This is a genomic window from Scandinavium lactucae (genome assembly GCF_033843265.1).
Lineage (GTDB): Bacteria > Pseudomonadota > Gammaproteobacteria > Enterobacterales > Enterobacteriaceae > Scandinavium > Scandinavium lactucae.
In genome coordinates, this window is the sequence record NZ_JAWXRD010000028.1 from 57,672 (window position 1) to 172,119 (window position 114,448).

111 protein-coding genes, 1 tRNA gene, 4 pseudogenes and 1 other annotated feature (2 of these 117 only partly in view) are annotated in these 114,448 nt (G+C 55.0%); of the genes and pseudogenes, 71 read left to right on the plus strand and 45 right to left on the minus strand.

From position 1 onward, the window contains the following. From mtlD to trmL, 7 genes are all read left to right on the plus strand, one after another. Positions 1-413 carry the 3' portion of a mannitol-1-phosphate 5-dehydrogenase gene (gene mtlD / locus SIK69_RS09730; RefSeq protein WP_510463470.1) on the plus strand. The gene continues 736 nt to the left of window position 1, outside the view, so only the last 413 of its 1,149 coding nucleotides appear in the window; its start codon lies off the left edge, out of view; its stop codon occupies positions 411-413. Beyond that, the gene (gene mtlR / locus SIK69_RS09735) at positions 413-1,003 is read left to right on the plus strand and encodes a mannitol operon repressor MtlR (RefSeq protein WP_319627342.1); all 591 of its coding nucleotides are present in this window, start codon (positions 413-415) and stop codon (positions 1,001-1,003) included. Before mtlD ends, mtlR begins: the two co-directional genes overlap by 1 nt. 143 nt (positions 1,004-1,146) lie before the next feature. Beyond that, a complete protein-coding gene (locus SIK69_RS09740; RefSeq protein ID WP_319627198.1) occupies positions 1,147-1,509 on the plus strand; it encodes a YibL family ribosome-associated protein in 363 nt (120 codons plus the stop codon). Positions 1,510-1,798: 289 nt separating this feature from the next. After that, positions 1,799-3,454, plus strand: a complete 1,656-nt coding sequence (lldP, locus tag SIK69_RS09745) for an L-lactate permease (protein ID WP_319627199.1) — start codon at positions 1,799-1,801, stop codon at positions 3,452-3,454. After that, complete coding sequence (gene lldR, locus SIK69_RS09750; protein ID WP_319786001.1) at positions 3,451-4,224, plus strand: transcriptional regulator LldR; 774 nt, start codon at positions 3,451-3,453, stop codon at positions 4,222-4,224. Before lldP ends, lldR begins: the two co-directional genes overlap by 4 nt. Continuing rightward, the gene (lldD, locus tag SIK69_RS09755) at positions 4,224-5,411 is read left to right on the plus strand and encodes an FMN-dependent L-lactate dehydrogenase LldD (protein ID WP_319786002.1); all 1,188 of its coding nucleotides are present in this window, start codon (positions 4,224-4,226) and stop codon (positions 5,409-5,411) included. Before lldR ends, lldD begins: the two co-directional genes overlap by 1 nt. 44 nt (positions 5,412-5,455) lie before the next feature. Continuing rightward, positions 5,456-5,929: a tRNA (uridine(34)/cytosine(34)/5-carboxymethylaminomethyluridine(34)-2'-O)-methyltransferase TrmL gene (trmL, locus tag SIK69_RS09760; protein WP_319627202.1), complete on the plus strand. Its 474-nt coding sequence runs from the start codon at positions 5,456-5,458 to the stop codon at positions 5,927-5,929. Between the two features lie 46 nt (positions 5,930-5,975). On the opposite strand, the gene cysE is transcribed toward trmL, so the two are convergent. From cysE to SIK69_RS09785, 5 genes are all read right to left on the minus strand, one after another. After that, positions 5,976-6,797, minus strand: coding sequence for a serine O-acetyltransferase (cysE, locus tag SIK69_RS09765; RefSeq protein ID WP_319627203.1), 822 nt, complete (start codon positions 6,795-6,797; stop codon positions 5,976-5,978). Positions 6,798-6,859: 62 nt separating this feature from the next. Then, the gene (gpsA, locus tag SIK69_RS09770) at positions 6,860-7,879 is read right to left on the minus strand and encodes an NAD(P)H-dependent glycerol-3-phosphate dehydrogenase (RefSeq protein WP_319786003.1); all 1,020 of its coding nucleotides are present in this window, start codon (positions 7,877-7,879) and stop codon (positions 6,860-6,862) included. Continuing rightward, positions 7,879-8,346: a protein-export chaperone SecB gene (secB, locus tag SIK69_RS09775; RefSeq protein ID WP_319627205.1), complete on the minus strand. Its 468-nt coding sequence runs from the start codon at positions 8,344-8,346 to the stop codon at positions 7,879-7,881. The genes gpsA and secB overlap by 1 nt, the downstream gene beginning before the upstream one ends. Positions 8,347-8,368: 22 nt before the next feature. After that, positions 8,369-8,620 (minus strand): glutaredoxin 3, encoded by a 252-nt coding sequence (gene grxC / locus SIK69_RS09780; protein WP_319627206.1) that lies wholly within the window; start codon positions 8,618-8,620, stop codon positions 8,369-8,371. A gap of 17 nt (positions 8,621-8,637) precedes the next feature. Then, positions 8,638-9,069, minus strand: a complete 432-nt coding sequence (locus SIK69_RS09785) for a rhodanese-like domain-containing protein (protein WP_319786004.1) — start codon at positions 9,067-9,069, stop codon at positions 8,638-8,640. Positions 9,070-9,317: 248 nt separating this feature from the next. Here SIK69_RS09785 and gpmM point away from each other — a divergent pair, with 248 nt between their 5' ends. Genes gpmM through SIK69_RS09800 form a run of 3 tightly spaced genes read left to right on the plus strand, consistent with a single transcriptional unit; the run spans position 9,318 to position 13,079 of the window. Continuing rightward, positions 9,318-10,862, plus strand: a complete 1,545-nt coding sequence (gpmM, locus tag SIK69_RS09790) for a 2,3-bisphosphoglycerate-independent phosphoglycerate mutase (RefSeq protein WP_319786005.1) — start codon at positions 9,318-9,320, stop codon at positions 10,860-10,862. Between the two features lie 9 nt (positions 10,863-10,871). Continuing rightward, a complete protein-coding gene (gene envC, locus SIK69_RS09795; RefSeq protein ID WP_319786006.1) occupies positions 10,872-12,143 on the plus strand; it encodes a murein hydrolase activator EnvC in 1,272 nt (423 codons plus the stop codon). Between the two features lie 3 nt (positions 12,144-12,146). Beyond that, positions 12,147-13,079, plus strand: a complete 933-nt coding sequence (locus SIK69_RS09800) for a divergent polysaccharide deacetylase family protein (protein ID WP_319627210.1) — start codon at positions 12,147-12,149, stop codon at positions 13,077-13,079. A gap of 23 nt (positions 13,080-13,102) precedes the next feature. Here the strand turns inward: SIK69_RS09800 and SIK69_RS09805 are convergent, their stop codons facing one another. The 3 genes from SIK69_RS09805 to kbl all read right to left on the minus strand — a co-directional run bounded on the left by SIK69_RS09805 (position 13,103) and on the right by kbl (position 16,277). After that, positions 13,103-13,903 carry a glycosyltransferase family 2 protein gene (locus SIK69_RS09805; RefSeq protein WP_319627211.1) on the minus strand — a complete coding sequence of 267 codons (801 nt, stop codon included), beginning with the start codon at positions 13,901-13,903 and terminating at the stop codon, positions 13,103-13,105. A 142-nt stretch (positions 13,904-14,045) separates the two neighbouring features. Beyond that, a complete protein-coding gene (tdh, locus tag SIK69_RS09810; RefSeq protein ID WP_319627212.1) occupies positions 14,046-15,071 on the minus strand; it encodes an L-threonine 3-dehydrogenase in 1,026 nt (341 codons plus the stop codon). A gap of 9 nt (positions 15,072-15,080) precedes the next feature. Beyond that, on the minus strand, positions 15,081-16,277 hold the full coding sequence (gene kbl, locus SIK69_RS09815) for a glycine C-acetyltransferase (RefSeq protein WP_319786007.1): 1,197 nt from the start codon (positions 16,275-16,277) through the stop codon (positions 15,081-15,083). Positions 16,278-16,492: 215 nt separating this feature from the next. On the opposite strand from kbl, the gene rfaD reads away from it, so the two are divergent. The 5 genes from rfaD (at position 16,493) to SIK69_RS09840 (ending at position 21,791) form a co-directional block, all read left to right on the plus strand. Beyond that, complete coding sequence (rfaD, locus tag SIK69_RS09820) at positions 16,493-17,446, plus strand: ADP-glyceromanno-heptose 6-epimerase (protein WP_319627214.1); 954 nt, start codon at positions 16,493-16,495, stop codon at positions 17,444-17,446. A gap of 106 nt (positions 17,447-17,552) precedes the next feature. Continuing rightward, the gene (gene rfaF / locus SIK69_RS09825; protein WP_319786008.1) at positions 17,553-18,599 is read left to right on the plus strand and encodes an ADP-heptose--LPS heptosyltransferase RfaF; all 1,047 of its coding nucleotides are present in this window, start codon (positions 17,553-17,555) and stop codon (positions 18,597-18,599) included. 3 nt (positions 18,600-18,602) lie between these two features. Continuing rightward, the gene (gene rfaC / locus SIK69_RS09830) at positions 18,603-19,589 is read left to right on the plus strand and encodes a lipopolysaccharide heptosyltransferase RfaC (protein WP_319786009.1); all 987 of its coding nucleotides are present in this window, start codon (positions 18,603-18,605) and stop codon (positions 19,587-19,589) included. Next, entirely contained in the window at positions 19,582-20,685 is a 1,104-nt protein-coding gene (gene rfaQ, locus SIK69_RS09835) for a putative lipopolysaccharide heptosyltransferase III (RefSeq protein WP_319627217.1), read from the plus strand. The genes rfaC and rfaQ overlap by 8 nt, the downstream gene beginning before the upstream one ends. Further along, positions 20,682-21,791: a glycosyltransferase family 4 protein gene (locus SIK69_RS09840; protein WP_319786010.1), complete on the plus strand. Its 1,110-nt coding sequence runs from the start codon at positions 20,682-20,684 to the stop codon at positions 21,789-21,791. Before rfaQ ends, SIK69_RS09840 begins: the two co-directional genes overlap by 4 nt. Here the strand turns inward: SIK69_RS09840 and SIK69_RS09845 are convergent. Further along, positions 21,770-22,873: a glycosyltransferase family 4 protein gene (locus SIK69_RS09845; RefSeq protein ID WP_319627219.1), complete on the minus strand. Its 1,104-nt coding sequence runs from the start codon at positions 22,871-22,873 to the stop codon at positions 21,770-21,772. The two genes, SIK69_RS09840 and SIK69_RS09845, sit on opposite strands and share 22 nt — an antisense overlap. A 254-nt stretch (positions 22,874-23,127) precedes the next feature. Between SIK69_RS09845 and SIK69_RS09850 the strand changes: the two genes are divergently transcribed. The 7 genes from SIK69_RS09850 to coaD all read left to right on the plus strand — a co-directional run bounded on the left by SIK69_RS09850 (position 23,128) and on the right by coaD (position 30,943). After that, positions 23,128-24,498 carry an O-antigen ligase family protein gene (locus SIK69_RS09850; protein ID WP_319786011.1) on the plus strand — a complete coding sequence of 457 codons (1,371 nt, stop codon included), beginning with the start codon at positions 23,128-23,130 and terminating at the stop codon, positions 24,496-24,498. A 144-nt stretch (positions 24,499-24,642) separates the two neighbouring features. Further along, entirely contained in the window at positions 24,643-25,626 is a 984-nt protein-coding gene (locus tag SIK69_RS09855; protein ID WP_319627221.1) for a glycosyltransferase, read from the plus strand. Positions 25,627-25,634: 8 nt separating this feature from the next. Continuing rightward, positions 25,635-26,606: a glycosyltransferase gene (locus SIK69_RS09860; RefSeq protein WP_319627222.1), complete on the plus strand. Its 972-nt coding sequence runs from the start codon at positions 25,635-25,637 to the stop codon at positions 26,604-26,606. Positions 26,607-26,624: 18 nt separating this feature from the next. After that, the gene (locus tag SIK69_RS09865) at positions 26,625-28,259 is read left to right on the plus strand and encodes a sulfatase-like hydrolase/transferase (RefSeq protein ID WP_319627223.1); all 1,635 of its coding nucleotides are present in this window, start codon (positions 26,625-26,627) and stop codon (positions 28,257-28,259) included. A gap of 156 nt (positions 28,260-28,415) precedes the next feature. Then, positions 28,416-29,690 (plus strand): lipid IV(A) 3-deoxy-D-manno-octulosonic acid transferase, encoded by a 1,275-nt coding sequence (gene waaA, locus SIK69_RS09870; protein ID WP_319627224.1) that lies wholly within the window; start codon positions 28,416-28,418, stop codon positions 29,688-29,690. Beyond that, positions 29,690-30,460, plus strand: coding sequence for a glycosyltransferase family 2 protein (locus SIK69_RS09875; protein WP_319627225.1), 771 nt, complete (start codon positions 29,690-29,692; stop codon positions 30,458-30,460). The genes waaA and SIK69_RS09875 overlap by 1 nt, the downstream gene beginning before the upstream one ends. A 3-nt stretch (positions 30,461-30,463) precedes the next feature. Further along, positions 30,464-30,943, plus strand: a complete 480-nt coding sequence (coaD, locus tag SIK69_RS09880; RefSeq protein ID WP_319786012.1) for a pantetheine-phosphate adenylyltransferase — start codon at positions 30,464-30,466, stop codon at positions 30,941-30,943. Here the strand turns inward: coaD and mutM are convergent, their stop codons facing one another. The 4 genes from mutM to radC form a co-directional block, all read right to left on the minus strand. Next, positions 30,944-31,753, minus strand: coding sequence for a bifunctional DNA-formamidopyrimidine glycosylase/DNA-(apurinic or apyrimidinic site) lyase (gene mutM, locus SIK69_RS09885; RefSeq protein WP_319786013.1), 810 nt, complete (start codon positions 31,751-31,753; stop codon positions 30,944-30,946). A 97-nt stretch (positions 31,754-31,850) separates the two neighbouring features. Next, complete coding sequence (rpmG, locus tag SIK69_RS09890) at positions 31,851-32,018, minus strand: 50S ribosomal protein L33 (RefSeq protein WP_003024094.1); 168 nt, start codon at positions 32,016-32,018, stop codon at positions 31,851-31,853. 20 nt (positions 32,019-32,038) lie between these two features. Continuing rightward, a complete protein-coding gene (gene rpmB / locus SIK69_RS09895; RefSeq protein WP_002436699.1) occupies positions 32,039-32,275 on the minus strand; it encodes a 50S ribosomal protein L28 in 237 nt (78 codons plus the stop codon). Positions 32,276-32,479: 204 nt separating this feature from the next. Further along, complete coding sequence (gene radC, locus SIK69_RS09900; protein ID WP_319627343.1) at positions 32,480-33,148, minus strand: RadC family protein; 669 nt, start codon at positions 33,146-33,148, stop codon at positions 32,480-32,482. A gap of 173 nt (positions 33,149-33,321) precedes the next feature. Here radC and coaBC point away from each other — a divergent pair, with 173 nt between their 5' ends. The 3 genes from coaBC (at position 33,322) to slmA (ending at position 35,686) form a co-directional block, all read left to right on the plus strand. Next, positions 33,322-34,533 carry a bifunctional phosphopantothenoylcysteine decarboxylase/phosphopantothenate--cysteine ligase CoaBC gene (gene coaBC / locus SIK69_RS09905; protein ID WP_319786053.1) on the plus strand — a complete coding sequence of 404 codons (1,212 nt, stop codon included), beginning with the start codon at positions 33,322-33,324 and terminating at the stop codon, positions 34,531-34,533. Beyond that, complete coding sequence (dut, locus tag SIK69_RS09910) at positions 34,511-34,969, plus strand: dUTP diphosphatase (protein WP_312627956.1); 459 nt, start codon at positions 34,511-34,513, stop codon at positions 34,967-34,969. Before coaBC ends, dut begins: the two co-directional genes overlap by 23 nt. A 120-nt stretch (positions 34,970-35,089) precedes the next feature. Further along, positions 35,090-35,686 (plus strand): nucleoid occlusion factor SlmA, encoded by a 597-nt coding sequence (gene slmA, locus SIK69_RS09915; RefSeq protein ID WP_319786014.1) that lies wholly within the window; start codon positions 35,090-35,092, stop codon positions 35,684-35,686. A 30-nt stretch (positions 35,687-35,716) separates the two neighbouring features. On the opposite strand, the gene pyrE is transcribed toward slmA, so the two are convergent. Then, positions 35,717-36,358: an orotate phosphoribosyltransferase gene (gene pyrE / locus SIK69_RS09920; protein WP_319627229.1), complete on the minus strand. Its 642-nt coding sequence runs from the start codon at positions 36,356-36,358 to the stop codon at positions 35,717-35,719. Between the two features lie 63 nt (positions 36,359-36,421). Beyond that, on the minus strand, positions 36,422-37,138 hold the full coding sequence (gene rph, locus SIK69_RS09925) for a ribonuclease PH (protein WP_319627230.1): 717 nt from the start codon (positions 37,136-37,138) through the stop codon (positions 36,422-36,424). A gap of 249 nt (positions 37,139-37,387) precedes the next feature. Between rph and SIK69_RS09930 the strand changes: the two genes are divergently transcribed. The 3 genes from SIK69_RS09930 to SIK69_RS09940 all read left to right on the plus strand — a co-directional run bounded on the left by SIK69_RS09930 (position 37,388) and on the right by SIK69_RS09940 (position 40,903). Beyond that, positions 37,388-38,251: a YicC/YloC family endoribonuclease gene (locus SIK69_RS09930; protein WP_319627231.1), complete on the plus strand. Its 864-nt coding sequence runs from the start codon at positions 37,388-37,390 to the stop codon at positions 38,249-38,251. A gap of 243 nt (positions 38,252-38,494) precedes the next feature. Beyond that, positions 38,495-39,112 carry a trimeric intracellular cation channel family protein gene (locus SIK69_RS09935; RefSeq protein ID WP_319627232.1) on the plus strand — a complete coding sequence of 206 codons (618 nt, stop codon included), beginning with the start codon at positions 38,495-38,497 and terminating at the stop codon, positions 39,110-39,112. 138 nt (positions 39,113-39,250) lie between these two features. Continuing rightward, on the plus strand, positions 39,251-40,903 hold the full coding sequence (locus SIK69_RS09940; protein ID WP_319627233.1) for a phosphoethanolamine transferase: 1,653 nt from the start codon (positions 39,251-39,253) through the stop codon (positions 40,901-40,903). Here SIK69_RS09940 and ligB read toward each other — a convergent pair. Then, positions 40,900-42,573, minus strand: coding sequence for an NAD-dependent DNA ligase LigB (gene ligB, locus SIK69_RS09945; protein WP_374941347.1), 1,674 nt, complete (start codon positions 42,571-42,573; stop codon positions 40,900-40,902). The genes SIK69_RS09940 and ligB overlap by 4 nt on opposite strands. Before the next feature lie 254 nt (positions 42,574-42,827). Between ligB and gmk the strand changes: the two genes are divergently transcribed. From gmk to fpr, 7 genes are all read left to right on the plus strand, one after another. Next, positions 42,828-43,451, plus strand: coding sequence for a guanylate kinase (gene gmk / locus SIK69_RS09950; RefSeq protein WP_319627235.1), 624 nt, complete (start codon positions 42,828-42,830; stop codon positions 43,449-43,451). Positions 43,452-43,504: 53 nt separating this feature from the next. After that, positions 43,505-43,780 (plus strand): DNA-directed RNA polymerase subunit omega, encoded by a 276-nt coding sequence (gene rpoZ / locus SIK69_RS09955; RefSeq protein WP_110510340.1) that lies wholly within the window; start codon positions 43,505-43,507, stop codon positions 43,778-43,780. A 19-nt stretch (positions 43,781-43,799) separates the two neighbouring features. Further along, positions 43,800-45,917 carry a bifunctional GTP diphosphokinase/guanosine-3',5'-bis pyrophosphate 3'-pyrophosphohydrolase gene (gene spoT / locus SIK69_RS09960; protein ID WP_319786015.1) on the plus strand — a complete coding sequence of 706 codons (2,118 nt, stop codon included), beginning with the start codon at positions 43,800-43,802 and terminating at the stop codon, positions 45,915-45,917. A 129-nt stretch (positions 45,918-46,046) separates the two neighbouring features. Then, a complete protein-coding gene (gene trmH / locus SIK69_RS09965) occupies positions 46,047-46,736 on the plus strand; it encodes a tRNA (guanosine(18)-2'-O)-methyltransferase TrmH (RefSeq protein WP_319786016.1) in 690 nt (229 codons plus the stop codon). Positions 46,737-46,739: 3 nt separating this feature from the next. Further along, complete coding sequence (recG, locus tag SIK69_RS09970; protein ID WP_319627238.1) at positions 46,740-48,821, plus strand: ATP-dependent DNA helicase RecG; 2,082 nt, start codon at positions 46,740-46,742, stop codon at positions 48,819-48,821. A 44-nt stretch (positions 48,822-48,865) separates the two neighbouring features. Continuing rightward, positions 48,866-49,876, plus strand: coding sequence for a class II fructose-bisphosphatase (glpX, locus tag SIK69_RS09975; protein WP_319627239.1), 1,011 nt, complete (start codon positions 48,866-48,868; stop codon positions 49,874-49,876). A gap of 95 nt (positions 49,877-49,971) precedes the next feature. Then, positions 49,972-50,718 (plus strand): ferredoxin--NADP(+) reductase, encoded by a 747-nt coding sequence (fpr, locus tag SIK69_RS09980; protein ID WP_319627240.1) that lies wholly within the window; start codon positions 49,972-49,974, stop codon positions 50,716-50,718. On the opposite strand, the gene SIK69_RS09985 is transcribed toward fpr, so the two are convergent. Next, positions 50,719-51,138: a DUF805 domain-containing protein gene (locus SIK69_RS09985; RefSeq protein ID WP_319627241.1), complete on the minus strand. Its 420-nt coding sequence runs from the start codon at positions 51,136-51,138 to the stop codon at positions 50,719-50,721. A gap of 114 nt (positions 51,139-51,252) precedes the next feature. On the opposite strand from SIK69_RS09985, the gene SIK69_RS09990 reads away from it, so the two are divergent. Both SIK69_RS09990 and tpiA read left to right on the plus strand, forming a co-directional pair. After that, positions 51,253-51,852, plus strand: coding sequence for a DUF1454 family protein (locus tag SIK69_RS09990; protein WP_319627242.1), 600 nt, complete (start codon positions 51,253-51,255; stop codon positions 51,850-51,852). Positions 51,853-51,961: 109 nt separating this feature from the next. After that, entirely contained in the window at positions 51,962-52,729 is a 768-nt protein-coding gene (gene tpiA, locus SIK69_RS09995) for a triose-phosphate isomerase (protein ID WP_319627243.1), read from the plus strand. An 89-nt stretch (positions 52,730-52,818) separates the two neighbouring features. On the opposite strand, the gene SIK69_RS10000 is transcribed toward tpiA, so the two are convergent. Together SIK69_RS10000 and SIK69_RS10005 are read right to left on the minus strand one after the other, a co-directional pair. Further along, positions 52,819-53,574, minus strand: coding sequence for a CDP-diacylglycerol diphosphatase (locus SIK69_RS10000; protein WP_319627244.1), 756 nt, complete (start codon positions 53,572-53,574; stop codon positions 52,819-52,821). A gap of 93 nt (positions 53,575-53,667) precedes the next feature. Beyond that, positions 53,668-54,657: a sulfate ABC transporter substrate-binding protein gene (locus SIK69_RS10005; protein WP_319627245.1), complete on the minus strand. Its 990-nt coding sequence runs from the start codon at positions 54,655-54,657 to the stop codon at positions 53,668-53,670. 470 nt (positions 54,658-55,127) lie between these two features. Here SIK69_RS10005 and SIK69_RS10010 point away from each other — a divergent pair, with 470 nt between their 5' ends. The 3 genes from SIK69_RS10010 to SIK69_RS10020 are packed head-to-tail and all read left to right on the plus strand — an operon-like array spanning position 55,128 to position 58,876. Next, complete coding sequence (locus SIK69_RS10010) at positions 55,128-56,267, plus strand: polysaccharide export protein (protein WP_319786017.1); 1,140 nt, start codon at positions 55,128-55,130, stop codon at positions 56,265-56,267. After that, positions 56,267-56,701 (plus strand): arsenate reductase/protein-tyrosine-phosphatase family protein, encoded by a 435-nt coding sequence (locus tag SIK69_RS10015; protein WP_319786018.1) that lies wholly within the window; start codon positions 56,267-56,269, stop codon positions 56,699-56,701. The genes SIK69_RS10010 and SIK69_RS10015 overlap by 1 nt, the downstream gene beginning before the upstream one ends. A gap of 18 nt (positions 56,702-56,719) precedes the next feature. Next, positions 56,720-58,876: a polysaccharide biosynthesis tyrosine autokinase gene (locus SIK69_RS10020; RefSeq protein ID WP_319786019.1), complete on the plus strand. Its 2,157-nt coding sequence runs from the start codon at positions 56,720-56,722 to the stop codon at positions 58,874-58,876. A gap of 45 nt (positions 58,877-58,921) precedes the next feature. On the opposite strand, the gene zapB is transcribed toward SIK69_RS10020, so the two are convergent. After that, on the minus strand, positions 58,922-59,167 hold the full coding sequence (gene zapB, locus SIK69_RS10025) for a septal ring assembly protein ZapB (RefSeq protein WP_319627249.1): 246 nt from the start codon (positions 59,165-59,167) through the stop codon (positions 58,922-58,924). 427 nt (positions 59,168-59,594) lie between these two features. Between zapB and SIK69_RS10030 the strand changes: the two genes are divergently transcribed. Together SIK69_RS10030 and glpK are read left to right on the plus strand one after the other, a co-directional pair. Continuing rightward, positions 59,595-60,443 carry an MIP/aquaporin family protein gene (locus SIK69_RS10030; protein ID WP_319627250.1) on the plus strand — a complete coding sequence of 283 codons (849 nt, stop codon included), beginning with the start codon at positions 59,595-59,597 and terminating at the stop codon, positions 60,441-60,443. 21 nt (positions 60,444-60,464) lie between these two features. Further along, positions 60,465-61,970 carry a glycerol kinase GlpK gene (gene glpK, locus SIK69_RS10035; RefSeq protein ID WP_319786020.1) on the plus strand — a complete coding sequence of 502 codons (1,506 nt, stop codon included), beginning with the start codon at positions 60,465-60,467 and terminating at the stop codon, positions 61,968-61,970. A 44-nt stretch (positions 61,971-62,014) separates the two neighbouring features. Here the strand turns inward: glpK and gltS are convergent, their stop codons facing one another. Then, positions 62,015-63,217 carry a sodium/glutamate symporter gene (gltS, locus tag SIK69_RS10040; protein WP_319627252.1) on the minus strand — a complete coding sequence of 401 codons (1,203 nt, stop codon included), beginning with the start codon at positions 63,215-63,217 and terminating at the stop codon, positions 62,015-62,017. A 276-nt stretch (positions 63,218-63,493) separates the two neighbouring features. Here gltS and SIK69_RS10045 point away from each other — a divergent pair, with 276 nt between their 5' ends. The 3 genes from SIK69_RS10045 to nepI all read left to right on the plus strand — a co-directional run bounded on the left by SIK69_RS10045 (position 63,494) and on the right by nepI (position 68,043). Further along, a complete protein-coding gene (locus tag SIK69_RS10045; RefSeq protein WP_319786021.1) occupies positions 63,494-64,882 on the plus strand; it encodes a nucleobase:cation symporter-2 family protein in 1,389 nt (462 codons plus the stop codon). A gap of 119 nt (positions 64,883-65,001) precedes the next feature. Beyond that, the gene (locus SIK69_RS10050; protein ID WP_319786022.1) at positions 65,002-66,738 is read left to right on the plus strand and encodes an AsmA family protein; all 1,737 of its coding nucleotides are present in this window, start codon (positions 65,002-65,004) and stop codon (positions 66,736-66,738) included. 123 nt (positions 66,739-66,861) lie between these two features. Then, entirely contained in the window at positions 66,862-68,043 is a 1,182-nt protein-coding gene (nepI, locus tag SIK69_RS10055) for a purine ribonucleoside efflux pump NepI (RefSeq protein WP_319627255.1), read from the plus strand. A 14-nt stretch (positions 68,044-68,057) separates the two neighbouring features. On the opposite strand, the gene SIK69_RS10060 is transcribed toward nepI, so the two are convergent. Together SIK69_RS10060 and SIK69_RS10065 are read right to left on the minus strand one after the other, a co-directional pair. Beyond that, positions 68,058-68,348, minus strand: coding sequence for a YicS family protein (locus SIK69_RS10060; protein WP_319627256.1), 291 nt, complete (start codon positions 68,346-68,348; stop codon positions 68,058-68,060). Between the two features lie 78 nt (positions 68,349-68,426). Then, entirely contained in the window at positions 68,427-69,329 is a 903-nt protein-coding gene (locus SIK69_RS10065) for an EamA family transporter (protein ID WP_319786023.1), read from the minus strand. 112 nt (positions 69,330-69,441) lie between these two features. On the opposite strand from SIK69_RS10065, the gene SIK69_RS10070 reads away from it, so the two are divergent. Continuing rightward, positions 69,442-69,858 (plus strand): GNAT family N-acetyltransferase, encoded by a 417-nt coding sequence (locus SIK69_RS10070; protein ID WP_319786024.1) that lies wholly within the window; start codon positions 69,442-69,444, stop codon positions 69,856-69,858. Here SIK69_RS10070 and SIK69_RS10075 read toward each other — a convergent pair. Further along, on the minus strand, positions 69,855-70,511 hold the full coding sequence (locus tag SIK69_RS10075; RefSeq protein WP_319786025.1) for a TetR/AcrR family transcriptional regulator: 657 nt from the start codon (positions 70,509-70,511) through the stop codon (positions 69,855-69,857). The genes SIK69_RS10070 and SIK69_RS10075 overlap by 4 nt on opposite strands. Before the next feature lie 79 nt (positions 70,512-70,590). On the opposite strand from SIK69_RS10075, the gene SIK69_RS10080 reads away from it, so the two are divergent. The 3 genes and pseudogenes from SIK69_RS10080 to SIK69_RS10090 all read left to right on the plus strand — a co-directional run. Next, entirely contained in the window at positions 70,591-72,105 is a 1,515-nt protein-coding gene (locus SIK69_RS10080) for an MDR family MFS transporter (RefSeq protein ID WP_319786026.1), read from the plus strand. A 47-nt stretch (positions 72,106-72,152) separates the two neighbouring features. Further along, a pseudogene (locus SIK69_RS10085) lies at positions 72,153-72,374 on the plus strand (DUF1348 family protein); the annotation flags it as partial. 1 nt (position 72,375) lies between these two features. After that, a pseudogene (locus SIK69_RS10090) lies at positions 72,376-72,774 on the plus strand (recombinase family protein); the annotation flags it as partial. Positions 72,775-72,878: 104 nt separating this feature from the next. Here the strand turns inward: SIK69_RS10090 and SIK69_RS10095 are convergent. Next, complete coding sequence (locus tag SIK69_RS10095; RefSeq protein WP_319786027.1) at positions 72,879-73,250, minus strand: hypothetical protein; 372 nt, start codon at positions 73,248-73,250, stop codon at positions 72,879-72,881. Between the two features lie 221 nt (positions 73,251-73,471). On the opposite strand from SIK69_RS10095, the pseudogene SIK69_RS10100 reads away from it, so the two are divergent. From SIK69_RS10100 to nlpA, 3 genes and pseudogenes are all read left to right on the plus strand, one after another. Further along, positions 73,472-73,720, plus strand: a pseudogene (locus tag SIK69_RS10100) (DUF1348 family protein); the annotation flags it as partial. Between the two features lie 115 nt (positions 73,721-73,835). After that, entirely contained in the window at positions 73,836-75,146 is a 1,311-nt protein-coding gene (locus SIK69_RS10105) for a serine hydrolase domain-containing protein (RefSeq protein ID WP_319786028.1), read from the plus strand. A 216-nt stretch (positions 75,147-75,362) separates the two neighbouring features. Beyond that, entirely contained in the window at positions 75,363-76,139 is a 777-nt protein-coding gene (nlpA, locus tag SIK69_RS10110; protein WP_374941349.1) for a lipoprotein NlpA, read from the plus strand. 110 nt (positions 76,140-76,249) lie between these two features. Here the strand turns inward: nlpA and SIK69_RS10115 are convergent, their stop codons facing one another. Together SIK69_RS10115 and SIK69_RS10120 are read right to left on the minus strand one after the other, a co-directional pair. Continuing rightward, the gene (locus tag SIK69_RS10115) at positions 76,250-76,453 is read right to left on the minus strand and encodes a type II toxin -antitoxin system TacA 1-like antitoxin (RefSeq protein WP_319786030.1); all 204 of its coding nucleotides are present in this window, start codon (positions 76,451-76,453) and stop codon (positions 76,250-76,252) included. Positions 76,454-76,535: 82 nt separating this feature from the next. Continuing rightward, positions 76,536-76,832, minus strand: a complete 297-nt coding sequence (locus SIK69_RS10120; RefSeq protein ID WP_319627265.1) for a SymE family type I addiction module toxin — start codon at positions 76,830-76,832, stop codon at positions 76,536-76,538. A 136-nt stretch (positions 76,833-76,968) separates the two neighbouring features. On the opposite strand from SIK69_RS10120, the gene SIK69_RS10125 reads away from it, so the two are divergent. Further along, a complete protein-coding gene (locus SIK69_RS10125; RefSeq protein ID WP_319786031.1) occupies positions 76,969-77,166 on the plus strand; it encodes a toxin-antitoxin system HicB family antitoxin in 198 nt (65 codons plus the stop codon). Between the two features lie 439 nt (positions 77,167-77,605). On the opposite strand, the gene SIK69_RS10130 is transcribed toward SIK69_RS10125, so the two are convergent. Beyond that, a tRNA-Sec gene (locus tag SIK69_RS10130) sits at positions 77,606-77,700 on the minus strand. A gap of 290 nt (positions 77,701-77,990) precedes the next feature. Between SIK69_RS10130 and SIK69_RS10135 the strand changes: the two genes are divergently transcribed. Then, on the plus strand, positions 77,991-79,385 hold the full coding sequence (locus SIK69_RS10135; protein ID WP_319627270.1) for a glycoside-pentoside-hexuronide family transporter: 1,395 nt from the start codon (positions 77,991-77,993) through the stop codon (positions 79,383-79,385). Positions 79,386-79,397: 12 nt separating this feature from the next. Next, on the plus strand, positions 79,398-81,716 hold the full coding sequence (gene yicI, locus SIK69_RS10140) for an alpha-xylosidase (RefSeq protein ID WP_319786032.1): 2,319 nt from the start codon (positions 79,398-79,400) through the stop codon (positions 81,714-81,716). 48 nt (positions 81,717-81,764) lie between these two features. Here the strand turns inward: yicI and SIK69_RS10145 are convergent, their stop codons facing one another. The 4 genes from SIK69_RS10145 to ivbL all read right to left on the minus strand — a co-directional run bounded on the left by SIK69_RS10145 (position 81,765) and on the right by ivbL (position 84,494). After that, positions 81,765-82,217 (minus strand): DUF1198 family protein, encoded by a 453-nt coding sequence (locus SIK69_RS10145; RefSeq protein ID WP_319627272.1) that lies wholly within the window; start codon positions 82,215-82,217, stop codon positions 81,765-81,767. Positions 82,218-82,283: 66 nt separating this feature from the next. Then, positions 82,284-82,574 carry an acetolactate synthase small subunit gene (gene ilvN / locus SIK69_RS10150; RefSeq protein ID WP_319627273.1) on the minus strand — a complete coding sequence of 97 codons (291 nt, stop codon included), beginning with the start codon at positions 82,572-82,574 and terminating at the stop codon, positions 82,284-82,286. A 3-nt stretch (positions 82,575-82,577) separates the two neighbouring features. After that, on the minus strand, positions 82,578-84,278 hold the full coding sequence (gene ilvB / locus SIK69_RS10155; RefSeq protein ID WP_319786055.1) for an acetolactate synthase large subunit: 1,701 nt from the start codon (positions 84,276-84,278) through the stop codon (positions 82,578-82,580). A gap of 117 nt (positions 84,279-84,395) precedes the next feature. Further along, positions 84,396-84,494, minus strand: coding sequence for an ilvB operon leader peptide IvbL (ivbL, locus tag SIK69_RS10160; RefSeq protein ID WP_319627274.1), 99 nt, complete (start codon positions 84,492-84,494; stop codon positions 84,396-84,398). Between the two features lie 527 nt (positions 84,495-85,021). On the opposite strand from ivbL, the gene tisB reads away from it, so the two are divergent. After that, a complete protein-coding gene (gene tisB, locus SIK69_RS10165; protein ID WP_097162448.1) occupies positions 85,022-85,111 on the plus strand; it encodes a type I toxin-antitoxin system toxin TisB in 90 nt (29 codons plus the stop codon). Between the two features lie 227 nt (positions 85,112-85,338). Further along, entirely contained in the window at positions 85,339-86,523 is a 1,185-nt protein-coding gene (gene emrD, locus SIK69_RS10170; protein WP_319786033.1) for a multidrug efflux MFS transporter EmrD, read from the plus strand. Between the two features lie 97 nt (positions 86,524-86,620). Here emrD and SIK69_RS10175 read toward each other — a convergent pair whose 3' ends face one another. Further along, positions 86,621-87,943 carry a 6-phospho-alpha-glucosidase gene (locus SIK69_RS10175; RefSeq protein WP_319627276.1) on the minus strand — a complete coding sequence of 441 codons (1,323 nt, stop codon included), beginning with the start codon at positions 87,941-87,943 and terminating at the stop codon, positions 86,621-86,623. After that, complete coding sequence (locus tag SIK69_RS10180) at positions 87,940-89,562, minus strand: alpha-glucoside-specific PTS transporter subunit IIBC (protein ID WP_319627277.1); 1,623 nt, start codon at positions 89,560-89,562, stop codon at positions 87,940-87,942. Before SIK69_RS10180 ends, SIK69_RS10175 begins: the two co-directional genes overlap by 4 nt. A 221-nt stretch (positions 89,563-89,783) precedes the next feature. Between SIK69_RS10180 and SIK69_RS10185 the strand changes: the two genes are divergently transcribed. Next, positions 89,784-90,518: a GntR family transcriptional regulator gene (locus SIK69_RS10185; protein ID WP_319627278.1), complete on the plus strand. Its 735-nt coding sequence runs from the start codon at positions 89,784-89,786 to the stop codon at positions 90,516-90,518. On the opposite strand, the pseudogene SIK69_RS10190 reads toward SIK69_RS10185, so the two are convergent. From SIK69_RS10190 to ibpA, 3 genes and pseudogenes are all read right to left on the minus strand, one after another. Then, positions 90,498-92,164 (minus strand): annotated as a pseudogene (locus tag SIK69_RS10190) (putative transporter). The gene SIK69_RS10185 and the pseudogene SIK69_RS10190 sit on opposite strands and share 21 nt — an antisense overlap. A 120-nt stretch (positions 92,165-92,284) precedes the next feature. Next, entirely contained in the window at positions 92,285-92,713 is a 429-nt protein-coding gene (gene ibpB / locus SIK69_RS10195; RefSeq protein WP_319786034.1) for a small heat shock chaperone IbpB, read from the minus strand. Positions 92,714-92,824: 111 nt separating this feature from the next. Continuing rightward, positions 92,825-93,238 carry a small heat shock chaperone IbpA gene (ibpA, locus tag SIK69_RS10200; protein ID WP_319786035.1) on the minus strand — a complete coding sequence of 138 codons (414 nt, stop codon included), beginning with the start codon at positions 93,236-93,238 and terminating at the stop codon, positions 92,825-92,827. Next, positions 93,232-93,306 (minus strand) — a sequence feature (ROSE (Repression Of Heat Shock gene Expression) occurs in the 5'-region of heat shock genes and acts as an RNA thermometer to modulate expression.). It overlaps the preceding gene by 7 nt. Positions 93,307-93,551: 245 nt before the next feature. Between ibpA and SIK69_RS10205 the strand changes: the two genes are divergently transcribed. Beyond that, complete coding sequence (locus SIK69_RS10205) at positions 93,552-93,881, plus strand: YceK/YidQ family lipoprotein (RefSeq protein WP_374941302.1); 330 nt, start codon at positions 93,552-93,554, stop codon at positions 93,879-93,881. A 1-nt stretch (position 93,882) separates the two neighbouring features. On the opposite strand, the gene SIK69_RS10210 is transcribed toward SIK69_RS10205, so the two are convergent. The 3 genes from SIK69_RS10210 to SIK69_RS10220 form a co-directional block, all read right to left on the minus strand. Then, the gene (locus tag SIK69_RS10210) at positions 93,883-95,106 is read right to left on the minus strand and encodes a YidR family protein (protein ID WP_319786036.1); all 1,224 of its coding nucleotides are present in this window, start codon (positions 95,104-95,106) and stop codon (positions 93,883-93,885) included. A gap of 58 nt (positions 95,107-95,164) precedes the next feature. Continuing rightward, positions 95,165-95,977 carry a sugar-phosphatase gene (gene yidA / locus SIK69_RS10215; protein WP_319627284.1) on the minus strand — a complete coding sequence of 271 codons (813 nt, stop codon included), beginning with the start codon at positions 95,975-95,977 and terminating at the stop codon, positions 95,165-95,167. Between the two features lie 149 nt (positions 95,978-96,126). Further along, a complete protein-coding gene (locus SIK69_RS10220) occupies positions 96,127-97,152 on the minus strand; it encodes a zinc-dependent alcohol dehydrogenase family protein (protein WP_319786037.1) in 1,026 nt (341 codons plus the stop codon). Between the two features lie 111 nt (positions 97,153-97,263). On the opposite strand from SIK69_RS10220, the gene SIK69_RS10225 reads away from it, so the two are divergent. Continuing rightward, the gene (locus SIK69_RS10225) at positions 97,264-98,175 is read left to right on the plus strand and encodes a LysR family transcriptional regulator (protein ID WP_319786038.1); all 912 of its coding nucleotides are present in this window, start codon (positions 97,264-97,266) and stop codon (positions 98,173-98,175) included. Positions 98,176-98,245: 70 nt separating this feature from the next. Here SIK69_RS10225 and gyrB read toward each other — a convergent pair whose 3' ends face one another. The 4 genes from gyrB to dnaA are packed head-to-tail and all read right to left on the minus strand — an operon-like array spanning position 98,246 to position 104,270. Next, positions 98,246-100,660: a DNA topoisomerase (ATP-hydrolyzing) subunit B gene (gene gyrB, locus SIK69_RS10230; RefSeq protein WP_319627287.1), complete on the minus strand. Its 2,415-nt coding sequence runs from the start codon at positions 100,658-100,660 to the stop codon at positions 98,246-98,248. Between the two features lie 28 nt (positions 100,661-100,688). After that, positions 100,689-101,762, minus strand: coding sequence for a DNA replication/repair protein RecF (gene recF / locus SIK69_RS10235; protein WP_319786039.1), 1,074 nt, complete (start codon positions 101,760-101,762; stop codon positions 100,689-100,691). Further along, positions 101,762-102,862, minus strand: coding sequence for a DNA polymerase III subunit beta (gene dnaN, locus SIK69_RS10240; protein ID WP_319627289.1), 1,101 nt, complete (start codon positions 102,860-102,862; stop codon positions 101,762-101,764). Before dnaN ends, recF begins: the two co-directional genes overlap by 1 nt. Positions 102,863-102,866: 4 nt before the next feature. Then, positions 102,867-104,270, minus strand: a complete 1,404-nt coding sequence (dnaA, locus tag SIK69_RS10245) for a chromosomal replication initiator protein DnaA (RefSeq protein WP_319627290.1) — start codon at positions 104,268-104,270, stop codon at positions 102,867-102,869. A 292-nt stretch (positions 104,271-104,562) separates the two neighbouring features. On the opposite strand from dnaA, the gene SIK69_RS22980 reads away from it, so the two are divergent. From SIK69_RS22980 to SIK69_RS10290, 10 genes are all read left to right on the plus strand, one after another. Further along, positions 104,563-104,643 (plus strand): hypothetical protein, encoded by an 81-nt coding sequence (locus SIK69_RS22980; RefSeq protein ID WP_445582673.1) that lies wholly within the window; start codon positions 104,563-104,565, stop codon positions 104,641-104,643. A gap of 228 nt (positions 104,644-104,871) precedes the next feature. Continuing rightward, entirely contained in the window at positions 104,872-105,012 is a 141-nt protein-coding gene (rpmH, locus tag SIK69_RS10250) for a 50S ribosomal protein L34 (RefSeq protein WP_003849659.1), read from the plus strand. Between the two features lie 16 nt (positions 105,013-105,028). Beyond that, positions 105,029-105,388 carry a ribonuclease P protein component gene (gene rnpA / locus SIK69_RS10255; protein WP_319786040.1) on the plus strand — a complete coding sequence of 120 codons (360 nt, stop codon included), beginning with the start codon at positions 105,029-105,031 and terminating at the stop codon, positions 105,386-105,388. Then, positions 105,352-105,609, plus strand: coding sequence for a membrane protein insertion efficiency factor YidD (gene yidD / locus SIK69_RS10260; protein WP_319627291.1), 258 nt, complete (start codon positions 105,352-105,354; stop codon positions 105,607-105,609). Before rnpA ends, yidD begins: the two co-directional genes overlap by 37 nt. Positions 105,610-105,611: 2 nt before the next feature. Beyond that, positions 105,612-107,258 (plus strand): membrane protein insertase YidC, encoded by a 1,647-nt coding sequence (gene yidC, locus SIK69_RS10265; RefSeq protein WP_319627292.1) that lies wholly within the window; start codon positions 105,612-105,614, stop codon positions 107,256-107,258. Between the two features lie 74 nt (positions 107,259-107,332). After that, positions 107,333-108,697, plus strand: coding sequence for a tRNA uridine-5-carboxymethylaminomethyl(34) synthesis GTPase MnmE (mnmE, locus tag SIK69_RS10270; RefSeq protein ID WP_319786041.1), 1,365 nt, complete (start codon positions 107,333-107,335; stop codon positions 108,695-108,697). A gap of 132 nt (positions 108,698-108,829) precedes the next feature. After that, positions 108,830-110,014 (plus strand): MFS transporter, encoded by a 1,185-nt coding sequence (locus SIK69_RS10275; RefSeq protein ID WP_319786042.1) that lies wholly within the window; start codon positions 108,830-108,832, stop codon positions 110,012-110,014. After that, complete coding sequence (yidZ, locus tag SIK69_RS10280; protein ID WP_319786043.1) at positions 109,983-110,963, plus strand: HTH-type transcriptional regulator YidZ; 981 nt, start codon at positions 109,983-109,985, stop codon at positions 110,961-110,963. Before SIK69_RS10275 ends, yidZ begins: the two co-directional genes overlap by 32 nt. A gap of 163 nt (positions 110,964-111,126) precedes the next feature. Next, positions 111,127-111,876, plus strand: coding sequence for a 4'-phosphopantetheinyl transferase family protein (locus tag SIK69_RS10285; protein WP_319627296.1), 750 nt, complete (start codon positions 111,127-111,129; stop codon positions 111,874-111,876). Between the two features lie 30 nt (positions 111,877-111,906). Then, the gene (locus tag SIK69_RS10290; protein WP_319627297.1) at positions 111,907-112,473 is read left to right on the plus strand and encodes an NADPH-dependent FMN reductase; all 567 of its coding nucleotides are present in this window, start codon (positions 111,907-111,909) and stop codon (positions 112,471-112,473) included. 55 nt (positions 112,474-112,528) lie between these two features. Here the strand turns inward: SIK69_RS10290 and SIK69_RS10295 are convergent, their stop codons facing one another. Then, complete coding sequence (locus tag SIK69_RS10295) at positions 112,529-113,866, minus strand: NCS2 family permease (protein ID WP_319627298.1); 1,338 nt, start codon at positions 113,864-113,866, stop codon at positions 112,529-112,531. Between the two features lie 169 nt (positions 113,867-114,035). Here SIK69_RS10295 and yieH point away from each other — a divergent pair, with 169 nt between their 5' ends. Next, positions 114,036-114,448, plus strand: the 5' portion of a protein-coding gene (gene yieH, locus SIK69_RS10300; RefSeq protein ID WP_319786044.1) for a 6-phosphogluconate phosphatase. Its footprint extends 253 nt past the window's final position; 413 of the gene's 666 nt are visible here — the first part of the coding sequence; it begins with the start codon at positions 114,036-114,038; the stop codon falls past the right edge of the window.

Below are 114,448 nucleotides of genomic sequence, written 5' to 3' on the forward strand. Positions count from 1 at the left end.
CGGTGGTGAAAGGCGCGATGGAAGAGAGCGGCGCGGTGCTGATTAAGCGCTACGGTTTTGATGCCGATAAACACGCTGCCTATATCCAGAAAATCCTCGGTCGCTTTGAGAACCCGTATCTGAAAGATGACGTCGAGCGCGTAGGCCGTCAGCCGCTGCGTAAACTGAGCGCGGGCGATCGCCTGATTAAACCGCTGCTCGGAACCCTGGAGTACGGTCTGCCGCACGCCAATCTGGTGAAAGGCATTGCCGCGGCGATGCACTACCGCAGCGAGCAGGACCCGCAGGCCCAGGAACTGGCGCAGCTTATCGAACAGAAAGGCCCGCAGGCAGCCCTGGCCGAGATTTCCGGTCTGGACGCCAACAGCGAGGTGGTTGCCCAGGCCGTTGCGGCCTATAACACGACCGCATGATGCAGGACCCGGTGCTGCTCTTGCAGCAGCACCTCAACACAAGATTGTCAGATATGCAGGCCATAATGGAACAAACGCAAGCCTTTGAAAACCGTGTGCTTGAGCGTCTGAATGCTGGCAAAACCGTACGAAGCTTTCTGATTGCCGCCGTCGATCTGCTGACCGAGGCGGTGAACATGCTGGTGCTTCAGGTGTTCCGCAAAGACGATTACGCGGTCAAATACGCAGTGGAACCGTTGCTGGACGGCGAAGGCCCGCTGGGCGATCTGTCGGTACGCCTGAAGCTCATTTACGGGCTTGGGGTGATCAGCCGTGCGGAATACGAAGACGCCGAGCTTCTCATGGCGCTGCGCGAAGAGCTGAATCACGACGGCAATGAGTACGCGTTCACCGACGATGAAATCCTCGGCCCGTTCGGCGAGCTGCATTGTGTTGTCGCGCTACCGCCGCAGCCTGCATTCGATACCAGCGATGCAGAGCTGTTTGCCATGCAGAAACAGCGTTATCAGCAGGTCGTCCGCTCAACGATGGTCCTGTCTCTCACCGAGCTGATTTCACGGATCAGCTTGAAAAAAGCCTTCCAGAAATAATCCGCTCAGCGCGCTCTGACGCTCACTTTCCTGACTGCACGCCGGTTGATCAACCGCTAATTGACGATAATTAACTATCGGGAAAAGCGCTCAGCGCATACTATTAAGCATCGATATTTTTTTACTAGCAAAAGCCACAAACCATGAAAGAAGTTGTTAAGAACGAAATCAAACGCCTGAGCGACCGCCTGGACGCTATCCGCCACCAGCAGCCGACCCTGTCTCTGGTCGATGACGCTGAGAAATACGCTGAACTTGAAAAAGAGAAAGCGACGCTGGAAACCGAAATCGCGCGCCTGCGTGAAGTGCATACTGAGAAGCTGAGCAAAGAAGCGCAGAAGCTGATGGATATGCCGTTCCGTCGTGCGATCACCAAGAAAGAGCAGGCCGACATGGGCAAGCTGAAGAAAAGCGCGCGCGGTCTGGTGGTTGTCCACCCGATGACCGCTCTCGGCCGCGAGATGGATCTGAAAGAGATGACCGGTTTCGCGAAGACTGAGTTTTAATCTCCCCGGTCTGTTACCTCCTCTCCCGCCCGGGAGAGGTCTCCCTGTAGTCCCTTCATAATCACCCTGCTTAGATTGGCCCTACCAATTCCCATTCGTTGTGCTCATCGCTTCACAGAACCCACATCTCATGCAACATATGAATTGCCTGTTGGCAACATATGGTTAACCATTCTTTGGCATTACCCTCACATGACCCTATTGGCAGGACCACTTTTACAGAGCGTGTGACGCAGAGCTGAGCGCAGACTCGCCCGCGTCGTCGTGGAGTGGTTCTCAGGAGACCTGCATGAACCTCTGGCAACAAAACTACGACCCCGCGGGAAATATCTGGCTCTCAAGCCTGATTGCCGCCCTACCGATCATCTTTTTCTTCTTCGCGCTGATTAAGCTCAAGCTGAAGGGCTATGTCGCCGCGAGCTACACCGTTGCTATCGCGCTGGTTGTCGCATTGTTGTTTTACAAAATGCCGGTCGACCGCGCGCTGGCATCCGTGATTTATGGCTTCTTCTACGGCCTATGGCCGATTGCCTGGATTATTATTGCCGCGGTCTTCGTCTACAAAATTTCGGTGAAAACCGGGCAGTTCGACATCATCCGATCATCAATATTGTCGATAACCCCGGACCAGCGCCTGCAAATGCTGATTGTCGGCTTTTCGTTTGGCGCGTTCCTCGAAGGGGCCGCAGGCTTCGGCGCACCGGTGGCGATTACCGCCGCCCTGCTGGTTGGGCTCGGCTTTAATCCACTGTATGCCGCGGGCCTGTGTCTGATCGTCAACACCGCGCCGGTGGCGTTTGGTGCGATGGGGATTCCGATTCTGGTTGCCGGACAGGTCACCGGTCTCGACAGCTTTGAAATCGGCCAGATGGTGGGCCGTCAGCTGCCGTTCCTGACCATTATCGTGCTGTTCTGGATCATGGCGATTATGGATGGCTGGCGCGGGGTGAAAGAGACCTGGCCTGCGGTGATGGTGGCGGGCGGTTCATTCGCCATCGCCCAGTATCTGAGCTCGAACTTTATCGGCCCGGAACTGCCGGATATTATCTCGTCGCTGGTGTCATTGGTGTGCCTGACGCTGTTCCTGAAACGCTGGCAGCCAGTGCGTATTTTCCGCTTTGGCGATATGGGCGCGTCGCAGGTGGATATGACTCTCGATCGTACCCAATACACTCCCGGACAGGTAATCCGCGCCTGGTCGCCGTTCCTGTTCCTGACCGCCACCGTCACGCTGTGGAGCGTTCCGCCGTTTAAGGCGCTGTTTGCCCCTGGCGGCGCGCTGTATGACTGGGTGATCAACATCTCCGTGCCGTACCTCGACAAACTGGTCGCCCGCATGCCGCCGGTGGTTCATGACGCTACCCCGTACGCGGCGGTGTACAAGTTTGACTGGTTCTCCGCCACCGGGACCGCGATCCTGTTTGCCGCCCTGCTGTCGATTGTCTGGCTGCGGATGAAGCCGAAAGATGCCGTTGCCACTTTTGGCCATACGCTGAAAGATTTGGCGCTGCCGATTTACTCCATCGGTATGGTGCTGGCGTTCGCGTTCATCTCTAACTACTCCGGCTTGTCGTCTACCCTGGCATTGGCGCTGTCACATACCGGCAGCGCGTTCCCGTTCTTCTCGCCGTTCCTCGGCTGGCTGGGCGTATTCCTCACCGGATCGGACACCTCCTCGAACGCCCTGTTTGCCGCCCTGCAAGCCACGGCTGCCCAGCAGATTGGCGTGTCTGACGTGCTGCTGGTCGCAGCGAATACCACCGGGGGCGTGACCGGCAAGATGATTTCGCCGCAGTCTATCGCTATCGCCTGTGCGGCGGTGGGGCTGGTCGGCAAAGAGTCGGACCTGTTCCGCTTTACGGTTAAACACAGCCTGATTTTCACCTGCATGGTGGGGATTATTACCACCCTGCAAGCTTACGTCTTAACCTGGATGATCCCATGATTGTGATGCCCCGGCGTCTGGCAGACGAGGTTGCGACCCGTGTGCGGGCGCTGATTGAAGAACAACAGCTGGAAGCGGGAATGCGATTACCCGCCGAACGCCAGCTGGCCATACAGCTCGGCGTATCGCGCAATTCACTGCGAGAAGCGCTGGCGAAACTGGTGAGCGAAGGGCTGCTGGTCAGCCGTCGCGGTGGCGGCACCTTTGTGCGCTGGCAGCATGAGCCGTGGTCTGAGCAAAATATCGTTCAGCCGCTGAAAAGCCTGCTCGCCGACGACCCGGATTACAGTTTCGACATCCTCGAAGCCCGCCACGCCATTGAGGCCAGCACCGCCTGGCACGCGGCACTACGCGCCACCGAGACCGACAAAGAGAAAATTCGGATGTGCTTTGAAGCAACGCAAAGTGACGACCCGGATTTGGCCTCGCAGGCTGATGTGCGCTTCCATCTCGCCATCGCCGAAGCGTCGCACAATGTGGTGCTGCTCCAGACCATGCGCGGTTTTTTCGACCTGCTGCAGTCGTCGGTCAAACAGAGCCGCCAGCGGATGTACCTCGTCCCGCCGGTGTTCGCCCGGCTGACCGAACAGCATCAGGCGGTGCTGGATGCAATCCTCGCGGGCGATGCGGAAGGCGCGCGCCAGGCGATGATGTCGCACCTCGGATTCGTCCACACCACCATTAAACAATTTGATGAAGACAGAGCCCGCCAGGCGCGGATCACTCGCCTGCCCGGCGACCATAACGAGCATTCCAGGGAGAACCATTGATGATTATTTCAGCCGCCAGCGATTATCGGGCCGCGGCCCAACGCATCCTGCCGCCGTTTTTGTTCCACTACATCGACGGCGGGGCATACAGCGAGCACACCCTGCGGCGTAACGTGGCGGATCTTTCGGAGGTGGCGCTCCGCCAGCGCGTGCTGAAGAACATGTCCGATTTGAGTCTGGAAACCAGGCTGTTTAATGAAACGCTGTCGATGCCCGTCGCGCTAGCCCCGGTGGGGCTGTGTGGGATGTATGCCCGTCGCGGTGAAGTGCAGGCCGCTGGCGCGGCAGATGCGAAAGGCATTCCTTTTACCTTGTCGACCGTGTCAGTGTGCCCGATTGAAGAAGTGGCCCCGACTATCAGGCGCCCGATGTGGTTCCAGCTGTATGTCCTGCGCGACAGAGGCTTTATGCGTAATGCGCTGGAGCGCGCCAAAGCGGCGGGCTGTTCAACCCTGGTATTTACCGTGGACATGCCTACGCCGGGCGCACGCTATCGCGATGCCCATTCCGGGATGAGCGGCCCTAACGCGGCCCTGCGCCGCTACTGGCAGGCAATGACGCATCCACAGTGGGCGTGGGACGTGGGCCTGAACGGGCGTCCGCATGATTTGGGCAATATCTCCACCTATCTCGGCAAACCAACCGGACTGGAAGATTACATCGGCTGGCTGGCGAATAACTTCGATCCGTCGATATCGTGGAAAGACCTGGAGTGGATCCGTGAATTCTGGGATGGCCCGATGGTGATCAAAGGGATCCTTGACCCGGAAGATGCCCGTGATGCGGTGCGCTTTGGTGCCGACGGCATTGTGGTATCCAACCATGGCGGCCGCCAGCTCGACGGCGTACTCTCGTCCGCCCGCGCGTTACCGGCTATCGCCGACGCGGTGAAAGGGGATATCGCCATTCTCGCCGACAGCGGCATTCGCAACGGTCTGGACGTGGTACGCATGATTGCGCTGGGTGCCGACAGCGTACTGCTGGGGCGCGCCTATTTGTATGCGCTGGCCACCCACGGCGCTGCGGGCGTGACCAACCTGCTGAATTTGATTGAGAAAGAAATGAAGGTGGCGATGACCCTGACCGGGGCGAAATCCATCGGCGAGATTTCCCGCGATTCGCTGGTGCAGGAAGCGAAGCATCTGGCCGCAGCGTTGGCACCGGTCACGCGCGGAGATGCGGCGTAATCTTTTCCGATCTGCTATTCTGCCCTCGCAATTAAGGGGGCAGCATGCTTAACATCGTTTTATTCGAACCAGAAATCCCACCCAATACCGGCAACATTATTCGCCTGTGCGCCAATACCGGTTTTCGTCTGCATATCATCGAACCGATGGGTTTTACCTGGGATGATAAACGTCTGCGTCGTGCCGGGCTGGATTATCACGAATTCACCGCCGTACAGCGTCATGCCGATTACGCGGCCTTTTTCGCGGCGGAACAACCGAAGCGTCTGTTTGCACTCACCACCAAAGGCACGCCTGCGCACAGCGCAGTGAGTTATCAAGCCGGTGACTATCTGATGTTTGGTCCGGAAACGCGCGGTCTGCCCGGCAGCATTCTTGATGCGTTGCCGCCTGAGCAAAAAATCCGTATTCCGATGATGCCGGACAGCCGCAGCATGAACCTGTCAAACGCGGTGTCGGTGGTGGTGTATGAAGCCTGGCGTCAGCTGGGATACGCTGGCGCGGTACTACGTAGCTAATTATTCCAAAATCGCCCGGAGACGCTGCGCTTACCGGGCCTATAGGTCAGATACCGTCGCCATATTCAAAGGTATGGTGTATCCCGTTGAAATGCTGATCCATATCCATTGACGGCTTATCGCTGTCAGGCTTGCCGACGATTCGCGCCGGTACGCCTGCGGCGGTGGTATGCGGCGGCACGGGCTGTAACACCACGGAACCCGCGCCAATTTTTGCCCCACGTCCCACTTCGATGTTGCCCAGAATTTTCGCCCCGGCACCAATCATCACCCCTTCACGAATTTTCGGATGGCGATCGCCGCTGGTTTTACCGGTCCCGCCGAGGGTGACCGATTGCAGAATAGAAACATCGTCTTCGATTACCGCCGTTTCACCCACCACAATGCCGGTGGCGTGATCGAGCATGATCCCACGGCCAATGGTTGCCGCCGGATGGATATCCACCTGGAAGGTCACCGACACCTGATTTTGCAGGAAAATCGCCAGCGCCCGACGCCCCTGATGCCACAGCCAGTGGCCGATGCGATAGGCTTGTAACGCGTGGAAACCTTTCAGGTACAGCAATGGCGTGGAGTATTTATCCACTGCCGGGTCACGGGTGCGCACGGCCTGGATGTCGCAGGCAGCAGAGGCAATCATTTCCGGGTCGGCTGCGTAGGCTTCTTCCACCACTTCACGGATAGCGATGGCAGGCATGATCGAGGAGGCGAGCTTATTGGCGAGCATGTAGCTCAGCGCGCTGCCGAGGTTTTCGTGCTTGAGGAGCGTGGCGTGGTAAAAACTGGCGAGCATAGGCTCACAGTCAGCCAGCGCGCGGGCTTCGGCTTTAATATTGTTCCAGACGATATCCAGTTCTTCACACGGCATTGCGAACTCCAGCAGATAGCGAATGACCGGTCAGTTCTGCGCTGACCGGGTCATTGAGGTGACTAGTTGTGGCTGCGCTCTTCCTTGCTGGCACGACCTAATAGGGTCAATGCTGCCTCGCGAGCATTCTTTCCGCAATACAATACCTGATAAATTTCCTCGGTTATTGGCATTTCGACACCAAATCGGTGAGCAAGTGCCCTGACCTCTTTGGTATTGCGGTAACCTTCAACCACCTGACCAATCACGTCCTGCGCGGTTTGCACATCTTTTCCTTCGCCGAGCATCATGCCAAAGCGACGGTTGCGCGACTGATTGTCGGTACAGGTCAACACCAGGTCGCCCAACCCCGCCATCCCCATGAAGGTTGACGGATCGGCACCGAGCGCAGTGCCAAGACGCGACATCTCAGCCAGCCCGCGGGTGATCAGCGCCGTACGCGCGTTCGCCCCGAAGCCCATGCCGTCGGACATGCCAGCACCAATCGCAATCACGTTTTTCACCGCGCCGCCCAGCTGGACGCCGATGAAATCCGGGTTGCTATAGACGCGGAAACTCTTGCCGCAGTGCAGCAGCTTTTGCAAATCGTCAGCAAACTTCGCATCGGTTGATGCCAGAGAAATGGCGGTCGGTAGACCTGCCGCTAACTCTTTGGCAAAGGTTGGGCCCGAAATCACCGCCAGCGGAATAGCGTCACCCAGGGCTTCACGTGCGACATCCTGTAACAGACGTCCGGTTTCAGCTTCCAGACCTTTGGTGGCCCAGACCAGACGCGCATCCTGACGCAGCAGCGGTTTTAACTGGCGCAGTACGTCACCAAACACATGGCTCGGAACCACCACCAGAATATCGCGGCTGGCGGCCAGCGCCGTGGCGAGGTCAGCTTCAAGGTGCAGCGTGTCAGGGAAAGGCACATCGGGAAGGAAGGCCGCGTTGCAGCGGTCTTGTTGCAGGACCGCGAGGTGTTTCGGGTCGTGTCCCCAAAGCACCACATCGTGGCCATTTCTTGCCAGGGTGATGGCAAGAGCGGTGCCGTAAGAGCCGGCACCGATCACAGTCATTGCAGCATTAAGTGCGTTCATCAGGCATCCTGATGTTGTTCGGCACCTTCGCCAGCCTGCTGTTGCAGATAGTTCATGAACAGCGCATCAAAGTTGACTGGCGCAAGGTTCAGTTGCGGGAACGTGCCGCGGGAGACCAGGCTGGTGATGCATTCGCGCGCATACGGGAACAGAATGTTCGGGCAGTATGCACCCAGGCAATGCGCCATCTGGTTGCCGTCGATACCTTCGATGGAGAAAATGCCACCCTGCTGAACTTCGCACAGGAACGCGGTTTCTTCGCCCAGAGATGCAGTAACGGTTACACGCAGTACGACTTCGTATACGCCTTCAGCCAGTTGGGATGAAGCCGTATCCAGATCAAGTTTAACCTCTGGCTGCCAGTCTTTCTGGAAAACATGCGGCGCATTTGGCGCTTCAAATGAAACGTCCTTGGTGTAAATGCGCTGAATCTGGAAAGTCATTTCTGGGTTGTTTTGTTCTGACATCTTTTTTTGTCCTTAAAAGGGATTATTTCAGCAGGGGATCAAGTCCACCACGCTCATCAAGTGCATACAAGTCGTCACAGCCGCCAATGTGCTGTGCATCAATAAAAATCTGCGGCACCGTGGTGCGGCCACTACGTTGAATCATCTCTTCACGTTTCATCGCGTCGCCATCGATTGGCAGCTCATGAAAAGTGACGCCTTTGCTGTTCAGCAGCGCTTTCGCGCGATGGCAGAACGGGCAGGTTGCTTTGGTATAGATCTCAATATTGGCCATGACGTTACCTCAGACTATTACTTTCCACGAACCAGCGGCAGGTTCTCACCGCTCCAGCCAGCAACGCCTTCTTTCAGAACGAATACGCGCTCAAAGCCCGCTTTGTTCAGCGCCGTGGCAGGATCTTGTGCCTGCATACCGGAACCATCTACTACGATGATGGGTTTATCTTTATGTTTTTCAAGTTCGCCAAGGTTGTTGGCTTTGATTTCAGTCGGCAGCAGGTTGATAGAACCGGCAATGTGACCTTTACGGAAATCATCACGCTGACGCAGATCGACCACCACTGCATCTTCTTTGTTGATAAGACGCGTCGCTTCACCGCGAGTGATCACTTTGATTTTAGAGGTCAGGCCTTTAAACGTCGTGAACAGTACGGCAGCCAGTAAGCCAACCCAGGCGATACTCAGTATGGGATGACGGCTAACAAATTGCATAATTTCTTGCATGGGGGGTGATAACTCCCGACTCAGTGATTAAAAAAACAGGAAAGGAGTATACCTGTGCAAGGTGGCAAATACAGCAAGCCGGACTCAAGCTAATCTAATTTCTGCGGGCTGTTTCGAGAAATTATGCCCAAAATTGATGAAACACATCCTCTGGCTCGCCTGTTCTTTGATCTTCCAGGGCAGATTTATCGATTCAGCTGTAGTAAAATTACGCAAATTTTTCATCTCGTGAGCATGAGGTTGTCGCAATGTCTGTTACTAAAAAACCAATGGTGCTGGTGATTCTGGATGGCTATGGCTATCGCGAAGACCAGCAGGATAACGCGATTTTCAACGCGAAAACGCCCGTTATGGATGCCCTGTGGGCCAAACGTCCGCATACGCTGATTGACGCTTCCGGCCTGGAAGTGGGTCTGCCAGACCGTCAAATGGGTAACTCCGAAGTCGGTCACGTCAACCTGGGCGCGGGCCGGATCGTGTATCAGGACCTGACCCGTCTGGATGTTGAAATTAAAGAACGTACTTTCTTTGAGAACAGCGTGCTGGCTGGTGCGGTAGATAAAGCCGTTGCCGCAGGCAAAGCGGTTCACATCATGGGTCTGCTGTCTGCCGGTGGCGTTCACAGCCACGAAGATCACATCATGGCGATGGTTGAGCTGGCCGCGGAACGTGGCGCAGAAAAAATCTACCTGCATGCCTTCCTCGATGGCCGCGATACCCCGCCGCGCAGCGCTAAATCTTCTCTTCAGCAGTTCGAGGAGAAATTTGCTGCGCTGGGTAAAGGCCGCGTAGCGTCCATTATTGGCCGTTACTTCGCAATGGACCGCGACAACCGTTGGGATCGCGTAGAACAAGCGTACGACCTGATGACCCTGGCGAAAGGCGAGTTCCAGTTTGATACCGCTGTTGAAGGTTTGGCAGCCGCTTACGCCCGTGATGAAAACGACGAATTCGTGAAAGCGACCGTTATCCGCGCTGAAGGCCAGGCCGATGCCGCGATGGAAGATGGCGATGCGCTGATCTTCATGAACTTCCGTGCTGACCGTGCGCGTGAAATCACCCGTGCGTTCGTGAATAAAGACTTCGACGGCTTCGCGCGTAAGAAAGTGGTTAATCTCGACTACATCATGCTGACCGAATACGCCGCAGACATTAAAGCCCCTTGCGCCTACCCACCTGCATCCCTCGCGAACACCTTCGGTGAGTGGATGGCGAAGAAGGACAAAACCCAGCTGCGTATCTCCGAAACAGAGAAATATGCGCACGTGACCTTCTTCTTCAACGGCGGCGTTGAAGAGCCGTTTGCCGGTGAAGAACGCATCCTCATCAATTCCCCGAAAGTAGCGACCTACGATCTGCAGCCAGAAATGAGCTCTGCAGAATTGACTGAAAAATTGGTCGGTGCAATCAAAGGCGGTCAATACGACACCATTATCTGTAACTACCCGAATGGTGACATGGTTGGCCACACCGGCGTGATGGAAGCGGCAGTGAAAGCGATTGAAGCGCTGGACAACTGCATTGCCGAAGTCACTGCCGCAGTAGAGTCCGTTGGTGGCCAGATGCTGATTACCGCTGACCACGGCAACGCCGAGCAGATGCGCGATCCGTCTACCGGCCAGGCGCACACCGCGCACACCAACCTGCCAGTGCCGCTGATTTACGTCGGCGACAAAGCGGTTAAAGCGGTCGATGGCGGTAAGCTTTCCGATATCGCCCCAACCATGCTGACGCTGATGGGCATGGAAATCCCGCAAGAGATGACTGGCAAGCCGCTGTTCATCGTGGAATAATCCCTCCCCATGAGGGGAAAGGCGATTGTTTCAAATACATGGATCGCGACGGCAGTCCGATCCGTTTGCTACGCCAGCGCACTCAGCGCTGGCGTATTGCTGTGCGCGGCATCCGCCCATGCGGACGATCGTGACCAGCTGAAATCAATTCAGGCCGATATCGCCAGCAAAGAAAAGGCGGTACGCCAGCAACAACAGCAGCGCTCTGCCCTGCTCGCCCAACTCAAAAAGCAGGAAGAAGCGATTTCCGCCGCCGCGCGCAAACTTCGCGAAACCCAAAATACGTTGGCTGACCTCAATAAGCAGGTTGATGCGATGAACGCGTCCATTGCCAAACTCGAGAAGCAGAAAGCCGCTCAGGAGCGCTCACTCGCGGCCCAGCTTGATGCCGCGTTTCGTCAGGGCGAGCACACCGGCATTCAGCTGATCCTCAGCGGGGAAGAGAGCCAGCGTGGCCAGCGTCTGCAGGCCTATTTCGGCTATCTGAACCAGGCCCGCCAGGAAACCATCGCCGATCTGAAACAGACCAGCGCCGAAGTGGCGACGCAAAAAGCCGAGCTGGAAGAGAAGCAGAGTCAACAGCAAACGCTGCTGTACGAACAGAAAGCGCAGCAGGCTAAGCTTGAGCAGGCGCGCAACGAACGTAAGAAAACGCTATCCGGGCTGGAGTCCTCGATTCAGGCCGGTCAGCAGCAGCTTTCCGAACTGCGGGCCAACGAATCCCGCATGCGCTCCCGTATTGCCCAGGCCGAAGCTGCCGCCCGCGCACGTGCCGAACGTGAGGCCCGTCAAGCGCAGGCCGTTCGCGATCGTCAACAGGATGCATCGCGCAAAGGCACCACCTACAAACCGTCCGAGAGCGAACGCTCACTGATGTCCCGCACCGGCGGCCTCGGCTCACCGCGTGGTCAGGCCTACTGGCCGGTTCGCGGCCCAACGCTGCATCGCTATGGCGAACAGTTGCAGGGTGAACTACGGTGGAAAGGGATGGTTATCGGTGCCTCCGAAGGCACCGAGGTGAAAGCCATCGCCGATGGCCGGGTTATCCTCGCCGACTGGCTGCAAGGTTACGGCCTGGTGGTGGTGGTTGAGCACGGTAAAGGCGACATGAGCCTGTATGGCTATAACCAAAGCGCGCTGGTCAGCGTCGGGACCCAGGTTCGCGCCGGTCAGCCGATTGCCCTTGTGGGCAGCAGTGGCGGTCAGGGCCGACCGTCACTCTACTTCGAAATTCGCCGCCAGGGTCAGGCGGTCAATCCACAGCCGTGGTTGGGAAGATAAGTTTTGCTTCAATTTCGCTCGCTAGCGTTGTCCGTCACCGCCGCCCTGGCGATGATTTCCCCGGCCCACGCCGGAAAACTCTCGATAGTCATTGATGATTTTGGCTACCGTCCTCATCAAGAAAACCAGGTCCTGGCTCTGCCCAACACCCTCTCCGTTGCCGTGCTGCCGAACGCGCCGCACGCCCGTGAAATGGCGACCAAAGCCCATAACAGCGGCCATGAAGTGCTTATCCATCTGCCGATGGCACCACTCAGTAAACAGCCGCTGGAAAAAGACACCCTGCGCCCGGAAATGAGCAGCGATGAGATAGACCGCATTATTCGTGATGCGGTCAACAAAGTGCCGTATGCCGTGGGTCTGAACAACCACATGGGCAGCGCCATGACCTCAAGCCTGTTTGGGATGCAGAAGGTGATGCAGACGCTCAGCCACTACAATTTCTATTTCCTCGACAGCATGACGATTGGCAATAGCCAGTCAATGCGGGCTGCGGCGGGCACGAATGTGAAGGTGATTAAGCGCCGGGTATTCCTCGATGATACGCAAAACGAAGCGGATATCCGGGTGCAGTTTAATCGCGCTATCCAACTGGCGAGACGTAACGGCTCAGCGATTGCCATCGGCCATCCGCATCCTTCGACGGTGCGCGTATTGCAGCAGATGGTCTACAACCTGCCGCCGGATATCACCCTGGTGCGCCCAAGCAGCCTGCTCAACGAACCGCAGGTCGATAACTCAACGCCAAATAACGCCGCACCTGTTCAGCCAACTGCCCCACGCAATCCGTTCCACGGCGTGAAGCTGTGTAAACCTAAGCAGCCGCAGCAGCCGGTGTACGCCAGCCGCTTCTTTAGCGTGTTGAGTGACAGCATTACGCACAGCACGCTGGTACAGTACATGCAGCTGCAATGGCAGGGTTGGGATAAGCCTTAATTTTAGCCGCCAGGCAAAAACGATCACTCAATGACTTGAGAGTCCGAATGTTCTTTAGCAACGGACTCTTTTTTTTCCGGGTGCTGATACCAGGCTTTGAAGTATTTCAGAAAGCTGTATGAGGTGGCGTATAAGCCCGTCACGACGCCCACTTTCCCGTATCGCCACGCCCCGCTGAAAAGATACCATTTGAAGAATGCCCCGATCGCGCTAATCACTCCGCGGGCAATCGACGGTCGAATCTTCTGATATTTAACCAGTCGGGTGGTGTAACTATTGAGCTTATTGAATACTTCATGGAGCGAGTAAAACGTATCGTGGCGTACACGGCCAGGCATGATAGCCGTCATCACATTGCCCTCAACCTTGTCGTCGACTGGCCGATTATTGAATTGTGCCTGTGTGCGATTAAATAGCCGTACCGGGAAATCGGGGGAGGACACCGGGTAAATTGTGCGGACTTCTTCGCCCAGCACATGCCAGTAACGCGCAATACGCCAGGCGTAGTGTGCATCGGGTTCTTCGCCCGCTTTAAGCGCCAGAATAAACTCCACGGTTTCAGCATCCAGAATTTCGTCACTGTCCATGCAGAGTACCCAGTCATGGCTAGCTAATTGCGTAGCATGCTGCATTTGCGCGCCGTGCATGGTGTAAGGATGATGATGGGGCGTAATACCATACTCCTGGCAAATAGTTAACGTCGCATCCGTACTGCCGGAATCCACAACAATAAACTCATCCGCCACTGCCACCAGAGGAGGCAGAACTTCGTGCAACAGACGTGCAGAGTTAAAGGTTAATAAGCAAACAGTGAGTTTGAACATAGACGCTATAAAGTTAAATGGAACCTCAACAAACTTTATAAACGTATGGGCAAAAAAGCGAAGAATTCCTGGTGGAAATCCGATTTTGAACTAAATAACGTGAAACTGGCACAAAAAAAGCGCCCGAAGGCGCTTTGTCTGATTAATCCCAGCTCAGGATAACTTTTCCTGATTGACCTGAACGCATGGCGTCAAAGCCCTTCTGGAAGTCGTCGATGCCGAAACGGTGAGTGATAATCGGGGAGAGATCCAGGCCTGACTGGATAAGCGCCGCCATCTTGTACCAGGTTTCGAACATCTCACGGCCATAAATGCCTTTGATGAACAACCCTTTAAAGATGACTTTGGTCCAGTCGATAGACATATCTGATGGCGGAATACCCAGCATCGCGATACGCCCCCCGTGATTCATGGTGTCGAGCATGGTGCGGAACGCCGGTGGTGCGCCGGACATTTCCAGGCCCACGTCAAACCCTTCGGTCATGCCCAGTTCGGCCATCACATCGGTCAGGCTCTCTTTGGACACGTTCACCGCGCGGGTAACACCCATTTTACGCGCCAGATCCAGACGGTATTCATTCACGTCAGTGATGACTACGTTGCGCGCGCCGACATGTTTCGCCACCGCCGCCGCCATGATGCCGATTGGGCCTGCGCCGGACACCAGCACGTCTTCACCCACCAGATCAAAAGAGAGCGCCGTATGAACCGCGTTGCCGAATGGGTCGAAGATAGAAGCCAGATCGTCAGAGATGTTGTCCGGGATTTTGAACGCGTTAAATGCCGGAAGAACCAGATACTCGGCGAAACAGCCAGGGCGGTTGACGCCCACCCCGGTGGTGTTACGGCACAGATGGGTGCGGCCTGCACGACAGTTACGGCAATGCCCGCAGGTGATGTGGCCTTCACCGGAAACGCGGTCGCCGATTTTAAAGCCCTTCACTTCCTGGCCGATGCCAACCACTTCGCCGACATACTCATGGCCAACGACCATCGGCACCGGAATGGTTTTTTGTGACCATTCGTCCCAGTTGTAGATGTGTACGTCGGTACCACAGATAGCGGTTTTGCGAATTTTGATCAGCAGATCGTTATGTCCGACTTCCGGTGCCGGAACATCGTTCATCCAGATGCCTTCTTCAGCCTTCAGTTTCGATAATGCTTTCATCTCACATCCTCAGGCAATCACGCCCAGTTGCTTACCGATGCGGGTAAACGCGTCCACCGCACGTTCAATTTGCTCAGGGGTATGCGCCGCAGACATCTGGGTGCGGATACGCGCCTGACCTTTTGGCACCACCGGGTAGAAGAAACCGGTGACGTAAATCCCTTCTTTTTGCAGCTCGCGGGCAAAATCCTGCGCGACGGACGCTTCACCTAACATCACCGGAATGATGGCATGATCGGCCCCTGCCAGAGTAAAGCCTGCGGCAGACATTTTCTCGCGGAACAGGCGGGCATTGGCCCACAGACGGTCACGCAGCTCAGCGCCGGACGCCACCATTTCCATCACTTTGATTGAGGCAGAAACGATAGCCGGGGCCAGAGAGTTGGAGAACAGGTACGGACGGGAGCGCTGACGCAGCCATTCAACGACTTCTTTACGCGCCGCGGTGTAACCGCCGGATGCGCCGCCGAGCGCTTTACCCAGCGTGCCGGTAATGATGTCTACGCGACCCATTACCTCGCAATATTCGTGGGAGCCTCGACCGTTTTCACCGACAAAACCGACCGCATGGGAGTCATCCACCATCACCAGCGCATCGTACTTGTCGGCCAGGTCACACACGCCTTTTAGGTTGGCAATCACGCCGTCCATCGAGAATACGCCGTCGGTGGCGATCAGCACGTGGCGCGCCCCGGCTTCGCGGGCCTCTTTCAAACGAGCTTCCAGTTCTTGCATATCGTTGTTGGCATAGCGGAAACGCTTGGCTTTGCACAGACGCACCCCGTCAATGATCGAGGCGTGGTTCAGGGCATCGGAAATAATCGCATCTTCCGCACCGAGCAGGGTCTCGAACAGGCCGCCGTTGGCGTCGAAACAGGAGGAGTACAGGATGGCATCTTCCATACCGAGGAAATCGGCCAGTTTCTTTTCCAGCACTTTGTGGCTGTCCTGGGTTCCGCAGATAAAACGGACGGAGGCCATGCCGAATCCGTGGCTGTCCATGCCTGCTTTCGCCGCCGCGATCAGTTCTGGGTGGTTCGCCAGCCCCAGATAGTTATTGGCGCAGAAGTTGATGACATGGCTGCCATCACCGACGGTAATATCCGCCTGCTGGGCAGAGGTAATGATGCGTTCTTCTTTGAACAACCCTTCCGCGCGAGCGGTTTCCAGGTCGCTGGTTAACTGTTTGTAAAAATCACCACGCATTGCAACTCTCCAGATTCGGCAAAATTTGGCACATATTACCCAAAGCTCTACGCTGATACGAGATGACACAGCACCCGTTACCCGTTTTTGCAGCATAAATCACGTGTACCCCTGCGGGTTGTCGGTGAATGTGAAGACTCCGCACAGTGGTGGTATGATAAGAACCATTAGCGTCCGGGATAGTCCCGGTCATCCACATTTCAAAGGTTATCGTTATGATCATCGTTACCGGCGGCGCAGGCTTCATCGGCAGCAACATTGTTAAAGCCCTGAATGATAAAGGCATCACTGACATTCTGGTGGTGGACAACCTGAAAGATGGCACCAAATTCGTCAACCTGGTGGACCTCAACATCGCTGACTATATGGATAAAGAAGATTTCTTGATCCAAATTATGGCTGGCGAAGAGATGGGCGAGATCGAAGCGGTGTTCCATGAAGGCGCGTGCTCGTCTACCACTGAGTGGGACGGCAAGTACATGATGGATAATAACTATCAGTACTCCAAAGAGCTGCTGCACTACTGCCTGGAGCGTGAAATTCCATTCCTGTATGCCTCGTCTGCAGCCACCTACGGCGGCCGTACCTCCGACTTTATCGAATCCCGCGAGTACGAAAAGCCGCTGAATGTGTACGGCTACTCCAAGTTCCTGTTCGATGAATACGTGCGTCAGATCCTGCCGGAAGTCGATTCCCCGGTGGTGGGCTTCCGTTACTTCAACGTCTACGGCCCGCGCGAAGGCCATAAAGGCAGCATGGCGAGCGTGGCCTTCCACCTCAACACCCAGCTCAACAATGGCGAAAGTCCGAAACTGTTTGAAGGCAGCGACAGCTTTAAGCGTGACTTCGTGTACGTAGGCGATGTGGCCGCCGTAAATCTGTGGTTCTGGGAAAATGGCGTCTCCGGTATCTTCAACCTTGGAACCGGTCGGGCGGAATCCTTCCAGGCTGTCGCCGATGCCACGCTGGCGTACCACAAAAAAGGCAGCATCGAATACATTCCGTTCCCGGAAAAACTGAAAGGCCGCTACCAGGCATTCACTCAGGCCGATCTGACCAACCTGCGTGCGGCAGGCTACGATAAGCCATTTAAAACCGTGGCCGAAGGCGTAACGGAATATATGCACTGGCTGAACCGCGACAGCGATACACATTCACAAAATCATTGAAGCAGTATCAAGGCGGCAACTGAGTGACCCCCAGGAACAGAGGATAACTACGTGACTGGGGTGAACACAGGCAGCCCACGCAGAGACAGCTTGAAGGATGAAGTGAATGAAAATATTGGTGGTTGGCCCGTCATGGGTGGGCGACATGATGATGTCGCAAAGCCTCTTTCGCACGCTCAAGGCGCGCTATCCGCAGGCGATCATTGATGTGATGGCACCCGCGTGGTGCCGTCCGCTTTTATCGCGCATGCCAGAAGTGAATGAAGCGATCCCTATGCCGCTGGGGCACGGCGCGCTGGAAATTGGCGAGCGTCGTCGGTTGGGGCACAGTCTGCGTGAAAAACGCTACGACCGCGCGTATGTCCTGCCGAACTCATTCAAATCAGCCCTGGTGCCGTTCTTTGCAGGTATTTCGCAACGTACCGGCTGGCGCGGTGAAATGCGCTACGGTTTACTGAATGATGCTCGGGTGCTGGATAAAGCCGCCTGGCCGCTGATGGTCGAGCGCTATGTGGCACTGGCCTATGACAAAGGCGTGATGCGCTCGGCGAAAGATTTACCGCAGCCGCTGCTGTGGCCGCAGCTTCAGGTGAACGAAGGCGAAAAATCGCAGACCTGTACCGCATTCAACCTCTCGACGGAACGCCAGATAATTGGTTTTTGCCCCGGGGCCGAATTTGGCCCAGCAAAACGCTGGCCACATTACCATTACGCCGAACTGGCTAAACAGCTGATCGACGAAGGATATCAGGTGGTGCTGTTCGGCTCCGCTAAAGACCACGATGCCGGGAATGAGATCCTCGCCGCGCTCAGTCAGGAACAGCAGGCCTGGTGCCGCAATCTGGCGGGTGAAACCCAGCTTGAACAAGCGGTCGTTCTGCTCGCGAGCTGTAAAGCCGTCGTCACCAACGACTCGGGGCTGATGCACGTTGCGGCGGCGCTGAACCGCCCGCTGGTTGCGCTTTACGGCCCAAGCAGCCCGGACTTCACTCCGCCGCTGTCGAACAAAGCGAAGGTGATTCGACTGATTACCGGCTACCACAAAGTCCGCAAAGGCGATGGCGACGCCGGTTATCACCAGAGCCTGATCGATATTACGCCAGCGCGCGTGCTCGAAGAGCTGAACTCGCTGTTGCTGGCCGAGGACGTATAACGAATGCGCGTGCTGATCGTTAAAACCTCCTCAATGGGCGATGTGCTCCACACCTTGCCCGCCCTGACCGATGCCACTCAAGCGATCCCAGGGATCCGCTTTGACTGGGTGGTGGAAGAAGGTTTCGCACAAATTCCCGGCTGGCATGCGGCGGTGGATAGCGTCATTCCGGTGGCGATTCGCCGCTGGCGCAAAGCCTGGTTCTCTGCCCCGGTAAAAGCCGAACGTCGCGCGTTTCGCCAACGCGTGCAGGCGGAACACTATGACGCCATCATTGATGCCCAGGGGCTGGTGAAAAGTGCGGCACTGGTGACGCGTCTGGTGCACGGCACAAAGCACGGCATGGACTGGCAAAGCGCCCGCGAACCGCTGGCCAGCCTGTTCTACACGCGTCGTCATCACATCGAAAAGCAGCAGCACGCCGTCGAACGCACCCGGGAATTGTTTGCCAAAAGCCTCGGTTATCCAAAGCCGCAGACCCAGGGCGATTATGCGATTGCACAGCATTTTCTGACCCCCGGCGACACGGCCGCTGCACCTTATCTGGTCTTCTTGCACGCCACGACGCGTGACGAAAAACACTGGCCAGAGTCGCACTGGCGTGAACTGATTGCCCTCCTGGCACAAAGCGGGCTACAGATAAAATTGCTGTGGGGCGCACCGCATGAAGAAGCGCGCGCAAACCGTCTGGCACAAGGGAATGTTAACGTAGAGGTTCTGCCTCGCATGAGCCTTGAAAAGGTCGCGCATGTGCTGGCGGGTGCTCGGGCAGTGGTGTCCGTTGACACCGGACTGAGCCACTTAACGGCCGCGTTAGATCGCCCGAATATCACGCTATACGGCCCTACCGATCCCGGTCTTATCGGTGGCTACGGAAAAAACCAAACCATTTGCCGCCCTGAGGGTTCAACCCAATTGAGCCAGCTCAGCGCGTCCACCGTTTTTGAGCAATTAATGCCCATCCTGGATGCAGAGAGTCATCATGCCTGATTTTTTCTCACCGAATCGTCCGCCAAAGCGGGTTCTGGTCATTAAGCTTCGCCATCACGGCGATGTACTCCTGACGTCCCCGGTCTTTACCGTGCTGAAGAAAAACTGGCCAGGCGTTGAGGTTGATGCCCTCGTTTATGATGATACGCAGGCGATGCTGACCAGCCATCCGTCGATAAATCAGGTACATACTATTGGTCGCAACTGGCGCAAGCAGGGTTTCATCAAACAACTGACGCTGTACCGGGCCTTGCTCAACACGCTGAAAGCCCGTGATTACGATGTGTTAATCAATCTGACCGAGCACTGGCACGGCGCGCGACTGGCCCGTCGCCTCAAGCCTCGCGTGTCCGTCGGCTTCAAGCCGGACAAACGCAGCGGCCTTGCACGTCGTCGTTGGGTGAAATCCTTTACCACCCTTTACCCTGCGATTCAGGATAACTCTCGCCATATGGTGGAGGTGAATCTGGATGCGCTGCGTCATATCGGGATTCATCCGCAGACCGCCGAAGATAAGCACACGCTATTTGTGCCCGGTGAAGAGGCGGAAGCCTCGATTGCGCAGAAACTGGCAGATTTTGGCGTTACCGCCAACTCGTACGTGCTGGTGCACCCGACGTCCCGCTGGATGTTCAAAGCCTGGACGCTGGATAAACTCGCCGCCACTATCGATACCCTTTCCGCACGCGGCCTGCCAATTATTCTCTCTGCGGCTCCGTCCAAAGAAGAAAGTGAGTATATGGATGGCCTGCGGGCACTGCTCACCCAGCCGTATCACGATTTAAGCGGCCAACTGAACCTGAAAGAATTAGGCGCTTTGATGAAGCACGCCCGGCTCTATTTTGGCGTGGATTCGATGCCGATGCATCTGGCGAGCGCCGTCGGCACCCCAACGGTCGCAATCTTTGGCCCAACTGGGGCGATTAAATGGTCGCCGTGGGGCGTGCAATATCGGGTGATCACCGCCGGATTTACCTGTCAGCCCTGCGGGAAAGCAGGCTGTGGCGATAGCCATGTTTCCGATTGCATTACTGCCATCACGCCTCAGCAGGTGTTGAGCGCTATCGATACGCTGCTGTTGGAAAACCCGGCATGAAGCTCGCTATCGTCAGACAAACCTACAATCCCAACGGCGGCGCGGAGCGATTCGTCTCCCGCGCCCTGAATGTGCTGGCCCGCGATACCGAGATTGATGTCACGCTGATTGCGCGTAAATGGGAAAATGCGGCGGGCTGGAATACGTTGACCCTCGATCCGCCGTTTCGCAATCGCCAGGCGCGGGAAGAAGGTTTTGCTGCCGCCGCCGCGGCACATTTCAACGATTTTGATCTCGTCCAGAGCCATGAACGTATCCCCGGAGCCTCTATTTTCCGTGCGGGTGACGGCGTTCACGCCGCATGGCTTGAGCAATACAACCGCATTCAGTCGCCGCTGTCGCGCTGGGCACAGTCGTTTAGCCGTTACCACCGCTACATTCTGAACGCAGAGCAGCAGATGTTTACGCATCCTAATCTGCGCAATGTTATCTGCAATTCACGGATGGTGCGGGACGATATCGCCCGTCGCTTCGGGCTCAGCGCCGACAAGCTGACCGTGATTTATAACGGGGTCGATACGCAACATTTTCATCCGGACGTGCGTCAGTTATCGCTTCGCGCGCAGCTTGGCATTCCTGACACGGCATCGGTGCTGGCCTACGTCGGCTCCGGGTTTGCGCGTAAAGGCGTTGCCACCGCGCTCAAGGCCATTCAGCCTTATCAGGACGTCTGGCTGTTAGTCGCCGGGCGCGATAAACATGCGGCAAAATTTGCGAAATTGGCCCATAAGTTGGGCGTCGCGGCTCGGGTCAAATTCCTCGGCCCGGTGACTGATGTACGTGAAGTTTATGGCAGTGCGAATGCCCTGATTCTGCCCACGCTCTATGATCCGTTCCCCAATGTGTGTGTGGAGGCCCTTGCCTGCGGTTTACCGCTGCTGACCAGCCACGGCTGCGGGGCCGCAGAGTGGATAACCGAAGGGGAAAATGGCTGGGTCCGCGATGCGTTGGATGTGGCAGGCTACCAGCAGGCGATCGAGGCGTGGCTTGAAGGGCAGCGTCGTGGGGTTGATTATGCGGCAGCCGCACGCGCCACCGCAGAACCCTATACGCTCGATAACATGGCCCGTCAGCTACAGACCCTTTATCGCGAGTTGCTGAGCTGAGCGGCGTCGCTGAAGACTTTCTCCATCGCCGTCAACATACACTCCCGGGTGAAATGCGAATTCAGGTATTCATTGCCCTGGCTGGCGAGTTGGCGGCGCAACGCTTCATCGTGATACAGCGTGAGGATCGCCTCACGTAAGGCATCAACATCCCGCTGGCCAATTAATAACCCTGTTTGCCGGTCGATAATCGCATCCGCCGTGCCACCGGCATCAGTGGCGATGGTCGCCACGGCGGACGCCAGTGATTGCAGCACGCCCTGCGGCACGCCTTCCATATCGTGTGATGGGCTAATCGCCACATCGAACGCCGGGAACCAGCGTTCAGGATCGGCCCGATGACCCGCTAACACCACGCGCGTTAACAGATTTTGCTGGATAACTTCACTTTCCAGCGCCTCACGGTGCGGCCCATCGCCGACAATGGCGAGCTTGATTTCAGGAATATCGATTTGTGCCAGCGCGTTGATCAATACGCTGTGGCCTTTATTCGGCCGTAAATGTGACACCACGCCGAGCCAGAAATCGCCCTGACGCAGATCGCAGTGATTGCGCGCGGCCTCTTTATCACCCGGATGAAAACGCGATGTGTCTACACCGCTGGGAACTGAAGTGGTGTTTTCCAGCGGAACGCCTAATGCAACCATCTGCAAACGCAGCGCTTCTCCGGTGGAGACAATATGTTTGCAGGCTTTGCGAAACAGCCAGCGCGTGGTCCAGTTGTTACGTGGCACACCCGAGGCGTGGCGCGTGCGCACCAGCGGAACCGGACGGGATAAAAACAGATTCGCCAGCGCCACCAGCCAGGTATCGGCGGAGTTATGGCTGTTAATGACGTCGATGCTATCGCGATTGTCACGCAACCAGCGGCGCAGTTGCAGCAAATTGCCGACATTCTTCCGTCGCAGCGGCATGGTCACCACATTGAGCCCTGCCGATTGCGCCAGCTGATGCAGCGGCGCAGTTTCAGGGCAGAGGATGGTCACCTGGTGCCCGCGTTGTATCATGCCCAGAGATTCATTGATGATACGCAGCGGCTGGCCGCCTTTTCCGCCATCGGCTTCGGTGTGGACAATGTGCATACTTTTCCTGTTCATAACCTAATTTCAAACTAATCCGCGTAGTATATACGTTGCTCTGATGTAATACATAAAAGACCCCAGGGTTACAAATGAGAGAGATTATTCCTGCTTACAAACATTGCCCTTCTGTAGGAGGGGTATCTGTGGTAATTTTCTCCGGTTTTTTAAATGGCACTGCGTAAACCCAGTGGAAATCACACAGCGTCCAAATCTTGCCAGTAAAGATGCCGAAGTCCGAAACCAGCCAAAAAACTATGACAAATACTCGAAATATCCTGACAGGGGCGATCATCCTGTCTGTATTGGCTTTATGTTTTATCTGGCCAATCCCAAATGATCAGCTGCCATTTCATCGTAATGGATTGATTTACCCCATTATTGTTGTTTCTTTTGGCCTGTTTTTTAGCTCCGTAACAGCAAAGCAAAGTCTGAATCTAAGCAAAGTTAAATTCGTGCTCATCGCACTGTGGATATTGACCTTTTTCATTCTGATTAACGGCTTTTTTGTCGCCCCCGATATCAAAGAGATGGTGTCAACCTGGGATGGACAATGGCTGCGTCCGGTGTTGCTCTTTTGCGCCGGGCTGGTGTTATTACCGGTTATCCAGACCCATTTCTCCTCGCTGACAGCTGCTCGCCTGTTTACACTCGTTATCCTCTTCTTCTGGGGAGTCGTACTAATACACCTGCTGGATACCGCTTATCTCTACTGGCGTGATGGCATTATCCATTGGGGCGAGACGCGTATTGTTTTCAACCGCACGCGGATGAGCTTCCAGGTGAACATGATTACCGGCTTTATCCTTGCGGAACTACTGGCGCGCGGATTGCTGCATCAACGTTTCCTGCGCCTTAGCACTCCGGTACTGTCGTTGATGCTGCTCTGTAATCTGGTGTGTACCGGCCTGGTGGATACCCGGTGGGGAACCATCGGTCTGGTAGGCAGCCTGTTCTCGACTTTTATCTTGTTAAGTCTCCACAGCATGCGCCGCAGCCGCGTGGTGCTGACCGGCGGTATTCTGCTGGCAATTGTTCTCGCCTCTGTGGCGCTGGGCTATGCATCCTGGAAAACGGACCCGCGCTGGCAAAATCTTGAAAGTGATGCGGTGGCGGGATGGAATGCACCCTTTTCCAGCTTCTGCTACAACAGAACAAATGGAACCAGGCCATTAAACGATCTCGGTGTGCCAATGAACCATTCCAACGGCTGTCGCGCCAGCTTCTTCCACCAGGGCTGGAAACTGGTGGGTGAGCATCCTGCCGGGATGGGGCCTCGCAAAGAGGCATTCCGCTACGTACTGCGCCGGGATACCCAGGATAAACGCATTAATATCCCGCACAGCCATTATGGTCTGATTGAATTTGGTATTCAGAATGGCATTGCCGGGATCGCCGGATGGCTGATTCTCTTAGCGGGATGCTGGTATATTGGCTGGAAAGAGTTCCGTCACGGCAACACCATGGTTGGGATGTTCCTGTTATTGTTCACCATTGGCTTCTTCTCCCGAACTATGGTCGACCATAACCTGAAAGATCACTACCTGGAGCAGTACATGTTCCTGACCGGATTGCTGATCGGCATGTGTGCCCTCCGAACGCCGCAAGCCACAGATAAACCTGCCTGATTGCGTATTGACCGCGTCCAGTCGCGATAAGCCTGGCGCGGTCGAATCCTACAGAACTCTTTAGCCTGACGGCTGTCGAATTGCCATCGCACGATACAGTTAGACTTTGATAACCACGTCACCGCGTTATACAACGGAGAAAGCATGTCTGGTACGCCGCAATTAAGCCTCGTTGTCGCCGTTTACAATGGCGAGAAATTTCTGAGTGCTTTCTTTGACAGCATCAAAAAACAGAATCTCGACAATCTGGAACTCATTATCGTTAATGATGGTTCCAGCGATGGTTCGGCAGAAATTATCAGCCGCTATGCCGCAGAATTTAGCGATTTTAAGGTGATTGATCAGGCTAACGGTGGCGTCTCGGCGGCACGCAACACCGGGCTTGCCGTGGCAAAAGGGGAATATGTTGCCTTTCCGGATATCGATGATGTTATCTATCCCGGAATGTACCCCCGCCTGCTGGAAATTGCCTTTGCCGGTCACTTGGATGTCGCGACCTGTAACGGGACCTACATTTATGACGATGGCCGTCCATCGAAAAAGATCTTCCCCTCCGATAAGCTCTCTTCAACAGATGTGCTGGATGGCCCGACCTGGCTACAAAAGGCGCTGGAATCCCGCAAGTTCCTGCATGTCACCTGGCTGAATATCTATCGACATGCCTTTATCAAAGAGCAGGGATTTACCTTCGAGCATGGCCTGCGCCATCAGGATATTCCCTGGACAACCGAAGTGCTCTTGACCGCGAAACGCGTACAGTATGTGGATGAGGTATTTTACGATTATCTGATTCACTCCGCCTCGGTTTCCCATACGCCAGGCACTGACGATACGCGGATGCGCTCATCTCGCCATTATATGAAGATTCTTGAGATGCTGGATGCCATCAATAAGCGCCATCCAGAACAGGTCAAGCGCGTACCGGCCTGCCAGTGGCAGATTGCGAAAGAAGGCCTTGGGATCCTGCACAGCATCAACAACATTGAAGACATGGCGAAAAAGCGCGAGATAACGCGCGAGCTTTTCGACAGAGGCATCTGGTCAATGATCTGGCAGAATGCTCGTGGTTTTCGCCAGCGGTGGCGTCTGGGACGTCGCTACTTCCGACTTAAAAAAATTCTCGGCTAACGGACATTATGAGCAAACTTAAACTCCACGCGGTTTCCCGCGCTGATTTTATCGCTAAAAACTATGCAGATTTTCAGACCCTGCTCGATAACCGTGTAAACCCGGACGCTATCCCGGAACGCTTTTATTGCGGCGGACGCGGCGGATGGACATTCCAGACGACGTTGGCATTGAAACACTACTATGGTGATGAGATTGAATGTTCGTTCGGTTCAGAGTGCCGTTCTGACGCCATTAATCTGATGCACAACGACGACTTCGGATCGCGCGTAAAACCCTGGCGCGGCGTTACCGTCGTCGCACGAGCCGATCGCCCACCAGTTATCGGGGCGGATGTAGTCGTAGATCAAAACCCGGAAGTCGATGGCCACAGCAATCGTATTTTCGTTCCTTACTGGCCACAGCCGGGGGTAAAACCTCGCCAGCGTACCGATGAGACCATCAAAACGGTCGCCTTCTTTGGCCGCGTAGACAGTTTCCCGGAAGCGTATCGCGAAGGTACTTTTAAACAGCGTCTCGCCGAGCAAGGCATCGAACTGCGTATCTCGTTTGATAACTGGACCCACTACCAGGACGTGGATGTCTGCATCAGTTTTCGCAAATCCCACGACCACAAACTGGCCCGTAAGCCTGCCAGCAAGCTTATCAATAACTGGCTGGGCAAAACGGTGATGGTTTGTGATGATGAACCATCGTACCGGGCGATTCGCGAAAGCGAACTGGATTACCTGATTGCAAAAACCCCGGATGAGGCGTTTGAGGCGATCATGAAACTGAAAAACTCCCCTGAGCTGTACCGCCAAATGCGAGAACAGGGCGACAAACGTCTGCAGGTCTATTCCCGAGAAGCCGTTGCGGCGCGGTGGTTAAGCCTCTTTGAAGATATCTGGCGTAAAGGATTGCATAACCGCCCTACACTGGTTCGCGCATTACGCTTTGGTTTTGGTAAAGCGATTCGTCCGCTAACTAAAAAATTCTGAGTCAGATTGAGTCCATTCATGTTTAAAACATCTGCACAATCATCACTCACCCTCCGTCGTAATATCATACGCACGGTGGGGTTAACGCTGGCCTTCCTGGTGCTCTTTTCGCTGTCTGAAGCGATCATTTTGCTGAAGGACCACGTTTATCAGCCTAAAGCAGGCGATATTTCACTGTATCTGATTATTTCGCTGCTAGCGGCCGTCAGTGCACGCTTTCTGCTGACACGTTGTCTGCTGGCGGTCACGTTCATCGTGCAGATATCCGAAGCTATCTATTATCAGTTCTACGGCCAGTTCTACGGCCCGAGCGAAGTATGGCTGGCGTTTGTCGAAACCAAAGATATTGCCAGCGGCATCACCGACAGCCTGGGCTCTCTGGGTGTCTATTTTGCCATTATGGTTGTGGCCGTGGTATTTGCGCTGGTCTTTACCCGCCGCCTGGCACCGCAATGGAATAAATGGCTCGCGATCCCGTGCCTGCTGGCGATCGTCGTGATGTTTGTCGGCCAGTTCTACAAAGCCGTTAATGGTCAGATGTATAAATTTAACCCTGACCTGCGCCACTCGCTGCTGCGTAATGGCTTGTCAGCCATGAGCTTTAGCGCTATACGCCTCATTCCAGAAGCGATGTCCGGTGAAAACCAAAGTCTGACTCATTACGAACCGTACAACGTCACGCCTGTTGAAGGCACACATGCAGGGAAATACTCGATCATACTGGCGATTGGTGAGAGTCTGAACCCGCATCACGTTAGCGCCCTGGGTTACGAACGTGACACAACACCTGAACTTAAAGCGCTGATGCAGCAGTATCACGGAACAGGTCGCCTGATTGTCTCTAACGCGGTATCAACGCGCGTGGCAATCCCGATGCTGGTGAACAATTTGCGCGAGCCGGACAACTACGGGGCGTATAAGTCGAAAGCGACCAACATCTTCGCTAACGCCAAAAAACAAGGCTATCAGACCGCATTCATCTCTGCACAAGGGCTGGAAGGTCTGAGTAACTGGATTGGTATCCACAACATCGACCTGTGGGAAGACACGCAAATCCGCCCGGCCCCAGAAGTCGGTGCGGACGTAGTGCTGACACCTTCCGTTGATAAAGCCACGCTCGACTGGAACAAACCGTTCCTGATGGTGTTGAATAGCCGTGCCCCGCATATCCCTTACGAACGGAATATTCCGCAGGGATTCGCGAAATTCTCAACGCCACGTCTGAGCGATGATGTCGCGCAGAAGAAAAATGAATACGATGATGCGGTTCGTCTGTATGACAAAGAGCTGGCATCGGCTATTCGCACCGCTATGGCCAAGTCAAAACTGCCGGTGTTGGTGTTTATCACCTCCGATCACGGTGAGCGCGTGGGCGACGGGGGTCTGTTCGGTCACTCCATTGTCGAAATGCCGATTGCCCAGGTCCCGTTTATCTACTTCAGTAACGACCCGACTTATTCAATGAGCGCCATCGATCCACAGGTGCCGTTGAACCACTACCAGGTCGCTACGCTGATAAACAAAATGTTGGGCTACTCGGTGAGCAACCCGAACCAGAAAGATGACAGCTACTTCATTACCGGCGGTGATATCCGTGGCCTGTCGGAACGCGTGACCTATCATCTCAACGCGCTCCCCGAAGCAGAACGCTAATCCAGTACACGACAAACGGGCAAGCGATTGCCCGTTTTTTCATTTTCGAATGAACGTATCGCAGGCAAATGAACGAGCAAAAGCGCCAAAGAGATAGCTTTAGACGGCCTAAATGCTTAGAATTTGCCCGCCGAAATACAAAAACGGATAAATCGCTTGGAATTTCTGTATACCACCTTGCTCTACCTGATTCAGCCGCTGGTCTGGCTACGATTGCTGTTACGCAGCCGCAAGGCACCCGCGTACCGTAAACGCTGGGCTGAACGCTATGGCTTCTGCAAAAACAAGGTACTGCCTGATGGCATACTGCTGCATTCCGTCTCTGTGGGCGAAACGCTGGCCGCTATTCCTCTGGTGCGCGCGCTGCGCCACCGTTATCCGTCATTGCCAATAACCGTCACCACCATGACGCCAACCGGCTCAGAACGTGCCTTGTCCGCCTTCGGCAAAGATGTGCAGCACGTCTATCTTCCGTACGATTTGCCCGGGGCAATGAACCGCTTCTTCAATACCACACGACCCAAATTGGTTATCGTGATGGAAACCGAGCTGTGGCCGAATATGGTCGCCGCCCTGCATAAACGCAAAATCCCGCTGGTGATTGCCAACGCCCGCCTGTCCGAGCGATCGGCGAAAGGCTACGGCAAGCTCGGCAAGTTTATGCGCCGCCTGTTAAGTCGCATTACGCTGATTGCCGCACAAAATGAGGAAGACGGGAACCGTTTCCTCTCTCTGGGCCTGAAGCGCAACCAGCTCGCGATTACCGGCAGCCTGAAATTCGATATCTCCGTGACGCCAGAACTGGCGGCGCGTGCCATCACCCTGCGTCGCCAGTGGGCCCCGCATCGTCAGGTGTGGATAGCCACCAGTACCCACGACGGCGAAGAGAAAATTATTCTTGAGGCGCATAAAAAGCTGTTGGAGACGTTCCCTAACCTGCTGCTGATCCTGGTGCCGCGCCATCCTGAACGTTTTGCTGATGCACGGGAACTGGTGCAGAAAGAGGGGATGACGTTCACACTGCGCAGCACTGGCGAAATCCCGACCACGGCGACCCAGGTTGTCATCGGCGACACCATGGGCGAGCTGATGCTGCTGTACGGAATTGCTGACCTCGCCTTCGTTGGCGGTAGCCTCGTTGAGCGCGGGGGTCACAACCCGCTGGAGCCCGCTGCACACGCGATTCCCGTGCTGATGGGCCCTCACACCTTCAACTTCAAAGACATCTGCGCCAAGCTGCAGCAGGATGACGGTCTGATCACCGTCACCGATACCGACACGCTGGTGAAAGAAGTCTCTACCCTGCTCACGGACGAAGATTACCGTCTGTGGTATGGACGTCACGCCGTCGAGGTGCTGCATCAGAACCAGGGCGCACTCGCCCGTCTGCTACAGTTACTGCAACCCTATTTGCCTCAGCGGAGTCACTAATGTCCCCACGCCTGTCGGTGGTGATGATTGCCAAAAACGCCGCTGATGTGCTGCCAGAATGTCTGGCGTCGGTACAATGGGCCGATGAAATTGTGCTGCTGGACTCCGGCAGCGACGATAACACCGTAGAACTGGCACAACGCCTCGGCGTAAAGGTCCACGTAAATACCGACTGGCAAGGCTATGGTATTCAGCGCCAGCGCGCACAGACGCTCGCGAGCGGCGATTATGTGCTAATGATCGATACCGACGAGCGCATCACCCCTGAACTCCAGCAATCCCTGCGGGACGTGCTGTCAGCCCCTCAACCGGGCGCGGTCTATAGCATCGCCCGTCGGAACTATTTCCTGGGTCGTTTTATGCGCCACAGCGGCTGGTATCCGGACCGCGTGTTACGTCTTTACGAGCGTAGCCGTTGGCAGTACAACGACAATCAGGTACATGAGTCTCTCGACTGCCGTGATGCCCAAGTGATTGAGCTGAAAGGCGACCTGAAGCACCTGACCTGCCGTGATTTCGCCGACTTCCAGCGTAAACAGCTGGCTTACGCCACGGCTTGGGCACAGGAACGCCATCAACACGGTAAGAAAACGTCTCTGACCGGCGTGTTCAGCCATACGTTAGGCGCATTCATGAAAACGCTGGTGCTCCGTGCAGGCTTTCTCGATGGCGCACAGGGCTGGCTGCTGGCAGTCGTGAACGCGCAGTATACGTTTAACAAGTACACCGAGCTGTGGGCGCTGAACCGCGGCTTTAGCAAGAAGGCGTAAGTCATGAGCACAAAAGCCATCTATCCGGGCACCTTTGATCCGATAACCAACGGGCACATTGATATCGTCACCCGCGCCAGCCGCATGTTTGATAACGTGCTATTGGCGATTGCCGCCAGCCCGAGCAAGAAGCCGATGTTTAACCTGGATGAACGCGTCGCGCTGGCCCAACAGGCCACATCGCATTTGCCCAACGTCGACGTGGTGGGCTTTAGTGACCTGATGGCTAATTTCGCCCGTGCGCAGCAGGCCAATATTCTGATTCGTGGCTTACGCGCAGTGGCAGATTTTGAATATGAGATGCAGCTGGCGCACATGAACCGCCATCTGATGCCCGATCTGGAAAGCGTATTTCTGATGCCATCGAAAGAGTGGTCGTTTATTTCATCATCACTGGTGAAAGAAGTGGCGCGCCACGACGGCGATGTCGCCCACTTCCTGCCCCCGGCTGTCCATCAGGCATTGATGGACAAACTTAAGTAATCACTTCTGACAGTGGCGGCAGTAAAATGTCGCCCGCTGGGCATGTTTGGTGGCAATAATCGGAGAACCGCAGACCCGACAAGGTTCATCTTTTCGACCGTAGACCTGCAATTCCTGAGCAAAATAGCCCGGCTTGCCGTCGCTTTGCAGGAAGTCCTTCAGCGTCGTTCCGCCCTGCTCAATGGAGCGCAGTAAAACTGCCTTAATTACCCGCACCAACAGCTCACACTCTGCCTGAGACAGCGACGACGCTAGCCTGTCAGGATGGATCCCCGCCGCAAACAACGATTCACTGGCATAGATATTCCCGACACCCACTACCAGTTTGTTATCCATCAGCCACGGCTTGATCGGCGTTTTCTTTTTCGCACACTTCTCGCGGAAGTATTCTGCGTTAAACGCGTCACTGAGCGGCTCCGGCCCAAGATGCGCCAGCACGCTGTGGCCCTCAAGCTCTTTGGTCCACAGCCAGGCCCCAAATCGACGCGGGTCGGTATAGCGCAGCACTTTCCCGTTGCTCATCACCAAATCGACATGGTCGTGTTTCTCAGCGGGCCGTTCTTCCGGCAGGATACGCAGGCTCCCGGACATGCCCAGATGCACGATAATCCAGCCGTCAGGCAGTTCCAACAGCAGATATTTAGCACGCCGCTGAACGCTGAGCACCGGCTTATCGCTGAGGCTGTGAATTTCAGCAGAAACAGGCCAGCGCAGGCGGCCATTGCGTACGATCGCGTGCAGGATGGTCTGGCCAACCAGATGCGGTTCAATACCGCGGCGGCTGGTTTCGACCTCAGGTAATTCAGGCATGACGTCTCCAAAGACAATGCGGAATGCTTTTATTATGGGGACGAGCAGAAAACAAAAAACCCCGCCGAGGCGGGGTTTTTCGATAAGAAAACTAAAATTATTTGATTTTAGCTTCTTTGTACAGCACGTGCTGACGGACAACTGGATCGAACTTTTTCAGTTCCAGTTTTTCCGGCTTAGTACGCTTGTTCTTCGTGGTGGTATAGAAGTGACCAGTACCAGCAGAAGAAACCAGCTTGATTTTCTCACGAATACCTTTAGCCATGATTTAACTCCTCTTAGTACTTAGTACTTTTCGCCACGGGCACGCAGTTCGGACAGAACTGTATCGATGCCTTTCTTGTCAATTACACGCATACCTTTAGCAGATACACGCAGGGTGACAAAGCGCTTCTCGCTCTCAACCCAGAAACGGTGAGAGTGCAGGTTCGGCAGGAAACGGCGCTTAGTCGCGTTCAGTGCGTGGGAACGGTTGTTACCGGTCACCGGACGCTTGCCAGTTACTTGGCAGACTCGGGACATGTCTATTCTCCAAAAATCAAATTAGCTCGAGCTTCGTATAGGGTATTGGCGCCTCGTCAGGCTGCTACAGCCCGGTCTGACGGTTCTAAGTGAACTCGTATAGCCAGGCCCAAATGCCAAACCCGAGATTCTCAAAGGTGGCGTAGTATACGCTGACTCCGCGGTGTGCTCAAGTCCCGAACAGACAAAGATCCCGATGGATCGCTAAATCCAACCGTGTTCGGCAAAAGAAACCATCTCACCTTTACCGACAATGAAATGATCGAGGACGCTTATCTCCATGAAGTTGCAACACTTTATCACTCTTTCTGTAATAATTCTATCCGCTTTACTCGGCTGGGCGCTGCCTGAAGGATGATTGTGCGCAAGGATCAGCGCGGCGGCATTAACCTTTATCGCCTCACGTACTATCTCGCGAGGGTGTACTTCAACGTGACTTAAGGTGCCGCTAAACAGCCGACAATGCTTCAGGACCCGGTTCTGGTTGTCGAGGAAGATAACCATAAAAATCTCCCGCTCTTCATTTGCCAACTGACTTTGAAGGAACTCTCGCGTGATATCGGGGCTGTTGAGCGGGTCTTCCAGCAGCATCAGGCGCACGTTAAAGAAGCGCCGCGCCAGTTCGGCAATCCCTTTGAGTTGGGCATACTTGGCAATACCGATGCCGTCCATCTTGATGAGCGCAGACTCTGAAGCCTGCAACAATCCGTACAGCGAGCCAAAATGTTCCAGCAGATAGCGGGCGAACGAGAGCACATCCCGGCGCTGCGTTCCTGTTCTCAGAAACAGGGCCAGCAGCTCCACATCACTCAGGGCTTCAATTCCTTTGATTTGCATTTTTTCGCGCGGCAACATCAGCTCAACGTCTTCCATAAACGCCCTCCTTTTGACGTGCGCCATCTTGCCACGCCTGCATCAACCCACACGACTACGCAATTTCACTCTTGCGTAATGCCTCGCAAAGTGGATTTTCCTTTGCAGCACGACAGCATCGGGATTGTGATAAAATGGCCAGATTCCTACCTCCTTCACAGGAAAGAATCATGATGAGCCTGGCCGGTAAAAAAATCGTTCTCGGCGTCAGCGGCGGTATCGCTGCGTATAAAACGCCGGAACTGGTGCGTCGTTTGCGCGAACGGGGTGCCGACGTTCGTGTCGCCATGACCGAAGCAGCAAAAGCCTTCATTACCCCGTTGAGCCTGCAGGCGGTCTCCGGTTATCCGGTTTCCGATAGTCTGCTGGACCCGGCAGCCGAAGCGGCGATGGGTCATATCGAACTCGGGAAATGGGCCGATTTAGTTATCCTGGCTCCGGCCACCGCCGATCTCATCGCCCGCGTTGCCGCCGGCATGGCAAACGACCTGGTTTCAACTATTTGCCTGGCCACACCGTCTCCGGTGGCGGTCGTTCCGGCGATGAACCAGCAGATGTTTCGGGCCGCGGCAACCCAGCAAAATCTGAATACACTCGAATCACGCGACATTTTGCTCTGGGGCCCGGATAGTGGGAGCCAGGCGTGTGGCGATGTTGGCCCTGGCCGTATGCTCGATCCGTTAGTGATTGTCGAAATGGCCGCAACGCATTTTTCGCCTGTCAACGATCTGCAACATCTCAATATCATGATTACCGCAGGCCCGACGCGAGAACCTCTCGACCCGGTACGTTACATCACTAACCACAGCTCCGGTAAAATGGGATTTGCGATTGCCGCCGCAGCGGCACGTCGTGGCGCGAATGTCACTCTGGTCAGCGGCCCTGTTTCACTGGCGACGCCACCGCTCGTGCAGCGTATCGATGTCACCACCGCACTTGAGATGGAAGCGGCGGTTCAGGACAAGGCTCAGGCACAGCACATTTTTATTGGCTGTGCCGCCGTCGCAGATTACCGTGCAGCGGCGATTGCGGATGAGAAAATTAAAAAGCAAGGTGATGAATTAACGATAAAAATGGTGAAAAACCCAGATATCGTTGCCGGTGTTGCCGCGCTGAAAACTTCTCGTCCTTACGTCGTAGGGTTTGCCGCAGAAACAAATAATGTGGAAGAATACGCGCAGCAAAAACGCGCCCGCAAGAACCTTGATCTGATCTGTGCGAACGATGTGTCGCAGGAAAATCAGGGCTTTAACAGCGATAACAACGCCTTGCACCTATTCTGGCAGGATGGAGATAAAGTCTTACCGCTTGCGCGAAAGGAACTCCTGGGCCAATTACTACTGGACGAGATCGTTACCCGTTATGATGAAAAAAATCGACGTTAAGATTCTGGACCCGCGCGTAGGCGAGCAATTCCCACTGCCAACTTACGCCACTTCCGGCTCTGCCGGACTTGACCTGCGAGCCTGTCTTGATGACGCCGTGGAACTGGCTCCTGGCGCAACCACCCTGCTGCCAACTGGTCTGGCTATTCATATCGCCGATTCGTCTCTGGCGGCGGTGATTCTGCCACGCTCCGGCCTCGGCCATAAGCATGGTGTCGTGCTCGGCAACCTGGTTGGCCTTATCGACTCCGATTACCAGGGCCAGCTGATGGTTTCCGTATGGAACCGTGGTCAGCAAAGCTTTACCATCGAGCCGGGCGAGCGTATTGCTCAGATGGTGTTTGTTCCTGTCGTTCAGGCAGAATTCAACCTGGTGGAAGAGTTTGACGCCACCGATCGTGGCGAAGGCGGCTTCGGCCATTCAGGACGCAAATAAGCTGTTCTGAAGCAGCATCCTGCAGCGAAATAATGCAATAACATCACCGCAAGCGACCGTTTGCGGTCGTTGTGTGGATGTCCGCCAGACGAGTGTTTATTTTCAGGGGTATTTGAAAACATGGCAGAAAAACAAACCGCGAAACGGAATCGTCGCGAAGAAATACTTCAATCTCTGGCACTTATGCTTGAATCCAGCGACGGTAGCCAACGTATTACCACCGCAAAACTGGCGGCATCGGTCGGCGTTTCCGAAGCGGCGTTGTATCGTCATTTCCCAAGCAAAACCCGGATGTTCGATAGCCTGATCGAGTTTATCGAAGACAGTTTGATTACGCGTATCAATTTGATTTTAAAAGATGAGAAAGATACCAGCGCCCGTCTGCGATTGATTGTGCTGTTGATCCTCGGCTTCGGGGAACGTAACCCAGGCCTGACCCGCATTTTGACTGGCCATGCGCTGATGTTTGAGCAGGACAGGCTCCAGGGCCGCATCAATCAGCTGTTCGAACGTATCGAAGCCCAGCTACGTCAGGTACTGCGTGAAAAGAAAATGCGCGAAGGGGAAGGTTACACGATGGATGAATCGCTGCTCGCCGGTCAGCTGTTAGCGTTTTGCGAAGGAATGCTGTCTCGCTTTGTGCGCAGTGAATTCAAATACTGCCCGACGGAAGATTTTGATGCTCGCTGGCCGTTGGTTGCGGCACAGTTGCAGTAAGAAAACCGGGCGTACAGCCCGGTTTCGTTTTTAGACACCAAACTCTTCGCGGTAAGCTCGGACCGCAGCCAGATGGTCAGCCATCTCCGGCTTCTCTTCCAGATACGCAATCAGGTCTTTCAGGGTAATGATCGAAATCACCTGGCAACCGTAGTCGCGCTCCACTTCCTGAATAGCCGAAATCTCACCGCGGCCTCGCTCCTGACGGTCCAGAGAGATCAACACCCCGGCCAGGGTGGCACCGTTGGCCTGAATAATCTCCATTGATTCGCGAATCGCCGTCCCGGCGGTGATCACGTCATCGACCAGCATGATGCGCCCTTCCAGCGGGCTTCCTACCAGACTCCCGCCTTCACCGTGATCTTTGGCTTCTTTACGGTTGAAGCAGTAAGGCACGTCGCGCTCATGATGTTCCGCTAACGCCACCGCGGTAGTGGTCGCAATCGGAATACCTTTGTACGCCGGGCCAAACAGCAAATCGAAATCAATGCCGGAATCCACCAACGCTTCTGCGTAGAAACGGCCTAACAGTGCCAAATCGCGCCCGGTATTAAACAGCCCGGCATTAAAGAAATACGGGCTCTTACGCCCAGATTTCAGCGTAAATTCGCCGAACTTCAGTACCTGCTTGTTAAGCGCAAATTCAATAAAATGGCGCTGATACGGTTTCATGGATTTGCTCCTCATCTTACTTTTTTACGGACAAAAAAAAGGGCGACAACGTCGCCCTTAAAATCAATTTTCCAGTGCCGCTTTCTGCGTCGCGACAATGGATTCAATTCCCCCTCTGGCCAGCGCCAGCAGGGTCAGCAATTCTTCATGGGTGAACGGCTCGCCTTCTGCCGTGCCCTGAACTTCGATGATGCGACCATCTTCAGTCATCACCACGTTCATGTCGGTCTCTGCGGCGGAATCTTCTACATACTCGAGATCGCACAGCGCTTCACCCGCCACGATGCCGACGGAAACCGCAGCAACCATGCCTTTCATTGGGTTGGTTTTCAGCTTACCGGCAGCCACCAGTTTATTCAGCGCATCTGCCAGCGCCACGCAGGCACCAGTAATGGAAGCCGTACGCGTGCCGCCATCGGCCTGAATTACATCGCAGTCCAGGGTGATGGTGAACTCACCCAGGGTTTTCAGATCGACCGCAGCGCGCAGCGCACGGGCGATCAGACGCTGGATTTCCATAGTACGCCCGCCCTGCTTCCCTTTTGCCGCTTCACGGGCATTACGGGTATGCGTCGAACGCGGCAGCATACCGTATTCGGCGGTGATCCAGCCTTGGCCCTGGCCTTTGAGAAAGCGCGGTACGCCTTCGTCAATAGAGGCAGTGCACAGCACTTTCGTATCACCGAATTCGACCAGCACGGAGCCTTCAGCGTGTTTGGTGTAGTTACGGGTCAGGGTTACGGGACGCACCTGATGAGCGCTACGGCCTGCTGGACGCATGATGATATCTCCGGCTTAAAACGAGTGTGGCGCGCATTATACACAAAATCATTTAGGTTGCATCGCGGCGGCAACTGAGTGAATTTCCAGGATCTTACATCAGTAAGTGACTGGGGTGAGCGAAGGCAGCCAACAAAGAAGCAGCCTGAAAGATGACGTGTATATACGGATTAAGGATGCATATTCCTATCATGAAAAAGCCCCGCTAGCTATAATCCCCCCATCTCTCCTTTCAAAACAGGAACGTCTATGATCCGCAGTATGACCGCCTATGCCCGGCGTGAAATCAAGGGTGAATGGGGCAGTGCCGCGTGGGAACTGCGCTCGGTAAACCAGCGTTATCTCGAAACTTATTTCCGCATGCCGGAGCAGTTCCGTAGCCTGGAGCCCGTGGTTCGTGAGCGTATTCGTGCCCGTCTGACGCGTGGTAAAGTCGAATGCACGCTGCGTTTTGAGCAGGACCCGAGCGCCCAAGGTGAGCTTATTCTCAACGAAAAGCTGGCTAAACAGCTGGTTAACGCTGCCAACTGGGTCAAAATGCAGAGCGACGAAGGTGAGGTTAACCCGGTTGATATTCTGCGCTGGCCGGGTGTAATGGCTGCACAAGAACAAGACCTGGATGCCATCACCGCGGAGATTCTGTCAGCCCTTGATGGCGCTCTGGATGATTTCATCGTGGCCCGTGAAACCGAAGGCCAGGCGCTGAAAGCCTTAATCGAACAGCGTCTCGACGGTGTTAGCGCAGAAGTCAGCAAAGTGCGTGCTCATATGCCTGAAATAATGCAATGGCAACGCGAGCGTCTGGTCGCCAAACTTGAAGAAGCGCAGGTCCAGCTTGAGAACAACCGTCTTGAGCAGGAGCTAGTGATGATGGCGCAGCGTATCGACGTCGCTGAAGAGCTCGACCGACTGGAAGCCCACGTCAAAGAGACGTGGAATATCCTGAAGAAGAAAGAAGCCGTTGGCCGTCGCCTCGACTTTATGATGCAGGAATTCAACCGCGAATCTAACACCCTGGGTTCCAAATCGATCAACAGCGAAGTCACTAACTCGGCCATTGAGCTGAAAGTGCTGATTGAGCAGATGCGCGAACAAATTCAGAATATCGAGTAAGCGTCAGGAAGCCCGGCTCTCCGGGCTTCCTCCCATCCTACGCTCGTCACCGTAAATCCCACGCTACACAACATCTATGGCATACTTTTTCTAATCCATAATTTAAAACCAAAGCCGCCAATCCTTCACCCGCGAGCAACCTTGAATAAGAAAAACTAATCCTTTCCGATTTGCCTTAGAAAATCTCAATCGTGATGCAGCGCACAAATCGCTAATCTGCCTCGACACAGTTCGGGGGCGACCATGCTGCTACATATTCTCTATCTTATCGGTATCACTGCGGAAGCAATGACAGGCGCGCTGGCTGCGGGCCGTCGTCGGATGGATACCTTCGGCGTCATTATTATTGCTACCGCGACGGCGCTGGGTGGCGGTTCCGTGCGCGATATTCTGCTCGGACACTATCCGCTGGGCTGGGTGAAGCATCCAGAATATGTGGTTATTGTGGCGGTTGCCGCGGTGCTGACCACCATCCTGGCTCCTGTGATGCCACATCTGCGCAAATTGTTCCTGGTACTGGATGCCCTGGGTCTGGTGGTATTTTCCATTATCGGGGCGCAAATTGCCCTCGATATGGGTGAAGGACCCATTATTGCCACCATCGCGGCGGTCATCACGGGTGTCTTTGGCGGCGTGCTACGCGATATGTTCTGTAAACGCATTCCACTGGTCTTTCAGAAAGAGCTGTATGCCGGCGTCTCGTTTGCCTCTGCGGTACTGTATATCGCCCTACAGCACTACGTCAGTAGCCATGACGTGGTTGTGATCGCCACGCTGCTGTTTGGCTTTACGATGCGCATGTTAGCCCTACGGCTTAAGCTTGGGCTGCCCGTTTTTCATTACACGCACAATTCACATTAATTTTTAGCCAAAATATGGGGCAAATGCTCTGCCTACTGATTAATTTACGGCGAAAAACACACATCCCGCACAGCGAAATTTTGAAAAAACGGATACAATAGCGACAATTTTTTAAGTCCAATTTACATTAAGTCTATTATGTCGTTTATCAGTGCATCGCTACCTATTCTTAAAAAGAATCTTAGCCAGTATTTTATCCTGGCCTTTCTTTTTTCCATGCTGATTCAGATCTGGCCTGCAGCCTTCACGCTGCCGTTCAGGTTCGTGATTCGCATAGCGATTTGTAACGCACTTTTGCTGCTGTCAGCCGCTGCGGTCTATCGCTACTTTGTCGGGAAATTATTTTCTCTACTGCTGACCATCGCCTTAACCCTCAACTTTGCGATTTCATTTTGTACCTGGCGCATATACCAAAGCGAATTCAGTAGCGTTTTCGCTATGAGTATTTTGACCACGCACTTCAGCGAAGTGACCAGTATGTCCGGTCTTTTTACCTATGACATACCGATCATTGCGCTCTATTTCATCGTGACACTGATGGCCATTCGTTATCTGGCTGAAAATACCTCCACCACGACTCAGCGCGTGGGTATGAGCTTGTTAGCGGTGTTTTTTGTCTGGTACACCTCTGCAAGCTGGTTGAAGCAGCGTAAAGATCTGGAAGTTTATTACCCGTTAAGCTCTCGCGTTTTGGCTAATACCCCATTTTATGTGGCGTCAGAATTTATTATTGCGGTGCGTGACAGTAAACTCGCCGAGCAAATTTATAAGGCCGATCTTCACTATCCGGCATTAACCGTTAGCGATACCGGCATTGAGAACTATGTTGTTATCGTGGGTGAATCTGCCCGCCGCAGCAACATGCAGCTGTATGGTTTCGGCCTGGATACCACCCCCGTTGCGTCCACCTTTCGTCAGAATGCACTGGTGTTCGAGCACGCGATTGCGCCTGCATCGGCAACGGTTTTGGCCGTGCCAATGATCCTTAGCAAAGCAGATCCTGACAATTTCACTGCCAATGAACTGGCCGATAATATTCTTCGCGTCGCCAATGAAGCAGGTTTTTACACCGAGTGGATCAGTGCCCAAGGCAATTCAGGGAAAAGTAATAACTATGTGGTAGCGATTGCCTCACTGAGTCAAAAGGCACAGTGGATCAACACTAACTATGATGAAGAGCTCCTTCCTGCGCTGGATAAAGCCCTGACGGTTGCGGGCCGCAAACTGATTGTATTGCATATAAACGGCAGCCATGAAATGGCCTGTATTCGCTATCCCGCGTCTGCGGACTATTTCCATACCCAAGATAAATATGAAGATTGTTATAACAACGCTATTCGTTATACCGACCACGTTATTGGGGAAGTCGTCAAACGCCTTAACAACAGTGCCTCGACGCTGCTTTATTTCTCCGATCATGGTTTAGAGAAAAACCCGAGTCTTGAATCGCACTACATGCACGGTTCTCGTAATCCGAGTAAGGAAGCCTATGATGTACCGCAATTTATTTGGTACAGCCCATCAGCCCTTGCCAGCAAACCGCGCCGACTTGGTACAGTGGAAGAACGCTACTCCACTGCGCATAACTATGAATTGATGATCAGTCTGATGGGAATTACAACGGGAGTCTCTCACTGCGAATCCCCTCTTGAAGCCTGTTATAAACCAGAGACATCATTCCCGGTGATGGATGGTGGTCGACATATTTTCGATTATGACGATCTGCGTGACACCTTCAGTTCGCCAGAGAAAAATACCCGTTTTCGCAAAGTAGGGAAAAACTCTCTTTAAAAACCCTCAATGTGATAACCCGTAAGCCACTGCGCCAACCCCTTAACCTGCGAATCCGCCAGCCAGCGCCTCAATTGGCTGGCTTTGGTTTTTCCAATCATCGGCAGTTTTTGCCAGTCTTCTGTTTGTATATCCACAAGCTGCCCCCACCCTTGCGCCCGCAGACCCAATAGCGTTTTTTGACTGAGTGGGATACCCATCGCCAGCAGCCACTGTGTAAAAGGTTGCTGCTTCGCCAGGTTAAATTGATGCCAGATCATTCGCGCTTTACCCGCCGACACGCCTGGCGTTTGACGCAGTTGCGCTTCATCCAGCGCCAGCCATGAAAACAGGTGTTCGAAATGATGCGCCTGAGACAGCGCCCGCCAACTCGCTTCGCCCACCCCGTCAATGTGCAACTGCTGAGCCGCCCATACCAGCCGCGCCAAAAACTGTGGCTGACACTCAGGTGAGGACCAAAAACAGGTCAGCTCATTGACGTTTCCAGCCGGTGGAGTGGGCTTAATGCGCTGAACGGTGCGCCAGGCAACGCTATCAATACGCGGGATACCTTGCCCGGCGAGGCTGATATTCAGCCGATCGCCGAGGGCAATATCCCACTCCTGCCAGCGCCGAAGTGACCCAACATTCACCCGGCGAACCTGTTTATCATCCAGCAGAACGGGATCAAGCCGAGCCACCACGGCGACTTTACCGGTACGTCCTACGCCAAATTCAATGGCTTTCACCTCGGCGATTTGTGTTACTGGCGGATATTTCCAGGCAGCCACCCAGGTGCCTTCTCCCGGTTGCCAGTACCGCGCATCGGGCTCTTTTGCCGAGCGCAGCACGATGCCGTCAGTGGCAAAAGGCAACGACGAAGAGAACCATCGCTGGCGTTGGGCTGCCACCTCTGAAACGGTCTTCACGGGAAGAGAGTATTCCGCCACCGAGGTAAAACCGGCCTCATGCAGGAGTGCCAGCCGTTGAGGCATCTCAGCAGGGCCATCGGGCCAACCCCAAATAAACACGGCTAACTCAGAAAGCAGGCCTGAATCAGCTTTACGCAGCATGGCACCCGCAACTTTTGAACGGGCGTTGATCCCCCCCTTTTGCTGTTGGATATGTCCAGCTTGTCGAAGAAAAAGCTCCCCCTGCAGCACGCTGTTGGCCAGTCTGCCCCAGAGTTTTTTGGGGATTGCCGGAATTTGACGCGCCTTTGCCGTCCAGTCCTCTCCGGCCAGGCCATCTCCCCGGCTGATCGCCTGCACCAGTTTCCCGCTACGATAAACGAGCGTCATTGCCACACCGTCAACTTTGGGCTGGATCCATAAGTCTGTTTTATCTTGCATCCAAAGGGCGACAGCCTGGCTGTCTTTCAGCTTACGCACGCCGGTGTGCGCCACTGGATGAGTGAGAGCGCCTTTCTGCGCTGGGATTTCGGGGATTTTGATGACTTTATCAAAGCATCGACGCCACCGTGTTAACTGCGCGCTGAGCTGATCGAATTCATCATCACTGACCTCACTGATACCCGCCTGCCAATATGCATTATTCCACTCGTCTATTTGCCGCTGCAGGCGGGTAATTTCCTGTGTAGCCCTGGCTGCAGACCATCTCGGGCAAGCCGCCTGGGTTGAACATGCCAGTGCCGCCAAAACCACCATCACTATTCCTCTTATCCCTATCATGTCTCTTCTCCTGCTCAATTACGACAGGTTGTAACGCGACCACAATTCGCTGACGAGGCGGGATTTACGGGTTTGCGCAGAGGATTCAGAGAAATATGCGTTGTTGCTGCAACAGGTAGAAAAATCAGGAAAGCAGTGCGCAAAAGTAAAGAAACTCACGCAAAAAGTGTGACAAAGACTACGTCACGCAGCGGTGACGTGTATAATAGGGTCGTATGTAGACTTTCTTTCGACTCAACATACACAAGACTCTCATGGCTCAAGGCACGCTTTATATTGTTTCTGCCCCTAGTGGCGCGGGTAAATCCAGCCTGATTCAGGCATTACTGAAAACCCAACCGTTATACGACACCCAGGTTTCTGTTTCACACACCACGCGCGCGCCGCGTCCGGGTGAAGTTCACGGTGAGCATTATTTCTTTGTTGATCACGCCGAATTCAAAGCGATGATTGGCCGAGATGCGTTTCTTGAGCACGCAGAAGTTTTTGGTAATTATTACGGTACTTCGCGTGAAACCATCGAGCAGATTCTGAAATCCGGTGTCGATGTGTTCCTCGATATCGACTGGCAGGGCGCGCAGCAAATCCGCAAAGCCATGCCGGAATCGCGCAGTATCTTTATTCTGCCGCCGTCGAAAGACGAACTCGATCGCCGTCTACGCGGTCGTGGCCAGGATAGCGAAGAAGTGATCGCCAAACGTATGGCGCAGGCCGTGGCGGAAATGAGCCACTACGCCGAATATAACTACCTGATTGTGAACGATGATTTTGATACCGCCCTGGGCGATTTGAAGACCATCATTCGTGCTGAACGTCTGCGCATGAGCCGCCAAAAACAGCGCCATGACGCTTTAATCAGCAAACTATTGGCAGACTGAACCCACATTCAGTATCATGCCCAGTCATTTCGTCATCTGTGGAGCTTTGAAATATGGCACGCGTAACTGTTCAGGACGCTGTAGAAAAAATTGGTAACCGTTTTGACCTGGTGCTGGTCGCCGCGCGTCGCGCTCGTCAGATGCAGACAGGCGGTAAAGATCCACTGGTACCGGAAGAGAACGACAAAACTACCGTAATCGCGCTGCGCGAAATCGAAGAAGGTCTGATCAACAACCAGATCCTCGACGTTCGTGATCGCCAGGAGCAGCAAGAGCAGGAAGCCGCAGAACTGCAGGCCGTAACCGCCATTGCTGAAGGTCGTCGTTAATTAACCCTGCGGGTCGCCCTTGTATCTGTTTGAGAGCCTGAATCAGCTGATTCAAACTTACCTGCCAGAAGACCAGATTAAGCGTCTTCAGCAGGCCTATCTCGTCGCACGTGATGCTCACGAGGGACAGACACGTTCAAGCGGTGAACCCTATATCACCCATCCGGTAGCCGTCGCCTGCATTCTGGCCGAGATGAAACTCGACTATGAAACGCTGATGGCCGCGCTATTGCATGACGTGATTGAAGATACCCCCGCCACCTACCAGGATATGGAACAGCTGTTTGGTAAAAGCGTCGCCGAACTGGTAGAAGGGGTGTCGAAGCTTGATAAGCTTAAGTTCCGCGATAAGAAAGAGGCGCAAGCCGAAAACTTCCGCAAGATGATTATGGCGATGGTGCAGGATATCCGCGTCATACTCATCAAACTTGCCGACCGTACTCACAACATGCGCACCCTGGGCTCTCTTCGTCCGGATAAACGTCGCCGCATCGCCCGCGAAACGCTGGAAATCTACAGTCCTCTGGCGCACCGTTTAGGTATCCATCACATCAAAACCGAGCTTGAAGAGCTGGGCTTTGAAGCGCTGTATCCGAATCGCTATCGCGTCATTAAAGAAGTGGTTAAAGCGGCACGCGGTAACCGTAAAGAGATGATTCAAAAAATCCTTTCGGAAATCGATGGGCGTTTACAGGAAGCGGGTATCCCATGTCGCGTCAGCGGCAGGGAAAAACATCTTTACTCCATCTACTGCAAAATGGTGCTCAAGGAGCAGCGTTTTCACTCGATCATGGATATCTACGCCTTCCGCGTGATCGTGCATGATTTCGACACCTGTTATCGCGTTCTGGGGCAGATGCACAGTCTGTACAAACCGCGTCCGGGCCGGGTGAAAGACTATATCGCCATTCCAAAAGCGAACGGATATCAGTCCTTGCATACCTCCATGATTGGCCCGCACGGCGTGCCCGTTGAGGTGCAGATCCGCACCGAAGACATGGACATGATGGCAGAGATGGGTGTTGCCGCTCACTGGGCGTACAAAGAGAACGGCGAGAGCAGTACCACCGCGCAAATCCGCGCCCAGCGCTGGATGCAAAGCCTGCTGGAACTGCAGCAGAGCGCCGGTAGCTCATTTGAATTTATCGAGAGCGTAAAATCTGATCTCTTCCCGGATGAGATTTATGTTTTCACCCCGGAAGGCCGCATTGTCGAACTGCCTGCTGGCGCTACGCCGGTGGATTTCGCCTATGCGGTGCATACCGATATCGGTCATGCCTGCGTTGGCGCACGCGTCGACAGGCAGCCGTATCCTCTGTCGCAGCCGCTCACCAGCGGGCAGACGGTGGAGATTATTACCGCACCGGGCGCTCGACCGAACGCCGCGTGGCTGAACTTTGTTGTCAGCTCTAAAGCGCGTGCAAGAATTCGGCAGTTGCTGAAAAACCTGAAACGCGAAGACTCCGTCAGCCTCGGCCGTCGCCTGCTGAACCATGCGCTCGGCGGCAGCCGCAAGCTGGCAGAAATTCCGCAGGAAAATATTCATCGCGAACTGGTCCGCATGAAACTCCCAACGCTCGACGATCTGCTGGCCGAAATTGGTCTGGGCAATGCCATGAGCGTTGTGGTCGCGAAAAATCTTCAACAGGGCGAAGCGGGCGCAGCACAGCTACAATCCACGCCAACCGGCCATGGTCATCTGCCGATTAAAGGCGCAGATGGCGTGCTGATCACCTTCGCCAAGTGCTGTCGCCCTATTCCAGGCGATCCGATCATCGCCCACGTCAGCCCGGGCAAAGGGTTGGTTATTCACCACGAGTCGTGCCGAAATATTCGCGGTTACCAGAAAGAACCAGAAAAATTCATGGCCGTGGAGTGGGATAAAGAGACCGAACAGGAATTTATCACCGAAATTAAGGTGGATATGTTCAACCATCAGGGTGCGCTGGCGAATCTCACCGCCGCAATCAACACCGCCTCATCCAATATTCAGAGCCTGAATACGGAAGAGAAAGATGGTCGCGTCTACAGCGCCTTCATTCGTCTGACGGCACGCGATCGCGTCCATCTGGCCAACATTATGCGCAAAATTCGCGTTATGCCGGATGTGATTAAAGTCACCCGTAATAGAAACTAGTGTTAAACACAAAATCATTCGAATTGCGTCGAGGCGGCAAGCGAATGAATCCCCGGAAACGTACAGAAGTACGTGACTGGGGTGAGTGAGCGCAGGCAACGCTGAGGCAATTTGAAGGATGAAGTGTTTATGAATACACAGCGTTATGCGCGTATATGTGAGATGCTCGCCAGGCGTCAGCCTGATCTGACGGTCTGCATGGAGCAGGTCCATAAACCTCATAATGTCTCCGCGATTATCCGCACGGCCGATGCCGTTGGCGTGCATGAAGTTCACGCCGTTTGGCCGGGCAATCGCATGCGCACCATGGCCTCTGCCGCCGCAGGCAGTAACAGCTGGGTGCAGGTTAAAACTCATCCAACCATCGGCGATGCGGTGAGCGTACTGAAAAACCGTGGTATGCAAATCCTTGCGACCCATCTCTCTGATAACGCTGTCGATTTTCGTGAAATCGACTACACGCGTCCGACCTGCATTCTGATGGGTCAGGAAAAAACCGGCATTACTCAGGAAGCCTTAGATCTTGCCGATCAGGACATCATTATCCCGATGACCGGGATGGTGCAGTCGCTGAACGTCTCCGTGGCCTCGGCGCTTATCCTCTACGAAGCCCAGCGCCAACGGCAAAATGCCGGTATGTATCTGCGTGAAAACAGCGTGCTGGCGGATGACGAGCAGCAGCGTTTGCTGTTCGAGGGCGGCTATCCGGTTCTGGCGCACGTCGCAAAACGCAAAAAGCTCCCGTATCCGCACGTCAATGGCCGTGGGGAAATCGAGGCCGATGCAAGCTGGTGGGCCACCATGCAGGCGGCGAAGTAAGCCATGAAAGGCCGTCTGCTGGATGCCGTCCCGCTCAGTGCATTAACGGGCGTTGGCGCGGCGCAAACCAGCAAACTGGCGAAAATCGGTCTGCATAACGTGCAGGACTTGCTCCTGCACCTGCCGCTACGTTACGAAGACCGCACCCAGCTTTACCCCATTAACGACCTGCTGCCTGGCATCTACGCCACGGTGGAAGGCGAAGTCCTCAACAGCAATATCACCTTCGGTGGTCGCCGAATGATGACCTGCCAGATCAGCGACGGCACCGGCATCCTCACTATGCGCTTTTTCAACTTCAACGCGGCGATGAAAAACAGTCTCGCCACCGGCCGCCGTGTGTTGGCCTACGGGGAAGCCAAGCGCGGGAAATACGGCGCGGAGATGATCCATCCGGAATATCGCGTGCAGGGCGATTTGAGCGAGCCAGAGTTGCAGGAAACGCTGACGCCGGTCTATCCGACCACCGAAGGTGTTCGTCAGGCCACGTTGCGCAAGCTAACCGACCAGGCGCTGGATTTACTCGACACCTGCGCCATCACCGAACTGTTGCCGCCGGAATTGGCCCAGGGCTTGATGAGCCTGCCGGAAGCGTTACGCACACTACACCGGCCCCCGCCGTCGTTACAGCTGACGGATTTAGAAAGTGGCCAACACCCGGCACAGCGCCGCCTGATCATGGAAGAGTTGCTGGCCCATAATCTCAGCATGTTGGCGCTTCGCGCGGGTGCCCAACGCTATCACGCCGAATCGCTTCCGGCGAAAGACGAACTGAAAAACGGCCTGCTTGCGGCCCTGCCGTTTAAGCCAACCGCCGCACAGGCGCGGGTCGTGGCTGAAATCGAAAAAGATCTGGCACAGGACATCCCGATGATGCGCCTGGTGCAGGGCGATGTCGGCTCGGGGAAAACGCTGGTTGCCGCTCTGGCCGCCCTGCGGGCTATCGCCCACGGCAAACAAGTGGGCCTGATGGCACCAACCGAACTACTGGCTGAGCAGCATGCCAATAACTTCCGCAGCTGGTTTGCCCCGCTGGGTATTGAAGTGGGCTGGCTGGCGGGCAAACAGAAAGGTAAAGCGCGTCTGGCACAGCAGGAAGCCATCGCCAGCGGCCAGGTGCAAATGGTTGTCGGCACCCACGCCATTTTCCAGGAGCAGGTGCAGTTCAATGGCCTGGCGCTGGTTATCATTGACGAACAGCACCGCTTCGGCGTCCACCAGCGTCTGGCGCTATGGGAGAAAGGTCAGCAGCAGGGCTTCCACCCTCATCAGTTGATCATGACCGCGACGCCTATCCCGCGCACCCTGGCGATGACTGCCTACGCCGATCTCGACACCTCGGTTATTGACGAGCTGCCGCCGGGCCGTACCCCGGTGACCACCGTAGCCATTGGCGATACACGACGGCATGAAATTATCGAGCGTGTGCGCCATGCCTGTATGCACGAAGGGCGTCAGGCCTATTGGGTCTGCACCCTGATTGAAGAGTCCGATTTACTGGAAGCGCAGGCGGCAGAAGCCACCTGGGAAGAACTGAAAATCGCGCTACCGGAGCTGAATATCGGCCTGGTACATGGTCGTATGAAACCTGCTGAGAAGCAGGCTGTGATGCAAGCCTTCAAGCAGGGTGAACTCCATTTACTGATCGCCACCACGGTGATTGAAGTCGGGGTAGACGTGCCCAACGCCAGCCTGATGATCATCGAAAACCCAGAGCGTCTGGGTCTGGCGCAGCTCCACCAGCTACGCGGACGCGTAGGCCGTGGCGCGGTCGCTTCACACTGTGTACTACTCTATAAAGCACCGCTGTCGAAAACGGCGCAAAAGCGGTTACAGGTTTTACGCGACAGTAACGACGGTTTTGTGATTGCCCAAAAAGACCTCGAAATCCGCGGCCCCGGCGAACTGCTCGGCACACGTCAGACCGGTGCAGCTGAATTTAAAGTGGCCGATTTGCTGCGCGATCAGGCAATGATCCCCGACGTTCAACGCATCGCGCGACATATTCATGAAAGATATCCCGAGCAGGCCCAAGCGTTAATCGAACGCTGGATGCCGGAAACCGAACGATATTCCAACGCGTAGCCACCAGCGCTGCGTGCCATTCTTAGCTTCCAAACGAGTATGTTATGAGACGAGAACTTGCCATCGAATTTTCGCGTGTGACCGAGGCCGCCGCGCTTGCGGGTTATAAATGGCTGGGCCGGGGTGATAAAAATATCGCCGACGGTGCCGCGGTGAACGCCATGCGCATCATGCTCAATAAGGTCAATATCGACGGTACTATTGTGATCGGTGAAGGTGAAATCGATGAAGCCCCGATGCTGTTTATCGGCGAGCAGGTCGGCACCGGCCAGGGCGACGCGGTGGATATCGCGGTCGATCCGATTGAAGGCACCCGTATGACCGCCATGGGCCAGGCCAACGCGCTGGCGGTACTGGCGGTCGGCGATAAAGGCTGCTTCCTCAACGCACCGGACATGTACATGGAAAAGCTGATTGTCGGCCCGGGTGCGAAAGGCGCAATCGACCTCAATCTACCGTTGGAAGATAACCTGCGCAACGTTGCAAAGGCACTGGATAAACCGCTGTCAGAACTCACGGTAACCATTCTCGCCAAGCCGCGCCATGACCAGGTGATTGCTGACATGCAGCAACTTGGCGTGCGCGTGTTCGCGATTCCCGATGGCGATGTAGCGGCCTCGATTCTCACCTGTATGCCAGACAGCGAAGTGGACGTGCTGTACGGGATTGGCGGCGCGCCGGAAGGCGTGGTGTCGGCGGCGGTGATCCGCGCGCTTGATGGCGATATGCATGGCCGTCTGCTGGCCCGTCACGATGTCAAAGGCGACACGCCGGAGAACCGTCGTATCGGCGAAAACGAACTGGAACGCTGCGCCGCGATGGGCATCGAAGCCGGTAAAGTTCTGCGCCTCGACGAAATGGCCCGCAGCGATAACGTCATTTTCTCTGCCACCGGGATAACCAAAGGCGACCTGCTGGACGGGATCACCCGCAAGGGTAATATCGCCACCACCGAAACTCTGATGATTCGTGGTAAATCGCGCACCATCCGCCGCATTCAGTCGATTCACTATCTCGATCGCAAAGATCCCGAGATCCAGCGTCACATCCTCTGATTCTTTTGATCAATAGAGCTTTCCGGCCCTTTGGGGCTGGAAATCTTTCCTCCGGGTGGCGAAGATAGGACTATCAACGCAACGAGGAGACGACCATGGCGGATTGGGTCACAGGCAAAGTTACCAAAATCGAGAACTGGACAGACGCCCTGTTCAGCCTCACCGTTCATGCCCCCGTTCACCCCTTCACGGCCGGACAGTTTACCAAGCTGGGGCTGGAAATTGACGGCGAGCGCGTTCAGCGCGCCTATTCCTACGTCAACGCCCCGAGCAATCCTGACCTCGAATTTTATCTGGTTACCGTTCCCGAAGGTAAGCTCAGCCCACGGCTGGCGGCGCTGAAACCTGGCGATGAAGTCCAGCTGGTCAGCGAAGCGGCAGGGTTCTTTGTGCTGGATGAAGTGCCGGATTGTGAAACGCTGTGGATGCTGGCGACCGGGACTGCACTGGGGCCATATCTCTCGATTTTGCAGGAAGGCAAAGATTTAGCGCGCTTCAAAAATCTGGTGCTGGTACACGCCGTGCGTTATGCCGCCGATTTAAGCTATCTGCCGCTGATGCTAGAGCTGCAACAGCGCTATGAGGGGAAACTGCGGGTTCAAACCGTGGTGAGCCGTGAAGCTGTGCCAGGCTCGCTTACGGGCCGCGTCCCAGCGCTGATTGAAAGCGGCGCGCTGGAAACCGCAACGGGCCTGACGATGACCGCAGAAAACAGCCATGTCATGTTGTGCGGCAACCCGCAGATGGTGCGCGACACTCAGCAATTGCTGAAAGACTCCCGGCAGATGACCAAACATTTGCGCCGCCGACCGGGCCATATGACCGCCGAACACTACTGGTGATCAGCGGTATTTAACGTCCAGCGTCTCTTTTCCGTACTTATTTTCACCCTGGGTGCCAACAAACGCGCCCAGGTCAATCAGCATCATCACGATGATCAGAGTGGGAATAAAGCGGCCCACGCCCCACTGCCAGACGCCCGGCAACATCGCCCAGTTTCCGGCGAGCAGCATCCACGCCAGGATCATCAACAGCGCCCAAATGCCTGATTTACCGCGATCGTGCAGACGTTTCACGGTCACCGCCGCGGTCGGCCACAGCAGACACACCAGCGCAAACGCGGCGGTTTGCAGATTCAGCCAGCCGCCACCGGCCAGGGTGAACAGCACAACCATCGCCAGCACCCAAATGCCAATCCAAATCCAGAAGTCACGGCGTCCAATACGCCCATTAATCGAAAATAACCACTGCTGTAGGGTCATGGGAAAATCCTTATCATCGTAATGGGGCGTAGTTTACCCTGAAGTGGTCTCTTTTTGACAAGCGGGGCGGTTTACCGTTTTAATCGTCTCAGGAAAAAATCTTAGGTGATGTAGATGATTAAATGGCTGACTCTGTGTTTTGTTGGGCTGATGGCGCTGGCTGTCGGCCCGAACGCGCTGTCGGCTGAAACAGGCGAGAACACCACCGCGCCTTATCTGCTCTCGGGTGCGCCAACCTTTGACCTCTCGGTAAGTCAGTTCCGCGAGAAGTTTAATGCGGACAATCCAACGCTGCCGCTGAATGAATTTCGCTCGATAACCACCAGCCGCGATCGGCTCAGCCTCACCCGCGCCGCCAGCAAAATTAATGAAAATCTGTATGCCTCCACCGCCCTGGAGCGCGGCACACTGAAAATTAAATCAATGCAGATTACCTGGCTTCCGATTCAGGGGCCGGAGCAAAAAGCCGCCAAAGCGAAGGCGCTGGAGTACATGAGCGCTGTGTTGCGCGTCTTTACTCCGGCCATCACCAAGGCGCAAAGCCTGCAAAAACTGCAAAAGCTGCTCAACGCTGGCAAGTACAAGCGGTTCTACACCAGCAGCGAAGGCGCACTTCGTTATGTGGTCGCAGACAACGGCGAAAAAGGCCTGACCTTCGCTGTTGAACCGATTAAGCTGGCGCTATCTGAGACTCTGGAAAGCAACAATAAATGACAAAAAGCAAAGCCTTTCCAGCGTCGAATCTCTATACTGTTTCACAGACCATGCCGCCCTGATGGGTGGCCATATTCCTTAATTCGCTTAAGTAGCGTGGAGAATTCAAATGCGACATCCTTTAGTGATGGGTAACTGGAAACTGAACGGCAGCCGCCACATGGTGAACGAGCTGGTGACTAACCTGCGTAAAGAGCTGTCCGGCGTGACCGGTTGTGGCGTGGCTATCGCGCCGCCGGAAATGTACATCGACCTGGCTAAACAGGCCGCTGGCGGCAGCCATATCATCCTGGGCGCGCAGAACGTTGACCTGAACCTGTCCGGCGCATTCACCGGTGAAACCTCCGCGGAAATGCTGAAAGATATCGGCGCGAAATACATCATCATCGGTCACTCTGAGCGTCGTACTTACCACAAAGAATCTGACGAACTGATCGCCAAGAAATTCGCCGTGCTGAAAGAGCAGGGTCTGGTGCCGGTTCTGTGCATCGGTGAAACCGAAGCAGAAAACGAAGCGGGCAAAACCGAAGAAGTGTGCGCCCGTCAGATTGATGCCGTTCTGAAAACTCAGGGCGCAGCAGCATTCGAAGGCGTGGTTATCGCTTACGAACCTGTATGGGCTATCGGTACTGGCAAATCTGCCACCCCAGCTCAGGCTCAGGCGGTTCACAAATTCATCCGCGATCACATTGCTAAAGCCGATGCGAAAGTGGCCGAGCAGGTCATCATTCAGTACGGTGGTTCTGTTAACGCTGCTAACGCTGCTGAACTGTTCACCCAGCCGGACATCGACGGCGCGCTGGTTGGCGGTGCTTCCCTGAAAGCTGACGCTTTTGCGGTAATCGTTAAAGCAGCAGAAGCCGCTAAACAGGCTTAACCGCTGGTGTAGTTCAGAAACGAACAGAAACATAAGGCCCGGTCGGCGTCATTGCGACCGGGCTTTTTTATGGCTTACCCGCAGTGGTCTTATTGCAAGATTTCGCAGCGATGATCCTGAAGTTCTTCCGCTGAGGCACGGTTCAGGGTGAGCAAATCACGCTCGGTCGCCAGCAACACAAAGGTACCGTCGCTCTGCTGCGCCATCGCCAGGGCAAAGCGTCCCATGTGGTCACGCGCTTCCGGCACTTCTTCCGCCAGCATCAGGAACGGACTTTTCTGTGCCAGCTCCGATTCCGTCACGCGGCGAGCAAGGTATTGATGGCTGCGCATCCCACCCGGCAACGGTAGCCAGCGGCTGCTGATTGAATCCAGGCTGGCGTCGAGTTGCTGACGTACATCGGACCGCAGGCAGGAGATGTGGATATGGAAATGGTTTTGCGTGCGTCCGGTCCGCGAATTGATGGTCAGGGAGACGGCAGAATCAGGCACCGGCGAGCCGTGTCGGACACTCATCAGCTGGCGGCTTTGCCAGGCCTGCCAGAAGAAATTCGCGGTGTGCGGATTGAGCAATAGCGGACTTTCGGTGCCATTGATGCGGTATGTAGGCATCAGCAGATACTGCAATGGCCCGTTCCGGTCTTTGAACAGCACATAGCCGCCCTGCAGATTCACCGACGCACACGGCGCAGGCGACTGATGCTGCTGCTGGTTAGGTACGCATTGATCGATAACAAAATGGCGTAAGGCATCGGGATTGCCAGAATGCAGCCAGAACCAGCCGCCCGCGGCCACCCCGCCAACTAAAACAATGATCCCCAGAATCAGGTAGTTAATGCGCTTCATTTTTCGGTCCCTGTGAAAGCTCTGAAGCGCAAGGGTAGCGCAAAATGATGACCAAATAAAAACGGCCCCGTAGGGCCGCTTGGTTTTTGGCGTTTATCGCTGACTGATTTGGTCAAACGTGCCGCCGTTGGAGAAGTGATCTTTCTGCGCCTTCGTCCAACCGCCAAATTCCTGATCGATGGTGAATAGCTTCAGTTTCGGGAATTCGCTTTCGTATTTCTTCGCAACCGCCGCGTCACGTGGGCGGTAGTAGTTCTTCGCAACAATATCCTGGCCCTCTGGGGTATAGAGATACTTCAGATAGGCGTCTGCTACGTCGCGCGTGCCTTTCTTGTCGACCACTTTATCGACCACCGAAACGGTCGGTTCAGCCAGAATCGATTCGCTCGGGGTCACGATTTCGAATTTATCTTTGCCAAGTTCTTTGGTTGCCAGAAGCGCTTCGTTTTCCCAGGCAATCAACACATCGCCAATCCCGCGCTCGACGAAGGTATTAGTCGAACCGCGCGCGCCGGAATCCAGTACTTCGACGTTTTTATACAGGGCTTTCACGAAGTCCTGGGCTTTCGCCTGATCGTTGTTGTTGTGGTGCAGGGCATAACCCCAGGCTGCCAGATAGTTCCAACGTGCGCCGCCGGAGCTTTTCGGGTTCGGAGTGATAACCGACACGCCGGGTTTGATCAGATCGTTCCAATCGTGGATTTGTTTCGGGTTGCCTTTACGCACCAGGAAAACGATGGTCGAGGTATACGGTGCGGAGTTATCCGGCAGGCGTTTGATCCAGTGTTTATCGATACGACCGCGCTCGGCGATCGCATCCACGTCATAGGCCAGCGCCAGGGTCACCACATCGGCTTCGATGCCGTTGATAACCGAGGTGGCCTGCTTCCCGGAACCGCCGTGCGATTGGCGAACGACCACGTTGTCACCGGTTTTCTGTTTCCAGTAAGCGCTGAATGCTTTGTTGTAGTTGTCGTAAAGCTCACGCGTCGGATCGTACGAAACATTGAGTAACTGAATATCTTTTGCCAGAACGCCAGCGGAAGCCAGCAGCAGCGTTAACCCGAGGCCTAACTTGTTCATCGCCCGCTCTCTTATGTGATGTTGTGATGAACGTAGCCTGCCAGAAACAGATCCGATGATTAAAGAATAAAAAAAGATTGGCTATAACTTTATGAAATAAGCGACCCTGATGCCCATGATAATGGAATTATTAGTATTCGTTATGAACGAATGACTCAACCTTTCCAATAAAACAGAAATTAATTAACCCTGTGACTCCAGTAATTATTGCCAAAACCTAAAAAACCCTTTTAACCCGAAAATGAAGTGGTACGTGATTTCTAATAATATTATTAAGTTGAGCAAAGGTTAAGTTCAGGGATACCATTGCGGCGCGGAAATGTTCATCTTATGAATCATGCAGTTAAATGTATTCGGCACTGTTAATTACTCCGAAGGCAATTGTTCTAATTATGCCCTACCAACTTATTTTAGGGCCGACATTTTTTATAAAAACAAACAAATAAATCACTCATTATTTATAGAGCCAAATGAAAAATTCATGGTTTAACGTCTTAGCTTTGGTACCCTTTTTACCCTTACTCACCAGCTGCACACTCTCTCCTGGACAAGATCTGAGCCTCACGCACAAAGCGCGGGTGACGGGGGCGAACGATGGCTATGACATCAACCAGCTGGTCGGCGTAATGCCTTTAACGCCGCAGGTTATTGACCGGCTGCGCTCCCCTGTCGTTTCCTCACGGCCTAATCCCCAACTCGAGACGCTGATTGACCAGTACGAATACCGTATCGGCGTGGGCGATGTCCTGATGGTCACCGTCTGGGATCATCCGGAACTCACCACCCCGGCAGGCCAGTATCGTAGCGGCAGTGACACGGGGAACTGGGTTAAATCTGACGGTACCATTTTCTACCCTTATGTCGGCAAAGTACATGTGGTGGGGAAATCGCTGGAAGAGGTTCGCACTACCCTCACGCATGGATTGAATAGCGTCATCGAAAGCTCGCAGGTGGATGTCAGCGTGGCATCGTTTCGCTCGCAAAAAGTCTATATCACTGGCGAGGTGGCAAAATCAGGTCAGCAGGCCATTACCAATGTGCCCCTCACCGTCATGGATGCGATTAATACCGCAGGCGGTTTAACAGCCGATGCCGACTGGCGAAACGTGGTGCTGACGCATAACGGTAAGGACACCAAAATTTCGCTGTATGCCCTGATGCAACGCGGGGACCTCACCCAAAATCATTTGCTCTATCCAGGCGATATTCTTTTCGTCCCGCGTAACGATGACCTGAAAGTATTTGTAATGGGCGAGGTCGCCAAACAGAGCACGCTGAAAATGGATCGCAGCGGCATGACGCTTGCGGAAGCTTTAGGTAACGCCAACGGGATTAACCAGAGCATGGCGGATGCATCTGGGATATTTATTATTCGCCAGAAAGCGAAAGAGGCCGATGGGAAAATTGCCACCATTTATCAGCTGGATGCAAAAGATGCAGCTGCCATGGTGCTCAGTACCGAATTTCAGCTGCAGCCCTACGATATCGTCTATGTCACCACCGCGCCGCTGGTGAGATGGAACCGTGTTATTTCGCAGCTGGTTCCGACCATTAGTGGTGTTCACGATCTCACCGAAACGGTGCGTTATATCAAAACGTGGCCCCGCTAATGTGTAATGCCATTCTCATCATTTGCACGGCCAACATCTGCCGCTCTCCCCTCGGTGAGCGGCTGTTGCGCCACCATCTACCGCATAAAACCATAGATTCAGCGGGAATGGTCGCCCGGTCTGGTCGAAGCGCCGATCCTGATATAAAGCGCGTCGCCAATCGACACCAATTATCGCTTGATGGCCATCAAAGCCGGCAATTTACTGCCGCGCTGAGCACCCAATACGATCTCATTCTGGTGATGGAGAAAGAACATCTCAAACACATCGCCCATATTGCACCTGAAGCCCGCAGTAAAAGCATGCTGTTGGGCTACTGGTTCAATCAAATGGAAATTCCCGATCCTTGGCATCAAAGCGATGAAGCCTTTAATCACGTCTTTCAATTGATCAACCAATCGTGTCAGGCGTGGGTCAGCAAACTCGCCAGTTAATAATCAGGTAGCGACGCAATGTCATTAAAAAATATAAAAAACGCCGCCCGATCTCAGGGCGATGTGGAAGAGATTAATCTTCTGATGCTGCTAGGCGTGCTCCTTGAGAGCTATAAGCTTATCGTGGCGATAACGGCGGTATTTACCCTCGCAGCAATAGGCTATGCCCTGAATGCCACCCCGATTTATCAGGCCAATGCGCTGATTCAGATTGAACAAAAACAGGGGAATGCATTGCTTAATAACTTGAGCCAGATGCTGCCGGATAACCAGCCACAATCTGCGCCAGAAATTATGCTACTGCGCTCGCGGATGATCCTCGGTACAACCGTTGATGCCCTGGCGCTCCAGACGACAATTCAACCCCGCTATCTACCTTTAATAGGCCGTACGATAGCCCGGCTACGAGGGCAAAAGCCCGGCAAGATAGGGTTAACGCAACTGGTTCTCCCACTCAAGAACGATGAAAGCGCCAGTGCCACGATCAGGGTCATCGATAGCAATCAATACCATCTTTCCGGGGAGGGCTTTGAGTTTGATGGCCGTAAGGGTGAACCATTAGAAAAAAACGGGGTATCGCTGCTGGTCAGCGAAATCAATGCCGAACCCGGCACGCAGTTCACAGTGACCCAAACATCGCGCCTGCAAGCCATAACCCTGTTGCAGGCAAGCTTTAACGTCTCTGAACAGGGGAAAGACACCGGCATGCTTAACCTGACCATGACCGGCGAAGACCCGCAACTCATTAATGCGATTGTGCAGAATATCGCCGAGAATTATCTGGCACAGAATATTACCCGCCAGGCGGAGCAGGATGGCAAAAGCCTCGCGTTTCTCGACACGCAGTTGCCCGCGATCCGCCACGACCTTGACCGTGCAGAAGATAAGCTCAACGCCTATCGAAAACAGAAAGACTCGGTCGACTTAAACATGGAAGCCAAATCTGCCCTCGACCAGATCGTTAACATTGAGAATCAGCTCAATGAACTGACATTCCGCGAAGCAGAAATTTCGCAGCGTTATAAAAAAGAGCACCCGAACTACCGGGCCTTAAGGGAAAAACGCCAAACGCTGCAAAGCGAAAGGGCCAAAATGAACAAGCGCGTGAGTTCCATGCCCTCGACGCAGCAGGAAGTGCTCCGTCTGAGCCGGGATGTGGATTCAGGGCGTGCGGTCTATCTGCAGTTACTCAGCCGACAACAGGAACTGAGCGTCGCCAAATCCAGCGCCATCGGCAATGTGCGAATCATCGACGATGCAGTCACGTTGGTAAAACCCGTCAAACCACAAAAAACGATTATTGTGGTGGTTGGCATGATGCTGGGAGCCATGGTTTCCGCAGCGATTGTGCTGTTGAAATTCTCTCTTCATCAGGGAATTAGCTCTCAGGAACAGCTGGAAGAGAGAGGCATCAACGTGTTTGCCAGCATTCCCCACTCCGAGTGGCAGCGCAAAAAAAATATCAACAGCCGAACAGGAACAGCCAGTCTGGTGTTGGCCATCAACAATCCCGCAGATATGGCCATTGAGACCCTTCGCGGCCTGCGTACCAGCCTGTACTTCACCATGATGGAGGCGAAAAATAACGTGCTGATGATTTCAGGCGTCAGCCTTGGCGCGGGCAAAACATTTATCAGCAGCAACCTGGCGGCAGTCATTGCGCAAACGCAGAAAAAGGTGCTTTTGATTGATGCGGATATGCGCAAAGGCTATTTGCACAAATTGTTCGGTCTGGAGGAAAGCGGCGGACTGGCAGATATCCTGCAGGGGACCAGTACCTTTGAAAAGAGCGTGATTTCACTGCCCGATATCGGGCTGGACTATCTTTCTCGCGGCCATGTCCCCAACAATCCGGCTGAGTTGCTGACGAGCCCCGCCTTCAGGGAACTGCTCGACACCGCATCTTCACGCTATGATCTGATTATCATTGATACCCCACCGATGATGGCGGTGACGGATGCAACGATTGTGGGTCATCATGCGGATACTATCTTGATGGTGGCGCGCTTTGAATTGAATACGGTGAAAGAGGTTGAGGTCTGCATCCGACGTTTTAAGCAAAACGGCATCGAAGTGCAGGGGTGGATCCTGAACGGCGTGAAGAGAAGGAAAAGCAGCGACTACCGTTACGGCTACAGCGCGTATGGCTCGTCATATCGCCAGGAAAAGGCCTGATAGTATAAATTTCCCTTCCCCACTGAAAGGGGAAGGGAATGAAGATTACACTTCTTCCATGCGGCCCAGCAGCGCCTGCAGACGTTCCTGCCAACCGTGCTGCTGTTCTTTCAGCTGGTTGTTTTCGCGTTCAAGATCTTCACGACCGTGCTGTGCGTTCTGTACTTCCTGCGACAGCGCGTTGTTCTTTTCTTTCAGCTCTTCAATTTCCATCTGCAGCAGGGTGATGGTATCAATCGCCTGCTGTACTTTAGATTCCAGTTTCTCAAACACTTCTAATGACATCGTCATACCTCTCCTGAATTTGCAAGGCGTTGATCTCGTCCCGGAACCCCGGCGACGCCTTAACGAAAATGTGCGCACTACTATGCATCCGATTGTATGGAGCGCAGCACCTGCTGTCCAGCGCCAGGGCGCACGGATCGTGGTTTGCAACACTTTTCAGTCTATACCTGGCGCATTCGGCGCAAATCCCCCTAAATTGTTAATCCATTCGTTAAGAAAATGGTTCTACACACGGAGATCGAATGGTCAAACCACGCACTTTTTCGCGCGATAACGCTCATTTTATTGACGGGGCACACAGAATTTGATTTCGATATTTCTCGTTTTTGTTCGTTAACGATAAATTAACACTATGCCTACATGGCAGCATGGTCGTCTTCGGCCACCATGTTCACAATAAACGTTCACAATAATCAGTCTTCAGGATCCGATCATGAGTCAAACATCAACCTTAAAAGGCCAGTGCATTGCCGAGTTCCTTGGTACCGGGTTGTTGATCTTCTTCGGTGTGGGATGCGTTGCTGCGTTAAAAGTTGCAGGCGCGAGCTTCGGTCAATGGGAAATCAGTATTATCTGGGGCTTGGGCGTGGCGATGGCCATTTACCTGACCGCAGGGGTTTCCGGCGCACATCTCAATCCGGCGGTGACCATCGCACTCTGGCTGTTTGCCTGTTTCGACGGGCGTAAAGTTGCTCCCTTTATCATTTCTCAGTTTGCCGGCGCGTTTTGCGCAGCGGCGTTAGTTTACGGGCTTTATTACAATCTTTTCATCGACTTCGAACACACGCACAATATGGTGCGCGGCAGCGTTGAAAGTCTGGATCTGGCAGGCATTTTCTCTACTTACCCGAACCCACATATCAATTTTGTGCAGGCCTTCGCGGTAGAAATGGTCATTACCGCTATCCTGATGGGCGTGATTCTTGCACTAACGGATGACGGCAACGGCGTGCCGCGTGGCCCGATGGCACCGCTGTTAATCGGCCTGCTGATTGCGGTGATCGGGGCATCAATGGGGCCGCTGACCGGCTTTGCGATGAACCCGGCCCGTGACCTGGGTCCGAAAACCTTCGCCTGGCTTGCAGGCTGGGGTGAAATGGCCTTCACCGGCGGGAAAGATATTCCGTATTTCGTGGTGCCGCTGTTCGCACCGATTGTCGGCGCATCGCTGGGTGCTTTCGGCTATCGCAAGCTGATTGGCCGCCATTTGCCGTGCGACGTCTGTGTGGTGGAAGAGAAAGAAACCACCGCCAGCACCACTCAACACAAAGCTTCGCTGTAACTGACTACGGGACAAAGCATTATGACTGACAAAAAATACATCGTTGCCCTCGACCAGGGTACAACCAGCTCCCGCGCCGTTGTCATGGATCACGACGCCAATATCGTCAGCGTTTCACAGCGCGAATTCACCCAAATTTACCCAAAACCAGGCTGGGTCGAGCATGACCCGATGGAAATCTGGGCCTCCCAAAGCTCCACCCTGATTGAAGTTCTGGCGAAAGCCGATATCAATTCCGACCAGGTAGCGGCAATTGGGATAACCAACCAGCGTGAAACCGCCATCGTTTGGGATAAAGAAACCGGCAAGCCCATTTACAACGCCATCGTCTGGCAGTGCCGCCGCACCGCAGAAATCTGCGAGCAGCTCAAACGCGATGGGATGGAAGACTACATTCGCAGCACCACAGGCCTGGTTATCGACCCGTATTTCTCCGGGACCAAAGTGAAGTGGATCCTCGACCACGTGGAAGGTTCACGTGAGCGTGCCAAACGCGGTGAACTGCTGTTCGGCACCGTCGACACCTGGCTTATCTGGCGCATGACCCAGGGCCGGGTGCACGTCACCGACTACACCAACGCCTCGCGTACCATGCTGTTCAACATCCATTCGCTGGACTGGGACGACAAAATGCTCGAGGCGCTGGACATCCCACGCGCCATGCTGCCGGAGGTGCGCAAATCGTCCGAAGTGTACGGTCAGACCAACATCGGCGGTAAAGGCGGGACGCGTATTCCTATCGCCGGGATTGCCGGTGACCAGCAGGCGGCGCTGTTCGGCCAACTGTGCGTCAAAGAAGGGATGGCGAAAAATACTTACGGTACTGGCTGCTTTATGCTGATGAATACCGGGGAAACCGCGGTGAAATCCGAGCACGGCCTGCTGACCACTATCGCCTGCGGCCCGAGCGGGGAAGTGAACTATGCGCTGGAAGGCGCGGTGTTCATGGCGGGGGCCTCCATTCAGTGGCTGCGTGACGAAATGAAGCTGATTAACGACGCGTTCGATTCCGAATATTTCGCCACTAAAGTGAACGACACCAACGGCGTATACGTAGTGCCCGCATTTACCGGCCTCGGCGCTCCGTACTGGGACCCGTACGCCCGTGGCGCAATTTTCGGCCTGACCCGCGGCGTGAACTCGAACCACATCATTCGTGCCACGCTGGAGTCTATCGCCTATCAGACCCGCGACGTGCTGGAAGCAATGCAGGCTGACTCCGGTATTCGTCTGCACGCCCTGCGCGTGGACGGCGGTGCGGTTGCCAATAACTTCCTGATGCAGTTCCAGTCAGACATTTTAGGCACCCGCGTTGAGCGACCTGAAGTGCGTGAAGTGACGGCGCTGGGCGCGGCGTATCTCGCCGGTCTGGCGGTAGGGTTCTGGCAAAATCTGGATGAGCTGAAGGAAAAAGCGGTAATCGAACGTGAGTTCCGTCCGGGGATTGAAACCACCGAGCGTAACTATCGCTACAGCGGCTGGCAGAAAGCGGTCAAACGCGCGATGGCGTGGGAAGATCACGAGTAAATTGTGTGGTTGCCCGGCAAGCGATAGCGCCGCCGGGCAGTTCCTCAGCCGAAGATCGGTAACAACAAATACAGCTTAATCACCAACGCGTTCACGATATCAATAAAGAATGCGCCAACCATTGGCACCACCAGGAACGCCGTGTGTGACGGACCGAAACGTTCGGTGATCGCCTGCATATTGGCAATCGCCGTGGGCGTCGCGCCCAGACCAAATCCACAGTGACCCGCCGCCAGCACCGCCGCATCGTAGTTTTTACCCATCATACGATAGGTCACAAACACCGCGTACAGCGCCATCGCCACGGTTTGCACCGCCAGAATCGCAATCATCGGTAATGCCAGGGATGCCAGTTCCCACAGCTTCAGACTCATTAGCGCCATTGCCAGGAACAGCGACAGCGACACGTTCCCCAGCACCGACACCGCACGCTCAAACACGCGATAGAAGCCCAGCAGCGCCAGACCGTTGCTGAGGATAACCCCAACAAACAGTACGCAGACGAAGGTCGGCAACTCAAAAGTGGTGCCCACCAGCCAATGCGCCACAATTTTACCGAGCGTCAGACAGATGGCGATCATGGCGATCGTTTCAATCATCACCAGGGAGGTGATCATGCGGCCCACGTCCGGTTTTTCGAACGCGGTCGGCACCGCCTGATCGTCCGGATTCCCGTCCGGCGTAGATGAGTGTTTTACCAGATAACGCGCCACCGGGCCGCCAATCAGGCCCCCCAGCACCAAACCAAAGGTCGCGCAGGCCATCGCCACTTCGGTGGCATTGGCAAAGCCGTAACGCTCGACGAACAGCTTACTCCACGCCGCGCCGGTCCCATGACCGCCAGACAGCGTAATCGACCCGGCCAGCAGACCCATCAGCGGATCCAGCCCCAGCATTTTCGCCATGCCGATGCCGATGGCGTTCTGCATTAAAAGCAGCCCGACCACCACAATCAGGAAGGTGCCGAGCACTTTACCGCCCGCGCGCAGGCTCGAGAGATTAGCGTTCAGACCGATCGTGGCAAAAAATGCCAGCATCAGTGGATCTTTCAGGCTCATGTCGAAATCGACTTCCCAGCCCATGCTTTTTTTCAGCACCAGTAGCGCCAGCGCAGCCAGAAGGCCGCCCGCAACCGGTTCAGGGATGGTGTATTTCTTGAAGAGGGGAACGGTATGGACCAGTTTGCGTCCTAACAGCAACACCAGCGTTGCCGCAACAAGCGTCGATAAGGTATCGAGATGAAACATAAAAGCTCCTTGTTAGCGCATAATCCAATATCACGCGATGTGACGTCCTGCGGCGAAAAGTTCTCATCGTTTATCATCAGGAGCCGAATTTTACGCAAAACGCAGTGAAAAATGACAGAGAAAAATAATCAAAGCGGTGGAATTTGCGACAAAAGCAGCAAAAACAGCATAAAAATCTGCTTCCTTATTCGTCCTTAATATATTGAAAGCAACCGTTTGCTTTTACCTGGCAGTTCGCTAAAATCCCCCCTTTTCCACACGGGATTGCCTCTGAAAATGTCAGTGAACACCATCGAAGCTGAAAATGCGCAACCGATTGCGCAGATGCAGAACAGCGAGCTTATTTACCGTCTTGAAGACCGACCTCCGCTGCCACAGACCCTGTTCGCTGCTTTCCAGCACCTGCTGGCGATGTTCGTGGCGGTTATTACTCCCGCCCTGCTGATTTGCCAGGCGCTCGGCTTACCCGCCGAAGATACGCAGCACATCATCAGCATGTCGCTGTTCGCTTCCGGTGTGGCGTCGATAATCCAGATTAAAGCGTGGGGCCCGGTTGGCTCCGGACTGTTGTCGATTCAGGGCACCAGCTTCAACTTTGTGGCTCCGCTGATCATGGGCGGCACCGCGCTGAAAACCGGCGGCGCAGATGTGCCAACCATGATGGCCGCCCTGTTTGGCACCTTAATGCTGGCAAGCTTCACCGAAATGGCGCTCTCCCGGGTGCTGCATCTGGCGCGCCGCATTATCACTCCACTGGTCTCCGGCGTGGTGGTGATGATTATCGGCCTGTCGCTGATTCAGGTGGGCCTGACGTCCATCGGCGGCGGCTATGCGGCGATGGCCGATCACACGTTCGGCGCACCAAAAAACCTGCTGTTGGCGGGTATCGTGCTGGCAATCATCATTGTTCTAAACCGTCAACGTAACCCGTACCTGCGCATCGCATCGTTGGTTATCGCAATGGCGGCAGGCTATGCCGCGGCCTGGCTGCTGGACATGTTGCCGGAAACCACACCGACCAATAGCCCGGTAATCATGGTGCCGACCCCGCTCTATTATGGTCTCGGGATCGACTGGAACCTACTGCTGCCGTTGATGTTGGTGTTCATGATCACCTCCCTGGAAACCATCGGCGATATTACCGCCACCTCCGATGTGTCTGAGCAGCCGGTCTCCGGCCCGGTGTACATGAAACGTCTGAAAGGCGGCGTGCTGGCCAACGGCCTGAACTCCTGCGTGTCCGCCATCTTCAACACCTTCCCGAACTCCTGCTTCGGCCAGAACAATGGCGTCATCCAGCTGACCGGCGTGGCCAGCCGCTACGTAGGCTTTGTGGTCGCGCTGATGCTGATCGTGCTTGGCCTGTTCCCGGCGGTGAGTGGGTTCGTGCAGCACATTCCTGAGCCGGTACTGGGCGGTGCGACGCTGGTGATGTTCGGCACCATCGCAGCCTCCGGGGTGCGCATTGTGTCCCGCGAACCGCTGAATCGCCGCGCAATCCTGATTATCGCCCTGTCGCTGGCGGTGGGCCTTGGCGTTTCCCAACAGCCGCTGATCCTGCAATTCGCGCCGGACTGGCTGAAAAATCTGCTCTCTTCCGGCATAGCCGCAGGCGGCATCACCGCGATTGTTCTGAACCTGGTTTTCCCGCCAGAAAAGAACTGATCCTCATCACGGCGGCGCTATCGGTGCCGTCGTGAAACCTTATTACACGAATCCTTCCTTGAGGATTGCGCACAAATCGTGCATAACTCCCTTATGTGCCCTTCATTGGATGGAAGACGATGAAATTTATCGGGAAGCTGCTGATCTGGCTGCTTATCGCTCTACTGCTGGTTGTGGTGGCGTTTTACTTTTTACTGCAAACACGCTGGGGCGCACGCGAGGTCAGCGGCTGGATTTCCAGTAACACCCAATACCACATCGCTTTCGACGCAATGGACCATCGTTTTTCCTCTCCCTCACATGTCCTGCTGAGAAACGTCACCTTTGGCCGCGATGGCAAGCCCGCGACGCTGGTTGCCAAAAGCGTCGAGATTGGCCTGAGCAGCCGTCAGCTCACCGATCCGTTGCACGCCGATACCATTACCTTGCAGGATGGCACCCTTAACCTGTCACCGTCCAACGCGCCGTTCCCGTTTGAAGCCGACACCCTGCAACTGAGCAACATGGCACTGAACAGCCCAGAAAGCGACTGGGATCTTAGCGCCCAGCGCGTGACCGGCGGCGTATCGCCGTGGATGCCAGAAGCCGGCAACGTGCTCGGGAAACAAACGCAAATTCAGATAAGCGCGGGCTCGATGACCCTCAACGGGATACCGGCCACCAACGTGCTGGTGCAGGGCAGCATCGACAATGGCGTGGTGACGCTCGGCACGCTGGGGGCCGATATCGCACGCGGCTCGCTAACCGGGAACGCCAAACGCAATGCCGATGGTAGCTGGCTGGTCGACAGCCTGCGCCTGACCGATATCCGTATGCAGAGCGATAAATCACTGGCCGATTTCTTCGCCCCGCTGATGACCGTCCCTTCGCTGACGATTGGCAGTCTGGAAGTGACAGATGCCCGACTACAAGGCCCGGACTGGGCGATTGCCGATTTGGATCTGAGCCTGCGTGACCTGACCCTGAGCAACGGCGACTGGGCCAGCGAGGGCGGGCGTCTGTCGATGAACGCTGACGAATTTATTTATGGTTCGCTGCACCTGATGGACCCTATTTTTAACGCCGAATTTTCGCCGCAGGGTGTGGCACTCCGCCAGTTCACCTCGCGCTGGGAAGGCGGCATGGTGCGCACCTCCGGCAACTGGTTACGCAACGGCCACGCGCTGGTGCTCGACGACACCGCCATCGCCGGGCTGGAATACACCCTGCCGTCCAACTGGAAACAGCTGTGGATGGCCCCCCTCCCGGCCTGGCTGCAAAGCGTCACCCTGACGAAATTCACCGCCAGCCGCAATCTGGTTATTGATATCGACCCGGCGTTCCCGTGGCAAACCACTTCCCTCGACGGCTACGGCGACAACCTGCAGCTGGCGAAAAACGGCAGCTGGGGCGTATGGCGCGGCAGCGCGGCATTGAATGCCGCTGCCGCAACCTTCAACCGGGTGGACGTACGCCGCCCGTCGCTGAAACTGGTGGCGAATGACGCGCAGGTTAATATCAATGAGCTGAGCGCCTTCACCGAAAAAGGCATCCTCGAAGCCACCGGCGCGGTGTCACAGCAACCGCAGCGGGAGGTCGCCATTAACCTGAACGGACGCGGCGTGCCGCTGGATATTCTGCAACAGTGGGGCTGGCCAGGGCTGCCTCTCGGCGGCGACGGCAATATCCAGTTACGCGCCAGCGGCAACGTACAGGCCAATGCCCCACTCAAACCGACGGTCAACGGACAGCTGCACGCGGTGAATATGAGCAAGCAGGAAGTCACCCAGACGATGCGCAACGGCGAAGTGAGCACGGCGCAACCTGTTACGCCTGCGCCGACTGCGGCTGAACCTATTTCGCCGCCTGTGCCGTAATTTCCCCCTCTCCCACCATGGAGAGGGGATTGTTTGCCACCCTAAAGTTGTCAAAACGTTAAATACGTCACAAACAAAATGTTACACTGCGCAACTTTCCCATCGAAATTGCGCAGGTGTCCCATGAGCGAATGTACTGAAACACTCCCCCGCGGTGAGACGCTAACCCGTCCCAACTGGTCGGCGGTTTTTGCCGTGGCGTTTTGCGTTGCCTGCCTGATTACCGTTGAATTTCTGCCCGTTAGCCTGCTGACGCCGATGGCGCAGGAGCTGGGCATTACCGAAGGCGTGGCCGGGCAATCGGTCACTACCACCGCCTTCGTGGCGATGTTCGCCAGCCTGTTCATTACCCATGTGATTGGCCGAACCGACCGCCGCTACGTGGTTATTCTGTTCTCTGTCCTGCTCACCCTCTCCTGCCTGCTGGTCTCGTTTGCCACAAGCTTCGGCCTGTTGCTACTCGGGCGCGCGTGCCTGGGCCTGGCGCTCGGCGGGTTCTGGGCGATGTCCGCCTCGTTAACCATGCGGCTGGTTCCGGCGCGGATGGTGCCTAAAGCGCTGTCGGTCATTTTTGGCGCGGTGTCTATCGCGCTGGTGATTGCCGCCCCGCTCGGCAGCTTTTTAGGCGGTATTATTGGCTGGCGTAACGTGTTTAACGGCGCGGCGTTGATGGGCCTGCTGTGTGTGATATGGGTCTGGAAGGTGCTGCCGTCGTTACCCGGCGAAACCGGGCCGAAAGCAAACATGTTCGGGTTGTTAACACGCCCCGGCGTGCTGGCAGGGATGACCGCGATTTTCATGGCTTTTGCTGGCCAGTTCGCGTTCTTTACCTACATACGCCCGGTGTTCATGAACCTTGCGGGCTTTGATGTCGATGGCCTGACGCTGGTGCTGTTAAGTTTTGGCATCGCGAGTTTTGTTGGCACATCGCTTTCCGCCGTGATCCTCAAACGCTCGGTGAAAGTGGCCCTGGCCTGCGCCCCGCTGATCCTCGCGATTAGCGCCCTGATACTGATTGTGTGGGGAAGCGAGAAATGGGTGGCTGCGACGGTGGCGGTTATCTGGGGCTTTGCCTTTGCGCTGGTACCGGTCGGTTGGTCGACATGGATAACCCGCTCGCTGTCCGATCAGGCGGAAAAAGCCGGTTCCATTCAGGTAGCGGTTATCCAGTTGGCCAACACCTGCGGGGCCGCCGTGGGCGGCGTGGCGCTGGACCATTTCGGTTTACTCTCGCCGCTGATGCTTTCCGGCACCCTGATGCTACTCACCGCCTTGCTGGTGGCAACGAAAGTACGAATTAAATAAGCCTTCCGCCCGGATCACAGATCCGGGCACTGGATTTGCCCGATGGCGTCCCAGTAGTTCTTCTGGTTATTACGTTCCATTGCCAGCGTCGCGTCTCGCACGTGGCGCTTGTTATCTTCGTTCGCGAGAATTTTGTTAGCGAAGTCGGTTTCGCTTAGGTTTTTGCTCGGGGTACAGGTTTTTTTGACGTCCTTCATCACCTGCAGTTTTTGTTGTTCAAACTGCAGGCCTTGCATTGGAGAGTTGGCATACGCGGCCGGGGCGGCCAGACAGGCCAGCAGACAAAGTAATGGCGTGGTTTTCATAATGGATCCCTTATGTTGCAAGGTGCAATACCGTTAACTATATGTTCAGGCCGATGAATGCGCAAAAGCATGTTCAACTTAACCGAGCCGGGCGTGACGGCGTGAATCGAGCGAAATCAGCACCACCGACGAGAGGATCAGCAGCGTGCCAATCCAGTCCGGCAACGCAAAACTGACGCCCAACAGCAACACCGACAACAGCGCGCTACTCAGCGGTTCGGCGCAGCTCAGCACGCTGGCCTTCGGGCCGCCAATCATCTGTGCGCCCTTCAGGTACAGGCTGAACGTCAGCGAGGTGCCAATCACGACCAGATAGAAAAACGCCAGCAGCAGATTACCGCTAATCACGAAATGTAATCCTTCCCCGGCGTAGAACGGCAGCAGACACGCCCCGCCCAGCAGCATACTCCAGCCGACAATCGGCAGCGTACCGTAGCGCGCAATCAGCGTAGACGGATAGGTGGTATAGAACGCAGCGGCAAACGCCGAGGCAATTCCCCAGAACAGCGCCGCAGGGGAAATGGACAGTGACGTCGGGTTGCCGTGGGTGACCAGCAAGAATGTGCCGATAAGCGAAGTCAAAATAGCGGCAAACACCAAAATACCGGGCCGCGATTTCCGGGCAAGGGCAAACCATGCCACGATAATCGTCGGCGACAGGAACTGCAGCACTGTCGCCGTGGCAGCGTTCGATTTTTCGATGGTCATCAGGAAGGTGAGCTGTACCGTTAGCGCACCGACAATCGAGAAAATCAGCAGGCTCAGTGCATCTTTACGGCTCTTGAGAGTGCGGAAAATGTTATCGCCATGCACGAAGGCCAGCATCAGCAGGATGAACCCGGCGAACAGCAGGCGCACCATGGTCAAAAACGGCGACGACATCTGACTCTGTTCCATGATGTATTGCGCACAGACGCCGGAACTGCCCCACAGCACGGCGGCTATCAGTACGTTCAGCATCCCTTTCCTGGTCGAGCCCATCTTTCCCTCAACAACCTGATTTCTTTGCCTGGAATCATATCACTGATTGAGATGTTGGTGTCCGCACTCAATAATGGGGGGAGTTTTAGACATATCAACACGGAGACAGGCCATGCAAATTGAGATTACCGAGAAAGTGACTCAACAGGACCAGGAAGCATTACTCACCGGATTACGCGCTTTTAACAGCCAGTTTATTGATACCAAAGACTGGCACGATCTGGGGGTTTACGCCCGGGATGAGCGCGGAAACATGCTCGGCGGCCTGATTGGCAAACGCAAAGGTGACTGGCTGTGTATCGACTTTTTATGGGTCAGCGAAGCCGCGCGTGGTCAGGGGCTGGGCGGCGAGCTGATTCGTGAAGCGGAAAAGCGCATCCGCGACTGGGGCTGTCACCATATGCTGGTCGACACCGCCAGTTTCCAGGCGCTGCCGTTTTATCAGAAATGCGGCTTTACCCTGCATAACACCATCAATGATTTCCCGCACCAGGGCATGCAGCGCCACTACCTGACCAAAACTCTTTAACCGCCGATCCCCTGGCCCATCATCGCCAGCGCGTGGCGCACAATAGTGTCAGGGGAAACGGATTTCAGGCGTTCGTCGGTACGCAGACGGGAAAACGGCACCAGCACCAGGCTAATCAGGGTCGTCACCAGCAGCTCCGGGGACAGGTCGCGGTTAAGCTTCCCGCTTTCCTGCCAGTGCGCGATGGTGGTGAGCAGTTTGTGGTGCTTGTCTTCGCCGAAACGCGCCTGCATGTGCTGGCGAAGGATCGGCATTTCGCCAATCATCTCCTGCATCCACAGCGGGGCGAACCAGGCGTTCTGCTCCGCCAGTTCCGCCAGCACCCGCACCATTTGGGTGAAGGCGCTTACCGGGTCATCCTGATGCTCGACAAATGCGGTGCTGATGCGGTTGCGCAGCGGCATAAAGCGCTCTTCGAGTAGCTGTTCAATCAGCGCTTCGCGGCTGTTGAAATAGTAATGCAGCATCGCGGGCGTTACCCCTGCCTCTTTGGCGATGGCGTTGAGCGACACGCGGGCGATCCCTTCGCGGGAAAACAACGTCAACGCAATATCCATCAACTGCTCGCGGTTGTCGGCTCCAGCCTTCTTTCCGCGCGGACGCCCTGGACGACGTGGCTTCTCGGAATTATCCTTGCCATTCTGTGCTTTCATTTGCGGGGTGTCCCTTGACCTGAACCCTAACTTACATAAATATTAATTATGTATTTAATTAATTTCAAGTGAGCCTGTTATGGAGTCTCAAGAGACGACTCAACCGCAGCACGTTCCGGCAACTGGCGTGAAGTCCATCCGCCTGTTATTCAGCGCGTTGCTGTTAGTCATGCTGCTGTCGGCGCTGGATCAGACCATTGTCTCGACCGCATTGCCGACGATTGTCGGCGAACTCGGCGGCCTCGATAAGCTGTCATGGGTGGTAACCTCCTATATTCTGACATCGACCATCGTGGTGCCGCTGTACGGTAAATTCGGCGATCTGTTTGGCCGCAAGCGGGTGCTGCAAATCGCCATCGTGCTGTTCCTTGTCGGTTCCGCCCTGTGCGGACTGGCGCAAAACATGACTCAACTGGTGCTGATGCGCGGTCTGCAAGGCCTGGGCGGCGGCGGTCTGATGGTTATCAGCATGGCAGCGGTCGCCGACGTGATTCCCCCCGCCGATCGCGGGCGCTATCAGGGGCTGTTCGGCGGCGTGTTTGGTCTTGCCACGGTGATTGGCCCGCTGATTGGCGGTTTTATCGTGCAGCACACCTCCTGGCGCTGGATTTTCTATATCAACCTGCCGCTGGGCCTGTTTGCGCTGTTGGTGATCGGGGCGGTATTCCACAGCACCAACAAACGCACCACCCATCAGATTGACTGGCTCGGGGCGCTGTATCTCAGCATGGCGCTGCTGTGTATTACCCTGTTTACCACCGAAGGCGGCACGGTACGCGAATGGAGCGACCCGCAGCTGTGGTGCATTCTGGCGTTCGGTCTGGTCGGTATTGCCGGATTTATTTATGAAGAACGGCTGGCGTTCGAGCCGATTATTCCGCTGTCGCTGTTCCGCGACCGCAGCTTCCTGCTGTGCAGCCTGATTGGCTTTATCATCGGGATGTCGCTGTTTGGCTCGGTCACCTTCCTGCCGCTCTATTTGCAGGTGGTGAAAAACGCCACACCGACCGAAGCTGGCCTCCAGCTGATCCCGCTGATGGGCGGATTGCTGCTGACCTCGATTATCAGCGGACGGCTGATCAGCCGCACCGGGAAATATCGCCTGTATCCGATCGTCGGGACGTTGTTGGGCTTTATCGGCATGCTGTTACTGACCCGCATTACCATCAACTCCCCGACGTGGCATTTGTATCTGTTCACCGGCGTGCTGGGAATGGGCCTCGGCCTGGTGATGCAGGTACTGGTGCTGGCGGTACAGAACTCGGTGGCACCGAACCTGTACGGGGTGGCGACCTCCGGCGTGACGCTGTTCCGCTCGATTGGCGGCTCCATCGGCGTGGCGCTGTTTGGTGCGGTGTTTACCCATGTGCTGCAATCCAACCTGAGCCGCCTGCTGCCGGAAGGCGCAGAAATGCCGCGCGCCTTGAACCCGGTGGCGGTGCATCATCTGCCGGAAACTCTGCGCACCGATTACCTCGATGCCTTCGGGGCCGCCATCCATGCGGCATTCCTGATGGCGGCCTGTATCATGGTACTGGCGTTTGCGCTGTCGTGGTGGCTGAAAGAAGCGCCGTTGAAGAAGTCACATCATTAAACGAAGTTGTGCCAGGATGAGTAAACCTGAATCTGTCGGAGTGAATTATGCGTGAACAACGTCCGCCTTTGCCCCCGTTTACCCTGGAAAGCGCGATTCAAAAGGTGCGCGCCGCCGAAGATGGCTGGAACAGTCGCAACCCGGAGAAAGTCTCGCTGGCCTACACGCTGGACAGCAGCTGGCGCAATCGCAGCGAGTTTATTGAAGGCCGCGACGCCATCGTGGCCTTTCTCGACCGCAAATGGCGCACAGAGCTGGAGTATCGGCTGAATTCTGGTTAAGAAACTGGATCGCCTTGGCCGGGATACAGCCGATATGATCCAGCTGATAAAAGAGTTTGACACCCAAGGTGTGGCCGTCCGGTTTATTGATGGCGGGATCAGCACCGACGGCGAAATGGGTAAAATGGTAGTCACCATTCTGTCAGCGGAGGTACAGGCCGAACGGTGCAGGATACTGGAACGTACCAATGAAGGCCGACTGGAAGCAAAGCTGAAAGGCATCAAATTTGGACGCAGGCGTATCGTCGACCGTAATGTCGTGCTTGTACTTCATCAGGAAGGTACCGGCGCGACGGCGATAGCCCGACAGCTCTGCATTGCACGTTCCACTGTATACAAAATTTTAAAAGATGAAACGTTTACACTCATCTCAAACAGCGCAATTTAGCTAAATAACCTTGCCGGCATGCGGCAAGGTTAACATCAGCCATCGAGGTTCACTAAAATTAGCCCCGTAACGATACTAAATAGCTTTGCAGAATAGTGCTCCAGTTACCGTAAAGAGAGTTTGTTATTCACAAGTAGCGAATAAATATTTAATCGTTCCTCTCTTGCTGCCGCAATGGCACTTCTAGTAAATGGACTACCCGTTGCGGAAAATAAAGCTTCTGAATGTTTCTCTAATTTACTTACATTTTTCAGCGTATCTTTAATATTTCCTTTATCGGCACTTTTTGCTAACTTGTTAGCATAATTTTCTGTTTTTTGATACATGGATGAAACTTTACTCCCTTTAGTCTCCGCCGTATTTTTAATGCCTTTCAGATCATTAATAAAATTTTTCGCAGAATGTCTAACTTCCGAACTGGTATAAGAAGGAAGCTTTGCAACTGGTGCGGAGCGGAAAAGGCTAGAAATGTTCATTTTTATATCTCCCGTATGGCAAAAGAAACATGAGAACATGTCAATAGTTTTTTGTCTTTCAAAAAACGACTGTGGTTAAATCCCGTTAGCCAAAAGGCCATTCCATTATGGATTACTCCACATATTCCAGCTCAGCGAGCTGTCCTTTAAGGCGAGTATTCGTTCCATTGGTCCCAAAAAATGCTTAACGTGAGTTTTCGTTCCACTGAGCGTCAGCCCCCATCAAAGAACTGTGCGCCTACACTGATAACCGCATAGCGGGGCGTTTTGTCTATGAATGGCACGATGAAAGCAGCAGTTGGTTCCGTTCTTACGGCAATGAAAACTGGGAGTTTGATGATAACGGCCTGATGAGCAAACGCTATGCCTGCATTAACGACCGGCCGATCGCCGAATACGAACGCCAGTTTCGCTGGCCGCAGGGCCGACGCCCCGACGATCATCTCGGCCTGAGCGCGCTGGGACTGTGATCGGCTGTTGCCTCGCTAACGGGGGATTTTCCCCCATTCACTGACTGTGTGGCCTGAAAAATCTCCCCTACAGTGGGGCCCAACATCTGATAACGACCACGATGAAGGGCTCTTTATGCGCACATTTTCTGCTCCACTCTGTTTACTCGCACTTTGCCTCACCGCCTCTTTACAGGCCAACGCGGCGCAGGCCGCCAATGACTGCGGCGTGCCGCAGCTGACCACCTGCCCGGCTCCGGTTGATACTCAACTGCCTGACGTAAAAAACATGCTGACCTGGAACCAACAGCAGCGCGTGGTTGGCTTTCGGAACGACTATCGCTCCTACGCGGGCGACGTGTTTAAAGCGGGCCACGCCCGGCCCATTCCGGTCATGGAACGCTCTCTGAGCGCCGCGACCTATCACTATCAGGGCCACGATTATAATTTGCAGGATTACCTCAAACGTAACGACGTTACCGGAATGATGGTCATCAAAGACGGCAAAATCGCGTACCAGTATTACAGCCACGGCAATACCCCGACCACGCTGTGGACCTCGCGCTCAGTGGGGAAATCAGTGGTCTCGACGCTGGTCGGTGTGGCGGTAAAAGAGGGCAAAATTACCTCGCTGGACGATGAAATCGTCAAATATAACCCGGATGTCAAAGGCACCGCCTGGGAACACGTCACGGTGCGCCAGCTGATGCAGCACACCTCCGGCGTGACCTGGAATGAGGATTACACCAATCCACAGTCTGACTTCGCGAAACTGACCCAGTGTGAAGCCAATAAAGACACCTATGCCTGCGTGAACGCGCTGGTGAAAGACCCGCACCGCAGCGCCTACGCCAGGCCGGGCGCGGCCTGGTCTTACTCTTCCGGCGGGGCATGGCTGCTGGGTGATACCCTGGAGAAAGCCACCGGTAAATCGCTGGCGCAGAACCTGCAGGAAAAAATCTGGCAGCCGTACGGCATGGTGCATGACGGGGTGTGGCACAGCTATCAACCCGGCAAACACGACGTAGGCGCACACGGCTTCAACGCCACATTGCAGGACTGGGGCAAATTCGGGCTGTTTATCATGGACAATGGCGTATTGCCGGACGGCACGCAGACGCTGCCGGATAACTGGGTAAAAGACGCCAGAACCTGGAACACCGCCGACAAATCGGTTTCTGCGTCGCATCCGGACGGGATGTATGGCTATCAGTGGTGGAACAACAGCGTGCCGGTGAACGCCAAAGAGGTCAGCCCGAAACAAGGGTTGTCGAGCCAGGACACGATGTGGGCGTTGGGTATTTTTGGCCAGGTGATTGTGGTCAATCCGCAGCAAAAACTGGTGATCGTGCAGTGGTCCGCTTGGCCGAAAGCCGAGCCGTCCTTCAGCGCTCAGCCGCTGGAAGCGTCGCTGATGTTTAATGCCATTGCCAATACCCTGAAGTAACCCGTAGGCCCGGCGGCGCAGCTTGCCGGGCCTACGCGTTCAGACGCTATAGACCTGCTTTATCACCTTTTCGTCTCTCTCATTCCTTTTCGTTTTTACCCTCGCCCCCTCAAAGTCGCTATAGTCATTTTTCATCAGGCATACCTTGTTTTAACGGACTGTTTAAAAAGGAACTCTGGCGTGAAATTAACTCTTCCTCATCTCGGCGCGTTGCTGATGACTGGCCTCCTTCTGGCAGGCTGTGACCAAAAAACGGACACCACCAAACACATTAAAGTCGGCGTGATTAACGGTGCGGAACAAGACGTGGCCGAAGTGGCGAAAAAAGTCGCCAAAGACAAATACGGCCTCGACGTCGAGCTGGTCGGGTTCAGCGGTTCGCTACTGCCCAACGATGCCACCAACGCCGGGGAGCTGGACGCCAACGTGTTTCAGCATCGCCCGTTCCTGGAACAGGACAACAAAGCGCATGACTTCCACTTAGTGGCAGTGGGAAACACTTTCGTCTTCCCGATGGCAGGATATTCTCGCAAGATTAAATCGGTTTCCGGGTTAAAAGACGGGGCCACCGTCGCCATTCCTAACGATCCGACCAACCTGGGACGCGCGCTGTTACTGCTGCAAAATGAGAAGCTGATAACCCTTAAACCGGGCAAAGGCCTGCTGCCGACGGCGCTGGATATCAGCGACAACCCGCATAAACTCAATATTATGGAGATGGAAGGGGCGCAGCTGCCACGCGTGCTCGACGATCCGAAAGTCGATGTGGCGATCATCAGCACCACCTACATCCAGCAGACCGGCCTGTCGCCGGTACATGACAGCGTGTTTATCGAAGACAAAAACTCGCCATATGTGAACATCATCGTCACCCGCGAAGACAACAAGGACGCGGAGAACGTGAAAGAATTTATGCAGTCGTATCAGTCACCTGAAGTGGCGAAAGCGGCAGAAAAAATCTTTAACGGTGGGGCGGTGCCCGGCTGGGAATGAGTGAGTCACCTGTAGCGACAAGGGCCAGCGGGATGCTGGCCCGATTTATTTGTGGGTTACAGACCGCCCTCATAGAGTTGCTCGATGCTTTTCGTTGGCTCGGTCACGTCTTACTCCATGCTGCGTAAACGCCTGGCAGCTCGTTTCAGCCTAATATTCGGTGCAGGCGGATTGCTGATGGCATCCATCACCAAGTATCGTGATTCCTCACTGAGAATCTGGCAGCGATGTTGCTCTGTCATTTTCGCTATTTCTTCAATCACGATCTTGTCAGTTAATTTGAGACGGATGCACTGCTTTTTCTGTGTTGACATGGCTTTACTCCTTTATAACCCGACTAAGCCCGTTCAACTGCTCAGGCGTTGCCGTTGTATGATAAATCCGACGCGATAAGCGCTAGACCATTTTCACCGCCGACAACGTCCCCTGAATTTCTGCTAACGCCCGTTTCGTTTCGCGCAGTTCTTCAATCAGCGCCTGTTCTTTTGGGCTATCGGCGACCAGCACGATACAGCCATCCATCACCTTCACCGCAATATGATGACCGATATTAAAGCCCGCCGTGCGCATCCACTTCCCGCAAATCGTTATGCTCGGGGTATTTCTGTCACGACTTCGTGGACGATATCCCACAATTAATTTGCGCTCGGTTTCAGTGAACGGACGCTCTGTTGTAGAATGCGAATCAGCCATAATCAACTCCTTGATAGTTGGTGCGGTTAGCTCTCGTTCGGTACTGAGAATACTGGGCGGGAGCGCTTCAAATTCAGGGCGATTTATATTTAGGTACGTACCTGAATGATTAAACTCTACGCTTGTAGGTACGTACATGACAACAGTCAAACGTGATAAAAACCAATCAAAGTCCGGAAAAGCACCTACGTTTCAGATGCGTATTACGCCTGAGCTGAAAGCGCAGTTTGAAGAAGCAGCGAAGGATGCAGGGATGAGTTTGGGGAATTGGTTTAAAAGTTTAGGACGAAGGGAATTAAAAAACAGAAAATACCCAAGAATGTTGGATGAATGAGAACTTCAGCTTACTGATCCTTCTCGCTTATTATTGGCGATAATTTTACAAAATTATACATGCGGCTTTGATACATGAAGAATTAGCCAAAACAATCTCTGAAGCGTTCGGAGCTAATTTTTCTGTTTGTTTTACTATTACAGTTTGGACACAAGTGGTTTTTTTATCTTCGACTTACCATTTGTAGTATTTTTGAAGCTGGCATTGCATGCAACTCATCGATTGGGTTTTAAAAACGCACCAATTATTACAGTAATCTCCAATGAGAGCATCCACCTGGCCAATGAACACACTATTATCATTAAATTTTTGACAAGAATTCCGAATATACATTTTATGATTTTAAAAAACACATGCGAAATATGGAATATGCAATGAACGGATACAAGCATTAGATTTGGTGGAATTAAAGACACTGCGACGTTCAGGATAAGCAAATTGGCGGAAGATCACAGGAGTCGAACCTGCCCGGGGCCGCTGGCGGTCCCATCTGGATTTGAAGTCCAGCCGCCTCACCGGAGACGACGACCTTCCGCGCCTCGATTGCTACATGGAGGCGGGGCGCATTATAGCTACTTTCAGGCAGTTACCACACTCTTTGATGTAAAAATTTACGTGTACCTGTGCAGTAAATCACCGTATTGAGCATAAACCCTCAGGAAATCCTCAAGTTACATTTTTACACATTCTTCTCCTGAACCGCGATCACAGAAAACAAGAAACGTAATCCGCTAACAAGATATTGGAATTCCATCGGCAGGGACGATGGATTACAACCATGTAACCGGTTACTGGAAGTCGATGACGCTGTTAAGGATAAAAAAATGACTCACGAAGTGTTGTCCGTGAAGGAGAAGATTGGCTACGGCATGGGAGATGCCGCCAGCCATATCATTTTTGATAATGTCATGTTTTACATGATGTTTTTTTATACCGATATTTTTGGTATTCCCGCTGGTTTCGTCGGCACCATGTTCCTGGTGGCCCGTGCGCTGGATGCAATTTCAGACCCGTGCATGGGCCTGCTTGCCGACCGCACCCGCAGCCGTTGGGGGAAATTCCGCCCGTGGATCCTGTTTGGTGCCATCCCGTTTGGCCTGGTGTGCGTCCTGGCCTATAGCTCGCCGGACCTGTCCCTCAACGGCAAAATGATTTACGCCGCCCTGACCTACACGCTGCTGACCCTGCTGTATACAGTGGTGAATATCCCTTACTGCGCCCTGGGCGGAGTAATCACCGGTGACCCAGAGCAGCGCGTCTCCCTGCAATCCTGGCGTTTCGTGCTGGCGACGGCGGGCGGCATGCTCTCCACGGTGCTGATGATGCCGCTGGTAAACCTGATTGGCGGCGACGATAAAGCCTTTGGCTTCCAGGGCGGGATCGCCGTGCTGTCGATGGTGGCGTTCCTGATGCTGGCCTTCTGCTTCTTTACCACCAAAGAACGCATCCAGGTGCCGCCGAGCACCTCGTCAATGCGCTCAGATTTGAAGGACATCTGGCAAAACGATCAGTGGCGCATCGTCGGCCTGTTGACCATCCTCAACATCCTCGCCGTCTGCGTGCGCGGCGGGGCGATGATGTATTACACCACCTGGATTCTGGGCTCCGCCGGGCTGTTCACCGCCTTCCTGTGCACCTACTGCGTAGGCAACCTGATTGGTTCGGCGCTGGCGAAACCGCTCACTGACTGGAAATGCAAAGTGAGCGTGTTCTGGTGGACCAACGCCGCGCTGACGGTGCTGAGCGTGGCGATGTTCTTCGTGCCGATTCAGGCCAACCTGGTCATGTTCGGCTTCATCTTCGTGATTGGTGTGCTGCATCAGCTGGTGACCCCAATCCAGTGGGTAATGATGTCCGATACCGTCGACTACGGCGAGTGGTGCAACGGGAAACGCCTGACTGGGATCAGCTTTGCAGGCACGCTCTTCGTGCTGAAGCTCGGCCTGGCGCTGGGCGGGGCGATGATTGGCTGGATGCTGGCGGCAGGTGGTTATGACGCCGGGGCGAAAACCCAAAATGCCGACACCATTAACATCATCATCGCGCTGTTTACCCTGGTCCCGGCGGTCTGCTATCTGCTGAGCGCCATTATCGCCAAGCGTTATTACACGCTGAAAACCCCGTACTTACGCAAAATCATGGCGGATATCGCGCAGGGTGCGCGCCGCAATCAGAAAGAATTTGAGCAGGCTCCGGTCAGCAAAGAATTAGCGAACTAAGAGGAACAAGGCATGAAAATCAGTGATGGAAACTGGCTCATTCAACCTGGCCTGAATCTTATCCACCCGTTGCAGGTGTTCGATGTCGAACAGCAGGGCAACGAAATGGTGGTCTACGCCGCGCCGCGTGACGTGCGCGAACGCACCTGGCAGCTGGATACCCCGCTGTTTACGCTGCGCTTTTTCTCTCCACAGGAAGGCGTGGTTGGGGTGCGCATCGAGCACTTCCAGGGCGCACTGGATAACGGCCCACACTACCCGCTGAACGTGCAGAAGGATGTGCACGTCGAGATGCAGAACACCGCCGAGTTTGCCGAGCTGAAAAGCGGCAACCTAAGCGTGCGCGTCTCCAAAGGCGAATTCTGGGCGCTCGATTTTCTGCGCAACGGCGTGCGTATCACCGGGAGCCAGGTGAAAAACAACGGCTACGTGCAGGACAGCAATAGTGCCCGCAACTACATGTTCGAGCGCCTGGATTTGGGCGTGGGGGAAACCGTGTACGGCCTCGGCGAGCGCTTCACCGCCCTGGTGCGTAACGGTCAGACCATCGACACCTGGAACCGCGACGGCGGCACCAGCACCGAACAATCCTACAAAAACATTCCGTTCTACATCACTAACCGCGGCTACGGCGTGCTGGTCAATCACCCGGAATGTGTGTCGTTTGAAGTTGGTTCCGAAAAAGTATCGAAAGTGCAGTTCAGCGTTGAAGGCGAATACCTTGAATACTTTGTGATCGACGGCCCAACGCCGAAAGAGGTGCTGAACCGCTATACCCAGTTCACCGGTCGCCCGGCGCTGCCGCCAGCGTGGTCCTTCGGCCTGTGGCTGACCACCTCGTTCACCACCAACTATGACGAAGCGACGGTAAACAGCTTTATCGACGGGATGGCCGAGCGCAATCTGCCGCTGCACGTGTTCCATTTTGACTGCTTCTGGATGAAGGCCTTCCAGTGGTGCGATTTTGAATGGGACCCGGTGACCTTCCCGGATCCGGAAGGCATGATCCGCCGCCTGAAAGCCAAAGGGCTGAAAATCTGCGTGTGGATCAACCCGTACATCGGCCAGAAATCGCCGATATTTAAAGAACTGAAAGAGAAGGGCTATTTGCTCAAACGCCCGGACGGCTCACTCTGGCAGTGGGATAAATGGCAGCCGGGGCTGGCGATTTACGATTTCACCAATCCGGAAGCGTGCCAGTGGTACGCCGACAAACTGAAAGGCCTGGTGGATATCGGCGTCGACTGCTTCAAGACCGATTTCGGCGAACGCATCCCGACCGACGTGGTGTGGCACGACGGTTCCGACCCGCAGAAAATGCACAACCACTACGCGTTCATCTACAACGAACTGGTGTGGAACGTGCTGAAAGAGACCCTCGGCGAGCAGGAAGCGGTGCTGTTTGCGCGCTCGGCCTCGGTCGGCGCACAGCAGTTCCCGGTGCACTGGGGCGGCGACTGCTACGCCAACTACGAGTCAATGGCAGAAAGCCTGCGCGGTGGGCTGTCGATCGGCATGTCTGGCTTTGGCTTCTGGAGCCACGATATCGGCGGCTTCGAGAATACCGCCCCGGCGCACGTGTATAAACGCTGGTGCGCGTTCGGGCTGCTCTCCAGCCACAGTCGCCTGCACGGCAGCAAATCCTATCGTGTGCCGTGGGCGTACGACGATGAATCCTGCGATGTGGTGCGCCACTTCACCGAGCTGAAATGCCGGATGATGCCATACCTCTATCGCCAGGCAGCGATTGCCAACGAAACCGGTACCCCGGTGCTGCGCTCGATGATGCTGGAGTTCCCGCAGGACCCAACCTGCGATTATCTCGACCGTCAGTACATGCTCGGCGATGCCGTGTTGGTCGCGCCGGTGTTCAGCGAAGCGGGCGATGTGCAGTTCTATCTGCCGGAAGGCCGCTGGACGCACCTGTGGCACAACGACGAAGTGCAGGGCAGTCGCTGGCATAAACAGCAGCATGACGCGCTGAGCCTGCCGGTGTACGTGCGTGATAACACCCTGCTGGCGCTGGGTAACAATACGCAGAAGCCTGATTACGCGTGGCACGACGGCACCGCATTCCAGCTGTTTGCGTTGGAAGACGGCCACGAAGCGGTGTGCCAGGTTCCGGCCACGAATGGTTCTACGCTGTTTACGTTGAAGGCGAAACGTCAGGGCAATGCGCTGCAGGTGCAGGGTGAAGGCGAGGCCAGTAACTGGACGCTGTGCCTGCGCAACGTTCAGCAGGTTGCCAGCGTGCAGGGCGGTTCTCAGTCCGGCAGCGAATGGGGCGTGGTGATTGCACCGCAGGGTAATTCAGTGGTGATCACGCTCTAACGGGAGTGGTCTGTTTCCCCTCCCCCTATGGGAGAGGGGAAACACGACTCAGTGCAGCCAGGTCACGCCGTCCTGTGGCATGAACAGCATATTGTAGCGATGCTGGAACGCATTGAACTCCGATACATCCGGCTCCAGCTCCCGCAAGAAACTCAGCGCCAGACGGATCTGCGCATCGGTGACCGGCGCGGCAAGACGCGCTTTTTGCAACTGGCGGTGCCAGTAAAGCATATTGGTCTCGCTGGCATCGACCACCGCCACCTGCCAGATAAGCAAAATCTGCGCGGCATTCTGCATATGCGCTTCATTCGGGCGATGTAAATAGCCCAGAAACTCTTCACCTGCGCGTTTGCCCATCTGATCGACCATCGATTCAATGTGCATTGGTGTGATCCCCAGCCGTTCGCTCAGGCGTTTTATCGCCCGACGCGAATCGGAGGTGATTACCCGAAATCCCACCACAAATACCACCACCAGAGTGGCTAACGTCAACCAGATCATGCCGTCCTCTCAGCTTTGCTCAGCCCGGACATGATAAAGACATCCATCGCGAAGTCGACAGAAGGATCACTCAAAAAATAGACCTAGTTTGTTGAACACGCCCGGGTCGCTTTGATGGCGCGTCACATGGGCGACGTCCTCCAGCTTGTCGATTTGGCTAATCATTTGTTCGAGGCGCTGGTCGTTGTTCACCAATAGCCAGATCCGGCTTTTGTCGCTGTTCTGAATTGGCAGACACAAAATGCCTTCTACGTTAAACGCCCGGCGAGCAAACAGGCCGCACACGTGGGTCATTACCCCCGGGTGGTTGCGCACGGTGAGTTCCAGAATAACGTTGTCATGAATTGCGTTTTGCATGGCTTATTCCCCCACCATTTCAGTATTTGCGGCACCCGGCGGGACCATCGGCCAAACTTTTTGTTCAGGATCGATACGGACGTGAATTAATGCCGGGCCTGGGCGAGAAATGATTTCCTGCAACGCAGCCTGCGGATTTTCGGCAGTATTCAGGTCGCAGGTTTGCAGGCCAAAGCCTTGCGCAATCTGCATAAAGTTAATCATGCCCGGATAAGTCGCGGCGAACACGCCCTGTTGGTAGAACAGGCTTTGCTGTTGATGCACCAGCCCCAATGCCTCGTTGTTCATCAGGATGATTTTCACGTCGAGCTGATTTTCCGCCGCGGTCGCCATCTCCTGAATGTTCATCATCAAGCTGCCATCGCCAGAGAAACACAGCACTTTGCGATGCGGATTCGCCAGCGCCGCACCAATCGCCGCCGGTAAGCCAAAGCCCATGGTGCCCAGGCCGCCAGAGGTCAGCCACTGACGCGGACGGTTGAGCGGATAGGCCTGTGCCGTCCACATCTGATGTTGCCCCACGTCGGTAGCGATAATCGCCTCGTCATCCACGCAGGCCGCCACCGCGTTAATCAGCCCGTAATGGGTCAGCGGGTCGCCCGCCTGCGGAATGGCCGACGGAAACTCCTGCTGCAAATCGGCCACCAGCTGACGCCACTCGGCACGCGGCTGGGCTTCAATCAACGGGATCAGCTGGTCGAGCACTTCGCCCACGTCAGCCTGAATCGCCACGTGAGGTTGTTTGATTTTGCCCAGCTCTGCGCGGTCGATATCCACGTGGATAATTTTGGCGTTCGGGCAGAACTGTTCGGTTTTACCAATCGCCCGGTCATCAAAACGTGCGCCTAAAACAATCAGTAAATCAGATTCTTGCAGGATGTAGTTGGTGCTGCGTGCGCCGTGCATTCCGAGCATCCCTAACGACAACGGATGCGCTTTCGGCAACATACCGAGCGCCATCAGGGTCATGGTGGTCGGCAAATTGGCTTTTTCTGCCAGCTTACGAATGTGCTCCGGCACATTGACTACCCCACCGCCCAGATACAGCACCGGGCGCTTAGCCGCGTTAATCATTGCCGCCGCGTCGCGCACATCGGCCAGGTTAAACACCGGAGCAGGCGCTTTGCAGCCTGGCATCGGCAGGTCATCGATATCAATTTCAGCGGTCTGAACATCCTTCGGAATATCCACCCATACCGGGCCAGGACGGCCAGACTGCGCGATACGAAACGCGTCGCTGATAACCTGCGGCAGTTCGCTGATGTCACGCACTAAATAGTTGTGTTTGGTAATCGGGATGGAGATGCCGTAGGTGTCCACTTCCTGAAAAGCGTCGGTGCCAATCATCGAGGCCGGAACCTGGCCGGTGATGCACACCAGCGGGATGGAATCGAGACGCGCATCGGCGATGGCGGTCACCAGGTTGGTTGCGCCCGGGCCGCTACAGGCCATGCACACCGCCGGTTTACCCTGGGTGCGCGCCATGCCCTGGGCGATAAACCCTGCGCCCTGTTCGTGGCGGGCCAGCACGTGGCGGATTTGTTTGCTCTGGCTGAGGGCGTCGTACAGCGGTAACACCGTTCCGCCCGGAATACCCGTGACGGTGGTAATGCCCTGACGTTCCAGCAAGTGAACGATCAGCTGTGCGCCGGTAAAACGCCTGGCCTGTGAGGTCGTCTGCGTAGACGCCGTGTTTGACGACATTGTGCCCGAAGTTGCCATGTTCCAGTCCTGTTCTTCTGGGCCGACTTTCCGGGGGGCTTAAACGAAAAACCCCGCCGGTTTGCGCCGGCGGGGTTTTGGAATCGTGTGTTCCGGACCCTACGGCGCATTGCCGACGACCACCACCACACGCACGACGACCACTGCGGCTGGGTGCGCAGTTGGTAGTAGATTGATTGCGTTCAGGTAAGTGTTCATTAGGGACCATGATGTTGTGTGAGTAACTGGATTTATACAAGCACAGCCAATCGTTCGCGGCAAGCGCTTTATCGCCACACGCAAAAAACTGCGCACTTTGTCACATTTGGCTGCAAAACCTAAGAAAACAAAAAACCCCGCCGGAGCGAGGTTTTTGTCAGTGGTTTACGGTTGGTGGCCGCGAAGCGCACTGTGTTACGTCAACCGCAGAAGTATACGCGATGGACGGCGATCGCGCAATTTACGTCACGGTTTACCGCGTTATGCAGTATGCGACAGTCGGCGCATTTTGTCGACAAAATACTGTTCATCCATACAGCATTTATCTATACTGAAGCTGTTCACAGTGAGCCATGTGGGGGCCGCATGTTCGACCGGCGCGCAAAAAAGTCCTGGCTGAAACGGGTGGTGCCGTCAGCGCCTTAACCCCCGGGAGAGCACACTGTGTTACGTCAACAACACGGCTGATGACAGGCAGCGGAAAGGTAAGTCAGTCGGAAGTTCTCCTGTAACCTAAGGAGAAACGTATGGGTGGAGTGGAACTAGCACTGTTAGTCCTGAAACTCATGGTTGCGTTGCTGCAACTGCTTGATGCAGTCCTGAAAACCTTCCGGTAATCAGGTTCAGGCCGTACCGAAGAGGGGCGGGCAACCGCCCCTCTTTCATCCCTTTCCTGTGGCAACATTTGTTGCCGAGCCTTGTGTATAAAACCTGCCTGCTGCCGCATCGACGATCCTGCCGTTATGGTTGTTATGTCATTTTACTGTGGTAGATTTCTTCCGCGTTTTGCGGATGTGCCAGTCACATATTCTTTCTTTTTAACCATTCACAAAGTATTCATCGAATGAAAAGGCATAAGAACGTCAGTTTGCTGTTGATGTTGGTGCTGCTGGTTGCCGTTGGGCAGATGGCGCAGACCATTTATATCCCGGCGATTGCCGATATGGCGCGTGAGTTGAACGTGCGTGAAGGCGCGGTGCAGAGCGTGATGGCCGCGTATCTGCTGACCTATGGCGTCTCACAGTTGTTTTACGGCCCGATTTCAGACCGCGTGGGCCGCCGTCCGGTGATCCTCATCGGGATGACGATTTTTATGCTTGCGACGATTGTCGCCATGACCACGCACAGCCTGACGATGCTGATTGCCGCCAGTGCCATTCAGGGCATGGGCACCGGCGTGGGCGGCGTGATGGCGCGTACCCTGCCGCGTGACCTGTACGAAGGCACACAGCTGCGTCATGCCAACAGTTTGTTGAATATGGGGATTTTGGTCAGCCCACTGCTGGCCCCGCTGATTGGCGGGATGCTCGATACGGTGTGGAGCTGGCGGGCGTGCTACGGTTTCCTGCTGGGGCTATGCGTCATTGTTACCTTTAGCATGGCACGCTGGATGCCGGAAACGCGTCCGCAAAATGCCCCTCCGACCCGGCTGGTCACGCGCTACAAAACGCTGTTCGGCAACAGCGCATTCACCTGTTATCTGCTGATGTTGATTGGCGGCCTGGCAGGCATTGCGGTGTTTGAAGCCTGTTCTGGCGTATTGCTGGGCGCGGGATTGGGTCTGAGCAGCATGGTGGTCAGCATTCTGTTTATTCTGCCCATTCCGGCGGCGTTTTTCGGCGCGTGGTTTGCCGGTCGACAGAACAAACGCTTCTCAAGCCTGATGTGGCAGTCGGTGATTAGCTGCCTGCTGGCAGGTGTAATGATGTGGATCCCGGGCCTGCTGGGCGTGATGAACGTCTGGACGCTGCTGGTGCCTGCCGCCCTGTTCTTCTTCGGGGCTGGTATGCTGTTCCCGCTGGCGACCAGCGGGGCGATGGAGCCGTTCCCGTTCCTCGCCGGAACGGCTGGCGCGCTGGTCGGTGGTTTGCAAAATATCGGCTCCGGCGCATTAGCCTGGCTGTCGGCGATGTTGCCACAAAACGGCCAAAGCAGCCTCGGCCTGCTGATGACCCTGATGGGATTGCTGATCCTGTTGTGCTGGCTGCCACTGGCGTCGCGCTTTAACCAGCATCAGCAAACCATTTGAGTTAGACCATTGCCCGGTGGCGCTAACTGGACTGAACCTTAGGCCCGGCAAGTGCAACGCCGCCGGGCGCTTTAGAACGTTCCCTGCAGTCTGAAAGTCAGTGCAGTTCTGGCCAGTAGTCCTTATTGGCCTCGATTAAATCATCCAGGATAGCCTTCGCCACCGACGCGCTCGGCACGGTTTTAGACAAAGTGATCGCCTGCCACAGTTTCTGATAAGAACGATGCTCCCAGGCATCAACCACCAGTTTTTCTACCGCCACCTGCTGACTCATCAGCCCTTTCTGGAAATGCGGAATATCACCCACCACCAGTGGTTCAGGCCCACTTTTGCCCACCAGACATGGAATCTCCACCATCGCATCGGCATCAAAGTTATGGATTGCCCCATTGTTTGGCACGATAAGCAGCATCCGTTCCTGGGTGTTAAAGGCGATCGCCGCCGCTAAGTCCACGATGTAGGACGCGTGCTCATCAATTTCCAGCTCACCTGCTGACGATTTTCCGGCCTGAATTATGGCGTTACAGGAGCCAAACACATGCTTCTCGCGGTGCTCCATCACTTCATTGGCGCGGGTATGATTCGGGTTGGAGTGCTTCACCACATAATCAGGGAACAGATAGTATTTCAGGTAGGTATTCGGCATGGTGTCGGGATCCAGCGCCTGCACATCCCGGGCTTTGACGAAGGTATCATTCCAGCTCGCTTCGGTATGCGGATCGTCAGATGGCGGCACATAACCGAATTTAGCCACGTGTTCGCGCAGTTTTGGCATGAGATCATTGCCGTTCAGATCTTCAATAGAGGTCCACCAGCCGAAGTGGTTTAGCCCGTAATAGCGGGTGCGCATCTGTTTTCTGTCAGGCAAGCCAACGATTTCCGCCATTCGGCTTTCGATACCAATCGGCATGTCGCAGATGTTGAGAATTTTAGCGTTAGGCCGCAGACGGCGTGTGGCTTCCGCCACAATCGCCGCCGGATTGGAATAGTTCAGCATCCAGGCGTTTGGCGAATATTTTTCCATGTAGTCCACCAGCTCAAGCACGCCGCCAATCGAGCGCATTCCGTAGGCAATTCCGCCGGGTCCACAGGTTTCCTGGCCCAGCACGCCGTGGCGCAGCGGGATTTTTTCATCTTTTTCACGCATTGGATATTTACCGACGCGGATATGCGCCATCACAAAATCCACATCGGTGAACGCGGCTTTCGGATCGGTGGTATAGCTAAATTTGATGTCCGGGGCCTGCTCCTGAAGGATGATTTTGCAGGCTTCGGCGATGGTCTCCTGGCGTGCGCCGTCATTGTCATAAAACGTCAGGGCACGCAGCGGCAAGCGCTCTTGGTTTGCCAGTAACATCAGGACAATCCCGGGAGTAAAAGTGCTACCACCACCGGCTACGACGATTGAGAATTTTTTCATGATACTGCCTCCGTCATGGATTTGGGTTCGGTTATCAAGGTTTCATTCATTAAGGTTTCCAGCTGATCTCGCACCACTGGCACATTCAGACCGACAATGACCTGTATGCCGTCGCCGCGTCGGACCACGCCGTGCGCACCCAGCGCTTTGAAAATGTCGTCACTTTGGGTCTGCGTCATGTCGACCAGCGTGATGCGCAGGCGGGTGGCACAGTTATTGATGCTGCGAATGTTGTTGGCCCCACCGAGCGCCTCAAGGAACCCGGCGGCCTGTCCACGCTGAATGTCTTTGGCCGTCGAGGCCGTGATTGGCTGGCGTGAAGCCTGATAGTCGGCTTTGCTGTAGAGCTTAATTTCACTCTCTTCGCGACCCGGCGTTTTAATGTTGAAGCGCAGAATGAGGGTGCGGAAAACCACGAAGTAAATGACGGTGAAGGCCAGACCGATGGCAATTTGGGTAAAAATCATCCCGGAGTGGTTGTGGAACATCGGGATCCAGTCCAGCGGCAGAATGGTATCAATTAAGCCGCCCCCCATATTTCCGGAGACACCCGCCATGTACATTACGGTCGCCATGGTGGCCGCCAGTATGGCGTGCAGGACAAACAGCGGCGGGCAAATAAACAGGAACGTAAACTCCAGCGGCTCGGTTATCCCCACCAGCACGGCGGTCAGCGCCGCTGGAATAAGCAGCCCGGCCGCTTTTTTACGATTCTGCGGGGCAGCGGTGTAGTACAACGCCATCGCAATTCCCGGTGCGGCAAAGACTTTTGAGTTACCGAACAAGGCAAACCCTCCTTCCGGGAACAGGGTTTTCAGGGATTCGGTTGACTGACTAAATTCCAGTAAATGCTCGGCCCAGTACACCTGAATACCGCCCTCAATGGCCGCCGGGCCAAATACAAAGGGACCATAGACAAAATGATGTAATCCGGTGGGGATTAGCACCCGTTCCAGGAAGGTATACAGCCAAACGCCGCTGGCCCCCGCACTGCGTAAAAAAGCTTGTAATGATTCAATACCCAACTGGACTTTCGGCCAGCCCAATAATGTGAGCCAGGCGCAGGGGATCATGACCAGGAAAGCAATCATCACCACAAATGAGGTGCCCTGAAAGGTGCCGAGGAATACCGGTAAGGGTTTATCAAAATAGCGATTATGAAGACCGGTCACGATCCCTGAAATAGCAATCGCACCGATAATACTGGTATCGAGGGTTTTAATTCCGGCAATCATTGTCAATCCGCTTCCGGCCACAGTATCCAGCGTAAAATCGACGCCAAAATAATGCCCCCAGGTCATTCCCATTGCATTGATAAAATAATTCCAGGTCAAAAAACTGACCATCACCGCCAGACACGCTCGGCCTGGAGCCTGCTTTGCCAGGCCTATCGGCAACCCTACGGCAAAAATAAGCGGCATATTACGGAAAACCGTCCAGCCACCCTCTTCAATAATGTGAACAATCTGGCGAAATAAGCTGTCTGGAGCCGTTAGTGATTCACTTACAAATAATGGGTTTTGCAACATAATTGCAATGCCCACCACAATCCCGGCAAACGGAAATAACAGGACTGGGGTAAACATTGCACCACCAAAACGTTGTATCTGACTGAGCATTTTTACATCCTCATCGAAACTTGTAGGGGAAGAGGTCTTATTGGATTTATTGACTGACCTGGCATGAGCATATGAAGTTACATCGCGGCAATGCGGATATGCCGCTGCGTTCCGTGACCGCGTTCATAGTTTAAAAAGCCACCATGATGTCTACTTTTTGTTTATAAATCAGACATCACGGGATCAAAATGTCCTGGTGACTGGCTAAAAGAGGTCTACTGGTGATCTACAAATCCATTGCGGACAAGCTCCGTTTGCGCCTGAACTCATCGGATTACTGTGTGGGCAGCCCACTTCCAGGCGAGAAAGCGCTGGCGCGGGAGTTTGGCGTGGCGCGAATGACCGTCCGTAAAGCGACCGAATTGCTGATGACGTGGGGACTGGTCGAACGCCGACACGGCAGCGGCACCTTCGTGGCGCGCAAAGATGTCCATCAGGAAACGACCAATTTGACAGGCCTGGTGGAAGTCATGCTTTTGCAGGGAAGATCGGTGGTGAGCAAAGTGCTGACCTTCGAAGTGATCCCTGCCCCCCCGGCGATTGCCGGTAAGCTGCGGATCCCGGTGAACAGTCAAATCTACTTTTCCCGTCGAATTCGTTATGTCGAAGGCAAGCCGCTGCTGCTGGAAGACAGCTATATGCCGGTCAGCCTGTTTCGCACACTGTCCCTGGCGCATCTGGAAGGGTCAAAATTTGATTACATTGAGAAGGAGTGCGGGATAACAATCAGTGGTAATTATGAAAGCCTGGCACCGGTATTAGCCGATAAACAACTGGCTACGTCGCTGAATGTGGAACTACATACCCCGCTGCTGTGCATTACTTCGCTGTCCTATAGCGATAGCGGGGAATTTCTAAATTATTCGGTGATGTTCAGAAACGCACGGGAATACCAGGTGGATTACCATTTACGACGTATCCACCCGGAAATCCCGCTAACCCATGCCCCAGAATAGTACCGCCAGCAGCTGCGGGGTGATGATGCGCAGGAACATCACCAGCGGATACACCGTGGCGTACGAGAGCGCCGCCGCGCCGCTGGTGGCGTGCAGATTATTGGCGAAAGCCAGTGCAGGCGGATCGGTCATCGACCCCGCCAGCATGCCGCACAACGTCAGATAGTTCATGTTGGCGAACATCCTCGCCAGAATGCCAACCGTCAGCAGCGGGACGGCGGTGATGAAGATGCCATAGCCAATCCAGCTCAGCCCGTCGCCTTCGGTCAGCGTGCGGACAAAATCGCCGCCGGATTTAAGGCCGACCACCGCCAGAAACAGCACTATCCCCAGTTCGCGCAGTGCCAGGTTGGCACTCGGCGGCATAAACCAATACAGTTTCCCGATGCTGCCAATGCGCCCGAGGATCAACGCCATGATCAGCGGCCCGCCCGCCAGACCGAGCTTCAGCGCCACCGGGAAGCCCGGGATAAACAACGGCACCGACCCCAGCAGCACGCCCAGACCGATACCGATAAACACCGGCAGCATCTGCACCTGCTGCAACTTTTGCTGCGCGTTACCGACCTCTGCCGCCACCGCATCAATCGACGCGGGCCGCCCGACCAAATTGAGGATATCGCCAAACTGTAGACTGGCATTGCTGCTGGCCACCAGTTCGATACCCGCGCGATTAAGCCGGGAGATAACCACGTCATAACGTTGTTTCAGGTGCAGATCGCGGATTTTCTTGCCTAAAACTTTCTCGTTAGTGACCACCACGCGTTCAACTTTGAGGTCGGTACCGCGCGTCGACAGCGACGTTTCCACCTCTTTACCAATCACCAGCTGCGCATTGTGCAAATCCGCAGGCTGACCAACCAGATGCAGCAAGTCGCCCACGTGGATCAGCGTCCCGGGCGACGGCACCATCAGCATTTCATCGCGCTTGAGCCGCGAGCAGATAATGTTGTCCCCGTTGAGCACCGGCACGTCCTGAATCGCCAGATTGTTAAGGTTAGGGTTTTCGACCCGGATATTGATGGTTTGCAGCAAGACATGACCGTTCCCAACGCTGGTATCAAAATGCTGCGCTTCTTTTTCAACGTTGATACGAAAGAACAGCCGCATCAGCCACATGGTCAGCAGAATGCCGCAAATGCCGAACGGATAGGCCATCGCGTAGCTCATCCCCATTTGATCGACCACGTCGAATGGCACACCCAGGTCACGCAAGATTTGCTGCCCGGCCCCCAGCGCCGGGGTGTTAGTCACCGCCCCGGAGAAAATGCCGAGCATCACCGGCAAGGGAATGGCAAACAGCTTATGCAGTAGGGCGGTGACCACTCCGCCGAGCAATACAATCAGGATGGCGAACAGGTTAAGCCGCAGGCCGGAGACGCGAAGCGAAGCGAAGCGAAAAACCCTGGCCCCACCTGAATACCGATGGTGTAGACGAACAGGATCAGGCCAAACTCCTGAATGAAATGCAGCATCGGGCCACTGAGCGTGACCCCGGCCTGCTCGATAAAGTGGCCGACGATAATCCCGCCAAACAGCACCCCACCGATACCAAACCCCACGCCGCGGATTTTGATATTGCCTATCCACAATCCCACCACGGCGACCAGTGCCAGCACGCTGACGGTCAATGCTATGTCACTCATTGTATTTTCCCTGTGAATAACATTACGAATAACAGGGATTCTTGCAGAAATCATCGGGGATGTATGGATCGTGGCGCACAAAAAAGCCCCGACTGGCGGGGCTTCGTGAGGGCTAAAACCTTAGCTGTTTAACGCCGGGCGTTCGCTGATGGCGATCCGCTGTGGGGCGATGGCTTCTGGCACGTTACGGGTCAAATCAATGTGCAACAGCCCGTTGGTAAAGGTCGCCCCGCTGACTTCCATATGTTCAGCTAGGGTGAAACTCAAATTGAATGCCTGCGTCACTAGTCCCTGATGGAGGTAGGACGGCTCTTTCTCAGGCTTAGTCGGGTTGCCTTTAATCGTCAGACGGGTGCCTTCCAGCTGGATGTCTAACTCGTCCTGACGGAAGCCCGCCAGTGCCAGGGTGATGCGATAGTGGTTATCGTCGCTCTTTTCAATGTTATACGGTGGGAAACCTTGAGCATCACCGGGATTGAGCATGGCGTTGGCCAGTTTATCGAAGCCAATCCACTGACGCAGCATCGGGGTTAAATCGTAATTACGCATGGTGTTTCTCCTTCTAAGAAGCGAGTGTGTTCCTGCAAGTTCTGGACTCGCAGTTGCTCCCTTACGGCGAGCATCGGGTTGTAGTTGGGCGGCGCAGGCCGCCCGTCAGAATCAGTTAATTTCAATCCGGCGCGGTTTGTTGGCTTCGGGAACCACACGCTGCAAATCGATGTACAGCAGGCCGTTCACCAGGTTGGCACCTTTAACATGAATATTTTCTGCCAGCTGGAATTTGCGCTCAAAGTTGCGCTCAGCGATGCCCTGATACAGATAGGTACGTTCTTTTTGTTCATCAGGGTGAGAGCCTTTGACCACCAGCAGGTTATCCTGGGCGGTAATGTCCAGCTCGCTTTCGGCAAATCCAGCCACCGCAATGGCGATGCGGTAATGGTTTTCGTCCACTAATTCAACGTTGTACGGAGGGTATCCGCCGTTGCTCTGGCTCTGGTTGTTTTCGAGCAGGTTAAACAGACGGTCAAAACCAATTGCGGAACGGTACAGCGGGGATAGATCGAAGTTACGCATAATCAAAAAGCTCCTGAAATCAGCGAGAATAGACAGACCTTCCACAATGGACAGGTCACGCGCCCCAAACACCCCTCAGGCATGTTCGTTAGTGGGCCACACTCTTAAAATGGGATTTCTGGAACGTTTATCAAGGGGACCTGTCTTACTTTTTTTGCACTTTCGGTCACAGGACATAGACTGAAAGACTGCACAGGCAGGGAAAGTGCGACAGACGCCACAGAGCGCTGGTTTCGGACTATTTATTTTTTCAGCGGGCCGTTATAACCCGATACACAAGCACTTCGCGTGCTGGCAAAGATGATAACGCATGATGAAAATTTTAATTTTGTTACCCGTTTTATATTCAGGGATGATGGCACTGACAGGCTGCTCCAGCGTGATGTCTCACACCGGTGGCAAAGAAGGGACCTATCCAGGCACGCGCGCCAGTGCAGAAATGCTGGGCGATGAAGCCACCGGCTGGGGAACCAAGTCGCTGGTTGCCCTGGATATGCCACTCACCGCCGTCGCGGATACGCTGCTGCTGCCGTGGGATCTGTTCCGCAAAGACAACACCGTTCGCACCCGCGTGGAGAAAAGCGAGAAAGAAACGCAGGCGATGAATGCCATTATCCCGCCCGCGGCTATGCCTGCGCCGTAACTCAGACCGCTGTTTTCGCGGCCCACAGCTGGCGATAGCCGTGCGTTTCCTCCATCCAGGCAACGACATCTCCCTTGGGGGAGAAAACCACCGCATCGCCTGACGGAGGATTTTCATGATCGGCCGTCAAAAAGTGAATCTCTCCGCGCTGCGCATCGCAAAGTGCAATCCGATTTTCCACCACCAATCCCAGCCATTTCCCTGACGGATGCCAGTTGAACGCCGACTGGATGCCGCTGCAATGCGTCAGCTGGCGCAGGCCGCTGCCGTCCGCTGCAATCAGCCACAGCTGAACCACGCCCGCGTCATCGCGCATCAGAAACGCAATGCGGTTGCCCTGGGGATCAGCGCGAACCCAATGGCGCGGCACGTTCACCAACCCCGGATACGTCCGGTCATGGGTAAAGGTCAGACGACGCTGAACCACACCCGCGGGTGGTGCTGGCAGGGTGTTTTCCGTACCACACAGCGGGGCATCGCCCGCGCGTTTCCAGCCAGCTTCCTCTGTCGGCAGCGTGACGATAAACAGCTCCGGCACTTTTTCACCGCTGAGCGACAGAGTATCGCCGATAAACGCCAGCTGTGAATTGCCAACCCAGCCCTCTTCATAGGCACGATTGATTTCATCGCTGCCCGGCTGCGGCTGCGGGGTGGTTTGGCTGACCAGCACGCTCCAGTGGCTGCCCGCATATTCACGCGGATGATGGCCCGACGGGGTAACCGGGCCAAACGGCACCGCCACCCCGACGTTGCGTAAATCCAGCGCCGGGTCGCGCTCACGCAGCACGTGATCGTTATAGGTAAAGCTCACGTTTTCGCCGTTCGGGCTATACACATGAACATGGCTACCGCCGCGCAGCGCGCCCGCTGTAAACGGCGGCGTGATATCCATCGCATCAAGATTATGGGTGTCGCCCTGATACGTCACCACGCCACGCCGGTGGTGGAAATCGTACTGCCAGGTCGCATCCGGGTGTTCCGGGCCATGAATGAAGACGTAACGTTCGTCCTGCGGATGCACTGTGACCACGCCCACATGTGCGCCGTCGGTAGCACGGTAAATCACCTCTGTTTCGCCGCTGTGGATATTGACGCGCTCAATGGTTTCCCCGGTAAACGAAGCGCCGGAAGGACGCACGTCGAATACCAGCCATTGGCCGTCAGGCGTCCAGGTTTGGGTGTTGGTTAACTGATGATGGCGGGAGGCAAAAGTGATTTGTTTCATGGAGGTACCCTGATGCGCGTTGGTTGCATCAGGGTATAGCAAAGCCTGGCGCTTTACATCAGTTCAGAACGAACTTCTCAATCGCATACGCGACGCCGTCTTCGAGGTTGGATTTGGTGACAAAGTTCGCGACCTCTTTCACCGAAGGAATGGCGTTTTCCATCGCCACGCCCATGCCAGCGTATTCGATCATCGCAATGTCATTTTCCTGGTCACCCAGCGTCATTACTTCTTCCGGTTTAATACCCAGCGTATCAGCCAGCGATTTTACGCCGGTGCCTTTATTGACGCGTTTATCGAGGATTTCGAGGAAGTACGGCGCACTTTTCAGCACGGTGTATTTCTCTTTCACGTCTGCCGGAATGCGGGAAATGGCCTTGTCGAGAATCGCGGGCTCGTCAATCATCATCACCTTCAGCAGTTGAATATCGCGATCCATGTTTTCCGCTTCGCAGAACACCAGCGGGATAGTCGCGACGTAGGATTCATGCACGGTGTAATAGCTGACGTCACGGTTGGCGGTGTACAGCGTGTTGCGATCGAGCGCGTGGAAGTGGGAACCCACCTCGCGGGAAAGCTGTTCCAGATAACGGTAATCATCGTAACTCAATGCCGTTTGCGCCACCGTGCTGCCGTCGCTAGCTTTCTGTACCAGAGCGCCGTTATAGGTGATGCAGTAATCGCCTTCCTGTTCCATGTGCAGTTCTTTCAGGTAGTTATGAACACCGGCATACGGGCGACCGGTACACAGCACCACCTTCACGCCGCGTTCACGCGCCGCCGCAATGGCCTTTTTAACCGCCGGAGAAATAGTATGGTCGGGCAGGAGCAACGTTCCGTCCATGTCGATTGCAATGAGTTTGATAGCCATAGGATCCCCGAGATAAGTGAGTTCTTACTCATGCTAACGCGATTCCGCGCACAAAAATAGAGCTGCGAGTGCAGAGAAACAGGTCCCTTTTAACGTAAAACGCCACCCGAAGGTGGCAGAGAAGACGCTAGCGGGCAGCAGATTAATGCTTACTCTCGGGTGAGGACAATTTTTCCCAACGCGCCGCTATCCAGATGTTGAAGCGCCTGCGAAAGCTGGTCGAAACGGTAGCGTTGCGCAATCACTGGCTTTAGCTGCGTGGCATCCACCGCGCGGACAAAGTCTTCCAGAGCCCGACGATGCCCGACCCCAATCCCCTGAATCACCGCTGATTTCAACAACAGCTCGCTTGCAGGCAGCGAAATTTCGCTACCTTCCAGCACGCCAATCACCGATATACGCCCGTGAACGGCAACCGCCCGTAGCGAGTTTTTGAGATTTGCTCCGCCCACGGTCTCAATAATGTGGTCTATACCGCGATCCTGCGTCAGGCCGTACACTGCTTCTGTCCAGTCACCCTTCAGGCGATTGATGCCATGATCGGCACCAAGCGCTTTGGCTCGCGCCAGCTTTTCATCACTACCCGAGGTGACAAAGACCTCCGCACCGTGCGCTTTTGCGATTTGTAACGCAAACATGGCAACGCCACCAGTACCCTGCACCAGCACCGTCTGCCCGGCCCGAAGCCCCCCTCGTTCGATCAGTGCAAACCACGCGGTCAGCCCTGCGCACGGCAGGGTACTGGCCTCAACATCATCCAGCGTGTTCGGGGCCGCCACCAGCCCGTTTTCATTCATAATCACATACTCTGCCAGCATCCCCTGAAAGTAGCCGCCCAGCGTGCGATAAGGCAGCGTGCGAGCGTCCCCGGCAGGTTTACCCTCAATCCACTCGGGCGAAAACGTAGAGATGACCCGCGCACCGACTCTAAAACGCGTCACCCCTTCACCTGTGCTGTCGATTACGCCCGCCATGTCGGACGCCGGGGTGAACGGAAATGCCAGGTATATCGGCATACTGCCTTCGATCACCATTTTGTCGCGATAGTTGAGCGCCACCGCATTCACCCGCACCCGGACCTCACCGGGACCCGGCTGTGGAATGGTCTCCTGAGTCAGATGGAGGTTTTCACGCCCAAGCGCGTTCAGGGTCCAGCGTTGCATTGTGTCAGTCATTTTGTTCTCCGCATCATCACATGAGCTTTCAATACCTACAGTCTAACGTTGACGCTGAGGCTCCAGTGGCGATAAGTTGTCTCATTATTGACGCCGCAATGGATACATTTAATGAGCGATAGCCTGAAGGATATTCCCGTTTTCGTTGCCGCCGTTGAGGCTGGCAGTTTTGCGCAGGCCGCTACCCGCTTGCATGTATCGCGCTCGGCGGTAGGGAAAAGTATTGCGCGGCTGGAAGAACGACTCGGCGTGCGTTTATTTCAGCGAACGACCCGTACGCAAAGCCTAACCGACGACGGCACGCTGTTTTACGAACGCTGCCATCGCGCGCTGGAAGATATTCGCCATGCGCAAATGCTGCTGGAATCCGGAAAACATCAGGTGAGCGGCCGCCTGCGCATCTCGTTGCCGGTGCTGTTTGGCCGACAATGCGTCGCACCGTTACTGGTCGAGTGGGCAAGAGAACACCCCGGGATCACCCTGGAAATGTCATTCAGCGATCGTGTGGTTGATATCGTGGAAGAAGGGTTTGATATGGCCATTCGCAACGGTACGCTACCTGACAGCTCATCGCTGGTGGCCAGAAAATTAGGTGAACACCGGATGGTCCTGTGCGCCGCGCCAGTGTACCTGGCAAAGAACGGCGTGCCACTGAACGTCTCCGCGCTGAATGCTCATACCACTATTAACTACCTCCAGGCAGGTAAAGTTTTGCCCTGGCAGCTCGCAGACGACGAGGGCGATGGGCATATTTTCATCCCCAAATCGCAGATTAATATGGATGATTTGCAGGCGATTGCCGATGCGGCTCTGGCGGGGCACGGTATTGCGTGGTTGCCGTGCTGGATGGTTCGCCGCGACGTAAAAGAGGACAAGCTGATTCCCCTTTTACAGCAAGCACGTGATGTGCGGTTTGATGTTCAGGCGGTCTGGTCGCAAACGCGGCATCTGCCGCTGAAGGTGAGGCTTGCCGTAGACAGGCTGGTGGCGCGTTTGCCTGATGTGATGTCGATTGACGGATAGCGACCCCGCCATACTGAAGGCATAAAAAAGCCGCGCATATCGCGCGGCTCTTCATTACAGCATCGATCGCTTAGATATCAATGTTCGCCGCTTTCAGGGCGTTCTCTTCGATAAAGGCACGACGCGGTTCAACGGCATCACCCATCAGGGTGGTGAACAGCTGATCGGCGGCGATGGCGTCTTTGACGGTTACGCGCAGCATACGGCGGCTTTCCGGATCCATGGTGGTTTCCCACAGCTGATCAGGGTTCATTTCACCCAGACCTTTATAACGCTGAATAGACAATCCACGACGTGACTCTTTCACCAACCATTCCAGCGCCTGCTCGAAGCTGGCAACCGGCTGACGACGCTCGCCACGTTCGATAAACGCATCTTCTTCGATCAGACCACGCAGCTTCTCGCCGAGGGTGCAGATACGGCGGTATTCGCCCCCGGTAACGAACTCATGATCCAGCGGATAATCGGTATCCACACCGTGGGTACGCACGCGGATGATAGGCTCGAACTGGTGCTGTTCGGCGTTCTCACGAACGTCAAACTGCCACATGCTGCCAGCCTGCTCGATTTCATTAAGCTCGGTCACCAACTGATTTACCCAGCGGGTCACTTTCTGCTCATCGCTAAGCTCAGCTTCTGCCAGCGTTGGCTGGTAGATCAGGGCTTTCAGCAGCGAACGCGGGAAACGACGTTCCATACGGCCAATCATTTTCTGAGTCGCGTTGAATTCGGCAACCAGTTTTTCCAGCGCTTCACCAGCCAATGCCGGGGCACTGGCGTTGGTGTGCAGAGTCGCACCGTCAAGCGCGATAGCGATTTGGTACTGATCCATCGCTTCGTCGTCTTTAATGTACTGTTCCTGCTTGCCTTTCTTCACTTTGTACAGCGGCGGCTGCGCAATATACACGTGGCCACGCTCAACGATTTCTGGCATCTGACGATAGAAGAAGGTCAACAGCAGCGTACGGATGTGCGAACCATCGACGTCGGCATCGGTCATGATGATGATGCTGTGATAGCGCAGTTTGTCCGGGTTGTATTCGTCGCGACCAATGCCGCAGCCCAGGGCGGTGATAAGCGTCGCCACTTCCTGCGAAGAGAGCATTTTGTCGAAGCGCGCTTTCTCAACGTTAAGGATTTTACCCTTCAGCGGCAGAATCGCCTGGTTCTTACGGTTACGGCCCTGCTTCGCAGACCCGCCCGCAGAGTCCCCTTCCACAAGGTACAGTTCGGACAGGGCCGGGTCACGTTCCTGACAGTCCGCCAGTTTGCCCGGCAGGCCTGCTAAGTCCAGCGCGCCTTTACGACGGGTCATTTCACGGGCTTTACGCGCCGCTTCACGGGCACGCGCCGCATCAATAATTTTGCCGACCACGATTTTCGCATCGGACGGATTTTCAAGCAGGTATTCCGCCAGCAGTTCGTTCATCTGCTGTTCAACCGCGGTTTTCACTTCGGAAGAAACCAGCTTGTCTTTGGTCTGCGAGGAGAATTTCGGATCCGGCACTTTCACCGACACGACGGCAATCAGGCCTTCACGGGCATCGTCCCCGGTGGCACTGACTTTGGCTTTTTTGCTGTAGCCTTCTTTGTCCATGTAGGCGTTCAGGGTACGGGTCATCGCCGCACGGAAGCCCGCCAAGTGTGTGCCACCATCGCGCTGTGGAATGTTGTTGGTGAAGCAGTAGATGTTTTCCTGGAAACCATCGTTCCACTGCAGCGCCACTTCTACGCCGATACCGTCTTTTTCGGTGGAGAAGTAGAAGATATTCGGGTGAATTGGCGTTTTGTTCTTATTCAGATACTCAACGAACGCTTTGATGCCGCCTTCGTAGTGGAAATGATCTTCCTTGCCATCACGCTTGTCGCGCAGACGAATCGACACGCCGGAGTTCAGGAACGACAGCTCGCGCAGGCGTTTAGCCAGAATTTCGTATTCGAATTCAATGACGTTGGTGAAGGTTTCATAGCTCGGCCAGAAACGGACCTGTGTCCCGGTGGCTTCAGTTTCACCCGTGACTGCCAGCGGAGCCTGCGGCACACCGTGGACGTAAATCTGATTGTGGACTTTACCTTCGCGGCGAATCACCAGTTCCAGCTTCTGCGACAGGGCGTTTACAACGGAAACGCCAACGCCGTGCAGACCGCCGGACACCTTATAGGAGTTATCATCGAATTTACCGCCTGCGTGCAGGACGGTCATGATCACTTCCGCCGCAGAAACCCCCTCTTCCGGGTGAATGCCGGTCGGAATACCACGGCCATCATCCGTTACGGAAACGGAGTTATCGGCGTGAATGGTGACCACGATGTCTTTACAGTGACCCGCGAGCGCTTCGTCGATAGCGTTATCCACGACCTCGAATACCATGTGGTGCAGACCGGTGCCGTCATCCGTGTCGCCGATATACATACCCGGGCGCTTACGCACCGCATCCAGCCCTTTCAGGACTTTGATACTGGAGGAGTCATAAGAATTCGACATCAACGTTTCTCGCTCATTTAAACTTGGGTTAATCCGTTATTTTACCTTTTTCCACGCTGAACATCTTCGAATTTTTGTCCGACATGTCCATTACGTGTTCAGCGCTAATCGCACTGACAAAAACCTGCGACTCGGTCGCTTTGAGCCTGCTTGCTAACAGACCGCGGCGCTCGTCATCAAGTTCCGAGGCAAAATCATCTATGAGGTACAGGCAGCGTCGCCCGCTTTCACGGGTCAGAAACTCACCTTGCGCCAGACGTAAGGCGCACATCAGCAGTTTGAGCTGCCCTCGCGAAAGCGTGTCCTCCACCGGTGCGCCATCAGCACGAATGCGGAAATCCGCTTTGTGCGGCCCGTGGGCGGTGTAGGTCAGCATACGATCGCGCTCGAAGTTCCGTTCAAGCACCTCAGAATAGTCGGTCTCTTTTTCCCAGCCACGCTGGAAAGAAAAGCTGAGACTGAACTCAGGAAGAAACTGTTTGCAGGTATCTGCCATATCTTCGGCGATGCCTGCGCTGTACTCCGCTCGCCATTGGCTGATTTGCTCTGCCAGCGGAATAAGTTCGAGATCCCACGGGCGCAGCTGCGCGTAGCGGGTCACCTGACGCAATGCGGCGTTACGCTGTTTCAGCAAACGCTTGAGATTGCTCCAGGCGGTAAAGAAACCGGCTTCGTTGTGAAAGCATCCCCAATCCAGGAACGATCTTCTGTATTTAGGGCCGCCGTTGAGTAATGTAAACCCTTCGGGGGTGATGAGCTGCATCGGCATCAGCAGCGCCAGCTCGGCCACCTTGTGACCGTCGGTGCCGTCGATGCGGACTTTGCTATCGCCCTGTTTGTCTTTGGTGAGGCCAATCGAGATTTCGCGTTCCTGGCCCTGCAAGCGCCCGTGTAAAACAAAGGACTCCTGCTCATGGCGGATCACGCGGCCTATCTGCAAACTGCGAAACGCCCGACCGTGGCCGAGCGTATAGATGGCTTCCAGCACGCTGGTTTTGCCACTGCCGTTAGCGCCGACCAGAAAGTTAAAGCCAGGGGATAGTGCAAGATCCGCGCTCTCGATGTTGCGAAAGTCGCGGATCAACAAGCGGGTTAACGCCATTACAATCTCATTGGCATAACGACGTAAGCCGCGCTCTGGCTGGCTGCGTCTTCAATCTGGACGCTGGAAACAGAATCGGTCAGCAGAATACGGACGTTTTCACACTTCAGCGCGTTGAGCACGTCCAGTACGTAGCTGACGTTAAAGCCGATTTCCATCTCGGTCCCGGCGTAGGTCACATCCAGAATTTCTTCTGCTTCTTCCTGCTCCGGGTTGTTGGCGGTGATTTTCAGCTGATTTTCGCTGACATACAGACGTACACCGCGGAACTTCTCGTTCGAGAGAATGGCCGCGCGGGCAAACGCCTGCTTGAGAATATCGCAGCCTGCATCCAGGTGTTTATCCGGATTTTTCGGCAACACGCGACGGTAGTCCGGGAAACGGCCATCCACCAGTTTAGAGGTGAAGATGAAATCGCCCACGTGCGCACGGATGTTGTTGCTGCCAATCTGCACGCGCATTGGGTTTTCGCCGCCGTCGAGCATACGCATCAGCTCAATGACGCCTTTACGCGGCACGATAACCGAATGGTTCGGTAACGTTTCGCCGATCGGCATGGAACAGACCGCCAGACGGTGACCGTCGGTCGCCACGGTACGCAGTTCTTCCCCTTCGGTTTCGAACAGCATGCCGTTTAAATAGTAGCGAACGTCCTGATGCGCCATCGAGAACTGCGTCGCTTCAATCAGACGTTTCATCGTCGCCTGGGCCACGGTGAATTCGACTTCACTCTGCCAGTCGTCGAGGTTCGGGAAGTCAGCAGCAGGCAGCGTGGACAGCGAGAAACGGCTGCGGCCAGAGCGCACCAACATACGGTCGCCCTCAAGCTGCACGGCGATTTCTGCGCCTTCCGGCAGACCACGGCAAATATCGAAGAACTTGCGCGCCGGCACGGTGGTAGCACCCGGCTCGTGCGGCTGGGACAGCGCGACGCGTGCGACCATTTCCATTTCAAGGTCGGTCCCGGTCAGTGACAGGGAACCGTCTGCGACCTGCAACAGCAGATTGCCCAGAATCGGCAACGTTGGGCGGCCACCTAATGGGCCACTTACCTGCTGCAGTGGTTTTAATAAATGTTCACGTTCAACGGTAAATTTCATAGCGTCACGAAGATAATGTTCTGATTAAATTGGAGAAATCTTCTTTGATGTCATGGCTTTCTTCACGCAACTGCTCGATCTTGCGGCACGCATGCAGCACGGTCGTGTGGTCGCGGCCACCAAACGCATCGCCGATTTCCGGCAGGCTGTGGTTAGTGAGCTCTTTGGCCAGCGCCATCGCCATCTGGCGCGGACGCGCCACAGAGCGGGAACGACGCTTGGACAGTAGATCCGCCACTTTGATCTTATAGTATTCCGCCACCGTCTTCTGAATATTGTCGATGGTGACCAGTTTTTCCTGCAGCGCCAGCAGATCGCGCAGCGCTTCACGCACGAAATCGATGGTTATCGCCCGGCCGGTAAAGTTGGCGTTGGCAATAACACGGTTCAATGCGCCTTCAAGCTCACGCACGTTGGAGCGCAGACGTTTGGCAATGAAGAACGCCACTTCACCCGGCAGACGGATATCATTCTCGTCGGCCTTTTTCATCAGGATCGCCACGCGCGTTTCCAGCTCAGGCGGCTCGATCGCGACGGTTAGTCCCCAGCCGAAACGGGATTTCAGACGATCTTCAACGCCATTGATCTCTTTTGGATAGCGATCCGATGTCAGGATGATCTGTTGATTCCCTTCCAGCAGGGCATTGAAGGTGTGGAAGAATTCTTCCTGGGAACGCTCTTTGTTGGCAAAGAACTGAATGTCATCAATAAGCAGGGCGTCAACGGAACGGTAGTAGCGTTTGAACTCTTCGATGGCGTTGTTTTGCAGAGCTTTCACCATGTCCTGCACAAAACGCTCGGAGTGCATGTACACCACTTTGGCGTTCGGTTTACGGGCAATGATGCCATTGCCTACGGCGTGTAAAAGGTGCGTTTTACCGAGACCCGTACCGCCATAAAGGAATAAAGGGTTGTAAGCGCCGCCGGGGTTATCCGCCACCTGACGTGCCGCTGCCCGAGCCAGCTGGTTCGATTTACCTTCGACGAAGTTATCAAAGGTATGCTTAACGTTGACGTTGGAGCGGTAGGAGTGCTCTGCCGGGGCGGGAACGTTGTCCCAGCCCGAGCGCGTCTGGTGCGTGGCGCGGGGGATCTGCTGCTGAACCTGAGCGTGCGCCTGAACCGTAGCGACCTGCGCGGTTTCCTTCACGACCTGCACGGCAGGACGGGCACCGACTTCAAATCGCAGCTGCGGGGCATCAGCACCGCAGAAATCGTTCAACAGTCCGTTGATGTTATTAAGGTACTTATCCCTTACCCAATCGAGCACGAAACGGTTTGGTGCATATAATGCCAGCGTGTTATCGCTTAGTTCCGCCTGCAATGGGCGGATCCACATGCTGAATTCTGTGGCTGGTAACTCATCCTGCAATCGGGCAAGACACTGCTGCCAAAGCGAAAGTGACACGGCGGACTCCACTCGAACTAAAAAAAAGGGTGAAACTGAAATAATGATTGTTGGCACACGTCGGACAGCCCACAGGTCGGTGAGGGTGACGTGCGAACCGCTATCAGCGGTTATACCCCGTTCAGGATCCAGGAAACGATCGGGACCGCGGATCATAGCCTAAACTGAGCCAGAGATCTTCTGTTTCTCACAGATTCTTCCCGATTTATCCACAGGGAAGATCGAGACCGGCTAAGTGTAAACGATCCTGTCTCGGGTGAGGGGCGATTTCGCCCGCATATTGGAAAATTTAATGAGTGACGACAATTTTTTGCTTAATCGATCTAATAAAGATCCCGGGCGATCCTTGCGATTTCAACGCCAGGCTTTATAATCCTCCACCCGGTGCGAGCTACAGGTTAACCCGTACCGGAGCCGGTCATTTTCCATGCGAAATCGTGCGGAAATACGCGGGAAATAAGGTAAAGAGAATTGACTCCGGAGTGTACAATTATTACAATCCGGCCTCTTTAATCACCCACACTGAAGCGGAAGTCGTTCGAAACTCGTTCGGGTACACGCAAAAGTCAGTGAATTTATTCAAGTTTAGGTAGAAATCGCCATGAAACGCACTTTTCAACCGTCTGTACTGAAGCGCAACCGTTCTCACGGCTTCCGTGCTCGTATGGCTACTAAAAATGGTCGTCAGGTTCTGGCACGTCGTCGTGCTAAAGGCCGTTCTCGTCTGACCGTTTCCAAGTAATAAAGCTAACCCCTGAGTGGTTAAGCTAGCATTTCCCAGGGAGTTACGTTTGTTAACTCCCTCTCATTTCACATTCGTCTTCCAGCAGCCGCAACGGGCTGGCACGCCGCAAATCACCATCCTCGGCCGCCTAAATTCGCTGGGGCATCCCCGCATCGGTCTTACTGTCGCCAAGAAAAACGTTAAACGCGCCCATGAACGCAATCGGATTAAACGTCTGACGCGTGAGAGCTTCCGTTTACGTCAGCATGAACTTCCCGCAATGGATTTCGTGGTGGTAGCTAAGAAAGGGGTTGCAGACCTCGATAACCGGGCACTTACGGAAGCGTTGGAAAAATTATGGCGTCGTCACTGTCGCCTGGCTCACGGGTCCTGATAGCCCTTATCCGGGTCTATCAACGCCTGATTAGTCCGCTACTCGGGCCACACTGCCGTTTTACCCCCACCTGTTCACAATACGGAATTGAGGCATTGCGCAGGTTTGGAATGATAAAAGGCAGTTGGTTGACGGTGAAACGCGTATTAAAATGCCACCCTTTACACCCGGGTGGTGACGATCCCGTCCCACCAGGACCAACAAACACCAGAGAACACTAACGATGGATTCGCAACGCAATCTTCTTATCATCGCTTTGTTGTTCGTGTCTTTCATGATCTGGCAGGCATGGGAGCAGGATAAAAATCCTCAGCCTCAGCAGCAGATTACGCAGACTACGACCACCGCCGCGGGCAGCGCCGCCGACCAGGGCGTTCCGGCCAGTGGCCAGGGAAAACTGATTACGGTGAAAACCGACGTGCTGGAACTCGTCATCAACACCCGTGGTGGTGATGTTGAGCAGGCACTGCTGTTAACTTATCCGAAAACTCAGAATTCTAACGAGCCGTTTAAGTTACTGGATACCTCACCGCAGTTTATCTATCAGGCACAGAGCGGTCTGACCGGTCGTGATGGCCCGGATAACCCGGCTAATGGTTCACGTCCGCTGTACAACATTGATAAAGATGCGTTTGTTCTGGCTGATGGACAGAATGAACTGACTATTCCGCTGACTTACACCGATAAAGCGGGCAACACCTTCACCAAAACCTTCACCCTGAAACGCGGTGGATATGCGGTGAACGTGGGCTACGACGTGAAGAACGCCAGCGATAAACCGCTGGAAATCTCCGAATTCGGCCAGCTGAAGCAGTCTATCAATCTGCCACCAGAACTCGATACCAAAGGCGGCGGTCTGTCTACGATGCATACCTTCCGCGGCGCGGCGTACTCCACGCCAGACGCGAAGTATGAGAAATACAAATTCGACACCATCGCGGATAACGAGAACCTGAACATCAGTTCTAAAGGCGGTTGGGTGGCGATGCTGCAGCAGTACTTTGCGACCGCATGGGTGCCGAGCAGCAACAGTTCGAACAACTTCTACACCGCCAACCTCGGTAACGGGATTGCGGCAATTGGCTATAAGTCTCAGCCGGTTCTGGTTCAGCCAGGCCAGGCAGCAAGCCTTGCCAGCACCCTGTGGGTAGGCCCGGAAATTCAGGATAAAATGGCGGCCGTTGCGCCACATCTTGACCTGAGCGTGGACTATGGCTGGTTGTGGTTCATTTCTCAGCCGCTGTTTAAGCTGCTGAAATTTATCCACAGCTTCCTCGGTAACTGGGGCTTCTCCATTATCGTTATCACCTTTATCGTTCGTGGCATCATGTACCCGCTGACCAAAGCGCAGTACACCTCCATGGCGAAGATGCGTATGCTGCAGCCGAAGATTCAGGCTATGCGTGAGCGTCTGGGCGATGACAAACAGCGTCAGAGCCAGGAAATGATGGCCCTGTATAAAGCAGAGAAAGTGAACCCGCTCGGCGGCTGCTTCCCTCTGATTATTCAGATGCCAATCTTCCTTGCGCTGTACTACATGCTGATGGGCTCCGTTGAACTGCGCCATGCGCCGTTTGCTCTGTGGATCCATGACCTGTCCGCACAGGACCCGTACTACATCCTGCCGATCCTGATGGGCGTAACGATGTTCTTCATCCAGAAGATGTCGCCGACCACCGTGACCGACCCGATGCAGCAGAAGATTATGACCTTCATGCCGGTCATCTTCACCGTATTCTTCCTGTGGTTCCCGTCAGGTCTGGTGCTGTACTATATCGTCAGCAACCTGGTGACGATTATCCAGCAGCAGCTGATTTACCGTGGTCTGGAAAAACGTGGCCTGCATAGCCGCGAAAAGAAAAAATCCTGATTCGGTAGGCATTCGCTAAAATGGAAGGCGGTCAGATGACCGCCTTTTTTATTAGGTATTGAAAGAGACAAACCATGAACCATAACGACACGATTGTTGCCCAGGCCACACCGCCAGGACGCGGCGGCGTGGGTATCCTGCGTATTTCCGGCTTGAAAGCTCGCGAGGTTGCGCAGGCGGTGCTGGGCAAACTGCCTAAACCGCGTTACGCCGATTACCTGCCGTTTCGCGATGTCGAAGGCAATACGCTGGATCAGGGCATTGCCCTATGGTTCCCGGGGCCGAACTCCTTTACCGGCGAAGATGTGCTGGAACTGCAGGGCCACGGCGGCCCGGTTATTCTCGATTTACTGCTTAAACGCATTCTGACGCTGCCGGGGATTCGAATCGCTAATCCGGGCGAGTTTTCCGAACGCGCCTTTCTGAACGACAAGCTCGACCTCGCGCAGGCCGAAGCCATCGCCGACTTGATTGACGCCAGCTCAGAACAGGCCGCCCGTTCAGCGATGAACTCATTGCAGGGCGCGTTTTCTTCGCGGGTAAATCATCTGGTGGAAGCGCTGACGCATCTGCGGATTTACGTCGAGGCGGCGATTGATTTCCCTGACGAAGAAATAGATTTCCTCTCCGATGGCAAAATCGAAGCCCAGCTCAACACCGTTATTGCCGACCTTGACGCCGTTCGCGCCGAAGCGCGCCAGGGCAGCTTGCTGCGTGAAGGGATGAAAGTGGTGATTGCCGGGCGGCCTAACGCCGGGAAATCGAGCCTGCTAAATGCGCTGGCAGGCCGTGAAGCCGCCATCGTAACCGACATCGCCGGAACCACCCGCGACGTACTGCGCGAACACATTCACATCGACGGTATGCCGCTGCATATCATTGATACCGCCGGGCTGCGTGATGCCAGCGATGAAGTAGAGCGGATCGGGATTGAGCGAGCCTGGCAGGAGATTGAACAGGCCGATCGCGTGTTGTTTATGGTCGACAGCACCACTACGTCCGCCGTCGACCCGGCGGAAATCTGGCCTGACTTTATCGCCCGTTTACCGGCCAATCTGCCGATCACCGTAGTGCGCAATAAAGCGGACATTACCGGGGAAGTTGTTGGCCTGAGCGAGATGAACGGTCATTCCCTGATCCGCCTTTCTGCCCGACAGGGCGAAGGGGTGGATATTCTGCGGAACCATCTTAAGCAGAGCATGGGCTTTGAGACCAACATGGAAGGCGGGTTCCTCGCCCGTCGTCGCCATTTGCAGGCGCTTGAAGCGGCGGCCAACCATCTGCAACAGGGCAAAGCGCAGCTGTTAGGTGCCTGGGCAGGTGAACTGCTGGCGGAAGAACTGCGTCTGGCACAGCAGGCGTTAAGCGAAATCACCGGGGAATTTACCTCCGATGACCTGCTGGGCCGGATCTTCTCGAGCTTCTGTATCGGCAAATAAGCCCGTCGGCGTTCCCGTAAAACCCACCGCGCTGGTGGGTTTTTCCATTCTGGAAAACACTGTTGTCCAAACGGCAACTCGTGTCCGCCGCCAAAGCCCCGTATCCTCGCCGAACTTTCCTGTGAGGTATCTATGGCCCGCTTCCTGTTTTGCAGTTTTGCTCTGGTTCTGCTTTATCCCTCCGGGATTGATATGTATCTGGTCGGCCTGCCCCGTATCGCGGCGGATCTTTCGGCCAGCGAAGCGCAGCTGCATATCGCGTTTTCAGTCTATTTGGCGGGCATGGCCACGGCAATGCTGATTGCCGGACGCATTGCGGACAAAGCCGGGCGACAGCCGGTGGCTATCTGCGGTGCCATCGTTTTTGCACTGGCCTCCGCGCTGTGTGCCAACGCGATCACCAGCGATATGTTCCTGGCCGGGCGCTTTATTCAGGGCATCGGGGCGGGGGGCTGTTACGTGGTGGCATTTGCCATTATGCGCGACACCCTGGACAACCGTCGTCGGGCGAAAGTGCTGTCGCTGCTGAACGGCATCACCTGTATCGTGCCGGTGTTGGCACCGGTTCTCGGCAATCTCATCATGATGAAATTCCCGTGGCAAAGCCTGTTCTGGGTGATGGTCGCAATGGGAATAATGGTCTGCCTGCTGTCGACGCTGGTGCTGAAAGAAACCCATCCGGGCACCCGCGCAGCTCCTGCCGCAGCGTCATCTTCGACGACAGAATCCCTGACCAGCCGCTTCTTTATCAGCCGCGTGGCGATCACGACGCTCAGCGTGACCGCGATCCTCACCTACGTGAATATCTCCCCGGTCCTGCTGATGGAGGTCCTGCATTTTGACCGGGGCGAATACTCCACCATTATGGCGCTGACCGCGCTGGTGAGTATGCTGGTGGCCTTCTCAACGCCGTTTGCGCTGTCGCTATTCCGCCAGCGCACGTTGATGCTAACCGCCCAGGGGCTGTTTTTTGTGGCAGCGGTGATACTGGCGTCAGCAAGCTCTGCCGCCGGAATGCTGTTCGGCTTGACGCTGATTTGCGCGGGCTTCTCACTCGGGTTCGGCGTGACCATGAGCCAGGCATTGGGCCCCTTCTCGCTGCGCGCTGGGGTAGCAAGTTCCGTCCTCGGTATTGCCCAGGTGTGCGGTTCGTCGTTGTATATCTGGCTGGCCGCCATTTTCGGCGTCGGGGCGTCGAATATGCTGATCGGGATACTGATTAGCTGTAGCATGGTCTGCATCCTGTTGCTCATCTTCGTCTCCGCCCGCGCGGACGCGCCGGACAATGAAAAAATCCCTGACCAGTCTCGATCTTAACTTACTCTTTTGCCTACAACTTCTGTTACAGGAGCGCAGCGTCAGCAAGACGGCGAAACGGATGAACGTCACGCCGTCTGCGGTCAGCAAATCGCTGGCCAAACTGCGCGACTGGTTTAACGACCCGCTGTTTGTCAAAACCCCGACCGGCCTGCATCCTACACCGCTGGCGGTCAGCATGGAGCAGGATCTGGCCGACTGGATGCAGATAAGCCACCAGTTGTTGGATAAACCGCATCACGATACCCCGCGCGGGCTAACCTTCGAGCTGGCCGCGGAATCCCCGCTGATGCTGATCGTGTTTAATTCCCTGACCCAACAAATCCACCAGCGCTATGCCCAGGCTACCGTGCGGCTACGCAACTGGGATTACGATTCGCTGGACGCGATTGTGCGCGGTGAGGTGGATTTGGGCTTCACCGGCCGGGAAAGCCATCCACGCTCGCGGGAATCCCTCAGCCTGCTGCCGTGGTTTATCGATTTTGAAGTGCTGTTCACCGACGTGCCCCGCGTGTATCTGCGGGAAGATCACCCGGCACTACAGGAAGAGTGGAATCTTGAGACGTTCCTGCGCTATCCGCACATCAGCATCTGCTGGGAAAAAAGCGATACCTGGGCGCTGGATGAAGTGTTGAATGAATCTGGCCACCAGCGCCAGATTGCGTTGAGCATGCCGGGCTTTGAGGCTTCGATGTTTATGGCGGCGCAGCCCGACCATTCGTTGCTCGCCACCGCACCTTATTACTGTCAGCACTATAATCAACAGCACGGCCTGAAACTGGTGACGCGCGCGATGCCGTTAGACGAAGCGCAGATGCAGAAACTGGCGGTGCCGTTCACCCTGATGTGGCATAAGCGCAACGGCCATAATCCCAAGATTATTTGGATGAAGTCGATGCTGAAGCAACTGTACCGGGAAGCGTTTCAATCCGGGGTGCTTAGCGATTAGCCGGGGAAATGTGTGACCTGGCGGGCTATTGCGTCTAAGGAAATGTAAATATGCTGACCGATCACTATTCATCGCCCTTATTCCACATTAAAACCTCATCAACCTGGGCAATAATAGAGACTGAGTTTCCAGTACCACTGACCATTAATCACGGAGCGACATAATGGCAACGCATTTTGCAAGAGGGATCCTTACCGATGGGCATTTGCACTCAGTCCGACTCTCCTCATCCTGTCACAATAAATCACGCCAGCTGCCTGCGCATCGCCGGGCGCGATTCCTGGCCTCGCGGGCGTTACTCGCCGAACTGCTGTTTATGCTGTACGGCATCAGCGAACTCCCGGAAATCATTACCCGACCGGACGGCAAACCGGTGTTTCGCGACAGCACCCAGCCGCGTTTCTCTATCGCCTACGCCGGGAATATCGTTGGCGTGGCGCTGACCACCGAAGGTGAATGTGGTCTGGATATGGAACTCCAGCGCGCGACGCGCAGTTTCCACAGCCCGGCCGCGCCCGACGCCTATCCTTTCAGCAGTAACGAAAATCTGTGGATTAAAAACCAGACCGATCCGAACGAAGCCCGCGCACAGCTGCTGGCCTTGCGTCAGAGCGTCCTCAAACTCACCGGTGATATTCATCAAGACTCGCAGCAGCAGCTTCAGCTGTTGCCGGGTTCAGGCCGCCTGCGCGCCGCTAAATTGATGCAGATAGAGGCCATTTGTGACGCCGAGGACGTGCTGGTGTGGTCTATCGCTGCCACGCCTGCCATTGAACGCCTGAAGGTTTGGGAATTTGACAGCAAAAACGGCTGGCACGGTTTGCCGGATATGCAGCTGCGCGCCAGTGAGCCCGCCGCGCGCCTGATGCGCTTTACCAGCCTACCGGCGGAAAAAGCCCTTATACTGAACTGACTCATCATGATGAAAAATAAAGGAGTAATCATGTCCGACGCGATAAAAGTTGTGACGTTATTGGGGAGCCTGCGCAAAGGTTCATTTAACGGGATGGTGGCACGCACCCTGCCAGGCCTCGCACCCGCGGGGATGGCCATTTCTGCGCTGCCGTCGATTGGCGACATTCCACTGTACGATGCCGATATCCAGCAGGAAGAGGGTTTCCCCCCAGCCGTCGAGACGTTAGCCGCGCAAATTCGTGACGCCGATGGTGTAGTTATCGTCACTCCGGAGTACAACTACTCGGTGCCGGGCGGTCTGAAAAACGCCATCGACTGGCTGTCACGCCTGCCGGAACAGCCGCTGGCCGGTAAACCAGTGCTGATTCAAACCAGCTCGATGGGCGCAATTGGCGGCGCGCGCTGCCAGTATCATCTGCGCCAGATTTTGGTATTCCTGGATGCGATGGTGATGAACAAGCCAGAGTTCATGGGCGGCGTTATTCAGAATAAGGTCGATCCGCAGACGGGCGAGGTGGTTGATCAGAGTACGCGTGACCACTTGAGCGGTCAGCTGACCGCGTTCGGGGATTACATCCGACGGGTGAAAGCGTAATAAAAAAGGCCGGGAAGCGAAAGCTCCCGGCCTTTTTCGTGTCAGTCATCGCGCCTTAGTGTGCATCAATGAACACAATCTTCAGGACGAACAGCAGGGCAACCACCACCACGCACGGGCTGAGATCGCGGAAACGTCCGGTACCGATTTTCATCACGCAGTAAGAGATGAAGCCCAGCGCGATACCTTCGGTTATCGAGAAGCTGAACGGCATCATCACCGCCGTAATAAACGCCGGAACGGCTTCGGTCAGATCTTCCCACTTCACCCGCGCCAGGCTTGAGGTCATCAGCACCCCAACATAAATCAGCGCCCCAGCGGCGGCGTATGGCGGCACCATGCCCGCCAGCGGTGACAGGAAAATCACCAGCAGGAACAGCAGGCCCACGACCACCGCGGTGAGACCAGTACGGCCACCGACGGACACGCCGGAAGTAGATTCAATGTACGCAGTAACGGAAGAGGTGCCGATAAAGGAACCCGCCACGGACGAAATACTGTCGACGTACAGCGCCTGCTTCATGCGCGGGAATTTGCCATTGGCATCGCTGAGACCCGCTTTGTCGGTCACGCCAATCAGGGTGCCAGAGGAGTCAAACAGATTGACCAGCATGAAGGAGAAGATCACGCCCGCCAGGCCGAGGTTAAAGGAACCAGCCAGATCAACATGCCCGATAACCGAAGTCACATCCGGTGGCGTCGATACGATGCCGGTGTAATGCACGTCGCCCAGCATCCAGCCCAGCAGGGTGGTGACCACGATAGAGACCAGCACCGCCGCATGAATGTTACGGGACGCCAGAATCGCGATGATGAAGAAGCCCAGGATCCCGAGCAGTACGCTGTGTGAGGTCAGGTTGCCGATGCTCACCAGTGTGTCTTTATTGGCAACAATGACGCCAGCATTCTTCAGGCCCATCATGCCGATGAACAGACCGATACCACTGGTGATGCCCACGCGCAGGCTCATCGGGATATTGGCAATCATCCAGTAACGCACGCGGAAAATGGTCAGCAGCAGCAGGCCAACGGCACCCCAGAAAATCGCGCCCATCCCGACCTGCCACGGCAGGCCCATCGCTTGCACCACCACGAAGGCGAAGAAGGCATTCAGGCCCATGGCCGGTGCCAGCGCCACCGGCAGGTTGGCAAACAGACCCATCATGATGCTACCGAAGGCGGCAATCAAACAGGTGGTGACGAAGACGGCGCTCGTGTCCATGCCAGCTACGCCCAGAATTTGTGGGTTCACAAAAACGATGTAAACCATCGTCAGGAAGGTGGTGAATCCGGCAATCACTTCCGTGCGTGCCGTCGTTCCGTGCTCGCGCAGTTTAAACACGCGCTGAAGCAGACCCTGACCCGACGTCTGGGTGGTTTGTTGTTGGCTCATCTTCTGGTTCCAAACTAAGGAGGGGAAAATTCGTCGCTATCCTATACCAAAATGCGACAATAGGGAGAGTAAGAGCACACTTTTTTTCATTGATTTTGCTTATACGGCAACGATTGCGTCGGGCAAAATGAATTACGTAAACGTTAAACTTGTGACAACAGGAAACGGCATGTCCAGTATTGAAGCGGTGTTTTTCGACTGTGATGGCACGCTCGTCGACAGCGAAGTGATTTGCTCCCGGGCCTATGTCCACATGTTCCGGGAATTTGGCATCACTCTGGAGCTTGAAGAGATCTTTAAGCGCTTTAAAGGAGTGAAGCTGTACGAGATCATCGACACCATTAACGCCGAGTATGGCGTGAGTCTGCACAAAAAGACCCTCGAGCCGGTGTATCGCGCCGAGGTGGCTCGCCTGTTCGACAGCGAACTGGAAGTCATTGATGGGGCGAATACGTTGCTCGACGCGATGACGGTGCCAATGTGTATCGTCTCCAACGGTCCGGTCAGCAAAATGCAGCATTCATTGGGCAAAACCGGTCTGTTGCATCATTTTCCCGATAAGCTGTTTAGCGGGTATGACAT

Coding starts and splice junctions, on each gene's coding strand:
- mtlR (WP_319627342.1), top strand. CDS start 413: ATGCAGGACCCGGTGCTGCTCTTGCAGCAGCACCTCAACACAAGATTG.
- SIK69_RS09740 (WP_319627198.1), top strand. CDS start 1,147: ATGAAAGAAGTTGTTAAGAACGAAATCAAACGCCTGAGCGACCGCCTG.
- lldP (WP_319627199.1), top strand. CDS start 1,799: ATGAACCTCTGGCAACAAAACTACGACCCCGCGGGAAATATCTGGCTC.
- lldR (WP_319786001.1), top strand. CDS start 3,451: ATGATTGTGATGCCCCGGCGTCTGGCAGACGAGGTTGCGACCCGTGTG.
- lldD (WP_319786002.1), top strand. CDS start 4,224: ATGATTATTTCAGCCGCCAGCGATTATCGGGCCGCGGCCCAACGCATC.
- trmL (WP_319627202.1), top strand. CDS start 5,456: ATGCTTAACATCGTTTTATTCGAACCAGAAATCCCACCCAATACCGGC.
- cysE (WP_319627203.1), bottom strand. CDS start 6,797: ATGCCGTGTGAAGAACTGGATATCGTCTGGAACAATATTAAAGCCGAA.
- gpsA (WP_319786003.1), bottom strand. CDS start 7,879: ATGAACGCACTTAATGCTGCAATGACTGTGATCGGTGCCGGCTCTTAC.
- secB (WP_319627205.1), bottom strand. CDS start 8,346: ATGTCAGAACAAAACAACCCAGAAATGACTTTCCAGATTCAGCGCATT.
- grxC (WP_319627206.1), bottom strand. CDS start 8,620: ATGGCCAATATTGAGATCTATACCAAAGCAACCTGCCCGTTCTGCCAT.
- SIK69_RS09785 (WP_319786004.1), bottom strand. CDS start 9,069: ATGCAAGAAATTATGCAATTTGTTAGCCGTCATCCCATACTGAGTATC.
- gpmM (WP_319786005.1), top strand. CDS start 9,318: ATGTCTGTTACTAAAAAACCAATGGTGCTGGTGATTCTGGATGGCTAT.
- envC (WP_319786006.1), top strand. CDS start 10,872: ATGAGGGGAAAGGCGATTGTTTCAAATACATGGATCGCGACGGCAGTC.
- SIK69_RS09805 (WP_319627211.1), bottom strand. CDS start 13,903: ATGTTCAAACTCACTGTTTGCTTATTAACCTTTAACTCTGCACGTCTG.
- tdh (WP_319627212.1), bottom strand. CDS start 15,071: ATGAAAGCATTATCGAAACTGAAGGCTGAAGAAGGCATCTGGATGAAC.
- kbl (WP_319786007.1), bottom strand. CDS start 16,277: ATGCGTGGTGATTTTTACAAACAGTTAACCAGCGACCTGGAAACCGCT.
- rfaD (WP_319627214.1), top strand. CDS start 16,493: ATGATCATCGTTACCGGCGGCGCAGGCTTCATCGGCAGCAACATTGTT.
- rfaF (WP_319786008.1), top strand. CDS start 17,553: ATGAAAATATTGGTGGTTGGCCCGTCATGGGTGGGCGACATGATGATG.
- rfaC (WP_319786009.1), top strand. CDS start 18,603: ATGCGCGTGCTGATCGTTAAAACCTCCTCAATGGGCGATGTGCTCCAC.
- rfaQ (WP_319627217.1), top strand. CDS start 19,582: ATGCCTGATTTTTTCTCACCGAATCGTCCGCCAAAGCGGGTTCTGGTC.
- SIK69_RS09840 (WP_319786010.1), top strand. CDS start 20,682: ATGAAGCTCGCTATCGTCAGACAAACCTACAATCCCAACGGCGGCGCG.
- SIK69_RS09845 (WP_319627219.1), bottom strand. CDS start 22,873: ATGCACATTGTCCACACCGAAGCCGATGGCGGAAAAGGCGGCCAGCCG.
- SIK69_RS09850 (WP_319786011.1), top strand. CDS start 23,128: ATGACAAATACTCGAAATATCCTGACAGGGGCGATCATCCTGTCTGTA.
- SIK69_RS09855 (WP_319627221.1), top strand. CDS start 24,643: ATGTCTGGTACGCCGCAATTAAGCCTCGTTGTCGCCGTTTACAATGGC.
- SIK69_RS09860 (WP_319627222.1), top strand. CDS start 25,635: ATGAGCAAACTTAAACTCCACGCGGTTTCCCGCGCTGATTTTATCGCT.
- SIK69_RS09865 (WP_319627223.1), top strand. CDS start 26,625: ATGTTTAAAACATCTGCACAATCATCACTCACCCTCCGTCGTAATATC.
- SIK69_RS09875 (WP_319627225.1), top strand. CDS start 29,690: ATGTCCCCACGCCTGTCGGTGGTGATGATTGCCAAAAACGCCGCTGAT.
- coaD (WP_319786012.1), top strand. CDS start 30,464: ATGAGCACAAAAGCCATCTATCCGGGCACCTTTGATCCGATAACCAAC.
- mutM (WP_319786013.1), bottom strand. CDS start 31,753: ATGCCTGAATTACCTGAGGTCGAAACCAGCCGCCGCGGTATTGAACCG.
- rpmG (WP_003024094.1), bottom strand. CDS start 32,018: ATGGCTAAAGGTATTCGTGAGAAAATCAAGCTGGTTTCTTCTGCTGGT.
- rpmB (WP_002436699.1), bottom strand. CDS start 32,275: ATGTCCCGAGTCTGCCAAGTAACTGGCAAGCGTCCGGTGACCGGTAAC.
- radC (WP_319627343.1), bottom strand. CDS start 33,148: ATGGAAGACGTTGAGCTGATGTTGCCGCGCGAAAAAATGCAAATCAAA.
- coaBC (WP_319786053.1), top strand. CDS start 33,322: ATGAGCCTGGCCGGTAAAAAAATCGTTCTCGGCGTCAGCGGCGGTATC.
- dut (WP_312627956.1), top strand. CDS start 34,511: ATGATGAAAAAAATCGACGTTAAGATTCTGGACCCGCGCGTAGGCGAG.
- slmA (WP_319786014.1), top strand. CDS start 35,090: ATGGCAGAAAAACAAACCGCGAAACGGAATCGTCGCGAAGAAATACTT.
- pyrE (WP_319627229.1), bottom strand. CDS start 36,358: ATGAAACCGTATCAGCGCCATTTTATTGAATTTGCGCTTAACAAGCAG.
- rph (WP_319627230.1), bottom strand. CDS start 37,138: ATGCGTCCAGCAGGCCGTAGCGCTCATCAGGTGCGTCCCGTAACCCTG.
- SIK69_RS09930 (WP_319627231.1), top strand. CDS start 37,388: ATGATCCGCAGTATGACCGCCTATGCCCGGCGTGAAATCAAGGGTGAA.
- SIK69_RS09935 (WP_319627232.1), top strand. CDS start 38,495: ATGCTGCTACATATTCTCTATCTTATCGGTATCACTGCGGAAGCAATG.
- SIK69_RS09940 (WP_319627233.1), top strand. CDS start 39,251: ATGTCGTTTATCAGTGCATCGCTACCTATTCTTAAAAAGAATCTTAGC.
- ligB (WP_374941347.1), bottom strand. CDS start 42,573: ATGATAGGGATAAGAGGAATAGTGATGGTGGTTTTGGCGGCACTGGCA.
- gmk (WP_319627235.1), top strand. CDS start 42,828: ATGGCTCAAGGCACGCTTTATATTGTTTCTGCCCCTAGTGGCGCGGGT.
- rpoZ (WP_110510340.1), top strand. CDS start 43,505: ATGGCACGCGTAACTGTTCAGGACGCTGTAGAAAAAATTGGTAACCGT.
- trmH (WP_319786016.1), top strand. CDS start 46,047: ATGAATACACAGCGTTATGCGCGTATATGTGAGATGCTCGCCAGGCGT.
- recG (WP_319627238.1), top strand. CDS start 46,740: ATGAAAGGCCGTCTGCTGGATGCCGTCCCGCTCAGTGCATTAACGGGC.
- glpX (WP_319627239.1), top strand. CDS start 48,866: ATGAGACGAGAACTTGCCATCGAATTTTCGCGTGTGACCGAGGCCGCC.
- fpr (WP_319627240.1), top strand. CDS start 49,972: ATGGCGGATTGGGTCACAGGCAAAGTTACCAAAATCGAGAACTGGACA.
- SIK69_RS09985 (WP_319627241.1), bottom strand. CDS start 51,138: ATGACCCTACAGCAGTGGTTATTTTCGATTAATGGGCGTATTGGACGC.
- SIK69_RS09990 (WP_319627242.1), top strand. CDS start 51,253: ATGATTAAATGGCTGACTCTGTGTTTTGTTGGGCTGATGGCGCTGGCT.
- tpiA (WP_319627243.1), top strand. CDS start 51,962: ATGCGACATCCTTTAGTGATGGGTAACTGGAAACTGAACGGCAGCCGC.
- SIK69_RS10000 (WP_319627244.1), bottom strand. CDS start 53,574: ATGAAGCGCATTAACTACCTGATTCTGGGGATCATTGTTTTAGTTGGC.
- SIK69_RS10005 (WP_319627245.1), bottom strand. CDS start 54,657: ATGAACAAGTTAGGCCTCGGGTTAACGCTGCTGCTGGCTTCCGCTGGC.
- SIK69_RS10010 (WP_319786017.1), top strand. CDS start 55,128: ATGAAAAATTCATGGTTTAACGTCTTAGCTTTGGTACCCTTTTTACCC.
- SIK69_RS10015 (WP_319786018.1), top strand. CDS start 56,267: ATGTGTAATGCCATTCTCATCATTTGCACGGCCAACATCTGCCGCTCT.
- SIK69_RS10020 (WP_319786019.1), top strand. CDS start 56,720: ATGTCATTAAAAAATATAAAAAACGCCGCCCGATCTCAGGGCGATGTG.
- zapB (WP_319627249.1), bottom strand. CDS start 59,167: ATGACGATGTCATTAGAAGTGTTTGAGAAACTGGAATCTAAAGTACAG.
- SIK69_RS10030 (WP_319627250.1), top strand. CDS start 59,595: ATGAGTCAAACATCAACCTTAAAAGGCCAGTGCATTGCCGAGTTCCTT.
- glpK (WP_319786020.1), top strand. CDS start 60,465: ATGACTGACAAAAAATACATCGTTGCCCTCGACCAGGGTACAACCAGC.
- gltS (WP_319627252.1), bottom strand. CDS start 63,217: ATGTTTCATCTCGATACCTTATCGACGCTTGTTGCGGCAACGCTGGTG.
- SIK69_RS10045 (WP_319786021.1), top strand. CDS start 63,494: ATGTCAGTGAACACCATCGAAGCTGAAAATGCGCAACCGATTGCGCAG.
- SIK69_RS10050 (WP_319786022.1), top strand. CDS start 65,002: ATGAAATTTATCGGGAAGCTGCTGATCTGGCTGCTTATCGCTCTACTG.
- nepI (WP_319627255.1), top strand. CDS start 66,862: ATGAGCGAATGTACTGAAACACTCCCCCGCGGTGAGACGCTAACCCGT.
- SIK69_RS10060 (WP_319627256.1), bottom strand. CDS start 68,348: ATGAAAACCACGCCATTACTTTGTCTGCTGGCCTGTCTGGCCGCCCCG.
- SIK69_RS10065 (WP_319786023.1), bottom strand. CDS start 69,329: ATGGGCTCGACCAGGAAAGGGATGCTGAACGTACTGATAGCCGCCGTG.
- SIK69_RS10070 (WP_319786024.1), top strand. CDS start 69,442: ATGCAAATTGAGATTACCGAGAAAGTGACTCAACAGGACCAGGAAGCA.
- SIK69_RS10075 (WP_319786025.1), bottom strand. CDS start 70,511: ATGAAAGCACAGAATGGCAAGGATAATTCCGAGAAGCCACGTCGTCCA.
- SIK69_RS10080 (WP_319786026.1), top strand. CDS start 70,591: ATGGAGTCTCAAGAGACGACTCAACCGCAGCACGTTCCGGCAACTGGC.
- SIK69_RS10095 (WP_319786027.1), bottom strand. CDS start 73,250: ATGAACATTTCTAGCCTTTTCCGCTCCGCACCAGTTGCAAAGCTTCCT.
- SIK69_RS10105 (WP_319786028.1), top strand. CDS start 73,836: ATGCGCACATTTTCTGCTCCACTCTGTTTACTCGCACTTTGCCTCACC.
- nlpA (WP_374941349.1), top strand. CDS start 75,363: ATGACTGGCCTCCTTCTGGCAGGCTGTGACCAAAAAACGGACACCACC.
- SIK69_RS10115 (WP_319786030.1), bottom strand. CDS start 76,453: ATGTCAACACAGAAAAAGCAGTGCATCCGTCTCAAATTAACTGACAAG.
- SIK69_RS10120 (WP_319627265.1), bottom strand. CDS start 76,832: ATGGCTGATTCGCATTCTACAACAGAGCGTCCGTTCACTGAAACCGAG.
- SIK69_RS10125 (WP_319786031.1), top strand. CDS start 76,969: ATGACAACAGTCAAACGTGATAAAAACCAATCAAAGTCCGGAAAAGCA.
- SIK69_RS10135 (WP_319627270.1), top strand. CDS start 77,991: ATGACTCACGAAGTGTTGTCCGTGAAGGAGAAGATTGGCTACGGCATG.
- yicI (WP_319786032.1), top strand. CDS start 79,398: ATGAAAATCAGTGATGGAAACTGGCTCATTCAACCTGGCCTGAATCTT.
- SIK69_RS10145 (WP_319627272.1), bottom strand. CDS start 82,217: ATGATCTGGTTGACGTTAGCCACTCTGGTGGTGGTATTTGTGGTGGGA.
- ilvN (WP_319627273.1), bottom strand. CDS start 82,574: ATGCAAAACGCAATTCATGACAACGTTATTCTGGAACTCACCGTGCGC.
- ilvB (WP_319786055.1), bottom strand. CDS start 84,278: ATGTCGTCAAACACGGCGTCTACGCAGACGACCTCACAGGCCAGGCGT.
- ivbL (WP_319627274.1), bottom strand. CDS start 84,494: ATGAACACTTACCTGAACGCAATCAATCTACTACCAACTGCGCACCCA.
- tisB (WP_097162448.1), top strand. CDS start 85,022: ATGGGTGGAGTGGAACTAGCACTGTTAGTCCTGAAACTCATGGTTGCG.
- emrD (WP_319786033.1), top strand. CDS start 85,339: ATGAAAAGGCATAAGAACGTCAGTTTGCTGTTGATGTTGGTGCTGCTG.
- SIK69_RS10175 (WP_319627276.1), bottom strand. CDS start 87,943: ATGAAAAAATTCTCAATCGTCGTAGCCGGTGGTGGTAGCACTTTTACT.
- SIK69_RS10180 (WP_319627277.1), bottom strand. CDS start 89,562: ATGCTCAGTCAGATACAACGTTTTGGTGGTGCAATGTTTACCCCAGTC.
- ibpB (WP_319786034.1), bottom strand. CDS start 92,713: ATGCGTAATTACGATTTAACCCCGATGCTGCGTCAGTGGATTGGCTTC.
- ibpA (WP_319786035.1), bottom strand. CDS start 93,238: ATGCGTAACTTCGATCTATCCCCGCTGTACCGTTCCGCAATTGGTTTT.
- SIK69_RS10205 (WP_374941302.1), top strand. CDS start 93,552: ATGAAAATTTTAATTTTGTTACCCGTTTTATATTCAGGGATGATGGCA.
- SIK69_RS10210 (WP_319786036.1), bottom strand. CDS start 95,106: ATGAAACAAATCACTTTTGCCTCCCGCCATCATCAGTTAACCAACACC.
- yidA (WP_319627284.1), bottom strand. CDS start 95,977: ATGGCTATCAAACTCATTGCAATCGACATGGACGGAACGTTGCTCCTG.
- SIK69_RS10220 (WP_319786037.1), bottom strand. CDS start 97,152: ATGACTGACACAATGCAACGCTGGACCCTGAACGCGCTTGGGCGTGAA.
- SIK69_RS10225 (WP_319786038.1), top strand. CDS start 97,264: ATGAGCGATAGCCTGAAGGATATTCCCGTTTTCGTTGCCGCCGTTGAG.
- gyrB (WP_319627287.1), bottom strand. CDS start 100,660: ATGTCGAATTCTTATGACTCCTCCAGTATCAAAGTCCTGAAAGGGCTG.
- recF (WP_319786039.1), bottom strand. CDS start 101,762: ATGGCGTTAACCCGCTTGTTGATCCGCGACTTTCGCAACATCGAGAGC.
- dnaN (WP_319627289.1), bottom strand. CDS start 102,862: ATGAAATTTACCGTTGAACGTGAACATTTATTAAAACCACTGCAGCAG.
- SIK69_RS22980 (WP_445582673.1), top strand. CDS start 104,563: ATGAGTGACGACAATTTTTTGCTTAATCGATCTAATAAAGATCCCGGG.
- rpmH (WP_003849659.1), top strand. CDS start 104,872: ATGAAACGCACTTTTCAACCGTCTGTACTGAAGCGCAACCGTTCTCAC.
- yidD (WP_319627291.1), top strand. CDS start 105,352: ATGGCGTCGTCACTGTCGCCTGGCTCACGGGTCCTGATAGCCCTTATC.
- yidC (WP_319627292.1), top strand. CDS start 105,612: ATGGATTCGCAACGCAATCTTCTTATCATCGCTTTGTTGTTCGTGTCT.
- mnmE (WP_319786041.1), top strand. CDS start 107,333: ATGAACCATAACGACACGATTGTTGCCCAGGCCACACCGCCAGGACGC.
- SIK69_RS10275 (WP_319786042.1), top strand. CDS start 108,830: ATGGCCCGCTTCCTGTTTTGCAGTTTTGCTCTGGTTCTGCTTTATCCC.
- yidZ (WP_319786043.1), top strand. CDS start 109,983: ATGAAAAAATCCCTGACCAGTCTCGATCTTAACTTACTCTTTTGCCTA.
- SIK69_RS10285 (WP_319627296.1), top strand. CDS start 111,127: ATGGCAACGCATTTTGCAAGAGGGATCCTTACCGATGGGCATTTGCAC.
- SIK69_RS10290 (WP_319627297.1), top strand. CDS start 111,907: ATGTCCGACGCGATAAAAGTTGTGACGTTATTGGGGAGCCTGCGCAAA.
- SIK69_RS10295 (WP_319627298.1), bottom strand. CDS start 113,866: ATGAGCCAACAACAAACCACCCAGACGTCGGGTCAGGGTCTGCTTCAG.